Annotated in this window: 109 protein-coding genes, 2 tRNA genes, 3 rRNA genes and 1 pseudogene (2 of these 115 cut by a window edge); 49 read left to right on the forward strand and 66 right to left on the reverse strand. The window is 68.1% G+C overall.

Annotated elements, in window-relative coordinates; genetic code table 11:
- A protein-coding gene (locus KF892_12925) for a methyltransferase domain-containing protein (protein ID MBX3625914.1) crosses the window boundary here: on the forward strand, positions 1–200 show its end. 610 nt of this gene lie to the left of the window's left edge; only the last 200 of its 810 coding nucleotides appear in the window; its start codon lies off the left edge, out of view; it ends in the stop codon at positions 198–200.
- 99 nt (positions 201–299) lie between these two features.
- Here the strand turns inward: KF892_12925 and KF892_12930 are convergent, their stop codons facing one another.
- Positions 300–668, reverse strand: coding sequence for a DUF1428 domain-containing protein (locus KF892_12930; GenBank protein ID MBX3625915.1), 369 nt, complete (start codon positions 666–668; stop codon positions 300–302).
- 163 nt (positions 669–831) lie between these two features.
- Here KF892_12930 and KF892_12935 point away from each other — a divergent pair, with 163 nt between their 5' ends.
- Positions 832–1,479 (forward strand): nitroreductase family protein, encoded by a 648-nt coding sequence (locus KF892_12935; protein ID MBX3625916.1) that lies wholly within the window; start codon positions 832–834, stop codon positions 1,477–1,479.
- Between the two features lie 25 nt (positions 1,480–1,504).
- Here KF892_12935 and KF892_12940 read toward each other — a convergent pair whose 3' ends face one another.
- The 3 genes from KF892_12940 to KF892_12950 all read right to left on the reverse strand — a co-directional run bounded on the left by KF892_12940 (position 1,505) and on the right by KF892_12950 (position 3,276).
- A complete protein-coding gene (locus tag KF892_12940) occupies positions 1,505–2,329 on the reverse strand; it encodes a DUF72 domain-containing protein (protein MBX3625917.1) in 825 nt (274 codons plus the stop codon).
- A complete protein-coding gene (locus tag KF892_12945) occupies positions 2,296–2,661 on the reverse strand; it encodes a hypothetical protein (GenBank protein ID MBX3625918.1) in 366 nt (121 codons plus the stop codon). The genes KF892_12940 and KF892_12945 overlap by 34 nt, the downstream gene beginning before the upstream one ends.
- Positions 2,662–2,748: 87 nt before the next feature.
- Complete coding sequence (locus KF892_12950) at positions 2,749–3,276, reverse strand: glycine zipper 2TM domain-containing protein (GenBank protein MBX3625919.1); 528 nt, start codon at positions 3,274–3,276, stop codon at positions 2,749–2,751.
- Positions 3,277–3,535: 259 nt separating this feature from the next.
- Here KF892_12950 and KF892_12955 point away from each other — a divergent pair, with 259 nt between their 5' ends.
- A complete protein-coding gene (locus tag KF892_12955; protein ID MBX3625920.1) occupies positions 3,536–3,730 on the forward strand; it encodes a hypothetical protein in 195 nt (64 codons plus the stop codon).
- A gap of 4 nt (positions 3,731–3,734) precedes the next feature.
- On the opposite strand, the gene KF892_12960 is transcribed toward KF892_12955, so the two are convergent.
- Together KF892_12960 and KF892_12965 are read right to left on the reverse strand one after the other, a co-directional pair.
- A complete protein-coding gene (locus tag KF892_12960; protein MBX3625921.1) occupies positions 3,735–5,573 on the reverse strand; it encodes a biotin/lipoyl-binding protein in 1,839 nt (612 codons plus the stop codon).
- 81 nt (positions 5,574–5,654) lie between these two features.
- On the reverse strand, positions 5,655–6,104 hold the full coding sequence (locus KF892_12965) for a MarR family transcriptional regulator (protein MBX3625922.1): 450 nt from the start codon (positions 6,102–6,104) through the stop codon (positions 5,655–5,657).
- 54 nt (positions 6,105–6,158) lie between these two features.
- Between KF892_12965 and KF892_12970 the strand changes: the two genes are divergently transcribed.
- From KF892_12970 to KF892_12990, 5 genes are all read left to right on the forward strand, one after another.
- A complete protein-coding gene (locus KF892_12970) occupies positions 6,159–6,533 on the forward strand; it encodes a cupin domain-containing protein (protein ID MBX3625923.1) in 375 nt (124 codons plus the stop codon).
- Positions 6,534–6,572: 39 nt separating this feature from the next.
- Positions 6,573–8,075, forward strand: coding sequence for an AMP nucleosidase (locus tag KF892_12975; GenBank protein MBX3625924.1), 1,503 nt, complete (start codon positions 6,573–6,575; stop codon positions 8,073–8,075).
- 30 nt (positions 8,076–8,105) lie between these two features.
- Positions 8,106–9,206: a hypothetical protein gene (locus KF892_12980; protein MBX3625925.1), complete on the forward strand. Its 1,101-nt coding sequence runs from the start codon at positions 8,106–8,108 to the stop codon at positions 9,204–9,206.
- A gap of 193 nt (positions 9,207–9,399) precedes the next feature.
- Entirely contained in the window at positions 9,400–11,235 is a 1,836-nt protein-coding gene (locus KF892_12985; GenBank protein ID MBX3625926.1) for a secretion protein, read from the forward strand.
- A 20-nt stretch (positions 11,236–11,255) separates the two neighbouring features.
- On the forward strand, positions 11,256–13,484 hold the full coding sequence (locus tag KF892_12990) for a lectin (GenBank protein MBX3625927.1): 2,229 nt from the start codon (positions 11,256–11,258) through the stop codon (positions 13,482–13,484).
- Positions 13,485–13,493: 9 nt separating this feature from the next.
- Here the strand turns inward: KF892_12990 and KF892_12995 are convergent, their stop codons facing one another.
- Positions 13,494–13,817, reverse strand: a complete 324-nt coding sequence (locus KF892_12995; protein MBX3625928.1) for a hypothetical protein — start codon at positions 13,815–13,817, stop codon at positions 13,494–13,496.
- Between the two features lie 270 nt (positions 13,818–14,087).
- Here KF892_12995 and KF892_13000 point away from each other — a divergent pair, with 270 nt between their 5' ends.
- Positions 14,088–15,086: a diguanylate cyclase gene (locus KF892_13000; protein MBX3625929.1), complete on the forward strand. Its 999-nt coding sequence runs from the start codon at positions 14,088–14,090 to the stop codon at positions 15,084–15,086.
- A 41-nt stretch (positions 15,087–15,127) separates the two neighbouring features.
- Here KF892_13000 and KF892_13005 read toward each other — a convergent pair whose 3' ends face one another.
- Positions 15,128–16,513, reverse strand: a complete 1,386-nt coding sequence (locus tag KF892_13005; protein MBX3625930.1) for a tryptophan 7-halogenase — start codon at positions 16,511–16,513, stop codon at positions 15,128–15,130.
- Between the two features lie 118 nt (positions 16,514–16,631).
- Here KF892_13005 and KF892_13010 point away from each other — a divergent pair, with 118 nt between their 5' ends.
- The 8 genes from KF892_13010 to KF892_13045 all read left to right on the forward strand — a co-directional run bounded on the left by KF892_13010 (position 16,632) and on the right by KF892_13045 (position 23,804).
- Positions 16,632–17,831 carry a cation:proton antiporter gene (locus KF892_13010; protein MBX3625931.1) on the forward strand — a complete coding sequence of 400 codons (1,200 nt, stop codon included), beginning with the start codon at positions 16,632–16,634 and terminating at the stop codon, positions 17,829–17,831.
- Between the two features lie 152 nt (positions 17,832–17,983).
- Positions 17,984–19,030, forward strand: coding sequence for a hypothetical protein (locus tag KF892_13015; protein MBX3625932.1), 1,047 nt, complete (start codon positions 17,984–17,986; stop codon positions 19,028–19,030).
- On the forward strand, positions 19,027–19,926 hold the full coding sequence (locus tag KF892_13020; protein MBX3625933.1) for a MipA/OmpV family protein: 900 nt from the start codon (positions 19,027–19,029) through the stop codon (positions 19,924–19,926). The genes KF892_13015 and KF892_13020 overlap by 4 nt, the downstream gene beginning before the upstream one ends.
- Positions 19,927–19,933: 7 nt before the next feature.
- Positions 19,934–20,665: a 1-acyl-sn-glycerol-3-phosphate acyltransferase gene (locus KF892_13025; protein ID MBX3625934.1), complete on the forward strand. Its 732-nt coding sequence runs from the start codon at positions 19,934–19,936 to the stop codon at positions 20,663–20,665.
- A gap of 59 nt (positions 20,666–20,724) precedes the next feature.
- Positions 20,725–21,516 carry a glycosyltransferase family 2 protein gene (locus KF892_13030; protein MBX3625935.1) on the forward strand — a complete coding sequence of 264 codons (792 nt, stop codon included), beginning with the start codon at positions 20,725–20,727 and terminating at the stop codon, positions 21,514–21,516.
- Positions 21,517–21,529: 13 nt separating this feature from the next.
- Positions 21,530–22,264: a phosphatase PAP2 family protein gene (locus KF892_13035; protein MBX3625936.1), complete on the forward strand. Its 735-nt coding sequence runs from the start codon at positions 21,530–21,532 to the stop codon at positions 22,262–22,264.
- A gap of 83 nt (positions 22,265–22,347) precedes the next feature.
- Positions 22,348–22,590 (forward strand): acyl carrier protein, encoded by a 243-nt coding sequence (locus tag KF892_13040; protein ID MBX3625937.1) that lies wholly within the window; start codon positions 22,348–22,350, stop codon positions 22,588–22,590.
- Positions 22,587–23,804 (forward strand): beta-ketoacyl-[acyl-carrier-protein] synthase family protein, encoded by a 1,218-nt coding sequence (locus KF892_13045; GenBank protein ID MBX3625938.1) that lies wholly within the window; start codon positions 22,587–22,589, stop codon positions 23,802–23,804. Before KF892_13040 ends, KF892_13045 begins: the two co-directional genes overlap by 4 nt.
- Before the next feature lie 85 nt (positions 23,805–23,889).
- On the opposite strand, the gene fabG is transcribed toward KF892_13045, so the two are convergent.
- The 14 genes and pseudogenes from fabG to purT all read right to left on the reverse strand — a co-directional run bounded on the left by fabG (position 23,890) and on the right by purT (position 37,257).
- Positions 23,890–24,624, reverse strand: coding sequence for a 3-oxoacyl-ACP reductase FabG (gene fabG, locus KF892_13050; GenBank protein ID MBX3625939.1), 735 nt, complete (start codon positions 24,622–24,624; stop codon positions 23,890–23,892).
- Positions 24,621–25,082: a hydroxymyristoyl-ACP dehydratase gene (locus KF892_13055; protein ID MBX3625940.1), complete on the reverse strand. Its 462-nt coding sequence runs from the start codon at positions 25,080–25,082 to the stop codon at positions 24,621–24,623. The genes fabG and KF892_13055 overlap by 4 nt, the downstream gene beginning before the upstream one ends.
- A gap of 5 nt (positions 25,083–25,087) precedes the next feature.
- Positions 25,088–25,912, reverse strand: a complete 825-nt coding sequence (locus KF892_13060) for a beta-ketoacyl synthase chain length factor (protein MBX3625941.1) — start codon at positions 25,910–25,912, stop codon at positions 25,088–25,090.
- Positions 25,909–27,090, reverse strand: coding sequence for a beta-ketoacyl-[acyl-carrier-protein] synthase family protein (locus KF892_13065; protein MBX3625942.1), 1,182 nt, complete (start codon positions 27,088–27,090; stop codon positions 25,909–25,911). The genes KF892_13060 and KF892_13065 overlap by 4 nt, the downstream gene beginning before the upstream one ends.
- Positions 27,087–27,824, reverse strand: coding sequence for a class I SAM-dependent methyltransferase (locus KF892_13070; GenBank protein ID MBX3625943.1), 738 nt, complete (start codon positions 27,822–27,824; stop codon positions 27,087–27,089). Before KF892_13070 ends, KF892_13065 begins: the two co-directional genes overlap by 4 nt.
- Complete coding sequence (locus KF892_13075) at positions 27,821–28,663, reverse strand: polysaccharide deacetylase family protein (GenBank protein MBX3625944.1); 843 nt, start codon at positions 28,661–28,663, stop codon at positions 27,821–27,823. The genes KF892_13070 and KF892_13075 overlap by 4 nt, the downstream gene beginning before the upstream one ends.
- 120 nt (positions 28,664–28,783) lie before the next feature.
- The gene (locus KF892_13080; protein ID MBX3625945.1) at positions 28,784–31,174 is read right to left on the reverse strand and encodes an MMPL family transporter; all 2,391 of its coding nucleotides are present in this window, start codon (positions 31,172–31,174) and stop codon (positions 28,784–28,786) included.
- A 17-nt stretch (positions 31,175–31,191) separates the two neighbouring features.
- Positions 31,192–31,815 carry an outer membrane lipoprotein carrier protein LolA gene (locus KF892_13085; protein ID MBX3625946.1) on the reverse strand — a complete coding sequence of 208 codons (624 nt, stop codon included), beginning with the start codon at positions 31,813–31,815 and terminating at the stop codon, positions 31,192–31,194.
- Complete coding sequence (locus KF892_13090; protein MBX3625947.1) at positions 31,793–32,749, reverse strand: acyl-CoA synthetase; 957 nt, start codon at positions 32,747–32,749, stop codon at positions 31,793–31,795. The genes KF892_13085 and KF892_13090 overlap by 23 nt, the downstream gene beginning before the upstream one ends.
- A pseudogene (locus KF892_13095) lies at positions 32,746–34,439 on the reverse strand (AMP-binding protein). Before KF892_13095 ends, KF892_13090 begins: the two are co-directional and overlap by 4 nt.
- Positions 34,436–35,095 (reverse strand): acyl carrier protein, encoded by a 660-nt coding sequence (locus tag KF892_13100; GenBank protein ID MBX3625948.1) that lies wholly within the window; start codon positions 35,093–35,095, stop codon positions 34,436–34,438. The pseudogene KF892_13095 and the gene KF892_13100 overlap by 4 nt, the downstream one beginning before the upstream one ends.
- Positions 35,096–35,105: 10 nt before the next feature.
- A complete protein-coding gene (locus KF892_13105; GenBank protein MBX3625949.1) occupies positions 35,106–35,375 on the reverse strand; it encodes an acyl carrier protein in 270 nt (89 codons plus the stop codon).
- A gap of 121 nt (positions 35,376–35,496) precedes the next feature.
- Positions 35,497–35,889: a hypothetical protein gene (locus KF892_13110; protein ID MBX3625950.1), complete on the reverse strand. Its 393-nt coding sequence runs from the start codon at positions 35,887–35,889 to the stop codon at positions 35,497–35,499.
- 165 nt (positions 35,890–36,054) lie between these two features.
- Entirely contained in the window at positions 36,055–37,257 is a 1,203-nt protein-coding gene (gene purT / locus KF892_13115; protein ID MBX3625951.1) for a formate-dependent phosphoribosylglycinamide formyltransferase, read from the reverse strand.
- A 77-nt stretch (positions 37,258–37,334) separates the two neighbouring features.
- Between purT and KF892_13120 the strand changes: the two genes are divergently transcribed.
- The 8 genes from KF892_13120 (at position 37,335) to KF892_13155 (ending at position 43,120) form a co-directional block, all read left to right on the forward strand.
- On the forward strand, positions 37,335–37,874 hold the full coding sequence (locus KF892_13120) for a hypothetical protein (GenBank protein MBX3625952.1): 540 nt from the start codon (positions 37,335–37,337) through the stop codon (positions 37,872–37,874).
- Between the two features lie 320 nt (positions 37,875–38,194).
- Complete coding sequence (locus KF892_13125; protein MBX3625953.1) at positions 38,195–38,362, forward strand: hypothetical protein; 168 nt, start codon at positions 38,195–38,197, stop codon at positions 38,360–38,362.
- 61 nt (positions 38,363–38,423) lie between these two features.
- A complete protein-coding gene (locus KF892_13130) occupies positions 38,424–38,675 on the forward strand; it encodes a hypothetical protein (GenBank protein ID MBX3625954.1) in 252 nt (83 codons plus the stop codon).
- A 23-nt stretch (positions 38,676–38,698) separates the two neighbouring features.
- On the forward strand, positions 38,699–39,457 hold the full coding sequence (locus KF892_13135) for an ABC transporter ATP-binding protein (GenBank protein MBX3625955.1): 759 nt from the start codon (positions 38,699–38,701) through the stop codon (positions 39,455–39,457).
- Positions 39,457–40,227 (forward strand): ABC transporter permease, encoded by a 771-nt coding sequence (locus KF892_13140; protein ID MBX3625956.1) that lies wholly within the window; start codon positions 39,457–39,459, stop codon positions 40,225–40,227. The genes KF892_13135 and KF892_13140 overlap by 1 nt, the downstream gene beginning before the upstream one ends.
- Positions 40,228–40,258: 31 nt before the next feature.
- A complete protein-coding gene (locus KF892_13145; GenBank protein ID MBX3625957.1) occupies positions 40,259–41,266 on the forward strand; it encodes an ABC transporter substrate-binding protein in 1,008 nt (335 codons plus the stop codon).
- Between the two features lie 74 nt (positions 41,267–41,340).
- Complete coding sequence (locus KF892_13150; GenBank protein MBX3625958.1) at positions 41,341–42,180, forward strand: HDOD domain-containing protein; 840 nt, start codon at positions 41,341–41,343, stop codon at positions 42,178–42,180.
- Between the two features lie 67 nt (positions 42,181–42,247).
- Positions 42,248–43,120, forward strand: coding sequence for a phenylalanine 4-monooxygenase (locus KF892_13155; protein MBX3625959.1), 873 nt, complete (start codon positions 42,248–42,250; stop codon positions 43,118–43,120).
- Here KF892_13155 and KF892_13160 read toward each other — a convergent pair.
- From KF892_13160 to KF892_13170, 3 genes are read right to left on the reverse strand one after another with little or no spacing between them, the layout of a single operon-like run.
- Positions 43,114–44,010, reverse strand: coding sequence for an alpha/beta fold hydrolase (locus tag KF892_13160; protein ID MBX3625960.1), 897 nt, complete (start codon positions 44,008–44,010; stop codon positions 43,114–43,116). The two genes, KF892_13155 and KF892_13160, sit on opposite strands and share 7 nt — an antisense overlap.
- A gap of 9 nt (positions 44,011–44,019) precedes the next feature.
- Positions 44,020–45,651, reverse strand: coding sequence for a GMC family oxidoreductase (locus KF892_13165; GenBank protein ID MBX3625961.1), 1,632 nt, complete (start codon positions 45,649–45,651; stop codon positions 44,020–44,022).
- The gene (locus tag KF892_13170; GenBank protein ID MBX3625962.1) at positions 45,648–46,154 is read right to left on the reverse strand and encodes a hypothetical protein; all 507 of its coding nucleotides are present in this window, start codon (positions 46,152–46,154) and stop codon (positions 45,648–45,650) included. The genes KF892_13165 and KF892_13170 overlap by 4 nt, the downstream gene beginning before the upstream one ends.
- A gap of 84 nt (positions 46,155–46,238) precedes the next feature.
- Between KF892_13170 and KF892_13175 the strand changes: the two genes are divergently transcribed.
- Together KF892_13175 and KF892_13180 are read left to right on the forward strand one after the other, a co-directional pair.
- Positions 46,239–46,949 carry a hypothetical protein gene (locus tag KF892_13175; GenBank protein MBX3625963.1) on the forward strand — a complete coding sequence of 237 codons (711 nt, stop codon included), beginning with the start codon at positions 46,239–46,241 and terminating at the stop codon, positions 46,947–46,949.
- Between the two features lie 56 nt (positions 46,950–47,005).
- A complete protein-coding gene (locus tag KF892_13180; protein MBX3625964.1) occupies positions 47,006–48,697 on the forward strand; it encodes a long-chain-fatty-acid--CoA ligase in 1,692 nt (563 codons plus the stop codon).
- 143 nt (positions 48,698–48,840) lie between these two features.
- Here the strand turns inward: KF892_13180 and rrf are convergent.
- The 6 genes from rrf to ptsP form a co-directional block, all read right to left on the reverse strand.
- Positions 48,841–48,953 (reverse strand): 5S ribosomal RNA (gene rrf, locus KF892_13185).
- A gap of 143 nt (positions 48,954–49,096) precedes the next feature.
- Positions 49,097–51,971 (reverse strand): 23S ribosomal RNA (locus tag KF892_13190).
- A 271-nt stretch (positions 51,972–52,242) separates the two neighbouring features.
- A tRNA-Ala gene (locus tag KF892_13195) sits at positions 52,243–52,318 on the reverse strand.
- A gap of 9 nt (positions 52,319–52,327) precedes the next feature.
- Positions 52,328–52,404: transfer RNA gene (locus tag KF892_13200), tRNA-Ile, on the reverse strand.
- A 117-nt stretch (positions 52,405–52,521) separates the two neighbouring features.
- Positions 52,522–54,052: ribosomal RNA gene (locus tag KF892_13205) — 16S ribosomal RNA — on the reverse strand.
- Together the 16S, 23S and 5S rRNA genes with 2 tRNA genes alongside form the textbook arrangement of a ribosomal RNA operon.
- A gap of 444 nt (positions 54,053–54,496) precedes the next feature.
- Entirely contained in the window at positions 54,497–56,272 is a 1,776-nt protein-coding gene (ptsP, locus tag KF892_13210; protein ID MBX3625965.1) for a phosphoenolpyruvate--protein phosphotransferase, read from the reverse strand.
- A 140-nt stretch (positions 56,273–56,412) separates the two neighbouring features.
- Between ptsP and KF892_13215 the strand changes: the two genes are divergently transcribed.
- Positions 56,413–57,258, forward strand: coding sequence for a GNAT family N-acetyltransferase (locus KF892_13215; GenBank protein MBX3625966.1), 846 nt, complete (start codon positions 56,413–56,415; stop codon positions 57,256–57,258).
- A 26-nt stretch (positions 57,259–57,284) separates the two neighbouring features.
- Here the strand turns inward: KF892_13215 and KF892_13220 are convergent, their stop codons facing one another.
- The 4 genes from KF892_13220 to KF892_13235 are packed head-to-tail and all read right to left on the reverse strand — an operon-like array spanning position 57,285 to position 59,757.
- Positions 57,285–57,554 (reverse strand): HPr family phosphocarrier protein, encoded by a 270-nt coding sequence (locus KF892_13220; protein ID MBX3625967.1) that lies wholly within the window; start codon positions 57,552–57,554, stop codon positions 57,285–57,287.
- Positions 57,523–57,972: a PTS sugar transporter subunit IIA gene (locus KF892_13225; GenBank protein MBX3625968.1), complete on the reverse strand. Its 450-nt coding sequence runs from the start codon at positions 57,970–57,972 to the stop codon at positions 57,523–57,525. The genes KF892_13220 and KF892_13225 overlap by 32 nt, the downstream gene beginning before the upstream one ends.
- A 22-nt stretch (positions 57,973–57,994) precedes the next feature.
- Positions 57,995–59,251 (reverse strand): MFS transporter, encoded by a 1,257-nt coding sequence (locus KF892_13230; GenBank protein MBX3625969.1) that lies wholly within the window; start codon positions 59,249–59,251, stop codon positions 57,995–57,997.
- Positions 59,248–59,757, reverse strand: coding sequence for a hypothetical protein (locus KF892_13235; protein ID MBX3625970.1), 510 nt, complete (start codon positions 59,755–59,757; stop codon positions 59,248–59,250). The genes KF892_13230 and KF892_13235 overlap by 4 nt, the downstream gene beginning before the upstream one ends.
- 79 nt (positions 59,758–59,836) lie before the next feature.
- Between KF892_13235 and KF892_13240 the strand changes: the two genes are divergently transcribed.
- On the forward strand, positions 59,837–61,102 hold the full coding sequence (locus tag KF892_13240) for a CoA transferase (GenBank protein ID MBX3625971.1): 1,266 nt from the start codon (positions 59,837–59,839) through the stop codon (positions 61,100–61,102).
- Between the two features lie 427 nt (positions 61,103–61,529).
- A complete protein-coding gene (locus KF892_13245; GenBank protein ID MBX3625972.1) occupies positions 61,530–62,669 on the forward strand; it encodes a hypothetical protein in 1,140 nt (379 codons plus the stop codon).
- Between the two features lie 3 nt (positions 62,670–62,672).
- Here the strand turns inward: KF892_13245 and KF892_13250 are convergent, their stop codons facing one another.
- Both KF892_13250 and KF892_13255 read right to left on the reverse strand, forming a co-directional pair.
- A complete protein-coding gene (locus KF892_13250) occupies positions 62,673–63,362 on the reverse strand; it encodes a DUF4197 domain-containing protein (protein ID MBX3625973.1) in 690 nt (229 codons plus the stop codon).
- 23 nt (positions 63,363–63,385) lie between these two features.
- On the reverse strand, positions 63,386–64,303 hold the full coding sequence (locus KF892_13255; GenBank protein MBX3625974.1) for a LysR family transcriptional regulator: 918 nt from the start codon (positions 64,301–64,303) through the stop codon (positions 63,386–63,388).
- A gap of 98 nt (positions 64,304–64,401) precedes the next feature.
- On the opposite strand from KF892_13255, the gene KF892_13260 reads away from it, so the two are divergent.
- The 5 genes from KF892_13260 (at position 64,402) to KF892_13280 (ending at position 71,745) form a co-directional block, all read left to right on the forward strand.
- A complete protein-coding gene (locus tag KF892_13260; GenBank protein ID MBX3625975.1) occupies positions 64,402–65,196 on the forward strand; it encodes a putative hydro-lyase in 795 nt (264 codons plus the stop codon).
- A 26-nt stretch (positions 65,197–65,222) separates the two neighbouring features.
- Complete coding sequence (locus KF892_13265) at positions 65,223–66,182, forward strand: TRAP transporter substrate-binding protein (protein ID MBX3625976.1); 960 nt, start codon at positions 65,223–65,225, stop codon at positions 66,180–66,182.
- 7 nt (positions 66,183–66,189) lie between these two features.
- Positions 66,190–66,705, forward strand: coding sequence for a TRAP transporter small permease subunit (locus KF892_13270; GenBank protein MBX3625977.1), 516 nt, complete (start codon positions 66,190–66,192; stop codon positions 66,703–66,705).
- 4 nt (positions 66,706–66,709) lie between these two features.
- The gene (locus KF892_13275; protein MBX3625978.1) at positions 66,710–68,002 is read left to right on the forward strand and encodes a TRAP transporter large permease subunit; all 1,293 of its coding nucleotides are present in this window, start codon (positions 66,710–66,712) and stop codon (positions 68,000–68,002) included.
- 89 nt (positions 68,003–68,091) lie between these two features.
- The gene (locus tag KF892_13280) at positions 68,092–71,745 is read left to right on the forward strand and encodes a hydantoinase B/oxoprolinase family protein (protein MBX3625979.1); all 3,654 of its coding nucleotides are present in this window, start codon (positions 68,092–68,094) and stop codon (positions 71,743–71,745) included.
- A gap of 6 nt (positions 71,746–71,751) precedes the next feature.
- On the opposite strand, the gene lipA is transcribed toward KF892_13280, so the two are convergent.
- Both lipA and lipB read right to left on the reverse strand, forming a co-directional pair.
- Entirely contained in the window at positions 71,752–72,744 is a 993-nt protein-coding gene (gene lipA / locus KF892_13285) for a lipoyl synthase (GenBank protein ID MBX3625980.1), read from the reverse strand.
- A gap of 27 nt (positions 72,745–72,771) precedes the next feature.
- A complete protein-coding gene (lipB, locus tag KF892_13290; GenBank protein ID MBX3625981.1) occupies positions 72,772–73,599 on the reverse strand; it encodes a lipoyl(octanoyl) transferase LipB in 828 nt (275 codons plus the stop codon).
- Positions 73,600–73,611: 12 nt separating this feature from the next.
- Here lipB and KF892_13295 point away from each other — a divergent pair, with 12 nt between their 5' ends.
- Positions 73,612–75,153 (forward strand): DUF4331 domain-containing protein, encoded by a 1,542-nt coding sequence (locus tag KF892_13295; protein ID MBX3625982.1) that lies wholly within the window; start codon positions 73,612–73,614, stop codon positions 75,151–75,153.
- A gap of 14 nt (positions 75,154–75,167) precedes the next feature.
- Positions 75,168–75,419: a hypothetical protein gene (locus KF892_13300; protein ID MBX3625983.1), complete on the forward strand. Its 252-nt coding sequence runs from the start codon at positions 75,168–75,170 to the stop codon at positions 75,417–75,419.
- On the opposite strand, the gene KF892_13305 is transcribed toward KF892_13300, so the two are convergent.
- From KF892_13305 to KF892_13340, 8 genes are read right to left on the reverse strand one after another with little or no spacing between them, the layout of a single operon-like run.
- Positions 75,416–76,612: an iron-containing alcohol dehydrogenase gene (locus tag KF892_13305; GenBank protein MBX3625984.1), complete on the reverse strand. Its 1,197-nt coding sequence runs from the start codon at positions 76,610–76,612 to the stop codon at positions 75,416–75,418. The genes KF892_13300 and KF892_13305 overlap by 4 nt on opposite strands.
- Positions 76,609–76,884, reverse strand: a complete 276-nt coding sequence (locus tag KF892_13310; protein ID MBX3625985.1) for a DUF493 family protein — start codon at positions 76,882–76,884, stop codon at positions 76,609–76,611. Before KF892_13310 ends, KF892_13305 begins: the two co-directional genes overlap by 4 nt.
- Positions 76,881–77,756 carry a D-amino acid aminotransferase gene (locus tag KF892_13315; GenBank protein ID MBX3625986.1) on the reverse strand — a complete coding sequence of 292 codons (876 nt, stop codon included), beginning with the start codon at positions 77,754–77,756 and terminating at the stop codon, positions 76,881–76,883. Before KF892_13315 ends, KF892_13310 begins: the two co-directional genes overlap by 4 nt.
- Before the next feature lie 45 nt (positions 77,757–77,801).
- On the reverse strand, positions 77,802–78,992 hold the full coding sequence (locus KF892_13320; GenBank protein ID MBX3625987.1) for a D-alanyl-D-alanine carboxypeptidase: 1,191 nt from the start codon (positions 78,990–78,992) through the stop codon (positions 77,802–77,804).
- Positions 78,993–79,034: 42 nt separating this feature from the next.
- Positions 79,035–79,646 carry an alpha/beta hydrolase gene (locus tag KF892_13325; GenBank protein ID MBX3625988.1) on the reverse strand — a complete coding sequence of 204 codons (612 nt, stop codon included), beginning with the start codon at positions 79,644–79,646 and terminating at the stop codon, positions 79,035–79,037.
- Positions 79,643–79,969, reverse strand: a complete 327-nt coding sequence (locus KF892_13330; GenBank protein ID MBX3625989.1) for a (2Fe-2S) ferredoxin domain-containing protein — start codon at positions 79,967–79,969, stop codon at positions 79,643–79,645. The genes KF892_13325 and KF892_13330 overlap by 4 nt, the downstream gene beginning before the upstream one ends.
- An 8-nt stretch (positions 79,970–79,977) precedes the next feature.
- Positions 79,978–81,096, reverse strand: a complete 1,119-nt coding sequence (locus KF892_13335) for a VanZ family protein (GenBank protein MBX3625990.1) — start codon at positions 81,094–81,096, stop codon at positions 79,978–79,980.
- Between the two features lie 32 nt (positions 81,097–81,128).
- The gene (locus tag KF892_13340; GenBank protein MBX3625991.1) at positions 81,129–81,557 is read right to left on the reverse strand and encodes a CopD family protein; all 429 of its coding nucleotides are present in this window, start codon (positions 81,555–81,557) and stop codon (positions 81,129–81,131) included.
- A gap of 252 nt (positions 81,558–81,809) precedes the next feature.
- On the opposite strand from KF892_13340, the gene hemB reads away from it, so the two are divergent.
- The gene (gene hemB / locus KF892_13345; protein MBX3625992.1) at positions 81,810–82,814 is read left to right on the forward strand and encodes a porphobilinogen synthase; all 1,005 of its coding nucleotides are present in this window, start codon (positions 81,810–81,812) and stop codon (positions 82,812–82,814) included.
- A gap of 14 nt (positions 82,815–82,828) precedes the next feature.
- Positions 82,829–83,941: a magnesium transporter CorA family protein gene (locus KF892_13350; protein MBX3625993.1), complete on the forward strand. Its 1,113-nt coding sequence runs from the start codon at positions 82,829–82,831 to the stop codon at positions 83,939–83,941.
- Positions 83,942–83,948: 7 nt separating this feature from the next.
- Here the strand turns inward: KF892_13350 and ybeY are convergent, their stop codons facing one another.
- Positions 83,949–84,392: an rRNA maturation RNase YbeY gene (ybeY, locus tag KF892_13355; GenBank protein MBX3625994.1), complete on the reverse strand. Its 444-nt coding sequence runs from the start codon at positions 84,390–84,392 to the stop codon at positions 83,949–83,951.
- A complete protein-coding gene (locus KF892_13360; protein MBX3625995.1) occupies positions 84,392–85,381 on the reverse strand; it encodes a PhoH family protein in 990 nt (329 codons plus the stop codon). Before KF892_13360 ends, ybeY begins: the two co-directional genes overlap by 1 nt.
- An 85-nt stretch (positions 85,382–85,466) precedes the next feature.
- Here KF892_13360 and KF892_13365 point away from each other — a divergent pair, with 85 nt between their 5' ends.
- The 5 genes from KF892_13365 (at position 85,467) to KF892_13385 (ending at position 90,233) form a co-directional block, all read left to right on the forward strand.
- Positions 85,467–87,344 (forward strand): sensor histidine kinase, encoded by a 1,878-nt coding sequence (locus KF892_13365; GenBank protein ID MBX3625996.1) that lies wholly within the window; start codon positions 85,467–85,469, stop codon positions 87,342–87,344.
- Positions 87,345–87,424: 80 nt separating this feature from the next.
- Positions 87,425–88,078 carry a response regulator transcription factor gene (locus KF892_13370; GenBank protein ID MBX3625997.1) on the forward strand — a complete coding sequence of 218 codons (654 nt, stop codon included), beginning with the start codon at positions 87,425–87,427 and terminating at the stop codon, positions 88,076–88,078.
- Positions 88,075–88,647 (forward strand): Holliday junction branch migration protein RuvA, encoded by a 573-nt coding sequence (gene ruvA, locus KF892_13375; GenBank protein MBX3625998.1) that lies wholly within the window; start codon positions 88,075–88,077, stop codon positions 88,645–88,647. The genes KF892_13370 and ruvA overlap by 4 nt, the downstream gene beginning before the upstream one ends.
- A 135-nt stretch (positions 88,648–88,782) precedes the next feature.
- Positions 88,783–89,274, forward strand: coding sequence for a hypothetical protein (locus KF892_13380; protein MBX3625999.1), 492 nt, complete (start codon positions 88,783–88,785; stop codon positions 89,272–89,274).
- Positions 89,275–89,360: 86 nt separating this feature from the next.
- Positions 89,361–90,233: a DUF3365 domain-containing protein gene (locus KF892_13385; GenBank protein MBX3626000.1), complete on the forward strand. Its 873-nt coding sequence runs from the start codon at positions 89,361–89,363 to the stop codon at positions 90,231–90,233.
- 110 nt (positions 90,234–90,343) lie between these two features.
- On the opposite strand, the gene KF892_13390 is transcribed toward KF892_13385, so the two are convergent.
- From KF892_13390 to KF892_13405, 4 genes are all read right to left on the reverse strand, one after another.
- Complete coding sequence (locus KF892_13390) at positions 90,344–90,808, reverse strand: copper chaperone PCu(A)C (protein MBX3626001.1); 465 nt, start codon at positions 90,806–90,808, stop codon at positions 90,344–90,346.
- Positions 90,809–90,836: 28 nt separating this feature from the next.
- A complete protein-coding gene (locus KF892_13395; protein MBX3626002.1) occupies positions 90,837–93,095 on the reverse strand; it encodes a TonB-dependent receptor in 2,259 nt (752 codons plus the stop codon).
- A gap of 7 nt (positions 93,096–93,102) precedes the next feature.
- The gene (locus KF892_13400; protein ID MBX3626003.1) at positions 93,103–94,434 is read right to left on the reverse strand and encodes a PepSY domain-containing protein; all 1,332 of its coding nucleotides are present in this window, start codon (positions 94,432–94,434) and stop codon (positions 93,103–93,105) included.
- 80 nt (positions 94,435–94,514) lie between these two features.
- Entirely contained in the window at positions 94,515–94,904 is a 390-nt protein-coding gene (locus KF892_13405; GenBank protein MBX3626004.1) for a DUF2946 family protein, read from the reverse strand.
- A 64-nt stretch (positions 94,905–94,968) separates the two neighbouring features.
- Between KF892_13405 and ruvB the strand changes: the two genes are divergently transcribed.
- Positions 94,969–96,024, forward strand: coding sequence for a Holliday junction branch migration DNA helicase RuvB (gene ruvB / locus KF892_13410; GenBank protein MBX3626005.1), 1,056 nt, complete (start codon positions 94,969–94,971; stop codon positions 96,022–96,024).
- A gap of 6 nt (positions 96,025–96,030) precedes the next feature.
- Here ruvB and KF892_13415 read toward each other — a convergent pair whose 3' ends face one another.
- Both KF892_13415 and KF892_13420 read right to left on the reverse strand, forming a co-directional pair.
- Entirely contained in the window at positions 96,031–97,479 is a 1,449-nt protein-coding gene (locus KF892_13415) for a sensor histidine kinase N-terminal domain-containing protein (protein ID MBX3626006.1), read from the reverse strand.
- Positions 97,451–98,107, reverse strand: coding sequence for a response regulator transcription factor (locus KF892_13420; protein ID MBX3626007.1), 657 nt, complete (start codon positions 98,105–98,107; stop codon positions 97,451–97,453). The genes KF892_13415 and KF892_13420 overlap by 29 nt, the downstream gene beginning before the upstream one ends.
- Positions 98,108–98,336: 229 nt before the next feature.
- Between KF892_13420 and KF892_13425 the strand changes: the two genes are divergently transcribed.
- Positions 98,337–99,998: a cytochrome b/b6 domain-containing protein gene (locus KF892_13425; GenBank protein ID MBX3626008.1), complete on the forward strand. Its 1,662-nt coding sequence runs from the start codon at positions 98,337–98,339 to the stop codon at positions 99,996–99,998.
- 20 nt (positions 99,999–100,018) lie between these two features.
- Positions 100,019–101,083, forward strand: coding sequence for a 2Fe-2S iron-sulfur cluster binding domain-containing protein (locus tag KF892_13430; GenBank protein MBX3626009.1), 1,065 nt, complete (start codon positions 100,019–100,021; stop codon positions 101,081–101,083).
- A 19-nt stretch (positions 101,084–101,102) separates the two neighbouring features.
- Here KF892_13430 and KF892_13435 read toward each other — a convergent pair whose 3' ends face one another.
- The 8 genes from KF892_13435 to KF892_13470 all read right to left on the reverse strand — a co-directional run bounded on the left by KF892_13435 (position 101,103) and on the right by KF892_13470 (position 106,457).
- A complete protein-coding gene (locus KF892_13435) occupies positions 101,103–101,507 on the reverse strand; it encodes a hypothetical protein (protein MBX3626010.1) in 405 nt (134 codons plus the stop codon).
- Between the two features lie 64 nt (positions 101,508–101,571).
- A complete protein-coding gene (locus tag KF892_13440) occupies positions 101,572–101,892 on the reverse strand; it encodes a hypothetical protein (protein ID MBX3626011.1) in 321 nt (106 codons plus the stop codon).
- 60 nt (positions 101,893–101,952) lie between these two features.
- Complete coding sequence (locus tag KF892_13445) at positions 101,953–102,375, reverse strand: hypothetical protein (protein ID MBX3626012.1); 423 nt, start codon at positions 102,373–102,375, stop codon at positions 101,953–101,955.
- Between the two features lie 82 nt (positions 102,376–102,457).
- Complete coding sequence (locus KF892_13450; GenBank protein MBX3626013.1) at positions 102,458–103,531, reverse strand: sterol desaturase family protein; 1,074 nt, start codon at positions 103,529–103,531, stop codon at positions 102,458–102,460.
- A gap of 71 nt (positions 103,532–103,602) precedes the next feature.
- Positions 103,603–104,265 (reverse strand): histidine phosphatase family protein, encoded by a 663-nt coding sequence (locus tag KF892_13455; GenBank protein ID MBX3626014.1) that lies wholly within the window; start codon positions 104,263–104,265, stop codon positions 103,603–103,605.
- On the reverse strand, positions 104,265–104,894 hold the full coding sequence (locus KF892_13460) for a YbhB/YbcL family Raf kinase inhibitor-like protein (GenBank protein ID MBX3626015.1): 630 nt from the start codon (positions 104,892–104,894) through the stop codon (positions 104,265–104,267). The genes KF892_13455 and KF892_13460 overlap by 1 nt, the downstream gene beginning before the upstream one ends.
- Positions 104,895–104,898: 4 nt before the next feature.
- Positions 104,899–105,210, reverse strand: coding sequence for a DUF1840 domain-containing protein (locus KF892_13465; GenBank protein ID MBX3626016.1), 312 nt, complete (start codon positions 105,208–105,210; stop codon positions 104,899–104,901).
- Positions 105,207–106,457 (reverse strand): class I SAM-dependent methyltransferase, encoded by a 1,251-nt coding sequence (locus tag KF892_13470; protein ID MBX3626017.1) that lies wholly within the window; start codon positions 106,455–106,457, stop codon positions 105,207–105,209. Before KF892_13470 ends, KF892_13465 begins: the two co-directional genes overlap by 4 nt.
- A gap of 84 nt (positions 106,458–106,541) precedes the next feature.
- Between KF892_13470 and KF892_13475 the strand changes: the two genes are divergently transcribed.
- Positions 106,542–107,378: a fumarylacetoacetate hydrolase family protein gene (locus tag KF892_13475; protein ID MBX3626018.1), complete on the forward strand. Its 837-nt coding sequence runs from the start codon at positions 106,542–106,544 to the stop codon at positions 107,376–107,378.
- On the opposite strand, the gene KF892_13480 is transcribed toward KF892_13475, so the two are convergent.
- The 3 genes from KF892_13480 to KF892_13490 form a co-directional block, all read right to left on the reverse strand.
- The gene (locus tag KF892_13480) at positions 107,379–109,478 is read right to left on the reverse strand and encodes an EAL domain-containing protein (GenBank protein MBX3626019.1); all 2,100 of its coding nucleotides are present in this window, start codon (positions 109,476–109,478) and stop codon (positions 107,379–107,381) included.
- A gap of 82 nt (positions 109,479–109,560) precedes the next feature.
- Complete coding sequence (locus KF892_13485) at positions 109,561–110,871, reverse strand: DUF3391 domain-containing protein (protein ID MBX3626020.1); 1,311 nt, start codon at positions 110,869–110,871, stop codon at positions 109,561–109,563.
- A gap of 212 nt (positions 110,872–111,083) precedes the next feature.
- On the reverse strand, positions 111,084–111,524 hold the full coding sequence (locus KF892_13490) for an Lrp/AsnC family transcriptional regulator (protein ID MBX3626021.1): 441 nt from the start codon (positions 111,522–111,524) through the stop codon (positions 111,084–111,086).
- Positions 111,525–111,643: 119 nt separating this feature from the next.
- On the opposite strand from KF892_13490, the gene KF892_13495 reads away from it, so the two are divergent.
- Positions 111,644–112,503: the 5' portion of a saccharopine dehydrogenase family protein gene (locus tag KF892_13495; GenBank protein ID MBX3626022.1), read on the forward strand. The gene runs 262 nt beyond the window's last position; only the first 860 of its 1,122 coding nucleotides appear in the window; its start codon is at positions 111,644–111,646; the stop codon falls past the right edge of the window.

Here is a 112,503-nt window from a genome sequence, read left to right on the forward strand (position 1 = left end):
TGAGCCGCACCTTCGAAAGCTTTGAGGCCTATTGGCGTACTGCATACGGGAGTCCGCGCCTGCGTGGCCTGTTCGCAACGCTCTCGCCATCTGGCCTGCAGCGCTTGAGCGAGCGAGCCCGCGAGCGGACCGGAAGCCCGGGTGATGGGCCACTCGTCTTGAAGGCGAAGGCGAATGCTGTGAAGGGCTACAAGCGCTGAGTCGCAGCTTTTCGCCCAGTTGTGATGCCCACCCACCAACGGCATGGCGCTCGCGGCGTCGTCACCTCGCATGGCTGCGAGCCTGAAGCTCCAGGCCGCTCAAGCCTTCACTTCAACCACCGGCACGAAGCCGCCGAAGATCATGCGTTTGCCGTCGAAGGGCATCGGCGGGTTGCCGGGGGTGGAGGGATCCATGCGCGGGTCTTCCATCATCTTTTTCATGCCGGCGTCGCGGGTGGCCTTGTCGGGCCATTCGACCCACGAAAACGCCACCGTCTCGTCGGCCGTGGCCTGCACGGCGCGGCGGAAATCGGTGACCTTGCCGTCGGGCACGTCGTCGCCCCAACCCTCGATCACACGGATGGCGCCGAGCTCGAGGAAGATGGGGTCGAGCTGGCGCGCATGCTCGATGAACTTTTGCTTGTTGGCGGTGGGGACCGCGATCACGAAACCATCGATGTAGGACATGTCTGCACTCCTGTTCGTTAGACCGTTCGGCGCACCCACTCCGGGCACCCCGTCTCCCACGACGAACGACGGCCAGCCAAATCGACACGATGGACATTGACGCCCATCAATCCGCTGCGGCGTGTGGCGCCTAGGCTGCGCCTGATCGACCGGAGATGCAACGATGAACACGCTGACCAAGCTGGCCCTGGGCCTGATGGGCCACAACCCGCCGCGGCCGGCGGTGGGTGACGCGAAACACACGCTCGCCCTGCCGCCGCCGCACCGCGAAGGCGGGCTGCCGCTGATGGAGGCGCTGGCGCGCCGCCAGTCCTTGCGCGAGTTCGCGCCCACGGCGCTGGACGAACAGACCCTGTCTGACCTGCTGTGGGCTGCGGCGGGCGTCAACCGCCCGGCGCTCGGCGGACGCACCACGCCGAGCGCGATGAACGCGCAGGAGGTGCTGCTCTACGCCGCCATGCCGCAAGGCCTGTACCGCTACGAGCCGGTGGTGCACGCGCTGCAGCTCGTCGAATCGAGCGACGTGCGGCGCGTCACGGGCTACCAGGACTTCGTCGACAACGCGGCGCTCGACCTGGTCTACGTCGCCGACCATGGCCGCATGGGCATGGTGCCGGCGGCGCAGCGCACCGCTTACGCCTGCGCAGCCGCGGGGGCCATGGCGCAGAACGCCTATCTGTTCTGCGCCTCGGCGGGGTTGGCGACGGTGGTGCGGGCGTGGTTCGACCGTGAGGCGCTGGCCAAGGCGATGGGTCTGGGCAACGACCAACAACTCTTGCTGGCGCAGACCGTGGGCCACACGAAGGCCTGAGCGGCATGCCCCGGCCCTGCCATCTTCACGCGGGCGAAAGCCTTTCCAGCAGCGCCATCGCGGCGGCCGGGTTGCGCTCTTTCGCGCCGCTGATGAAGAACAGGAACACGTCGCGCGGGCCGGCCTTTGCGGCCGGTTCGACGCGTGGCACGCCGTCGGGCTCGCCGCCTTCGGCCCAGCGCTTTGCGCAGGCCGCGAGCTGGTCGAGCGCCTGCGGCTCGAAGCCTTGCGGCAGGTGGCTCTGCGAGCGCATGGTGCGCACGTAGACGAAGTCACCCGTGACGTCGGCAAACGAGGGGTAGTCGTCGGAGTCGGTGAACACGGTGCCCACGTTGTAGCGGCGGGCGAGCGCCAGGTACTCGGGCGACTTGAAGCTGTCGTGCCGCACGTCCATCACGTGGCGCAGCGGCAGGCCGCTCACTTTGGCGGGTAGCAGCTTGAGGAAGGCTTCGAAGTCAGCCGCGTCGAACTTCTTGGTGGGGGCGAACTGCCACAGCACCGGGCCGAGCTTGTCGCCCAGCTCGGCGAGGCCGCTGCCGATGAAACGCTCGACCGACTCGCCGGCCTCGGCCAGCACGCGCCGGTTGGTGGTGAACTTGTTGGCCTTGAGCGAGAACACGAACCCCTCGGGCGTGTCGTCGCGCCACTTGGCGAAGGTGGCCGGCTTCATGGTGCTGTAGTAGGTGCCGTTGACCTCGATGGCCGTGAGCTTGCCGGCCGCGTATTGCAGCTCGCGCGCGTGCGGCAGGCCCTGGGGGTAGAAGTTGTCGCGCCAGGGTTCGAAGGTCCAGCCGCCGATGCCCACACGGAGGCGACTCACACCAGCCTCCAGGCGACGAGCCCCACGCAGGCGATGGAGAGCAGCGACGAGACGACGATGAGCAGGCGTGCACGCCTGCGCAAGGCATCGACCGCCTCGACGATGCGCGCGTTTTGCTCGGCCAGGGTTTCGATCAGCTCGGCCGAGGCCTTCTGCTGCTCGGCGAGCTGGGCCACGCTGCTTTCCAGTTGCGCGACGCGCGCCGAGAGGTCACCCGAGCTGCTCGCCGCGGCGGTGGCGGCCTCTTCGGCTTGCTGCGAGCGGGTGAAGATCTTGCGGGCGCTCTTGACGATGCCCGGGGTCGCTTCGATCACGTCGCCCCACGGGATCACCTTGAGGGCGGTCATCCAACCAATGGCCATGCTGAGGGCTTGCCGGCATTGGGCCGGCCAAGCCGGGAAAGTGTCGCACCCCGCGGCCCGGCTGCGAAGCCGGCGCGGGGTTTGTCATCAGGCTGGCTGCAGGCTTGCGCCCTCGACCTTGACACGCGAGCCGACCTGCAGGCCGCCCAGCGATTCGCGGCGGAAGGTGCGGGTCTGGCCGTTGTCGAGCTGGACCTGCACGTTGTAGCCCACCACGCGGGTGTTGCGGTCGCGCTCGATCTTGTTGCCCAGCAGGCCGCCACCGATGGCCCCGGCGGCCGTGGCGGCCTTCTGGCCATTGCCGTCGCCCACCTGGTAGCCGAGCACGCCGCCGATCACGGCGCCGGTGGCCGCGCCCACGCCGGTGCCCTTGGGCCGCTCGGTGAGGGTTTCGATGTGGCGCACTTCGCCCATCAGCGCCACGGGGGCGGCGGGGCGCTCGGGTGCTGTACGCGCGGTGGTGTTCGCGCTCGGCACCTGGGTGCCGTTCGCCTTCACGGGGCTGCCGTCTTGCGGGCCACAACCGCCGAGGACGACCAGGCACGCCAGCGAGCCGGCGGCGAGCGACGCAGTGATGCGGTCAACGGGATGCTTGGGATGAGTGTGGTGTTGCATGTCGTGCTCCTGGCCCGCTCCTCGGGCTGTCTTCACGGAGCTGAATCGTCCAGGGTCGGCTGGCTGGCGTCTGCCCGCCCCGGCCGCGGCATGGCGTAGGACGAAAAGCCGCGGCGTTGCAGCTGCACACAGGTGTAGGCGTGGGCCTACAGCGGTTCGCTCGGTCGCCTGATGGCGGCTTCAGCCACTCATTTGCACGATGGCCACCAGCCGTGCCCCACCGTGTGGAGAGGGGCCGCGGGATTGCAGGAGCGAGATCATGCCGAACGATGAATGGCTGGAAGACGTGCGTCGCTGGTACTACGGCGGCAACCCGCCGGCGGCCGAAGCCGCGGACGTGGATGCGGGCGCCACGGCGCCGGCCGAGCTCGGCTACGAAGCGGCCCACCCCGCCCTGCAGGCGCGACACTGGCCCGATGCGGCCAGCGTGCGGGGCGAGCAACGCCCCGTCTGACCCCTCACCAGGTGTCGATGGGGGCGCTGCGGCGCTCCGACACGCGTGACGACGCGAGCCCGCGCGCCAGCCAGTGGCGCGTGTCGGCTGGGTCGATCACTGCGTCGATCTCCAGCATCGCCGCCATGTTGATCGCCTTGCCGCGCGCGTACTGCGCGGCCACGAGCTTGTCGAAGAGCGCGTCGCGCTCGGCGCCTTCCGGCGCAGCCGACAACTCCTTGCGGTAGCCCAGGCGCACCGCGCCTTCGAGCCCCATGCCGCCGAATTCGCCGGTGGGCCAAGCGGCCGTCATCGCCGGCGAGTGGAAGCCGCCGCCGGCCATCGCCATCGCCCCCAGGCCGTAGCCCTTGCGCAGCACCAGCGCGAGCAGCGGCACCCGCAGGTGCGCGGCCGTGACGAACATGCGGCTCACGTGTCGCACCTGTGCCTTCTCTTCGATCTCGGGGCCGACCATGAAGCCGGGGGTGTCGACCAGCGACACGATGGGCAGGCCGTGCGCGTTGCACAGCTGCATGAAGCGCGCGGCCTTGTCGGCCGCATCGGCGTCGATCGCGCCGCCCAGGTGCACCGGGTTGTTGGCCATCAGGCCGATGGGCCGGCCCTCGATGCGCGCGAGCGCCGTGAGGATGCCGTGGCCGAAGCCCGCGCGCAGCTCCAGCAGCGAGCCGGTGTCGGCCACGCCGCGCATGACCTGGCGCACGTCGTAGGCGCGCACGCGGTTCTCGGGCAACGCGCTGCGCAGCGCTTGCGGATCGCCCGCCGACCACTCGGCCACGCGGCCCTGGAAGTAGCCAAGGTACTGCTTCGCCACGGCCACCGCCTGCGCTTCGTCGTCGACCAGCACGTCGATCACGCCGTTGGCGTGCTGCACGTGGCTCGGGCCGACCTGCTCGGGCGTGTAGACGCCCAGGCCGCCGCCTTCGATCATCGCGGGGCCGCCCATGCCGATGTTGCTGTCGCGCGTGGCGATGATCACGTCGCTGCAGCCCAGCAGTGCGGCGTTGCCGGCGAAGCAGCGGCCCGCGACGATGCCGACCACCGGCACCTGGCCGCTCAGGCGCGCGTAGTTGGCGAAGGTGGTGAGGTGCAGGCCGGCGACCTTGGCCGAGTCGGTGTCGCCGGGCCGGCCACCGCCGCCTTCGGCAAACAGCACCACCGGCAGCCTCTGCTCGAGCGCGACGCCGAGCACGCGGTCGGTCTTCTCGTGGTTGCGCATGCCCTGCGTGCCGGCGAGCACGGTGGCGTCATACGACATCACGACGCAGCGCGATTTCTCTTCGCCGAAGAGCGCGCCGTTGACGCTGCCGATGCCGGTGATGAGGCCATCGGCCGGGGTGTTCTTGATGAGGTCGTCGAGCTCGCGGCGGCGTGTCTGCGCGGCATAGGCCAGGGCGCCGTATTCGAGGAAGCTGTGCTCGTCGCAGAGGTCGGCGATGTTTTCGCGGGCGCTGCGCAGGCCGAGGGCGTGGCGTTTGGCCATGGCCTCGGGGCGGCTGGCGTCGAGCGTGAGGGCGTGGCGGTCGAGCACTTCCTGCAGGTCGGCGCGCACGGCCGAGGCGGGGGATGACGTGGGCGAGGCGGGCGCCACCTCGGCCTGCGCCGCCGCCGCGGGCGCCGCCTGCAGCGCGCCGAGCGTGACCAGCAGCTCGTCTTCGCCGATGGTGTCGCCGGCGGCCACGGTGATGTGCAGCACCTGCCCGTCGGCCTCGGCGCGGATCTCGTGCTCCATCTTCATGGCTTCCAGCACCAGCAGCAGCTGGCCGGCGCGCACGCCCTCGCCCGCCGCCACCGCGAGTTGCACCACGGTGCCGGCCATCGGGGCCTTGATCGTTGTCTGCGTCATGCGCCTGTCTCCTGTTTGGCGGGCGACTTTAGCGGGCACCTCGTGAGGCGCTTGACGCAGCCGTGACAACACGACGGCGCCTCACGCGAGCGGCTCCAGCCGGTCGAGCGCCCGCACCAGCTGCGCGAGATCGTCAGCGCCGAGACGGTCGCGGTAGTCCTTCTCGATGCGCTGCTTCACCTCATTGGCTGCTGCGAGCAAGGCCAGGCCGCGCGAGGTGAAGGCCACCACCTTGCCGCGCCCGTCGGCAGGGTCGGGCAGGCGCTGGACGAGGCCGTCGTCTTCGAGGGCCACCACGAGCTGCTGCACCGCCTGCTTGCTCAAGCCCATGCGCACGACGAGCTCCGACTGGCGCGTGCCCTCACGCGCGATGTGCGGGATCAACTGCGAGCGCGCTTCCGCGAAGACCGGGTGCCCGGCCGCCACCATCTCGGCAGAGAAGCGCCGCATCCACTGCTGGCTCGCGCGCCAGAGGCGCCAGCCCACGTGGTCGATCAGCGGCGGCGCCTTTTCGTCAATTTTCTTGACCACTTTTCCGACTCACCCTATAGTCAATTTACTTGACCACTATACCCAGAGCCCACCATGACCCTCATCGCCGCCCCCGACGCGCCCGTCTTCGCCCTGCCCGGCGTCACCTTCACCGGCCTCGCCTCGCCCAACCGCGGGTCGAAGGAAAACGCGGTCTGGCGCCTGTCGATGGCGCCGGGCACCGCGCCCCGCACCCACCGGCTCACGCGCGAGGAAATCTTCGTGGCCCTGTCGGGCCGTGCCGAGGTCACGCTTGCCGGCCAGCAGCACACGCTCGCCGCCGGCAGCGCCCTGGTGGTGCCGGCCGATGCGGACTTCGCGCTGTCCAACCCGCACGACGAGCCCTTCGAGGCGGTGGCGGTGCTGCCCGTGGGCGGCCAGGCGGTGGTGCCGGGCGAAGCGCCTTTCGTGCCGCCGTGGGCCGCGTGAGCGCGTGAGGTGAAAGGCCGTGGACGCACAATGCGCCTCATGGCCTCTCCCACCCAGATCACCGCCCGCTCCTTCCACGACGCCGCCGCCGCGCTGGCGCACGCCACCACGATCTACGACATGGGCATCGCGCACCTGCGCGACAGCCTCGTGCGCTTCGTGGCCGGCGAAGACCTGCAGCAGCACGTGCGCGCCTGCTACCCCTACCTGCGCGTGCACACCGACACCGTGGCCCGCGCCGACTCGCGCCTGGCCTACGGCTTCGTGGCCGGCCCCGGCACCTACGAGACCACGCTCACGCGGCCCGACCTCTTCCACGACTACTACCTGGAGCAGTTCACGCTGCTCTTGAAGAACCACGGCGTGACGCTCGAAGTGGGCTTGTCGAGCCAACCGATCCCGGTGCATTTCTCGCTGGCCGAGAACGACCACCTCGAAGGCAGCATGCCGCCCGAGCGGCGCCTCTTGCTGCGCGACCAGTTCGACCTGCCCGACCTCACTGCGATGGACGACGGCATCGCCAACGGCACCCACGTGCCGCACGTCGGCCCCGACGGCCAGCCGCGGCTGCCGCTGTCGCTCTTCACCGCACCGCGCGTCGACTACTCGCTGCACCGCCTGCGCCACTACACCGGCACCGCGCCCGAGCACTTCCAGAATTTCGTGCTCTTCACCAACTACCAGTTCTACATCGACGAGTTCATCCAGCTCGGCCACGAGATGATGGCCGACCCGAACTCGGGCTACAGCGCCTTCGTGCAGCCCGGCAACGTGGTGCTGCGCCGCGCGGGCCTCGGCCCCCAGCCCGACGACGAGCTGCGCGTGGCGCCGCCGCGCCTGCCGCAGATGCCGGCCTACCACCTGGTGCGCGAAGACCGCACCGGCATCACGATGGTCAACATCGGCGTGGGCCCGTCGAACGCCAAGACCATCACCGACCACATCGCGGTGCTGCGCCCGCATGCGTGGATCATGCTCGGCCACTGTGCGGGCCTGCGCAACACGCAGGCGCTCGGCGACTACGTGCTCGCCCACGGTTATGTGCGCGAAGACCACGTGCTCGACGAAGAGCTGCCGCTGTGGGTGCCGATCCCGCCGCTGGCGGAGATCCAGGTCGCGCTCGAAGACGCGGTGGCCGAGGTCACCCAGTTGAAGGGCTATGAGTTGAAACGCGTGATGCGCACGGGTACCGTCGCCAGCACCGACAACCGCAACTGGGAGCTGCTGCCCTTCACCCACCCGCAGAGCACGCCGGAGCAGCGCTTCTCGCAGTCGCGCGCGATCGCGCTCGACATGGAAAGCGCCACCATCGCCGCCAACGGCTTCCGCTTCCGCGTGCCCTACGGCACCTTGCTGTGTGTGAGCGACAAGCCGCTGCACGGGGAGATCAAGCTGCCCGGCATGGCGAATCACTTCTACCGCGAGCGTGTCGATCAGCACCTGCGCATCGGCATCCGTGCGATGGAGTTGCTGCGTGAACAAGGGGTCGACCAGCTGCACAGCCGCAAGCTGCGCAGCTTCGCGGAAGTCGCCTTCCAATAAACAGCCCTCGCGAGAGGGTCAGAAGAGCAGATGAACTTCCTGATCCTTTCCGCCCACGACTACCGATCGCCGCGCCGGGCCGGCATCCACTTCGTCACCGAAGAGCTGGCCAAGCTCGGCACCACGCGCTTCTTCTCGCTGCACTACAGCTGGCTGTCGAAGCTGAAGGCTGACCCGCGCCGGTCGCTCGATGCACTCGCCAACCGCAAGGGGCTGAGCCCCGACGGCGTCGAGTGCTACCTGTGGCGCACGCTGGTGCACCCGTTCCGCTTGCGCTCTCCGCGGCTCGCATGGCTGGAAGCCGCCATGTTCCGGCTGCACACCGCCTGGCCGAGCCCGGTGTTCGTCGAGTGGGTGCGGCAGGCCGATGTGGTCTTCTTCGAAAGCGGCATGGCGCCGGTGTTCTTCGACCAGGTGCGGCGCCTGAACCCGGCGGCCAAGACGATCTACATCGCCTCCGACGACCTCAACGCCATCAATGCAGCGGGCTTCGTGAAGCGCAGCTTCGCGCGGGTGGCACCAAGCATGACCGCCATCTGCCTGAAGACGCACAGCATGGCAGAGCACGTGCCGAAGGGCCCGAACCTGCACGTGATCCCGCACGGCTTCGACTTCAGCATCGACCAGCACGCCGACCCCTCGCCCTACGGGCCGGGCCTGCACGCGGTGTCGCTCGGGTCGATGCTCTTCGACCCCGATTTCTTCGTGGTGGCCTCGAAAGCCTTCCCCGACATCACCTTCCACGTGATTGGCTCGGGCAAGGGGCCGCAGCCGGGCTACGGGCCCAACGTGCGCGTGTACGGGGAGATGCCGCACCGGCAGACGATCCCCTACATCAAGCACGCGAGTGTCGGCATCGCGCCCTACCGCGCCGCCAACCTGCCGGCACACCTGGGCGAGACCTCGCTCAAGCTGATGCAGTACGACCACTTCAAGCTGCCCGCCGTGTGCCCACAGGCCATCGTCGCCGGGTGCCGCAACCGCTTCGGGTATGCGCCCGGCAACGCCGACACGATCGTCCAGGCGATCCGGGCGGCGCTCGCGGCGCCCCGGGTGTCGGTGCTGACGCACCGGCCGTGGTCCGAGGTGGTGCAGCGCATCCTCCACCCCGAGGCCCACCGCGCCGGCTGATGCCGCGCCCTTTCACGCCGCGCCCTGAGCCGGCCCGACGGGCGCCAAACAGGCCGGCAAAGACGGGGCACTTGTCGGGATCGGGCCAGCGGCCCCTTCCGGATACTGCAGCGGCCTGACCGCTGTGGCTCGTTCCGCACAAGCGGGAAGAAAGCGGACGGAGGTCGTCCGCCTCCTGTCGGACTGCTGAACCATGAAGACTTCCCGCCGTCGCCCGATGCGAACGCAGCTGGGCATCGCCGCGATGCTCGGCCTCTTGCTGGCCTCGCCCACCCGGGCCGCCACGCCAGCCCAGCCGCTGGAGCGCTCGTTCGAAGCGATGGTGCAGAAGGCCTCACTCGCGATGCCCGCGCGCCCCGACTCGGAGATGCTGAAAAAGGCCAGCCTCGCCATCGGCCTGCTCAAGCGGGTGGAGCTCGACGACGCGGGCAGGGCGATCAACGAAGCGCTGCAGCTCGACGCGCGCAACTCCTACCTGCACTTTCTCAACGGTTTCATCTACCACCTGCAGGCCCGCCAAGGCGATGCCCAGAAGAACGAACTCGCCGTCGAGGGCTACCAGCAGGCGCTGCGCCTCGACCCGGGCAACTGGATCGCCCAGGAATTCCTCGGCCTCGCCTTCCTCGAGCAGAAGCGCTTCAACCAGGCGCGCGACCACTTCGCCGAAGCCCTGCTGCTCTCGCCCGACAGCACGGTGTCGATGCATGGGCTGATGGTGTCGGCCTACCTCACCGGTGACGCCGAAGCCGCATGCTCGATGGCCGACCAGATCCGCAAAACATCTGCGCCTGCAACGCCGGCCTTCCTGCGCTCCAGCGTCTCGGTCTACGCCGCATGCGCTGAGTTCGACAAGGCCGAGCAGATGCGGGCGCTGATGGTCGACGCGAAGCGCGAGCCAGGCGAGATCGACCGGGTGGACCGCCGCCTCGCCCAGTGGAAGGTGGTGCACCGCACGCAGGCCGTCGAGAACCCGCGCGTGGCCGCCGCCTTCAACGTCGCGCCGCAGGACGAAGCCCCGCCCGCCTCCGCACCGGCACCCGCACCCGTGGCCACGCCGGCGCGCCCGGAGCCGAACGACGGCACGCCGCGCATGGTGCTGGTCGACGTGGTGATGGTCGCCACCGAGGAGCTCATCTCCACCTCCAAGGGCATCAACCTGCTCAACGCGCTGTCGCTGCAGTTCGGCTCGTCGAGCGCCCCCGCGTTCTCACGCAGCTTCAACAGCTCGACCGGCACCGGCAACGTGATCACCCGCGCGATCACCGTGCCGGCGCTGGCGTATTCGCTCAACATCGCCAACGCCAGCAGCGGCACGAACGAGGTGCTGGCCCGGCCCACGCTCGCGGCGATGGAAGGCGTGCCCTCGGAGTTCTTCTCCGGCACCAACCTCAACGCAGGCGTGGTCTCCACCAGCTCGCTGGGCAGCCCGCAGGCGGTGCCGATCGACAAGCGTTTCGGCGTCAAGCTCGGCATCACGCCGAGCTTCCTGCCCAACGGCATGGTCAAGCTGAAGGTCGATGCGATGCGCACCTTCCTCAACGCCAACGTCGACAGCGCGGGCTTCTCGTACCGGCTAGAGATCTCGGAGACCTCGGCCAATGCCAACGTGGTGATGAACCTCGGCGACACGCTCGTGCTGAGCGGCCTGTCGGAGAAAGAGGCCTCGGGCTCGCGCACCGGCGTGCCGCTGCTGCAGGACGTGCCGGGCGTGCAATACCTCTTCGCCAAGAAGACGAGCCTGGACTTCCAGCGCTCGGTGCTGATCCTCATCACGCCGCGCCAGCCGGTCTACACCTCGAAGATGGAACACGACGCCGCGGGCGGCACGAGCGACAGCATGAAGCTCCTGCGCGAACGCATGGGGTTCTCGGGCCGCACGCCGGCCAACGTCGAGTCGATCCTGCAGCACCTGAAGACGACACGGCTCTTCCGCGAGTTCCGCCAGGGCGATGTGTCGCTCGAGCAGTGGGACCGCCTGCACAGCACCGGCGAACGGCTCAAGCAGGCGCTGGAATTCCTCTATTACTGATCGATCGGACCGAGGCCCCCATGCACAAGAAACTCCTGGCGGCGCTGTTCCTCTGTGTCGCCGCCATCCTCTCGCCCGCGCACGCCCAGCCGGTGAACGGCGCGCTGAAGGAGGCCGCCACGCTGATCCCCATCCCGGGCATCGAGAAGGCGGTGAACGACCTCTTCGGCGCGCTCAAGCCTGCAGGCCACGGCGTCTACATGGCCAAGGCCACCGTGCCGCAGGTGCCGGGCGTGGGCGACATCCCGCTGCAGCTCTACTTCATGGGCGACGCCGACAAGCAGGCCGTGCTGCTGGTCGTCGACAAACGCCTGAGCCTGCCGGGTGTCTTCAACAACCGCGCGTGGAAGTTCCTCGGCAACGGCACGGCCGCCGCCGCGCCCATCTTCTCGCTCTCGACGGTGGAGTTCTCGCTCAACGTCAACGAGATGCCGGCAGAGTTCCAGAAGGTCATCGCCGACAGCTACTTCGGCGTGCCAGCCATCGACTTCGCGAGCGGCTTCCAGACAGCCATGCGCGCCGACATCGGCGGCCCGATGAAGACGGTGCTGGAGATCGGCATGGGCGTGCCCGCGCAGAGCTACACCCTGCGCGCCGGCACCCTTTTGCCGGCGCCCACCGATGCCAACAGCCGTGCGGCGCTCGCCGTGAGCATGCTGTCTGACATGAAGAACATCGGCAAGACCGTGAAGGACCTGCCCGAGTTCTTCGTCGAGCTGCAGCTCGCACCCGGCAAGACCATCAGCAGCCCGATGGGCATGAGCGCGATGACGCTCTCGGACGCCACCTTCTCGATCACCAACACGCTGACGGTGGGCTACAAGGGCAACGTCACCCTGAACAACGGGCTGAAGTTCATCACCTTCTTCCAGACGCCGCTCAACCCGGCCGGCGCGATGGACCTGCTCGACTTCACCTTCGGCCTGGCCGCGCAGAAGATCACGCTGGAAGACTACGTGAACATGGGCTTCGCCTTCTCGACGCCCAAGCTGCCCGGCGGCAACTTCATCCGCGACATCACCAAGTATCAGGATGAACTCAGGCAGGTGACGAAGCCGCTCGCGGTCTTCCAGCTGCGCAACCCGCGGCCGGTGGGCGAATACAGGTTCGGCGACAAGACCAAGCCCTTCCCGCCGCTGAATGCGTTCAACATCCTGCTGCTGGGGCCGCTCGCGAGCATCGACGACGTGGACGGCAAGACGATCCAGGGCCCCCTGCTCAAGACGATGGGCGACGCCACCGTGCTCGGCCAGCAGATGGCGAGCATGGATGTGCGCATGGGCATCAGCGGCCTGCGCGCCAAGGCCTCGGCCGGCATGAACCTGAAGCTCGGCCCGCTCGGGCGCCAGGGCATCGCGATGGCCACCAAGGTCGACATCAACAAGGGCAAGCAAGACATGCTGCTGCACGGCAACGTGATCGGCCGCACGCTCGACCTCAACCTCAACCCCTACAAGCTCTCGATCGTGAGCCCGGCCACCTGCGCCACGCCGTTCGAGATCTCGGAGAAGATCGACTTCAAGCCCGACCTCGACGCGGCGCGCATCCTCGACAGCCTGCCGGGCGTCAACGTCGATCCGAGCAAGCTCGACAACTGCATCGGCGAAGACCTGAAGAAGGCGCTGAACTGGGTGGGCAGCACCGGCAGCCAGCTCGGGGGCTACACCGCGAAAGCGGCCAATGAAGAACTGGCGCGGCAGGAAGCCGCCGCCAAGGCCGAATACAACCGCATCAAGAATGCGGCCCGCAACGAGGCGCAGAACTCGATCAACGATGCCAGCCGCGCGATGGCCGATGCCGGCAACGCGATCAAGCGGGCCTTCGGAGGCGGCAAGAAAAAGAAGAAGTCCAAGCCCGACCTGCGCTTCGACCAGTCGGTGTTCGACTGGGACTACTACTACGACGCCTATGCCGACCTGCGCGCGGCCAAGGTCGATTTCGTGGACCACTGGCGCTCGAGCGGGTTCAACGAAGGCCGGCGTGCCAGCCTGGAGTTCGACATGCGCTACTACCTCAACCGCTACCCCGACCTGCAGCGCCTCTACGGCGACAACTTCGGCGCAGCGCTCGACCACTGGGTCAACCACGGCATGGCCGAAGGCCGGCGAGGCAGCCCCGATTTCGACATCAAGGCCTACCTCGCCCGCTACCCCGACCTGCAGCGCGCGTTCGGGGCCACCAACTACGACGCCGCGTTCGACCACTGGTTCGACCACGGCCAGGACGAGGGCCGCTCGGGGCGGCCCTGAGCTTCAAGCTCAGGCCGCGGCGCGGCGGATGTTGCGGCTGGCGCGGTCGAGCATCTCGTCGAGCGTGCGGCGCTCCTCGCGCGTCACGAGCCCGTCGGCCTTGGCCCGCGCTTCGAAGTGGCGGATCGCCGCCTGCTCGCGCTGCAGGTGGCGGAATTCGCGGCGGCTCAGGCGGCCGTCATGGAATGCCGCTTCGATGCGGGCTTCCTGGCGGGCCTGGCGGGCATCGACCTCGGGCGTGGCGGTGACGGGGTGCCCCATCGGCCGCGCCATCGCGCCCACCGAAGCGGCGGCAATGAGGGCACCGAAAACGAGCGTCTTGAGGTTCAGCATGGTGGCGATTCCTTTTGCGTTGAGCGGGCCTCGAAGGTGACGCCCGTGGCCTTTCAACGAGGGCCGCGCCGGCCCGGCTGACGGCCACGCGGGTAAAGAACCTTGGCTGGCGCGAAGGTGTTTCTTCACATCGCATGAATTCAGGAGGTTTCAGGACACCTCAGGGAGTCCCCTGAACACCCCGCCCCCAAGCCCGCCTAGACTCACGCCCTGCGCACCGGCGCCGTGGCCCGCAACTTGCGGCCAGGCCCCCTGCCTCCCCCAAGCCCCATGAGCAGTCGCCCCGCCCCTCCCGAGCCGCGCCCGATCACCGAAGCCCGCCTGCTGGCGATGGTGAACGCGAGCGGCGACAGCTTCTGGGAGTCCGACGTGGAGCGCCGCTTCGTGCACGTCAGCGACAACATGTGCCGCATGATGGGCTACCCGCGCGAGGAGCTGATGGGCCGCTCGGTGGTCGACTTCATGACGCCGGAGTACCGCGCGGTGATCGTGCGCATGGCCGAGTCGCGCAGCGCCGGCGACAACCCGCTGGCGCACACGCAGCCCATTCGCCACGAAGGCGAGTTCTTCCGCAAGGATGGCTCGCGGCTGTGGATCGAGACGGTGTCGGTGCCGGTGTTCGACGACAACGGCGCGCACATCGGCTACTTCGGCATCACCCGCGACGTGAGCGAACGCAAGCACGCCGAACACGCGCTGCGCGAGGCCAACCAGCGCCTCGAAGCGCAGCTGCAGCGCATCCACGAGCTGCATGCACAGATGCACGAGCAGTCGATCCGCGACGAGCTGACCGGCGTGCACACCCGCCGCCATTTCGTCGAGGTGGCCGAGCGCGAGCTCGACCGGGTGCGGCAAGACGGCGGCGCGCTCTCACTGGTGATGATCGACCTCGATCACTTCAAGTCGATCAACGATGCGCACGGTCACCTGGTGGGCGACGTGGCCTTGCGGGCGGTCGGCACCATGCTCGTGGCCACCACGCGCGCCGAAGACCTGGCGTGCCGTCTCGGCGGCGAAGAGTTCGCGGTGCTGATGACCGACACCGACCACCGCACCGCGCTGGCCCGCGCCGAAACCTGGCGCGCCACGCTCGCCTCGACCAGCGTGCTGGCCGACGGCATCGTGCTGCGGCTCACGGCCTCGTTCGGTGTGGCCACCTTCCCGTCGCAGGCCGACAGCCTGTCGGCGCTGCTGCGGCTGGCCGACAGCCGCATGTACCGCGCCAAGGCGCAGGGGCGAGACAGCGTCTTCGGCGAGGTCTCGCTCTGAGCGACGGCCCCCGCACGGCCTGAGCGTTCAGACCGGCGCGTTCAGACCGATTCCGACCGCGCGCCCTGGTCCTGCAGGTAGACCGCACCGCTGAGCTGGTCGTCCGCCGCCTTCTTCACGTTGCCACGGCGCCAGAGCCAGGTCTTGATGGCCTGCGGCAGGATGGTCAGGCAGTTTGCGTAGTACAGCAGCTTGAAGCCCATGAGCCGCGGGCCGACCGGCGTGTCGCGGAAGAGGTCGCCCGCGAGGATGGACAAGAGCGCCTCCTGCATGCGCCACATGTTGCGCGGGTTCATGAAGATGTTGCGGATGGCCGGCGAGGTGATGCGGTAGATGAACCACGAGAACATCGCCGGGCCGTGCTTCATCACCTTCTCGAAGCGCTTGAACTGCTTCTCGGCGGCACGCGCCTCGCCCTTGAGCCAGAGGTCGACGCCGGCTGCGGCCTCGAAGGCGCTGTTCATCGCGAGGAACACACCCGACGAGAACATCGGGTCGACGAAGGCATAGGCGTCGCCCACCATGATGAAACGGTCGCCGCGGCAAAACTTGCTGTTGTAGGCGTAGTTGCCGGTGGTGGTGGCCGGCTCGATCATCTCGGCGTTCTTCAGCCGCTCGGCCAGCTTGGGCGCGAGCGCAATGGTCTGCATCAGGAAGTCGTCGAGGTTGGCGCCCTTGCGATGTTCCTTGAAGTAGCCGGGGTGCGCCACCGCGCCCACGCTCGTGGTGCCGTCGCGCAACGGGATGTACCAGAACCAGCCGTGGTCGAACCAGAAGAGGCTGATGCTGCCTTCGAGCCGCCCCGGGGCGCGCTGCGCGCCGCGGAAGTGGCCGAAGATCGCGGCGCTCGCGTGGCGCGGGTTCTTCTCTTTCGCGTCGTACTGGTTGGACAGCAGCGTGTCGCGGCCGCTCGCATCGATCACGTAGCGCGGGCGCCATTCGCTCTCGGTGCCGTCGGCGTTCTTCACCTTCACCAGGGCGCGCATGTCGCCGCCCTTGCCGGCGTCCATGTCGACCTTGAGCACGCGCTGGTTCTCGAAGGTGCGCACGCCCAACTTGGCGGCGTGGCGGAAGAGCAGCTCGTCGAATTCCGAGCGCCGCACGTGCACCGCGTAAGGGAAGGACTTGTCCATCGCCTCGGCGAAGAAGAAGCGGCTGGTGTGGTCATGCCAGGGCGAGACGAACTCGGCGCCGAGCTTGGTGATGCCGATCTTCTCGACCTCGACGCGCACGCCCAGGCGGTCGAAGAGCGGCATGTTCATCGGCAGCAGCGATTCGCCGATGTGGAAGCGCGGGTGCTGCGCCTTCTCGAACATCACGACGTCGTGGCCCTTGTCGGCCAGAAGCGCGGCCACGGTCGAGCCGGCAGGCCCACCCCCGATGACCACCACGTCCGGGCTCATGCCGGTGAACTGCTGGGGTGTCATTTGCGAATCCTGTATGCCAAAACTGAACCGGCGCAGTGTAGCGAGTGCGCCCGCCACGGCGGGGCAATTTCCCAGCGTGGCACACTGCCGCCCGCTTCCGCCCGACGCCCCGCCCCGCATGACCACCACCGAGTACTACCTGATCGCGATGGTGATCATCTTCAGCGTGCCTTACCTGATCTGGCGGCTCGCGCGCACCGACTACTTCGCGCCGCTGGTGGTGGTGCAGACGGTGGCCGGCATCCTGCTCGGCCCGGGCGTGCTCGGCGCGGCCTTCCCCGAGTTCCACGCACAGGTCTTCAGCGCGCCGGTGATCCAGTCGCTCAACGGCCTGGCGTGGTGGGCGGTGATGCTCTTCGTGTGGATCGCCGGCATCGAACTCGACCTGAAGAAGGCCTGGGAACACCGCCACGAGAGCGGCATCACCGCCGGCCTCGCGCTCGGGGTGCCGCTGGTGCTGGGCTGCGCGGTCGCCGCCGCGATGATCCAGTGGCCGGGCTGGCTGGGTGCCAAGGCGAGCGGCTGGCAGTTCGTGCTGGGCGTGGGCATGGCGTGTGCGGTGACCGCCCTGCCGGTGCTCATCCTGCTGATGGAGAAGCTCGACTTCCTGCGCCAGCCGCTGGGCCAGCGCATCCTGCGCTACTCGAGCCTCGACGACATCGCGATCTGGGGCGTGCTCGCCATCATCGTGATGGACTGGGAGCGGGTCGGCCGGCAGGCGATCTTCCTGGCCGGGTTTGCCGTGGTGGGCGTGCTGTTCCGCGGGTTGATGCAGCGCATCCCGCCGCGCGACCGCTGGTACGTCGGGCTGATCTGGCTCGGCGTGTGCGGCTTCGCGGCCGACTGGGCGGGGCTGCACTTCATGGTGGGCGCCTTCCTCGCCGGCGCCATCATCGACACGCACTGGTTCGACCAGGACCAGCTCGACGCCCTGCGCCACAACGTGCTGCTGGTGGCCGCGCCGGTGTACTTCCTCAGCACCGGGTTGCGCACGCAGTGGACGGTGGGCGGCGCCTCGGTCTTCATCGCCGCGGGCGCGATGCTGGCCGCCGCCGTCATCGGCAAGCTGATCGCCACCGGGCTGGCCGGCCGCATCCTGAAATGGGAACGCGGCGAAGGCGCGCTCATCGGCTGGCTGCTGCAGACCAAGGGCCTGGTGATGATCATCTTCGCCAACGTGCTGCTCGACAAACAGCTCATCAGCGGCGAAACCTTCACCGCGCTGCTGCTGATGGCGGTGGCCAGCACCATGCTGACCACACCGATGGTGGCGCCCCGGCTGGCGCGCCTGGCGCACATCGTGCAAAGGTCCACATAACAGGGTGTTACGCCCGGCCGACACGGGGGTGGCCGCTACAATCCCCGTCGTTTTTCCGCCGCATTCCGGGGGCGCAAGTGCTCGCGCCGCCACCCGCGCTGGCGGCTTGTTCCACCCGCCTTTCCGCCCCCTCGAAGCCCGACGTCAGTTGCATGAATCCGCTTGCCTCCACTGATCTTGCTTCGCAGGCCCGCCTCTCTCCCGACACCCCGCCCCTGAGCTTCCGCCGCCTGCGGCTGGCCGCGGGCGCCACGCTGCCCGGCTCGCTGGGCGGCCGCTGGGTGGGGGCCTCGGCCGAAGCGGTGGCCGCACCGGTGCTCGCGCCCGCACTGGGCCCGCAAGAGGCGCTGCTCGATGCCTGGCTGAGCGACGGCCCGCTGCGGGCGCAGCAGCACGGCAGCGTGCACTACGTGACCGACGGCCACTGGCTGCACGGCTGCGCCGTGCTCGACGACCGCAACGGCGGCGTGCATGCGGCCACGCAGCGTGCCTATGCCGACGTCTTCGCCGTGCTCGCCGCGCAGCCCTGCACGCACCTGCTGCGCCTGTGGAACTACCTCGCCGACATCAACCTCGAGGCCGACGGCAGCGAGCGCTACCGGCAGTTCAACGCCGGCCGCCAGCAGGCCTTCCTCGACGTGCAGCGCAGCGCCTTCGAGGGCTCGCCCGCCGCCTGCGCGCTGGGCACGCACGGCGGGCCGCTGCGCGTGTATTTCCTCGCCGGCCGCATGGCGCCCGTCGCGATCGAGAACCCGCGCCAGGTCAGCGCCTACCGCTACCCCGACACCTACGGCCCCCGCGCACCGACCTTCTCGCGCGCGGCCCTGGCCGACGTGGGCCAGGGCCGGCAGGCGCTCTTCATCTCTGGCACCGCCAGCATCGTGGGCCACCAGAGCATGCACCTGGGCGACGTGCGCCGGCAGACCGAAGAAAGCCTCACCAACCTCGCCGCCGTGCGCGACGCTGCCAGCGAGCGCGCCGGGCGCCCCATTGCGGCCGGCGACATGGCCTACACCGTGTACGTGCGCCATGCCGCCGACCTGCCGGTGATCCGCGAGGTCTTCGAACGCGCCGTCGGCCCAGGCAGCCCGGCCGCGCGCGACGCGATCTACCTCAACGCCGACATCTGCCGCGCCGAGCTGCTGGTGGAGATCGAAGCGCACGGGTTCATCGAGCCCGCCGCACGGAGCGCCACGTGAGCCGGCGCGCCTGCTGGGCGTGGTGTGCCGCCACGGGCCTCGCCCTGGCGGGCGTGGGCAGCCAGGCGGCTGACGCCACCGCAGACGCCACGCCCGAAGCCGCCCCGCCCGCCGCCAGCGCGACGGCGCCGGTCAAGAACCTCAAGCCGCTGTGGGAGCTGGGCCTCGGGGCTTCCGGGCTGCGGCTGCCCGACTACCGTGGCTCCGGCGTCAGCCACAACTACCTGCTGCCCCTGCCTTACGTGATCTACCGCGGCACCTGGCTGCGCTCGGACCGCGACGGCACACGCGCGATGCTCTTCGACTCGCCTCGCGTCAAGCTCGACGTGAGCTTCGGTGCGGCCGCTCCGTCACGGGGAGACAACCCCGCCCGAGAAGGCATGCCCGACCTGCCCGGCAACGTGGAGATCGGCCCGAGCCTCAACATCACCCTCGACCAGGAAGTGCGCAAGCGCTGGACGCTCGACCTGCGCCTGCCGCTGCGCGGCGTGGTCACGCTCGAAGGCTCGCCACGCTACGGCGGCGCCACCTTCTCGCCCAACCTCAACTTCGACCTCAAGGACCCGACGCACGGCTGGAACGTCGGCTTCCTGACCGGGCCGCTCTTCGCCAACCGGCGCTACCACGAGCAGTACTACCAGGTCGACGCCGCCTACGCCCGCCCGGACCGCCCGGCCTACCAGACCCGCGGCGGCTACGCCGGCTGGCAGACCATCGCCTCCACCTCCAAGCGCTTCGGGCACACCTGGTTCGGCGCGTTCGCGCGCCTGGAGAACCTGAACGGCGCGGTGTACGCCGACAGCCCGCTGGTGAAGCGCAACTCGTCGCTGACGGTGGGCTTTGGCGTGTCGTGGATCCTCGCGACATCGGACACGATGGTAGAGAGCCGCTATTGAGGCGACCTTGAAACTGCTGCACCAGGTCGTCGCCGGCTTCTTCTTCTACCTCGCCCTGCTGCTGCTCGGCATCGGGTCGCTGAGCTGGAACCTCATCAGCTGGGTGCTCTACCCCTTCCTGCCGCGCGAGCGCGGGCGCGACATCGGCCGTGCCGCCATCGCCGGGGGTTACCGGCTCTTCTGGTGGTGGCTGCAGCTCACCGGCGTGATGCGCCTGAGCTACGACGGCATCGACGCGCTCAACCGCGACGCCGGGCTCATCATCGCGCCCAACCACCCGACCGCGCTCGATGCGCTGCTTGTGGTGGCCCGGGTGCCGCGCGGCGTGTGCATCATGCGCGCGAGCCTCATGCAAAACCCCTTCCTCGGGGCCGGCGCCCGGCTTGCGCGCTACATCCGCAACGACCCGCCGAGCGGCCTCGTGCGCGGCGCGGTGGCCAACCTCCAGGCCGGTGGCCAGCTGGTGATGTTCCCGGAAGGCACCCGCACGGTGACCCCGCCGGTGAACCCCTTCCTGCCCGGCCTCACGCTCATCGCGCACAAGGCCGGCGTGCCCATCCAGACCGTCATCGTCGAGACCACCACCGGCTACCTGGGCAAGGGCTGGCCGGTGTGGAAGCCACCGCACTTCCCGATGGTCTACCACGTGCGCCTGGGTGAGCGGTTTGCACCCGATGCCGACCACAAGGGGCTGTCGCAGCGGCTCGAAGCCTATTTCCGCCAGGAGCTGAGCGCGTGAGCGGGTCGAGCGCCGGGCCGCTCCCAAGCCGGCCCGCGATCCCCTCGGGGGATCGGGCGATGTACCCATCGGCCGAGGGGTCGTCGTCAACCACGCATCTCGTGCTCATCCCGAGCTACAACACCGGGCCGCAGGTCTATGCGACGGTGAAGGCGGCACGCGCGCAATGGAACCCGGTCTGGGTTGTCACCGACGGCAGCACCGACGGCACCCCGGCCGGGCTGCAGGCGATGGCCGCCGCCGACCCCGGCCTGCGCGTGATCGTGCTGCCGGCCAACGGCGGCAAGGGCGCCGCCGTGCTGCACGGGCTGGAGGCCGCGCGCGCCGAAGGCTTCACCCATGCGCTCACCATGGACTCCGACGGCCAGCACCCGGCCGAGCTCATTCCGCAGTTCATGCAGGCCTCGCAGCAGCGGCCCGACACCATGGTGCTCGGCCGGCCGGTGTTCGATGCCTCGGCGCCGCTGCTGCGCGTGCGCGGGCGGCGGGTGTCGAACTGGTGGACCAACCTTGAGACGCTCGGGGCCGGCGTGGGCGACTCGCTCTACGGCTTTCGCGTCTACCCGGTCGAGGGCCTGATCGCGGTGATGCGCGGCCAGCCCTGGATGCGCCGTTTCGACTTCGACACCGAAGCCGTGGTGCGCCTCGCGTGGCGCGGCGCCAAGCCGATCAACCTCGACGCACCGGTCAAGTATTTGTCGGCCGAGGAAGGCGGGGTTTCGCATTTCCGCTACGGGCGCGACAACGTGTTGTTGAGCTGGATGCACCTGCGCCTGATGATCGAGTTCGGGTTGCGCCTGCCCAGCCTCCTGTGGCGGCGCGCACGGCGACTCCCGCCCTTCCAGCCGTGATCCGCACCTCACCATGAGCCTTCCCGCCGACCTCGTCGCCACCGCGCAGCCCCGCCCCACCGGCTGGGCCGCCGAGCTGGCGGCGCGGATCCGCCTGCATTGCGTGCTGAAGACGGTCGGCATCACCGCCTTCATCTGGGTCTTCTTCATCGGCTACTTCTGGGTGCTGCGCCACCCGGCCTACCCCGTCACCCTGATGCCGCTCACCGCCCTCGACCGGGCGGTGCCCTTCCAGCCGACGATGCTGTGGCCCTACCTGACCCTGTGGTTCTACGTGGGCATCGTGGCCGGGCTGGCGCCGAGCTTCCGCCAGCTGATCGTGCACGGTGCGTGGGCGGCGGCGCTGTGCGTCACCGGGCTTGCGATCTTCTACTTCTGGCCCACCGCCGTGCCGCCGCGCGCGTTCGACGCGTCGGGCTACCCCGGCTTCGCGTTGCTGCAGGGCGTGGATGCGCCGGGCAACGCCTGCCCGTCCATGCATGTGGCGGTGGCGGTGTTCACCGCCATCGGCCTGCACAGCCTGCTGCGCGGCATCGGCGCACCGGGCTGGCTGCGCCTGGTGAACGGCGCGTGGTGCACGGCCATCGTCTACTCCACGCTCGCCACCAAGCAGCACGTGGCGCTCGACGCCGTGGCCGGGGTGCTGCTCGGGGCGACTTTTGCACTCTTTTCCCTGCGCTGGCGCCCGGGGGGGTGGTCGGCCGACTCGGTGGGCCCAGGCGCAGCGGATATCATCCGACGACAGTAGTTTTGACATGAATCGGTCCCTGAGGAGGGGGTGTCGGGCAGCGACCCGCACCGGAGGAGACCGAGGCACACAGGGGTTTGACGATGAGTTCGCTGAAGGAACTGCAGGATTTGATTCACGAGAAGTACGGCATCGACCCATCGGAGCTGGACCCCACCACCTCCATGCGTGAAAAAGGCCTGGACTCGCTGGCGCTCGTCGAATTCCTCTTTGCCGTGGAAGACCACTTCCACATCAACCTGCCTGACGTCGACTCCAACGTCGACACGCTGGCCGAGCTGGCCCTCGTGGTCGACAAGGTGAGGGCGGCGCAAACGCCGGCATGACGGCCATCTCGCTGTCCATCACCGGCCTGGGCGCCGTGGCGCCGCATGGCGACAGCCCCGAGGCCATCTTCGCCGCGGTGATGCGCGGCGAATCGGCGGTGCAGGCGGTCTTTCCCGAGCTGCCCAAGCCCACCGCCGCGGCCACCACCACCTTCGACCAGACCCGCTGGTTCAACAAGCTTCAGCTGGCCGGTGTCGACCGCGTGAGCCAGCTGGCGGTAGCCGCCGCCGATCTCGCGATCAAGGACGCCAACGCCACCGACTGCGACCCCGAGCGCATCGGCATCTACGTCGGCTGCGGCATGGGCGGTGCCGGCTCGCTCGAAGCCGCCTACCGCGGCGCGAGCAACCGCGTGCCACCGCTCACCGTGCCCGCCTTCATGCCCAACGCGCCGGCCTCGCACATCGCGATGCGCCAGAAGGTGCTGGGCCCGGTGCTCACCTACTCCGTGGCCTGCTCGTCATCCGCCATCGCCATCGCCGAAGCGGCCAAGGCGGTGCAATCCGGCGAGGTCGACATCGCGATCGCCGGGGGCACCGAGGCGCTCATCGTGCCCGGCGTGGTGCTGGCCTGGCAGGCCATGCAGACGCTCGCGAGCTTCGACCCGGCCGACCCGCAAGGCGCCGCCCGTTCGGTGCGCCCCTTCTCGGCCGACCGCAGCGGCTTTGCGCTGGGCGAAGGCTCGGCCTTTCTCGTCATCGAATCCGAAGCCCGCGCCAAGGCGCGCGGCGCCAGGCGCTACGCCACGCTCAGCGGCTGGGGCATCAGCACCGATGCCACCCACCTCACCAAACCCGACGCGCCAGGCCAGGCCCGCGCGCTGCGCGCCGCACTCAAGCGTGCGGGCCTGCAGCCGCGCGACGTGGGCTACTGCAACGCGCACGGCACCGCCACGCGCATCGGCGACCCCATCGAATGCGAAGCACTGGCGCAGGTCTGGGGCAGCGACCTCGACCGCCTGCGGGTGAGTTCCACCAAGGGCTTGCATGGCCACCTGCTGGGGGCGGCGGGTGCACTCGAAGCGATGCTCACCGTGCTGGCGCTGCACCAGCGGCAACTGCCGCCGAATGCAAACCTGACCGAGGCCGATCCGGCTTGCACGCTCAACCTGGTGGCCGAGAACGGCTTGGCCGCACCTCAGCTCGAAGCCGCGATCAGCAGTTCGTTTGCGTTTGGTGGGTCGAACGCGGTGCTGCTGTTCCAGCGGGCCTGAGCGGGCCGAGCGCCGGGCCGCTCCCAAGCCGGCCCGCATCCCCTTGGGGGATCGTCTGCTGTACTCAGCAGACGAGGGGCTGTCATCAAGCCATCCCGCCGTTGATCGAGATGATCTGGCCGGTGATGTAGCCGGCCTCGGCGCTCGCCAGGAACGACACCAGCGCGGCCACTTCATCGGCCCGGCCGGCGCGCTTCATCGGCACCATGCGGTCGATCGTGTCCTTGTCGAACGTGCCTTCGGCCATGCCCGAATCGATGATGCCCGGCGCTACCGCATTGACCGTGATGCCGCGGCTCGCCAGTTCCAGCGACAGGGCTTTCGTCGCGCTGTTGAGCGCGCCCTTCGCCGCCGCGTAGTTCACCTGCCCGCGGTTGCCGGTGATCGAGGCGATCGAGGAGATGTTGACGATGCGCCCGAAGCGGGTGCGGATCATCGGCATCGTGAGCGGCTGCGTCACGTTGAAGAAGCCGTTCAGTGACACGTCGATCACGCCCCGCCACTGCTGCTCGCTCAGCGCCGGAAAGGCCGCGTCGTCGTGCGTGCCGGCGTTGTTCACCAGCACCTGCACCGGCCCGCCTTCGAGCAGCTTCGCGAGCGCGGCCTGCGCGGCCTCGCGGTCGGCCACGTTGAAGGCGACGGCTTCGCCGCTGCCCCCGGCTGCTTCGATCTGCGCCACCACCTCCTGCGCCACGGCGAGGCGGCTGTTGGCGTGCACGATGACGTGCAGGCCATCACGCGCGAGTCGCAGGGCGATGGCACGGCCGAGGTCGCCACTGCCACCGGTGACGAGCGCACGTTTGCGGGCGGGAGTGTTCATGCGGGCAGAGGCGTGTTGAGCACGACGGCGGCCCGCCCTTCGGCGAGCGGTTTTCCGTCGTGGCGGACGGTGAAGCTGTAGAGGATCTGGCGCGCATCGCCGCTCTGGCGCACGGCCTCGATGTGCAATTCGTCGACCGCGGCAGGCGGCAGGTCGTCGAGCCGCAGCACGTGCAGCTGCACACCGCGTGCGCTGGCGAGGAAGCCGGGGCTCGCGGCCGTGCCGGCGTCCTGCCCGATCAGCGCACCGTGCAAGGCCATCGCCTGTGCGGCGTATTCGATGGCGCAGGGCGACATGAGGCCGCTTGCGGTGCGCAGCGGATGGTCGGCGTCGCGGTGGTTGGTGGCCACGCAGGCGATGCGCTGTGCGTCCCACGACTGCAGCCGCGCGAGCAGGCACATGCTGCCGCTGTGCGGGACGAGCTGGGCAATGCCGGCGTGGTCGAGCGTCTGCTGCATCAGGTTCAGCCGGCCTTCACCGGCTCCAGATCGAGCCGCAGACCCATGCCCGGCAGGTAGTCGAGCACGAGGCCCTGCTGCGCTTCGCCCCGGGCCATCGCCACCAGCAGCGGCAGCGCCGCCGCGGCCGGGACGACACGGCGCAGGGCATCGAGCGACGCATCGGCCATCGCCGCGGCTGGCGGCTCACCGGGCGCCAGATGCACCGTCAGCGAGGCGATCGATTGAGGAGTGCGCACCGGCGAGAGCAGCAGCGCCGCACCGAAGTGATCGGGCAAGGGCCGGGCGCTCTGCAAGGGCTCGGGGTAGGGCGAATCGCTGGCCACCAGCAGCATCGGCTGGCCGTCGAGGCACACACTCGCGGCCGCTTCGATCAGCCCGGCGCCGAAGCTGCCGTTGAAGGCGCACACGCTGGTCGACGACGCGCGGCTGCCCACGGCGATGTGCCACGCCCCCGACGATGCGTTGTGGACCGAGTTGGTGAACCGGGTCGGCGACACCACCGGCTCCGGCATCGCGAGCGCCTCGCACAAGGCATGGCAGTTGGCGCATTCGCCGCTCGACGAGGTGAAGACCGTGGCCAGCGTGCTGGCATCGGCCTGGGCCGCGGCCACGGCTTCGTCGGCCACGGCCATCGCCAGCTTCACGGCACTGCCGGCGCGGCGGCGCTCGGCGGCCGGCAAGCGCGCGGGCGGCGGCAGCACCGTGGCCGTGCTGACATGGGGCTGCTCGCCGCGCAGCACGGCTTGCGAAGCCGCCCAGGTGGCCAGACCCGGCCCGAGCAAGCCCACGCCCTGAACCCAGACCTGCATGCCCTGGTTCGTGCTCATGTGGCGCTCCCGAACACGAGGCTGGCGTTGGAGCCGCCGAAGCCGAAGGAATTGGAGAGCACGTGCTTCACGGGGCCTTCGCGGTTGCTGCGCAAGTAGTCGAGTTGCAGGGCGGGGTCGCGGTCTCGCACGTTGAGGCCCGCGGGCATCAGGCCGTGCTGCAGGGCCAGCAGTGAGATTGCCGCTTCCACCCCACCGGCCGCGCCGAGCGTGTGGCCGGTCGCGCCCTTGGTCGAGCTGGCCGGCGTGCCGGTGCCGAACACCTGGCGCACGGCGTTGTCTTCCGCGGCGTCGTTGCTCGGCGTGGCAGTGCCGTGCAGGTTGACGTAGTCGATGTCGCCCGGCTGCAGGCCGGCCGACGCGAGCGCACCGCGCATCGCGGCGATGGCACCGGCGCCTTCGGGGTGCGGTGTGCTCATGTGGTACCCGTCGTTGCTTTCACCGACGCCGAGCAGCCAGCCCTGCGGGTGCGCGGTCTCGCGCTCGAGCAGCGCAAAGGCTGCCGCCTCGCCGATCGACAGCCCCTTGCGCCCGCCGTCCCACGGTCGGCAGATCTCGTCGGACAGCAACTCCAGCGAGTTGAAACCGTAGAGCGTGGTGAGGCACAGGCTGTCGACACCACCGACCACGGCCGCGTCGATCAGGCCGAGTTGCATCAGGCGTGCGGCGGTGCCGAAGACCTTGGCGCTCGACGAACACGCGGTCGACACCACCCAGCTCGGCCCGTGCAGGTCGAGTGCCTGGGCCGCGAAGGCGGCAACCGAGTAGGTGTTCTGCGTGGGGCCGTAGAGGAAGTCGGCCGGCAGAGAACCATCGGCCTGGCGGCGGCGGTAGGCCAGCTCGGTCTGCAGCAGGCCCGAGGTGCTGGTGCCGAGGAAGACGCCCACGCGCTCGGCGCCCCAGCGGGCACGCGCCGCGGCCACGGCCTCGAGGAAACCGTCTTGCTGCAGCCCCAGCCAGGCGAGGCGGTTGTTGCGGCAATCGAAGTCGGCGAGCGGCGCCGGCAGGTGCACCGCATCGACACCGGGCACCTCGCCCACCCAGGTGGGCAGCGGCAGGTCGAGGAACTTGACCGGCGCCAGGCCGCTGCGCATCTCGCGCAGCGCCGCCAGCGTGGCCTCCAGGCCGAGCCCGAGCGCGGAAGTCACGGTGTAGGCCGAAATGGCAACAGGATTCATCGGGACGCAACCCTTGCGACGAGCAGAACATTGGCGAACGGTGTGCCCTGGCTCATGGGCTGGCTGCGCACCTCGAAACCCAGCGATTGCAGCTGGGCGATCCATTGGGGCAAGGTGCGACCGCACTGCGGCAGCACCCGGCCGTGACGCACCCGCATCACCGCCGCGTCGACCCACCGGCTGAAAGCGAAACGGCGGCTGTACGCCGCATCGGCCACGCGCAGCAGCAGCACGCCCCCGGGCGACAGCGCGCGCCGCACCTTGGCGAGCACCGCGTCCTGGTCGCCTGCGCTCACGTAGTGCAGCACGTCGAGGAGCACGGCCACATCGGCCTCGGGAAAGGCCGCGCTGCGCATGTCAGCGCAGACGAACTCGGCCGCGTCGCCGAGCGCGGTGCGCGCGCGGTCGACGTCGCGCTGCACGAGCTCGAGGCCGGTCACGCGGGCCCCGGCCGGCGCGGCGGCCCAGCCCTGCGGCCACAGGCCTTGCGCGTGCAGCTGCTCAGCCGCGCGCAGCAGGCTGGCCAGCAGGCCCTGGCCGCAGCCGATGTCGAGCACCCGCGCACGCGGCGCGATCAGGCCTTCGCTCAGCAGGTGGCGGAACACCGGGTCGCGGCCCAGCTTGCCGCGGGCGAAGCCCCAGGCGAAGCGGCCGTCCTTCAGGTAGGGCTGGCTGGCGGCGTCGAGCAGCGCCGGCCAGGCCTCGGTGGCCGCCGCGTGCAACACCGCGCTCATGCCGCGGCTCCCAGGCCTTGCGGCAGGGTCACGCACTTCAGCGACAGCTCGTCGCAGCGCGTCAAGAGCGCCGGCAACACCTCGAGCACCACCGGCCGGCCGCTGGCCGCGCGGGCCGAGCCGCGGTCATGCAGTAGCAGGATGTCGCCGGCCGCGAGCTTGCGGGTGAGCCGCTTGAGCACATCGGCCGGGTCGCGGCGCGCGGTGTCGAAGCCGCGGCGCGTCCAGCTCACGAGCTGCAGGCCGCGCGCGTGCAGCACCGGCGCGAGGAACATGTTGCGAAAACCGGCCGGCGCGCGGAAGTAGAGCGGTCGCTGGCCGGTCAGGCGCGTCAGCGTGTCTTGCGAGCGGTCGACCTCGTCGGCCATGCCCTTCGGGCCATTGAAGGCGAAGGTGTGCGCGTGGCGGTGGGTGTGGTTCTGCACGCTGTGGCCGCGGGCGAGGATCTCGCGCACGAGCTGCGGGTGGCGGGCCGCCTGTTCGGCGATGCAGAAGAAGGTGGCCCGGGCGCCGTGGGCATCGAGCAGGTCCAGCACGGCCGGGGTGACCTCGGGGTCGGGGCCGTCGTCGAGGGTGAGGGCCACCTCGCGGCGGCGCACGGCGGCCTCGGGCAGGCGGCGCACGTTGGGGCCCATCCAGCTGGAGCGTGGGCTCAGCACGCCCAGCACCAGCAGCAGGTGGTCGAGCACCACCACACCGACGGCCCACGGCCACAGGGCCGTCTCGATGACCACCGCCAGCACTGCGCCCACATGGCACGCGAGGCTGGCCTTCACCAGCACCGGCGCATGCCAGGGCACGGCGGGGGCCGGGTGCGTCAAGGGGGTGGAAGACTGCATCGAAACAGGCGCGTGGCGCGGGGTGGGACAGCGTAGGAGGGACCGGCGCGCCGAGCGCGCAACCGGGCCGCGATTTTTGCACAGGGGCCCCTCCGGCACCGCCCTGGGGTCAGGGCAGATTCAACGCTGGCGCCGGGGGATGAAGGCGGCCGAGAGCAGCAGGCTCAGCACGATGCCGGGCGCCACCACCTGGCCCACCGCCGACAGCACCGGAATGCTCGAGAACGCCAGCAGCAGGAAGGAGATGCCGGCGGTGATGTTGGCCAGCGCCAGCGACGCGAGCGTGTCGGTATCGACGACGAACGGAATGCCCGGCGGCTGCGCGTCTTCCTGGGCCCGGATCTGGTCGAAGAAGAGTGCGTAGTTGGAGCCGATGGCCACCGCCAGCAGCAGGCCCACCAGGTGCAGGATGCCCAGCGCCACGCCGAGGCCGGTCATCACGGCCAGCACGATCACCACCGCAGCGGCCACCGGCTGCGCGATGCGCAGCAGCCGCCGCCACGAGCGCAGGTGCACGCCCAGAAGCACGCACACCGCCAGCGCGCCCAGCAGCGCCTGCACCAGCGCCTCCTTCAGGTAGCGGGCGTAGAGCGAGCTGACTTCGTCGGCGATGTTGACCACGTGGGTGCCGGGCAGGTCGGCGAGCGCCGCGCGCAGGGCAGCCACTTCCACCGTGCCGGCTGGGTCGACCGGCTGCACGCGCAGCAGCGCGCGCCAGGGGCGGGCCCCCTCCCCAGGCAACACCTGCGCGGCCAGCGCGGCCGCCAGCGGCGTGCCCTTGAGCGAGGCGAGCGTGAGCGTCGGCTGCGCGCGCGCGGCCTCCACGTCGGTGAGGAAGGCCCCCAGGCGACGCGCCGGCAAGGGGCCATCGGCAGTGGCCTGCGCGAGGTTGGCGGCGAGCACGGCCGGCTCGGGCAGGGCCTCGCGCCGGCGCTGCTGCGTGGCCGGGCTCGGCAGCAGCCTGGCCGGCGATTCGTAGCCGCCGATCGCCCCCGAGGCCACGAGCTTGTCGAGCCGCAGGCCCGCAGCTTCAGCCTGCATCAGCACGCCGGCTTCGTCGGCCGCGGCCACCGCGACGATGGTGCCGTTGTCGGACGCGCCGATCTCCCGGCGCAGCTCTTCGTCGAGCTTGATCTGCTCGGGCCCGACCGGGTTGAGCGAGGCGAGGTTGGCATGCCACGCCGAAGGCCACCAGGCCAGCGCGGCCGCCGCCGCCAGCGTCACCGCGACGAGCGGCCACCGGAGCCGCGGCAGCACGGCGCTGCAGGCGCCCACCGCTTCGCCCAGCCGGCGCCGCATGCCCGCACCGGGCGCCCCATCGGGTGCGATCACGGTGTAGACGTAGCGCGTGGTCAGCGCCGCTGCGGCGAGGCCGGCCACCGAGAAGAGACCCAGCTGCGCGAGGCCCGGGAAGCCCGAGAACAGCAGCGCCGCGAAGCCGCAGATGGAGGTCCACAAGCCCAGGCGCACGGTGGGCCAGCTCTCGAGCGTCCAGCGGCGCGCGCCGTCGCCCCGCGGTGCGCCGGGGCGCGAGCGGGCCTGGATCAGGTAGTAGATGGCGTAGTCGACCGCCTCGCCGATCAGCGTGGTGCCGAAGCCAAGCGTCATGCCGTGCACGTTGCCGAAGGCGAGGCTCACCGCCGCCACGCCGGCCAGCACGCCGCAGGCCACCGGCAGCACCGCGACCAGCAGCGTGCGCCACGAGCCGCCGAACGAGAAGAGCAGGATGCCCACGATGGCCACGCCACCGGCGAGCGCCAGCAGCTCCACTTCGTGCTTGATCTTCGCGCGCGAGCCGACGGCAAAACTCGCCGGGCCGGTGACGAGCAGCGTGACACCCTCGGCCTTGAGCGCGCCGAAACGCTCGCGAACTTGCGCGAGCGCCTTCTCCTGGCCGTCGAGGTCGGCGCCGTCGGCATGCGTGGTGGCCAACAGCACGGCGCGCTGGCCGTCTTGCGACACCCACACGCCGCCGTCCATGCGGGGCGACTGCGCCGGCAGCATGCCCTCGGCCATGCGGATGGTCTCGCCGGTCGGGTCGCGCAGGATCACCGGCTTGATGAGCGCGCCGGCCGGCGTGCCGAGCAGCGAGGTGGTGTCGTCGATGCCGGCCTTCAGGCCCTCGACGCTGAACCGCTGCGCATCGACCGCCGGGCTCAGCAGGTAGCGGCGCTCGAAGAGGAACTTGCCGGTGGCCTCGAACTGCGAATGGTCGCCGTTGTGCACGGCATCGAAGGCGCCGCCCTCGCGCAAGGCCTGCGCGAGCTGGCGCGACGCCGCCTGCCGCGCCGCCGGGGTGCCGCCCTCCAAGCCGATCAACACCAGGCGCGCGGCCACCCCGCTGCGCAGCTGGTCGAGCAGCACGGCCTGTTCGGCACTCGGCGTGGACGGCAGGAAAGCCGACAGGTCGGCCACGTAGTGCGTGCGCGCGGCGATGGCAATGGCGGCGGCCACGCAGGCCAGCCACACGACCAGCACCCCACGGCGAAGCAGAACCGCGGCGCGGCGCACGCGCCCCTCGTCGGGGTTCAATTCGGCGTGCTCGCGGCCGGGCGAGACGAGGCGGGCACGGAAGACACCTGCTCGATGCTCATCACCGAGCGGTCACCATCGGCCATCACGACCGTCACCTCACGCACCCACGACTGCTGGCCCGCGATCTGCACCGAACGCACGAGCTCTCGGATCTGCGGCTCGATGGGCACGAGCTCCATCGTCCAGCGCTGCGGCTGGCCCGACACGTTGGCGATGAAGTTGCGCTCGATGGCCTGGCGGTTGCCGGTCAGCGTGCCGCGGATGGCTTCGGTCATCACCGCGGCTTCGGGCACGGCGTCGAGCCGCAGCGTGCGGGTGCGGTTGCCCGAGGTGAGGGTGAGGATGTTGCCCACCACCGAGACCTTCTCAGGGCGCGGCTTCAGGGTCTCGCGCACGAAGGTGTCGGGCGCAGAGAAGGTGAGGCGCCCCGAGGATTCGAGCGTGCGCTCGAGCATGGCCACCGAGCGCTTCTCGGTGAACACCGCCTCGCCGCTCTTGACCTGCGACATCAGGCGCGAGAGCTCGGGCAGGTCGAAGGCGCGTGCCTGCAGCGGCAGCGCTAGGGCCAGCAGAAGACCGACGATCGGCCAGAACTCACGGCGAGGGAGGAGTCGCATCGGCAGCAGCCCAGAAGTCGTAGAAGTTGAACCAGTTGTACGGAGACTCAACGCACGCGGCCTCGATCCGGCGCACATAGCGCTCCAGGGCCTCGCGCACCAGGCGGTCGACCACGTCGCGGGGCTCGTTGGTGAGGCCGCGGAAGTCGGCCAGCTCGTCGAACACCAGCTCGTAGCGATTGCCCCCATGGTAGAGGCCGGCACTGAACACCACGCGGCGCTTGAGCATGGCCGCCAGGCGGAAAGGGCCATCGGAAAACGGAGCCGGCGTGCCGAGGAAATCGAACCACAGGGTGTGCGAACGCCCGGCCGCGCCGGGCAGCGTGCGATCGCCCAGCATGCCGGCGATGCCACCCCCGTCGAGGAAGCGGCGCAGGGCCAGCATGGCGCCGGCCTGGCCGAGGGCGATGGTGTGCAGCTTGGCCTTGGGCGCCACCGCCGCCAGCATGGTGTTGATCATGCGGGCGTTGTTCTCGTACATGAGCATCGCCACCCGCTCGCCATGCGCCTCGCCGCCCGCGCGCATGGCCTCGAAGCTGCCCAGGTGGGCGCCGATGGTGATGACGCCCTCGCCTTCGCGCAGCGGCTGGTGCACCACCTCGCCGTTGGTAGTCGTCACGTCGAAAAGGTCGTAGCGCTCGCGCAGGAAGTAGATGCGGTCGAGCACCGTGGCCGCGAAGGCGTGCACATGGCGGTACACGTCGGCCAGGCCCGCCGGGCGCTTGAGCGCGCGCGACAGGTAGGCCTTCGAAGCACGGCGTGCCTTGCCGTTGGCCAGCACGAAGTAGAGCGTGATCGGGTGCAGCAGCAGGCGGGTCAGCGTGCGGCCGGCGCCCACCGCGATCAGTCGGATCAGCGTCAGTGCCCACATGGCGCTGCGTTCAGGCTCGGTGGACCAGTCCACCTTGGCGCCCGCCTTGGTGTGCTCGGTCATGGCATGCGTTCGAAATGCCCCGAGGCCACCGCGCGCTCACCCACCTTCACCTCGAAACGCACGGCGCTCGCGCTCTCGCTGAACTGGATCGACAAGCTGCTGCCCGGACGCACCGGCGAGAGGAACTTGGCCGCGCCCAGGCGCGGCGCGGGGCCGACCGCCGCCGCCAGGGCCGGATCGCGCAACACGGCTTCCAGCACTTCGGACAGCAGCGACACGCCCGGCAGCAAGGGCTGCCCCGGGAAGTGGCCGGCAAACGCCGGGTGGTCGAGGGGAATGAAAACGTCCACCGAAACGCTCGCGAAAGGAATGGAAGAGCTCAGCGGCGCGAGGCGGCGGCCAGCGCCTGCTCGGCCCAGGCGGCGAACGCGCCGGTCGGCAGCTTGCCGGTGCCCTGCACCCGTGGCAGCTCGGGCACCTGCACCACGCGCCGCGGCAGGAAGGCCGGGTCGACGCGCAGGCGCATCTCGGCCACCACCCGCTTGTGGATCTCGTCGGCCGACACGTCGGGCGCGACCACGAACGCGACCAGGCGCACCACGCCATCGGGGGCGTCGTGCGGCAGCCAGAAGGCGCCGTCACGCACGCCCTCGATGCCGTTGAGGTGGTAGTTGAGGTGGCCGAGCGAGCTGCGCTTGCCGGCGATGTTGATGAGGTCGTTGGAGCGGCCGAGCAGGCGGAAGCTGGTCGGGCTCAGCACTTCCAGCACGTCGGCCAGCGTCGTGGGCTGCGGCACGTGGCCGCCTTGCGCGACGGCAGCCTCGGCGTCGCCGGTGAGGTGCACGCCGCGGAAGGTGGTCCATTCGGCGCCCTGCACCGTGCGGCGCGTGGCGACCTGGCCGGTCTCGGTGGAGCCGTAGATTTCCATCAGCGGCGCGGCCAGGGCGGCCTCGGCGCGGGCCGCCAGCTGCGGCGACAGCGGCGCGGTGGCGCACAGCGTGAGGTCGATCGCCGGCAGCTCGACGCCCGATTCGACCAGCGACTTGAGGTGGAACGGCGTCGTCACCAGCATGCGCGGGCGGGGCGCGCGGGCCAGGGCCGCGGCGATGTCGGCGGGGTAGAACGGGCGCTCGGTGTCGATGGTCGCGCCGGCCAGGAGCGACAGCAGCACGCTCGACTCGAAGCCGTACATGTGCTGCGCCGGCACGGTGGCGACGAGGGTCACGCCGGTGAAGCTCGCAAGGCCCATCTGCTCGGCCAGGCGCTGCGCCTCGGCTTCGACGCCCAGCCGCAGGTACTGCCACGCCTTGGGGTGCGGCACGGGCGCGCCGGTGGAGCCCGACGTCAACACCTGCACCGCGACCGCCGCTTCGTCGATCTCGGGCACGACGGGCGTGGCCGGGAGGCTCGCGTGCGCCTCGGCGTGCCAGACGGTGTGCAGCCCCGTGCTGCCGGCCACGTGGTCGGTGAGCACGTAGGTGCCCGGGAAGAGCGCGCTCAGGCGCTCGATCATGTCGGGCGTGAAGTTGGGCGGCAGCAGGCTGCGCTGGCCGCGCAGCAGCGCCGCGCCCAGGCCCACGGCGAAGCGGTAGCGGTCGCCGCTCAGGTTGAGCATGGCGCCGGTCTCGGGGAGGCGGGCCGACAGGGCCTGCACATCGGCGAGGTACTGGCGGCGCGAGATGGGCTGGCCGTCGCGCCAGGCCAGGGGCGCGTCGAGATCGCCCGCCCAGAGCAGGGGCGTGGTGCTCACTGCGGCACCCGCGGCGCCGCGGGCTTGCTGTTGTTCATGTAGGCGTTGATCGCATCGGCCACGGTGGAGCGCGCGAATTCGGGGTGCAGCCGGTAGCGCAGCGAAAACTCGCCGATGAACATCGTGGCGGTGGCGATGGGGGTGACGAGGTTGGCGAAGACGGCCCAGGTCTCGAAGCTGAAGCCGAAGAAGAGCATCAGCGAGATGGCCACGATCACGAGGAAGAAGACCGTCCACGCGGCCGTCACCTGCCGGGTGTAGGCGAAATGCGCCGGAGGCAGCTCCTTGCCGTGCACCCGCTGCGCCACCGAGGTGATGATCGAGGTGCGCCCCGGCCGCAGCGTGCTGCCGAAGAAAAGCGCGAGGAAGAAGTTGATGCCGGCGTGCTGCAGCAGGTACAGCACATGCGAAGGAACCTGGATGCCGAGCAATGCCAGCCCGCACAGGGTCGCCAGCACGAGCGCTGCGCAGAGCGCCACGGCGCGGTGACCGCTGCGCCAGGTGCCCAGGATCAGGATCACGAGCATCGGCGACAGCACGCCGACGACGTTCCAGGCCGAGGCTTCGGTCTGAGTCATCAGCCAGTGCGAGGCCAGCACGTAGAGCAGGCCGACCCCGAGCACCAGGCCGACGCGCAAGGCAATGCGGGCTTGCATGCCACTCACCTCACTTCGTGCGGTTGGCGGCGATGTGGTCCGTCAGGCTGGCCAGCGAGGTGAAGATGCGCACGTTGTCCTGGTCGTCCGAGCGCAGCTGGAAGCCGTAACGCTGCGACACCACCAGCGCGACTTCCAGGATGTCGATCGAATCCAGCCCCAGGCCTTCGCCGTAGAGCGGGGCCTGCGGGTCGATCGTCTCGGGCGCGGTCTCGAGGTTGAGCGCTTCGACGAGGAGCGCGGCCACTTCGCGCTGAAGCTCGGTTTGGGTGGAAGTCATGCGTGGAATCGGTGGGTGTGGGGCGTGGCGCGGGTGCGCGCAGGCCCGGTTCGGCGGGGGTCGGAGTTTATCAAACGGGGTACTGCCATCGCCTCGTCCGAAGGGGTGACAACGCGGGGCGTCAGCGCTCGAAGGGGCGCGTCAACGCGAAGCCGCTGCCGTCGGTGACACCGTCGCCGGGCATCGCGCCGCCGCCCCGCGCGGCGGCGTTGAGGCGATCGATCTCGGCATAGGCGAAACGCAGCTGGCCTTCCAGGCGCGTGACCGACGAGCGCTGCTCGGCGGCAAAGGCGGCCTGGCGTTCGCGGGCCGACAGTTTTTCTTTTTCCAGCTCGGCTTGCAGGCGGGCGTTCACGGCGCGGGCGTTCTGGGTGCTGGCGGCGACCTGCTCGCGGGCTGCGGCCACGAGCCGGGCATGGCGCGCCGCCGCCCGGCTGCCGATGACGCGCCACGTCACCGCAGCGCCCAGCGCAGCACCGACCAGACCGGCGCTCAGCGCCGTTGCAATCCCCATCACGTCCATCGTCGCCCCTTCCCTCGCAGCGCGCGCCGTCAGGGGCGGGCGTCGCTGCGCAAGACCCTGAGCGTAGCGAGGGCGCGCCGACTTGTCAGGCCCGGTGGCTCATGGCGCCGTGACAAAGTGCGCGCTGACCCGCAATCCGTGTTGCAGAGCAACACCTCAGGCGCGACGGGGCCGCACCTTGGCGGCGGCCGACTTGGCCTGCCGGCGCGCGACCTCCACGTCGGCATCGAAGGCCAGCGCCACACCCATGCGGCGCTTCACGAAGCTCTCGGGCTTGCCGAAAAGGCGCAGCTCGGTGTTGGGCACCCGCAGGGCGTCGTCGACGCCGTCGAACACGATGCCGGTGGCTTCGACCCCGCCATAGATCACCGCGCTCGCGCCGGGACTCTTGAGCGCGGTATTGACCGGCAGGCCGAGGATGGCGCGGGCGTGCAGCTCGAATTCGTTCTGCCACTGCGTGATCATGGTGACCATGCCGGTGTCGTGCGGGCGTGGGCTGACCTCGCTGAACCAGACCTGCTCGCCCTTCACGAAGAGCTCGACACCGAAGAGACCCTGACCGCCGAGGTTGTCGGTCACGGCCTTGGCGATCTCGCGCGAGCGCTGCAGCGCCACCGGCGACATGGGGTGCGGCTGCCAGCTCTCCACATAGTCGCCGCTGACCTGGATGTGGCCGATGGGGTCGCAGAAATGAGTCTCGACCTGGCCATTCGCGCCGAGCGCGCGCACGGTGAGCTGGGTGATCTCGTAGTCGAAGTCGATGAAGCCCTCGACGATCACACGCCCGTGGCTCACACGGCCACCGGCCATCGCGTAGTCCCAGGCTTTCTGCACGTCGGCCGGGCCGTCGATCTTGCTCTGGCCCTTGCCCGAGCTGCTCATGACCGGCTTCACGATGCAGGGGTAGCCGATGCCCTGGTCGATCGCTGCTTGCAACTCTTGGAGGGAGTCACAGAAGACATACGGGCTCGTCGGCAGCTTCAGCGTCTCGGCGGCCAGGCGGCGGATGCCTTCGCGGTCCATCGTCAGCCGCGCGGCGCGAGCGGTGGGAATCACGCGCACGGTGCCGGCCGCTTCGAGCTCTTCAAGCATCGGCGTCGCGATGGCCTCGATCTCGGGCACGACAAGGTGCGGCCGCTCAGCCTCGATCAGCGCCTTGAGCTGCGCCGGGTCGCTCATCGTGATGGTGCGGGCGTGGTGCGCCACCTGCTGGCCGGGGGCGTTGTCGTAGCGGTCGACGGCAATCGTCTCCACGCCCAGCCGCTGCAGCGCGATCAGCACCTCCTTGCCCAGCTCGCCGCTGCCCAGCAGCATGACTTTCGTGGCCGAAGGGGACAGGGGGGTGCCGAGGGTCGTCATGGGGAAGCTCTTGAAGTGCCGAACGAGGCGCCCATTCTAGAAAGACGATGCTCAACAAAGATTTATCATCGCGGCCCATGCCGTCCGCCCACCACGACGTGGCGCAGATCCGCCTGGACAACGCAATGGCGCTGTTCGACGAGTTCGTGCACGCCACCGTCAAACACGCCGATGCCGCCACCTTGCGCGGCCTGGAGCGCCGCTTTGCAGAGCGGCTACAGATCCAGCCCAGCTACTGGAGCCAGATCAAGGGGCGCTCGCGGCAGATCGGCGAGCGCCTCGCGCGGCAGTTCGAGCAACTGAGCCACAAGCCGCTGGGCTGGATGGACGAAGTACACGGCGCCCAGGGCGCCGTTCCCTCGCAGGCCGAGGCCGAGCCGGCCCCCGGCCTGCCGCAAGACGACGACGAGCGCTTCATCGTCGGCCTCGTGCTCACCTACTACCGCCGCCACCCACAACGCGCCCGCACGCGTCTGCTCGACCTGCTCGGCGAGGTGCTGGCCCCGGCGCCGCCGGCACCGAGCGCGGCGCCGAAGAAACCCGCGCCCGCCGACGACCCGCACAGCCTCTGGTTGAGCAGCCAGGCCGGCGTGGCGCCGCTGAAGCGAAAGCGCTGACGCATCAAAAAAAGGTGAGCAACACCTCTTGCGCAAGATAATCAACTGTTTATCATTTGCGCAAGTTGCGGGGCCTGCCCGTACCGCAGCGACACCCCACCGATCCACCCCCACCCGGAACGCCATGTCGACATTCGCCTGCCTGCCGACCCCACGCCGATCGTGCGTCGTCGATGCAGCCATCGTCATGGTGGCGCCGCCAGGGCCGTTGCTCACCTGAGTGCTCTTGCAGCAAGAGCGCCACACGGCCCGGGATGCGTCCAACGCCCCGGGCCGTTTTGTTTTTGTCGTGCGGACACCCGTCCGCCCAGGAGTGCCCCATGAAGTTCGTCATCGACACACCCAAGCCACGCAACCCGTTTGCCACCGCCGCCCGCAGCCGCCGGGCCGGCAGCCACCGACCGAGCACCGGCGCGCAGCGCCAGCGATCACGCCAGGACCTACGCCAGACCCTGGCCCAGCTCGACCCCCGCAAGGACAGCCCATGACCCCTTGCCCGCCACGCGCGGGCAACGCCTGAAGGACATCGCCATGACCCACCTGAGACTCGTGACGTGGAACCCCGCCGAGACCACGCCCCGCCCTCCCGCCCACCCCCTGCGGCGCCTGGCCGCCGCCCTCCTGCGCAGCGCGAGCCGCCTGCTGGCCCGCCTGGCCCAGCGCGTGGGCGAACCCGCGATCGCGACCTTGCCGGTGCTCCCCGAGACGCTCGAGTTCTACGCCGACGCGGGTGCTCCCGAGGGCGCGCTCTATCTCGACGGGAACCTGATCGGCCACTTGCCGGGCGTGAGACGCCTGTAGTTCGCTAGGGCACACTCGCGGGCATGCCGCCCCTGCTCGCGCTGGACCACGTCGACAAACGCTACGCCAACGGCGTGCTGGCGCTGCGCGATGTGTCGCTGGCGGTGGGGCCGCACGAGTTCGTCTCCTTGCTGGGCCCGTCGGGTTGCGGCAAGAGCAGCGTGCTGCGGCTGGTGGCCGGGCTGGATCGGGCCACGAGCGGCAGCGTGTCGGCCCCCGCGCTGGACCGCCGTGCGCCAGCCGACACCGCCTGCGTCTTTCAAGACGCCACGCTGATGCCCTGGGCCAGCGTGTTCGACAACGTGTGGCTGCCGTTGCGCATCGCCGGCCAGTCGCGGGCACAGGCTACCGAGCGGGTCGAATCGGTGCTGCGCCTCGTGGGCCTGGCCGACTTCGCCGACGCCCACCCGGCCGAACTCTCCGGCGGCATGAAGATGCGCGCTTCGATCGCACGGGCACTGGTGGCCCAACCCCGTGTGCTGCTGATGGACGAGCCCTTCGCCGCGCTCGACGAGTTCACCCGCCAGAAGCTCAACGACGACCTGCTGCAGTGGTGGCACACCAGCACGCTGGCGGTGCTCTTCGTCACGCACAGCATCTACGAGGCGGTGTACCTGAGCCAGCGGGTGCTGGTGATGGGCGCGCGGCCGGGGCGGGTGGTCGACGAAGTGGTGGTCGACGAGCCCTACCCGCGCCGCCCGGCCTTCCGCAGCACCGAGCGATTTCTCGCCCTGTGCCAGCGCATCGGCCAGGCGCTCGAAGCATCGCAGGTGGCGGGCTGATGCGGCGTGCCGTGCCGGTGCTGACCTTGCTTGCGCTCGTCGCGGCCTGGGAAGCGCTGGTGCGCCTCGCCCACATCCCGCACTACACGCTGCCCGCACCTAGCCTCGTGGTGCAGACGCTGGTGGCCAACTTCGGCTCGCTGGCGGCGAGCTGGTGGTTCACGCTCAAGATCACCTTCGGCGCGCTGCTGCTGGCCTGCGCGGGCGGCGTGTTGATCGCGGCGGTGTTCGCGCTGTCGCGGGCGGTCGAGCAGGCGCTCTTTCCGATCGCGGTGGTGCTGCAGGTCACACCCATCGTCGCGGTGGCCCCGCTGATCCTCATCTACGTCGAGAGCACCACCGCCGCGCTGCTGCTGTGCGCGTGGATCGTGGCCTTCTTTCCCATCCTCTCGAACACCGTGATCGGCCTGCGCGCCGCCGACCCACAACTGCACGACCTCTTCCGCCTCTACCGCGCCACACCCCTGCAGCGCCTGCGCTGGCTGCTGGTGCCGAGCGCCTTGCCCTACTTCGTGGCGGGGCTGAAAATCTCCGGCGGCCTGAGCCTGATCGGCGCCGTCACCGCCGAGATGGTGGCCGGCGCGGCGGGCCGCGAAACGGGGTTGGCCTCACGCATCCTCGAAGCCAGCTTCCGCACCGAGACCCCCAAGATGTTCGCCGCGCTGGCACTGCTGGTGTTGACGGGCGTGCTGATCTTCTGGAGCTTCAACGCACTGTCGCGCGCCCTGCTCGGGCGCTGGCATGCGGTCGAATCTTCCAAGCCCGATTGACCTTCTTTCCGACCTTCTTTCTGGAGCCCTCATGCGCACACTCGCCCTCGCCGCCGTGGCCCTCGTGGCCTGCAGCACGGCCCTCGCCCAAGACAAGGTGACCTTCGCGACCAACTGGAAGGCGCAGGCCGCGCACGGCGGCTTCTACCAGGCGGTGGCCGACGGCACCTACAAGAAGTACGGGCTCGACGTCACCATCCAGCAAGGCGGCCCGCAGGTGAACAACCGGCCGCTGCTGCCCGCCGGCCGCATCGACTTCCTGATGACCGGCAACCTGCTGCACAGCTTCGACAACGTGAAGAACGGCGTGCCGACCGTGGTGGTGGCGGCGATGTTCCAGAAGGACCCGCAGGCGCTCATCGCGCACCCGGGCCAGGGCTACGAGAACTTCGCCGCGCTGAAGAACGCGCCGGTCGCGCTGATCGCGAAGGATGGCCAGTTCAGCTGGTGGCAGTGGCTCAAGGTCACCCACGGCTTCAAGGACGAAGCCCTCAAGCCCTACAACTACAACCTAGGCCCCTTCCTCGCGAACCCCAAGGCGATCCAGCAGGGCTACTCGGTGGCCGAGCCGATCTACGTGCAGAACCAGGGCAAGTTCAAGCCGGTGGTGCACCTGCTCGCCGACCACGGCTTCTCGACCTACTCGACGCTCATCGAAGCGCGCGCCGAGACCGTCAAGGCCAAGCCCGACCTGGTGCAGCGCTTCGTCGACGCGTCGATCGTCGGCTGGGTGAACTACCTCTACGGCGACCGCAAGGCCGCCGCCGCGCTGATGATGAAAGACAACCCCGAGATGACCGAAGCCGAGATGGAAGCCTCGGTTTCGCTGATGAAGCAACAAGGCATCGTCGACTCGGGCGAGTCGCTTGCCGGGGGCATTGGCGCCATGAGCCAGGCGCGCATCAACGACTTCTACGCGCAGATGGTGAAGGCCGGCCTCTACAAGGCGGGCGAGGTCGACCTGTCGAAGGTGGCGGCGCTGCAATTCGTCAACAAGAAGGTCGGCCTCGACCAGAAGGCCAAGCTCGGCGGGCGCTGAGGCTCAAGTCCGCACCGGTGGCGGCCGATAACCTCGGTAAGAAGTACCCCATTCGACTAGCTGACGTGGACCCGATCGCACCGCCCCCTTCGTTCATCACGCAACCGCTGCGTGACCTGGACGCGTGGGTGAGGCATTTCCGCGATGCCGAGATCCCGGTGCTCGGCAGCACGGCCGATGCGCTCGAAGCCATGCGGGCGAACGAAGACGACGTCGACGCCAACCTCATCGGCGAGATGGTGGCCGACGACCCGCTGATGACGCTCAAGGTGCTAGCCTACGCCTCGACGCACCGGCCGCCGCGGCTCATCACCGATGTGGAGACCGTGACCGCGGCGGTGGTGATGATGGGCATCTCGCCCTTCTTCGGCAATTTCGGCCTGCAGCCGGCCATTGAGGATTGGTTGGGCGACCAGCCCGAGGCGCTCGAAGGCGTGGGCGAGGTGCTGCGTCGTGCGCACCGCGCGGCCCAGTTCGCACTGTCGTTCGCGGTGCACCGCATGGACCACGACGCCGCGGTGATCTACGAGGCCACGCTGCTGCACGATTTCGCCGAGATGCTGCTGTGGTGCCATGCTCCGACGCTCGCGCTGCAGATCCGCACCGCGCAGAAGGCCGACCCCACGCTGCGCTCGCACACGGTCCAGCAGCAGGTGCTCAACATCCAGCTCTTCGACCTGCAGCAGGCGTTGATGCGCGCCTGGGCGCTGCCGGACTTGCTGATCCAGATCACCGACGACCGCCACGCCCGCCACCCCTCGGTGCAGAACGTGATGCTGGCGGTGCGCCTGGCGCGCCACAGCGCCGAGAGCTGGGACAACCCGGCCATCCCGGATGACATCAGCGCGCTCTCGCAGCTGCTCAACCTCTCCGAGCCGGCCACGCTGCAGTTCGTGCGCGACATCGAAAGCTGAACGCACGAGGCTTGCAAAAAGCGCCGGCACGCGGGAACCTACGACCTTCTCGTCTGCACGAACCGCCATGGCCAACGCTCACAAGGCAGTCAACCAGGGGGTCGCGCCGGTCACCTACGGCACCGGCACCCGCCCACCCCGCGGCGACTACGCCTCCGCCCGCGCCGACTACACCTGCGAACAGCAGTGGTCGCGCTACACCCCCGACGACCACGCGCTCTACGAGCGGCTTTACCAGCGGCAGGCCGCGCAACTGCCGGGCCTGGCCTGCGAGGAGTTCATTGCGGCCGTCGAGCAGCTCGGCGAGCCGCATCGCATTCCGCGCTTCGATGCGCTGTCGGAGCGCCTCCACCGCGCGACGAAGTGGGAGGTGGTGGCGGTGCCCGGCCTCATCCCCGAAGAAGCATTCTTCGCGCTGCTCGCGCAGCGGCGCTTTCCAGTCACGGGGTGGATCCGCAAGCCGGAAGAGTTCGACTATGTGGTCGAGCCCGATGTCTTCCACGACCTTTTCGGCCACGTGCCGCTGCTTTTCAACCCGGTGTTCGCCGACTACATGCAGGCCTATGGCGCGGGGGGACTGAAGGCGAGCCGCCTGCAGGCCTGCGAGTACCTCGCGCGGCTCTACTGGTACACGGTGGAGTTCGGGCTCATCGCCACGCCGAAGGGTTTGCGGGCGTATGGCGCGGGCATCCTCTCGTCGACCGGCGAGCTGCGCCACAGCGTGCAGAGCCCGGCGCCACAACGCCTGGGCTTCGACGTCGAACGCATCATGCGCACCCGCTACCGCATCGACAGCTACCAGGCCACCTACTTCGTCATCAGCGGCTTCGAGCAGCTCTTCGAGGCCACCGCGCCCGACTTCACGCCGCTCTACGAGCGGGTGTCGCACGAGGGCGAACTCGCGGCCGACGCGCGGCTGCCGAGCGATCGCGTCTACTGAGCCGGGGTCAGCGTGTCCAGCACCGCCTGCAGCACGAGCGGGTGGTCCACCATGTGCACGTGCGCCATGCCGACGAGGTGACGGTTGTCGGCGCCGGGCAGCGTGGCAGTCGAGGCCGGAAATACAACGTTGTCGCAGTGGCTGTAGAAGCAGATGAAGCGCTCGAAGTGCTGGGCCGGCTCGAGCGCTTCGAGGGCCTTCTGCCAGTCGGTGCCGAGCGCCATCTCGCGTGCGTTCTGCGTGCTGCCGAAGCGCGCGAGCCAGGTGCCGCGATGCGGGCTGCCGATGGTCACGATGCGGTGCACCCGGCCTGCGCCACTCGCGGCATACCACGCGCGGATCGCGAGGCCGCCCATGCTGTGGCCGACGAGCACCGGCGCCTGCCCGGTGCTGTGCTCGAGGCGCTGCACCGCGTCTTCGATGATGGGCACGTAGTCGCTGATGGTGCCGAACACCGGCTCGAGGTTGACCGCGATGAAGGGCACACCTTGTGCACGCAGCTGCGGCATCCAGCGGTTCCAGAATCCGCGGTTGCACACGAAACCGTGCACCAGCACCACACCGCGGCGGCTGGGTGTTGCGGGCAGGTGATCGGGTTCGCGGCGGGAGCGGAAGGGTTGCTGCCAGCAGAAGACCCGCGGCGCCGCCAGCACCTCGGCCCACCAGGCCTTGAAGAGCTGCGCCGGGCTCGCCTTGGGCGCCGGATCATTGCCGTGCACAAACCAGACGAGCACGAGTTCCACTGCAAGGAAGGGGGCGTAGCCGAAGACCACCACCGCCGCACCGGCCCAGGCCCACGTCGTGTGGCCGCGCTGCACGCACCAGGCGGCCCATGCGATGGCGGTTGCGAGGAGCCCGAGGGTGATGAACTGCTGGAGCCGAGCGAGCATCCGGCGATGCTACGCGACGAGTTGTACGTCTCGTCCCGTCATTGACTTGGCGAGGCCCGTCGCCAGGCGGTTGGCCACGCCGTACACCGAAAGCTGTGGGTTGGCGCCGATGCTCGTGGGGAAGAGCGAGCCATCGTGCACCGACAGGTTGGCCAGTTGCCAGTGCACGCCATCGGGTCGCACCACGCCTTGCCGCTCGGTGCCGGCCATCGCGCAGCCGCCCATCACATGCGCGCTGACCACACGGGTCAGCAGTGGCTTCATCGGCAGGGCCTGGATCGCGTCGCGCGCCTGCGTCCAGCTCGTGTACTGGCGCGCGAGTTCATGCACCGGCATCACCTGGCGCGCACCGGCCGCGAACTGGATCTCGGCCATGCTGAGGAAGGCACGGCGGGCGCCGTCCATCACGTAGTCGTTCAAGGGGTAGTCGAGCACGGGGGACCCATCGCCGCGCAGTTGCACGGCGCCCCCGATGGACTCGGCGTGGAAGCCGTCGCGCAGCAAGGCGAGGAGGCCTTGTGTGTGCGGAAACTGCTTCAGCAGATCGGCCTGGGCCTGCCCGTGGCCGGTGAGCGTGGTCGAGACGATCACCGGGTGCATGGGCGGCGCCTCGAGTTTGTAGCCCATCGGCCCGTCGATCGCCTGGGTGTGCAGGAAGTGGTCGCTGTAGAGTGTCTGCGGTGCGCCGCTCCAGGCCTCGACGCGCTCGTCAAACGTGGCCGCCGAGATCACCACCGGGTGCAGGAAGGTGCGTTTGCCGAGCAGGCGGTGTGGGTCGGGCACGCCGGAGCGCATCAAGAGCGCCGGGCTGTTGATCGCGCCACCGGCGACGACGAAATGGCGGGCAACGATGCGTGTGGACGCGACGCCCCGCGTGGGCGAGCCATTGGCGGTGACCGGCGTGCACACGAGCGCCTGCACCTGGCCGTGCCCCACCACGAAGGCTTCGGCGCGTGTCTCCACGAGCAGCGTGGCGCCGCGGTCGAGCGCGGTGGGGATGGTGGTCACCAGCATCGACTGCTTGGCGTTGGTCGGGCAGCCCATGCCGCAGGAGCCGAGGTTCCAGCAGCCTTTTACGTTGCGCTGGATGCCCGCCGCAGAGATGCCCAGGCGGCTCGCTCCGGCGCGCAGGACCTCGTTGTTGCGATTCGCCGGCGTCAGCCAGGGGCCGATGTTGAGGCGTTGCTCGGCCTGGGCGAACCAGGGCGCCAAGGCCTCCTCGGTGTAGTCGGCCAGGCCGAAGTGCTGCTGCCAGTGCTGCAGGGTGCCGGGCGGCGTGCGGAACGAGCTCGTCCAGTTCACCGTGGTGGAGCCACCCACGCAGCGGCCCTGCAGGATGGTGATCGCTTTGTCGGCGGTCTTGCGGCCCGCGGACTCCTGGTAGAGGCTCGGGTAGGCCTCGCTTTCCAACTGTCGGAAGTCGCTGCTGCTCTTGAGCGGGCCTTCTTCCACCAGCACGACCCGAAGCCCGGCCTGCGTCAGCAACTCGGCGGTGATGCCGGCACCGGCGCCGCTGCCGATGATGGCCACGTCGCAGGTCATCTGGGCGGGCAAGGGCCCGTGGGTGCCGCCCAGCACGCGCCAGCCGCGTTGCAGGCCGGCGCGTATCGGGTCGGGAACGGTGCTCGCGGTGGTGGTCATGTCGGCCGGGGGCCCGGGTAGCCGATGAGCGGCCATGCCGCAGCGTCTGCGTAGAAGGCGGCGTTGGTGAGGTCGCGCAGGGCGTGGTACGCCTGCTGTCGCGCCGCAAGGCCAGACAGGCGCATGTCGTCGAAGGCGGCCTGGATCTCGGCCGCGCTCGCGTCAGGCCAATCGGTCGGCAGGCCGGCGAGCACACGGCGGCCGGCGCTCGTCGAAAGAATCGCGAGCAGTTGTGAGAGTTCGGCCTGCACGGCGCTGGGAAACGCGAGGATCACCTCGTCGAGGCGTTTCAGCTGTGCATCGAGTGCGGCGCGTTTCGCAGCCGCGGCTTGGGGCAGGCTGCCGTCGAGCACGGCACGCGCAACCGCGTCGAACACGGTCTTGCCCGAGTCAGTGAGACGGCCCGCGGCCAGCCCCGGCTGGAACAGCGCCACGCCGCCGCCGGCCAGTGCGAGCAGCGCCGCGGCGCCCACGCCGAGTTTCAGAAGGCTGCGTCGTTCCATGTGGCGATGAGTGTTGCATCATTCCTCCGCGGCGCCGTAGAGATGCACGACTACTCGGCGCCATGAAAAACCCGCGCCCGAACGATGTCCACACCCGCTGCGTTGATCCTTGGCCACCTGGAAACCGTCGAACACGAACGGCGCCTGCGCGCTGCGTCTCCCGAGTTGCACGCGCGTGTGCAAGCCTTGAAGGCGTATCAGCAGCGCCGCTTCGCGCACACCTATGCCGACCTCCTGGCGACGCCACGCTATGGGGCTGCGGCGCGGTTCTTTCTCGACGAGCTGTATGGCCCGAGCGACTTCAGCCACCGCGATGCGCAGTTCGCCCGGGTGGTGCCGGCTCTGGTGCGCCTGTTTCCGCGCGACGTGGTCGCCACCGTGGCGACGCTGGCCAGCTTGCACGCGCTGTCAGAGCGGCTCGATTCGGCGATGGCGCACGCCTTGGCTGGCGCCGAGGTGGATGCCGCGGCTTATGTGAAGGCCTGGCGCGCCATCGGGCACGCGCGTGACCGTGAGCAGCAAGTCGCCTTGACCTTGGACGTCGGCCGCGACCTCGACGCGCTCACCCGCAAACCCCTGCTGCGGCACAGCCTTCGCATGATGCGCGGCCCGGCGCGTGCCGCGGGCCTGTCTGCCCTGCAGGGGTTTCTTGAAAGCGGATTCGACACGTTTCTCGCGATGCGGGGTGCACAAGAGTTCCTTGGCACAGTGAGCACCCGCGAGCATGCGCTGCTGAATGCACTGTTTGACGCAGAAGATGCGGCCGCGTCGAGGGCGCTAGGACAACTACCGTAGCCACCCGTCAGCGCCGGCTGGGATCATCCGCGCGGTCAAAACTCGGCGTGAACAGCATGGAAAAACCCTGGCTGAAGAGCTATCCCCCGGGCGTCCCGATCGACGTCAACCTCAACCAGTACAACTCGCTCGTCGAGTTGCTCGAGGAGTCCTACGCCAAGTACGGAGAGCGCACCGCGGCCATCTGCATGGAGGCATCGCTCAAGTTCCGCGACATCGATCGGATGTCCACCGCGCTTGCTGCGTGGCTTCAGGCCAAAGGCCTGCAGCCTGGTGCGCGTGTGGCCATCATGATGCCCAACGTGTTGCAGTACATGCCGGCGATCGCCGCCATCTTGCGCGGCGGCTTCGTGGTCGTGAACGTGAACCCGCTCTACACGCCGCGCGAACTGGAGCATCAGCTCAAGGATTCGGGCGCCGAGGCGATCTTCATCCTGGAGAACTTCGCCAAGACCTTGGAGCAGGTGATCGGCAACACCAAGGTCCGCCATGTCGTGTTGGCGTCGATGGGCGACTTGCTCGGTGCCGCGAAAGGCACGCTCGTCAACCTCGTTGTTCGCAACGTGAAGAAGATGGTGCCGCCGTTCCGTTTGCCCGTGGGCGACGGCCGCACCGTGACCCGGTTCAACACGGCCGTGTCCGAAGGCTCACGTCAGACCTTGCAGCGACCGAAGCTGACCCCGGAAAGCGTGGCATTCCTGCAGTACACGGGTGGCACGACTGGTGTATCGAAAGGCGCCACACTGCTCCACCGCAATGTGGTCGCCAACATCCTTCAATCTGAAGCATGGTTTCAGCCTCGGCTCGCCACGATCGATGCGAACGTTCAGATGGTCGCGGTCTGTGCCTTGCCGCTGTATCACATCTTCGCGCTGACAGCCTGCTACATGCTGGGGGCGCGGCTGGGCATCCTCAATCTGCTGATTCCGAATCCGCGCGACATCCCGGGCTTCATCGCCACCTTGCGCAAACACCAGGTCCACATGTTCCCGGCGGTGAACACCTTGTTCAACGCCCTCGCCAACCATCCTGATTTTCCGAAGCTCGACTTTTCAGGGCTCAAGATTTCGAATGGTGGCGGCATGGCCGTGCAACAGGCCACGGCCGAACGCTGGCTCAAGATCACCGGCTGTCCGGTGGTCGAAGGCTACGGCCTCTCGGAAACATCGCCCGTCGCGACCATCAATCGCTTCGACATTTCGGGCTTCACCGGCTCGATCGGTTTGCCAGTGCCGCTGACCGACATCGCGATCCGAGACGATGATGGTCGCGATGTTCCTTACGGCGAGCCCGGCGAGATCTGCATCCGTGGCCCGCAGGTCATGGCAGGTTATTGGAACCGGCCCGACGAGACCGCGAAGGTGATGACGCCCGACGGCTTCTTCAAATCGGGCGACGTGGGTGTGATGGACGCCGACGGGTATACCAAGATCGTCGACCGCAAGAAGGACATGATCTTGGTGTCCGGCTTCAACGTGTACCCCAACGAGATCGAGCAGGTGGTGGGCATGCACCCGGGTGTGCTGGAATGTGCCGCGATCGGTGTCCCCGACGAGAAGTCGGGCGAGGTGGTCAAGCTTTTTGTCGTTCGAAAGGACCCGACCTTGTCCGAGGACGCGTTGTTCGAGTACTGCACGCAAAACTTCACAGGCTACAAACGCCCGAAGCACATCGAGTTCAGGAACGACTTGCCAAAGTCCAATGTCGGCAAAATTCTCCGACGTGAATTGCGCCCAGCCACGGCCTGAGGATTTTGCTTGAAAGAAAAGAGGCCGCGCGGAGCGGCCTTTTCTGCGTTAGGCCCGCAGGCCTGCACATTTTTGGTGACTTTCCAATTGCGAATCGAAAAGCAAAAACCCCCGCCACATCGTGACGGGGGTTTCAATTAATAGCCTGACAATGTCCTACTTTCACACGGGAATCCGCACTATCATCGGCGCTGAGGCGTTTCACTGTCCTGTTCGGGATGGGAAGGAGTGGGACCACCTCGCTATGGTCATCAGGCTTAACCGGTCACTGCCTTGAGTGCTCAAGACAGCCAATTTGTAGAGTCGCACAGTTTATAAACTGTGAATCAGCATTTGATTGCGCCGCTTCAATTGAAGACTGGCATAACAGCTTACCCACTTGACATTCGTCAAAATTATAGGGTCAAGCCTCACGAGCAATTAGTACTGGTTAGCTTAACGTATTACTACGCTTCCACACCCAGCCTATCAACGTCCTGGTCTCGAACGACTCTTCAGGGGGCTCAAGGCCCCGGCAAGACTTATCTTAAGACGAGTTTCCCGCTTAGATGCTTTCAGCGGTTATCTCTTCCGCACATAGCTACTCGGCAATGCCACTGGCGTGACAACCGATACACCAGAGGTGCGTCCACTCCGGTCCTCTCGTACTAGGAGCAGGCTCTCTCAATCTTGCAGCGCCCACGGAAGATAGGGACCAAACTGTCTCACGACGTTTTAAACCCAGCTCACGTACCTCTTTAAATGGCGAACAGCCATACCCTTGGGACCGGCTACAGCCCCAGGATGAGATGAGCCGACATCGAGGTGCCAAACACCGCCGTCGATATGAACTCTTGGGCGGTATCAGCCTGTTATCCCCAGAGTACCTTTTATCCGTTGAGCGATGGCCCTTCCATACAGAACCACCGGATCACTTAGTCCTACTTTCGTACCTGCTCGACTTGTCAGTCTCGCAGTCAAGCACGCTTATGCCTATGCACTATCAGCACGATTTCCGACCGTGCCTAGCGTACCTTCGAACTCCTCCGTTACGCTTTGGGAGGAGACCGCCCCAGTCAAACTGCCCACCATACACTGTCCCCAACCCGGATAACGGGCCAAGGTTAGAACCTCAAACACACCAGGGTGGTATTTCAACGTTGGCTCCACGACACCTAGCGGCACCGCTTCAAAGCCTCCCACCTATCCTACACAGATCTGTTCAAAGTCCAATGTAAAGCTACAGTAAAGGTTCATGGGGTCTTTCCGTCTTTCCGCGGGGAGATTGCATCATCACAAACATTTCAACTTCGCTGAGTCTCTGGAGGAGACAGTGTGGCCATCATTACGCCATTCGTGCAGGTCGGAACTTACCCGACAAGGAATTTCGCTACCTTAGGACCGTTATAGTTACGGCCGCCGTTTACTGGGACTTCAGTCAAGAGCTTGCACCCCATCATTTAATCTTCCAGCACCGGGCAGGCGTCACACCCTATACGTCGACTTTCGTCTTTGCAGAGTGCTGTGTTTTTAATAAACAGTTGCAGCCACCGATTCTCTGCGGCCTCATTGGGCTCACCAAGTAAATGGATCACCTACTAAAGGCACACCTTCTTCCGAAGTTACGGTGTCAATTTGCCGAGTTCCTTCTCCAGAGTTCTCTCAAGCGCCTTAGAATACTCATCTCGCGCACCAGTGTCGGTTTGCGGTACGGTCGTATGTAGCTGGAGCTTAGTGGCTTTTCCTGGAAGCAGGGTATCACTCACTTCAGCGGCAAGCCGCCTCGTTATCACGCCTCATCTAATCCCTCCGGATTTGCCTAAAGGGTATGACTACACGCTTGAACCGGGACATCCAACACCCGGCTGAGCTAACCTTCTCCGTCCCCACATCGCACTACATATCGGTACAGGAATATTGACCTGTTTCCCATCAGCTACGCATCTCTGCCTCGCCTTAGGGGCCGACTCACCCTACGCCGATGAACGTTGCGTAGGAAACCTTGCGCTTACGGCGAGGGGGCTTTTCACCCCCTTTAACGCTACTCATGTCAGCATTCGCACTTCTGATACCTCCAGCAGCCTTCACAAGCCACCTTCACAGGCGTACAGAACGCTCTCCTACCACGCATCTTGCGATGCATCCGCAGCTTCGGTAACTGGCTTAGCCCCGTTACATCTTCCGCGCAGGACGACTCGATCAGTGAGCTATTACGCTTTCTTTAAATGATGGCTGCTTCTAAGCCAACATCCTGACTGTTTTAGCCTTCCCACTTCGTTTCCCACTTAGCCAATTTTGGGGACCTTAGCTGGCGGTCTGGGTTGTTTCCCTCTTGTGTCCGGACGTTAGCACCCGGTGCACTGTCTCCCAAGCTGTACTCTGCGGTATTCGGAGTTTGCCAAGGTTTGGTAAGTCGCCATGACCCCCTAGCCTAAACAGTGCTCTACCCCCGCAGGTAATACTTGAGGCACTACCTAAATAGTTTTCGGAGAGAACCAGCTATTTCCAAGTTTGTTTAGCCTTTCACCCCTATCCACAGCTCATCCGCTAGTTTTGCAACACTAGTCGGTTCGGACCTCCAGCAGGTGTTACCCTACCTTCATCCTGGCCATGGATAGATCACTTGGTTTCGGGTCTACACCCAGCGACTGAACGCCCTATTCGGACTCGGTTTCCCTACGCCTTCCCTATTCGGTTAAGCTTGCCACTGAATGTAAGTCGCTGACCCATTATACAAAAGGTACGCCGTCACCCTTGCGGGCTCCGACTGTTTGTATGCATGCGGTTTCAGGATCTATTTCACTCCCCTCCCGGGGTTCTTTTCGCCTTTCCCTCACGGTACTAGTTCGCTATCGGTCGATTACGAGTATTTAGCCTTGGAGGATGGTCCCCCCATATTCAGACAGGATTACACGTGTCCCGCCCTACTTGTCGCACGCCTAGTTCCACTATCAACTTTTTTCATACGGGACTATCACCCACTATGGTCGGACTTTCCATTCCGTTCTGATAAGTCGATAGCTAAAACGTGCAGGCTGTTCCAATTTCGCTCGCCACTACTTTCGGAATCTCGGTTGATGTCTATTCCTCGAGCTACTGAGATGTTTCAGTTCACCCGGTTCGCCTCGCATGACTATGTATTCATCATGCGATACCCCTAAGGGTGGGTTTCCCCATTCGGAAATCTCCGGATCAAAGCTAATTTGCCAGCTCCCCGAAGCTTATCGCAGGCTATCACGTCCTTCGTCGCCTGTAATCGCCAAGGCATCCACCACATGCACTTAGTCACTTGACCCTATAATTTTGACGCCGCTGTCGCGGACGTCGTCAAGGACTGTCTATTGAGTATTACGCGTTATGCCGTCTTCAAATCTCTTACGAGTTGAAGTTCATTTGACGCAATCAAAATGTTGCTGACGGCACGGAACGCCATGAAGCGCATTTCCGTCAGCAACGCTGATTTCGACTCTACAAATTGTTAAAGAACAACAGCCGATTCTTTCGAATCACTGATGAAAGCAAGCTAAAGCTTGCTTTCATCAGCGACCAAATCGATGTGATGTGATTGGTGGAGGATGACGGGATCGAACCGACGACCCCCTGCTTGCAAAGCAGGTGCTCTCCCAGCTGAGCTAATCCCCCAATGAAAATTGGTGGGTCTGGTTGGATTCGAACCAACGACCCCCGCCTTATCAAGACGGTGCTCTAACCGACTGAGCTACAGACCCAACGCGTTTCTTTGTGAAGCGCGACGATCCGAGCCATTAAGGGCCGGCTCACATTTCACACTGTTGTAAACGACAGCCGATAAGCGTGGGCGCAAGAATTTGAGTGCTATTTTCCAGAAAGGAGGTGATCCAGCCGCACCTTCCGATACGGCTACCTTGTTACGACTTCACCCCAGTCACGAACCCTGCCGTGGTAATCGCCCTCCTTGCGGTTAGGCTAACTACTTCTGGCAGAACCCGCTCCCATGGTGTGACGGGCGGTGTGTACAAGACCCGGGAACGTATTCACCGCGGCAAGCTGATCCGCGATTACTAGCGATTCCGACTTCACGCAGTCGAGTTGCAGACTGCGATCCGGACTACGACCGGTTTTCTGAGATTAGCTCCCCCTCGCGGGTTGGCAGCCCTCTGTACCGGCCATTGTATGACGTGTGTAGCCCTACCCATAAGGGCCATGATGACCTGACGTCATCCCCACCTTCCTCCGGTTTGTCACCGGCAGTCTCATTAGAGTGCCCTTGCGTAGCAACTAATGATAAGGGTTGCGCTCGTTGCGGGACTTAACCCAACATCTCACGACACGAGCTGACGACGGCCATGCAGCACCTGTGTTCTGGCTCTCTTTCGAGCACTTCCAAATCTCTTCGGAATTCCAGACATGTCAAGGGTAGGTAAGGTTTTTCGCGTTGCATCGAATTAAACCACATCATCCACCGCTTGTGCGGGTCCCCGTCAATTCCTTTGAGTTTCAACCTTGCGGCCGTACTCCCCAGGCGGTCAACTTCACGCGTTAGCTTCGTTACTGAACAGCAAGCCGTCCAACAACCAGTTGACATCGTTTAGGGCGTGGACTACCAGGGTATCTAATCCTGTTTGCTCCCCACGCTTTCGTGCATGAGCGTCAGTACAGGCCCAGGGGATTGCCTTCGCCATCGGTGTTCCTCCGCATATCTACGCATTTCACTGCTACACGCGGAATTCCATCCCCCTCTGCCGTACTCTAGCCTTGCAGTCACAAATGCAGTTCCCAGGTTGAGCCCGGGGATTTCACATCTGTCTTGCAAAGCCGCCTGCGCACGCTTTACGCCCAGTAATTCCGATTAACGCTTGCACCCTACGTATTACCGCGGCTGCTGGCACGTAGTTAGCCGGTGCTTATTCTTCAGGTACCGTCATTAGCTCAATTTATTAGATTGAGCCGTTTCTTCCCTGACAAAAGCGGTTTACAACCCGAAGGCCTTCTTCCCGCACGCGGCATGGCTGGATCAGGCTTGCGCCCATTGTCCAAAATTCCCCACTGCTGCCTCCCGTAGGAGTCTGGGCCGTGTCTCAGTCCCAGTGTGGCTGGTCGTCCTCTCAGACCAGCTACAGATCGTCGCCTTGGTAGGCTTTTACCCCACCAACAAGCTAATCTGCCATCGGCCGCTCCAATAGCGCGAGGTCTTGCGATCCCCCGCTTTCACCCTTAGGTCGTATGCGGTATTAATCCGGCTTTCGCCGGGCTATCCCCCACTACTGGGCACGTTCCGATGTATTACTCACCCGTTCGCCACTCGCCACCAGGATTGCTCCCGTGCTGCCGTTCGACTTGCATGTGTAAGGCATGCCGCCAGCGTTCAATCTGAGCCAGGATCAAACTCTTCAGTTCGATCTTGATAAATTACTCAAAGAATTGAAGTGAACTTCACTTCTATGAGCGTTTAAGGTCCATGAGACCTTGAGTCTTGCGACCCTTGGCACTCGCCTTCAAACGCCCACACTTATCGGCTGTATGTTTTTAAAGAGCTTGCAAACTTTCGTTTGCTTGCTGAAATTCTCTATTTCAGCTGAGCCTGTGATTTTGACATGTTTTATAAAACCCTGTCAAGCACTCAGTTATTTTGCTTTCGTTGCCGTCGTCGCCTTTGGCGATTTCTTGCTTCGTCAGCAGAGCCTGTGATTATGACTTGCTTTCTTTCCGCTCGTCAACTACTTGCTCTTTTTTCTTTTGCTGTCGTTTTGGCTTTGCTTTTTCTGCGCGGCCTTCAGTGATCAGCGAAGACCGCGACTGTAGCACTTATTTTGGAGGCGGCGCAAGCCACCTCCATTCTTTTTATTGAAGTTCGCCCGGTCTGGCGAAGAGAGTCGCGCATGCGGCCTCAGGGTCCTCACTCGAGAGAACCGCCGAGAGGTGCGGCGCCAAACGGCGCGTGTCCGCCCTCAACACTCGCTGCTTCACAGCTGCAATCTGGGATGGATGCATGGAGAAGCTGCGCAACCCCATCGCCAGGAGCAGCTCAGTAAATGCCGGGTCACCCGCCATCTCACCGCAAACGCTTACGCCTTTACCGGCAGCACGGGCGCACTCGATGGTTCTGGCAATGAGTTGAAGCACCGCCGGGTGCCACGGGTCATAGAGGTGCGCGACGGACTCATCTGCGCGATCGATGGCGAGCGTGTACTGGATGAGGTCGTTGGTGCCGACACTCACGAAATCGAAGTGCGGCAACAGAGCAGGCAGCGCCAGCGCCGCAGCGGGCACTTCGATCATCGCGCCCACTTCCACGTCCGCGTGTGGGCGCCCAGCGTCGGCCAACTGCTGCTTCGCTCGCGCGATCGCCTCGAGCGTCATGCGGACCTCACTGAGGTGCGCCACCATCGGGATCAGCAGCCGCACCTTGCCGAAGGCACCGGCGCGCAGGATCGCGCGCAGCTGTTGCCGGAACATCCCGGGTTCCGACAAGCTCCAGCGGATCGCCCGCAACCCCAGCGCAGGGTTCAACGCGTGCTCATGGCGCAGCTCCGCACTGCTCATCCGGTCGAGCGGCTTGTCAGCGCCGATGTCGACGGTCCGGATCGTGACGGGCAAGCCTTTCATCGCCTCCACCGCCAAACGGTAGGCCTCGAACTGCTCCTCCTCGCCGGGCAGCTCGCCGTTGCGATTCATGAAGAGAAATTCGCTGCGAAAGAGACCCACCCCCACCGCACCAGCCTCCAGGGCCGCAGGCGCATCCACGGGAAGCTCGATGTTGGCCTGCAGTTCCACGCGTTCACCGTCGAGCGTGACGGCCGGCGTATGCCGCAGCCGTGCCAGGCGATCACGCTCGAGGCCACTCTGCCGCTGGCGAAAACGGTATTCCTCCAACAGCAACGGCGATGGATCGACCACCACGATCCCGCTGTCGCCATCGATCACCACCCAGTCGTCCTGCCGAATGATGTGGCTGGCCTCGCGCGCCCCCACCACGGCCGGAATGTCCATGCTGCGCGCCACGATGGCGGTGTGAGACGTCTTCCCGCCCACGTCGGTGATGAAGCCCATGAACACGCTGCGCTTGAACTGCAACATGTCGGCCGGTGCGATGTCATTGGCAACGAGCACGAGCGGGTCTTCCCCCGCGAAATCTCGCGGCCCGACACCCGGCGCCGGGGCATGCCCGCCAGTTGAAGCGCGTGCCAGGGCGCGCAGCAACCGCTCGACGACCTGCTCGAGGTCGGCCTTGCGCTCGCGCAAATACTCGTCCTCCATGTCGTCGAACTGGCGCGCGATCACCTCGAGCTGCGCCGACAGCGCCCACTCGGCGTTGTAGTGACGCTCCTGGATCCACTGCTTGGTGGCGTCGGCCAGGGTCTCGTCGTGCAGCAACAGGAGGTGGACGTCCAGCAGCGCTGACAACTCGCCCGGAGCATCGGCCGGCAGGTCGCGCTTCAGGTTGCCGAGCTCCTCGGCCACCTCGTCGCGGGCCGCGCGCAGGCGCTCGATCTCGGCGTCGACCTGGGCCTCGTCGATGAAGTAGTGCGCCACGTCGACGCGGCTCGACGCCACCAGCACCGCGCGGCCGATGGCCACGCCGCGTGAAACGGGCAATCCAAAGACCTGAAAGCTCATGCGGACCATCCTAGCAGCGGTGTTTGCGCGGCCTTCTCGGGGGCGACCCGCGAGCCTGTCATTGATACGTCACGACCAGTTCACGACCACGTCACGCCACGCCCGGACCATGCGAGGCAGTTTTACCAGGAGCGACCTCCATGCGTGACCTTCCCTTGCCGACCCTGCCGATCTCGGCCCTGCGCCCCGACGCGCCACGGAGGTCACTTCACCCACGCTCGGACGCTGCCCACCCTGCCAGCGCTCACGCGCCTCGGTTTGAAGTGGTTTGGGCACGCGATGAACGAGAGGTTCGCGAAGCGCAGCGCCTGAGGCACCTGGTCTTCGCGGAAGAAATGGGCGCACGCCTGAGCGTGCCGGCCGGCGCCCCCGAAGGTCACGACATCGACATGTTCGACGCCTTCTGCGAGCACCTGCTGGTGCGCGCTCCCGGTGAAGGGGCGCGACCGGGCCCGGTGATCGGCACTTACCGCGTGATGACGCCGGAAGCCGCCCGCCGTGTGGGCGGCCTGTACAGCGAGACCGAATTCGACCTGACCCGGCTGCGCCCGATGCGTTCGAAGATGGTCGAGCTGGGCCGCTCCTGCGTGCACCCGGCCTGGCGCTCGGGTGGCGCGATCATGGCGCTGTGGGGTGCGCTGGCCGAATTCATGGTCCGCAACAACCTCGACACCATGATCGGTTGCGCCAGCGTCAGCATGCGCGACGGCGGCCACTACGCCGCGAGCCTCTGGGAGCAGCTGCGCCACACACATATAGCGCCGATCGAGTTGCAGGTGACGCCCCGCCTGCCCTTGCCGGTCGACGACCTGCAGCACAACCTGGATGTGGAGGCGCCCGCCTTGATCAAGGGCTACCTGCGCTGTGGCGCCAAGGTGTTGGGCGCGCCCGCCTGGGACCCGGACTTCAACACCGCCGACCTGCCGATGCTGATGCGCATCGATGACTTGCCCGCTCGCTACCGCAAGCATTTCTTGGGCAACTGACCCTCGGCGCCTGAGCGCCGAAGGCCTCACTCGCCTTCGCCGAACTTGTCGTTGATGAGGGCGCAGAGCGCGTCCATCGCGGCCTGTTCGTCAGGCCCGGAGGTCTCGATCTCGACCTCCGCCCCCATGCCGGCCGCCAGCATCATCACGCCCATGATGCTCTTGGCATTCACGCGGCGGGCATTGCGGGTCATGAACACGTCGCTCTGAAAGCTGCCGGCCAGCTTGGTCAGCTTGGCCGAGGCGCGGGCGTGCAGGCCCAGCTTATTGCTGATGCTGATGTTTGCTTTGATCATTGGCACCCGGTTTGTAGGCTTGGTTCTGCGGCTTGGACGTGGCCACCTGCATCACGCCCTGCGTGGCCCCGGCCACCGCCCGCGCCACCACGGCGTCGAGCGGCTCGTCGGCGTAGCACAGCGAGCGCCACAGCATCGGCACGTTGACGCCGGCGATCACCTTCACATGCAAGCCGTCGGCCAGGCGCTGCGCCACGTTGCAGGGGGTGGCGCCGAAGACGTCGGTGAAGATCACCGCATCGGGCTCGCTCACGTCCGCCAGCAGCTCGCGCGCCTTGGCTTCGATGTCTTCCACCGACTGGTCGGGCAGCACGTCGAGTGCCTGCAGGCGCCCGCCGCAATCGGGAAAGGTGTGCTGAGCCACGGCCTTCAGCGAAGACGCAAGCGGCGCATGGGCAATGATCAGCAGGCCGGGCATGGTGGGGCGATTATGAGAGGGTTCACCGCGCCGTCACGGCGGCCGTGACGGCCAGCTTGGGCTCGCGTCGCCACAAAAACCACAGATAAGACAGGCTGCAGCACACCGCCAACAACGCAAACGCCCCCTGGTACGCCGACACCGTGCTCCACCCGGTGGCCACCAGAGCGTCGATCACCGCGCCCATCGTCCACTGCAGGGTGAACACGCCAGCGAAGATGACAAGGTTGTAGGCCGACAGCGCCCGCCCCGCCAGCGACGCGGGAAAGGCCTGCCCGATGGCCGGCTGCGACAGCGACACGAAGGTGCTCGACACGCAGAAAAGCCCCCACAGCCACGCCGTCGCCTCGGAGCCCGCCACCACGCCCGCCCAGAGCGCCAGGATCGGCACGGTCATGCCCCGCGCAATGAGGCCGTGCGCCGTCCAGCCGCGGGCGTAGAGGCGCGGCACCAGGAAGCCCCAGGCCATGAAGGCGAGGAGCATCGCGACATTGATGCCGAACAGCCCGGCCGCCGTTTCGCCCGGCGACCACCCGCAGACACGCGTCAGCCACGGCCCGATCCAGAGCGATTGCAGCGCCACCATGCCCCCGTACTGGAAGAAGCCCATCGGCAGGTAGCGCCGGAACACCGGGTGCCGGAACACCTCGCCGTAGCCGCCCGTGGCCACCGGCAAAGGCGCGTCTTCCAGCCGGTCGGGCGGCACGGCGCGGGCGATGAAGACCATCGCGACCACAAAGAAGAGTGCCAGCGCCCAGAACAGGCCGCGCCAGCCCAGCAGCGGCATCAGCCACTGCACAGGCAAGGTCGAGGCGATCAGCCCCAGCGAGCCCGTCATCAGCATCCAGGAGTTGGCCCGCATCTGCGTCGTCGGCGTGAAGTTGCGGCGGAAGCTCGTCATCGGCGCCATCAGGCAGGCGCTGACGCCCACGCCGATCAGCGCGCGGGCGACGGTGAGCGCCATGAAGCTGTCGGCCAGCGCAAACGCGCCGCACCCGACGACCGCCACCGCCAGGAACACCAGCAGCACGCGCTTCGGGCCGTAACGGTCGAGCGCGCTGCCGAGCGGCAGCTGCATCGCCGCGAAGCCGAGGAAGTACGCCCCGGCCAGCAGGCCCAGTTCGCTGGCGGTGAGCTGCAACTCGGCACTGAAGGCCGGGGCCAGCGTCGCCACCACGCCCCGCACCAGCGCGGAGGGGAAATAGGCAAAGGCAAAGCTCAGGAACACCAGCGTCGCCGTGCGGGCCGGCAGGTTCGTCGAAACAGTGGGCGCGTTCATGGGCGCAGCTTCAGACCGTCGAAAAACGTGGCCACCGCCTCGGCGTCGAGCGACTTGCCCATCGCCGTCGCCTGGTACACCCGGGTGCCGTGGGCGAAGAAGCCGCTTTCCAACCGCACCGCCTCGCCACCCGGCAGGCGGCCCTGCACCTGCACCCGCTCGGCTTGCGGGTTGGGTGTCATGCCGGTGAGGCGCATCGGGCCGGCCACCGTCGACGTGCCGCCCAGGTTGCCAGCGCTCGAAGCCCGCAGATCCTGCAGCGCCTGCGTCACCTTGGCCGGGTCGACCACGTCGGCAAAGGCCAGCGCCCAGGTCACGTCGCCAGCACGGCAGGCCACGAGCACCATGCGCACCCGCGCCCCGGCCAGGCTGACCATGCGGGCGTCGGTCGTGGGCTTGCAGGGGAACATGGCGACGGCGTGGCTGTCTTCGGGCTGGATCTCGCGCCAGTCGAGCGAGGGCGCACACCCCGTCAACACCGCCCCCACCCACCCCAACGACAGCACCCATGCGGCTCTGCGTCCGCAAAGAAGGTGAGACAACTGCATCGGGGCATTATCAAACGGGGTGAATGACAATCTTTGGATGAGCACCACCCCAGCGTCCTCCGCCCCGACCTCTGCGCTGCCGCTCGCCGGCATCCGCGTTCTCGACCTCTCCCGCGTGCTCGCCGGCCCCTGGTGCACGCAGACCCTGGCCGACCTCGGCGCCGACGTCATCAAGATCGAGCGCCCGATGAAAAACGGCGTGGGCGGCGACGACACCCGCGGCTGGGGCCCGCCCTTCCTGAAGGACCGCGACGGGGCCGACACCGCCGAAGCCGCCTATTACCTCGGCACCAACCGCAACAAGCGCTCGGTCACGGTCGACATCGCCACCGCCGAGGGTCAGGCGCTGATCCGCCAGATGGCCGCGCAGTGCGACGTGTTCATCGAGAACTTCAAGGTGGGCGACATGGCCCGCTACGGGCTCGATGCCGACACGCTGCGCAAGCTCTACCCCCGCCTCGTCTACTGCTCCGTCACCGGTTTCGGCCAGACCGGCCCCTACCGCGAGCGGGCCGGCTACGACTACGCCATCCAGGGCATGGGCGGCCTGATGAGCGTGACCGGCGAGCGCGACGACCTGCCCGGCGGCGGCCCGCAAAAGGTGGGCGTGGCGGTGGCCGATCTCTTCACCGGCATGTACGCCACCGTCGCCATCCTCGCCGCCCTGCGCCACCGCGACGCCACCGGCAAGGGCCAGGTGGTCGACATGGCCTTGCTCGACACCCAGGTCGCGATGCTCGCCAACCTCGGCGCCAACTACCTCACCACCGGCGTCGCGCCCAAGCGCATCGGCAACGCGCACCAGAACATCGTGCCGTATCAGGTGTTCGAGACGGCCGACGGCCACCTGATCCTGGCGGTGGGCAACGACAGCCAGTACGCCAAGTTCTGCGACGTGGCCGGCCGGCCCGACCTCGCCCAAGACCCACGCTTCATCAAGAACGCCGACCGCGTGCGCCACCGGGCGACGCTCGTGCCGCTGCTGGCCGAGATCCTCAAGACCCGCAAGAAACACGACTGGCTCAGCGCCCTCGAAGCCGCCAAGGTGCCGTGCGGCGCCATCAACGACCTCGGCGAAGTGTTCGCTGACCCTCACGTGCAGTCGCGCGGCATGACGGTCGCGATGCCGCACCCGCTGACCGACGCGCTCAAGCTCGTGGCCAGCCCGATGAAGCTCTCGGCCACGCCGGTGCAGTACCGCCGGCCGCCGCCGCTGCTGGGCCAGCACACCGACGAGGTGCTGCAGGAATTCGGCATCGGCGAGGCCGAGCGCGCCCGCCTGCGCGAGAGCGGCACGCTCTAGGGCCTGTTCACACTAAATGAGCACCCACGCCGAGGCCTGAAGGCGTGGGCGGCAAGGCGCAGCGGAGGCCGTGTGCCCGTGGCACACAACGACGCTGCAACGCCGCCGCACGCGCCTTCAGGCCTCGGCCCTTCGGGTGATCTCAGCAAAAGCCCGCCCACAGCGTTGCAAATGCTCGCTGTAGCAAGTGCTACAGCTGCGCTTTGCGCCTCGTTGGCGGGCTTTTGTTGAGTCACGTGGGTGCTCATTTAGTGTGAACAGGCCCTAGCCCGATCTCCGCGTTTTCCCCCGCAAAAGCAGGCCCCGCAACGCCCCCTCGCTCCGGGGGAGCGGCGGTCTTCTTTTGTCACAACCTGCCCCAGTCCAGGGACACTTCGGATGTCAACTTTTTGCCACCCAGTGACAAAAACTGTAAGCCGAGGCCCCCATGGACATGACCGAACTCAAACGCGCGCCGGAAGCGACTGCGCCCCTCGCCCCCGAGGACACCGCCGTCGAGCACGACCATTGGCGTGAGGTCGTGGGCGAGATGAGCGCCGAGATCGCCGGCCCGCTCACCGCCGCCCTGGAGCGTGTGCAAACGCTCGCCAGCACCGGCCGCATCGACCGTTCCAGCCTGCGTTCGCTGGGCGAAGAGATCCAGCGTGCCCGCGAGATCAGCATGTCGGGCCAGCAGATCGCCCGCCTCGCCTCCGGCCGCCTGCGCCAGACCCCCGAGCGCCTGGCGCTCACCGAGACGCTGAAAGACGTGCTCACCCAGCGCCACCGCGAAACCCAAGCCCGCGGCATCCACATCAAGCAGGTGCTGCGGCCGGCCGAGGTGGTGGTCGACGCCTCGCTGCTCTTCAGCCTGCTCAACACCCAGCTGACCTGGGCGATGGAGCACGCCCGCTCCAACATCGAATTCCGCATCGACATCAAGACCTGGCCCGCCCATGCACGCCTGGCCACGCGCTTTGCGGTGCGCCCGGCCGATCAGCAGGCCGACACTGAATGGAGCCCGAGCCAGCTCGACTCCATGACCTGGCGCCTGGTCGAGCAGACCGCATGGACCATGGGCCTGCCCATCGAGCGCAAGCTCGAAGGCCACGAGGTGCACCTGACGATCGAATTTCCGCGCACCGTGAGCGACCAGCTCGAAGGCATGAGCGCCATCGAACTCGACCAGGGTTTTTCGCCCTCGCTGCAAAGCAAGCCGCTGGTGGGCAGCCAGGTGCTGGTGGTCGCCTCGCGGCGCGACGTGCGGGTGCAGATCCGCGACGCGATCCGCAACATGGGCCTGATCGTCGACTTCGTGAACTCGGTCGACGAGGCGCGCGACTTCTGCCGCGGCGGCCTGCCGCATGCGATCGTCATCGAATCGGTGCTGCGCGGCGAACGCTTCAACGAGATGCGCCGTGAGATCGACGCCGAAGGCGCCGAGGTGGTGTTCATCGAGATCATCGAAGAGGGCAACACCTTCGAGATCTCGGGCTTCGGCGGCCTCAGCATGGCGCGTGTGGGGCGCGATGCGATCCTGACCTCGTTGCCCTCTGCGCTGATGTTCGAGCTGGCGAAAACCGTCTGATCTCTACTTCAGAGAACCGAAGACTTTCTTGAGGATCGCGCTGCCGGTGCCGACCGGGTCGGCGCGGATCTTCTTCTCCTCTTCGCCAATCATCAGATAGAGGCCATCGAGCGCCTTGCCCGTCACGTAGGACTGGATGTTGGCGTTCTCCTCCTTCAGGAGACCGAAGCTCGCCGCCTTCGAGGCCACCGCGTTGTAGCGCGCGGCGAGCTTCACGCGCTCGGTCGCCTTCTGCACGATCGGCAGGAATTTCACCGAGAGCGGCTCGCGCGTCTTGGTGGCGAAGAACTGCGTCACCGCGTTGTCGCCGCCGGTGAGCAGCTGTTTGGCATCTTCCACGCTCATCGCCTTCACCGCGTTCACCAGCAAGGCTTTGGCCTCGGGCACGGCCGCTTCGGCGGCGCGGTTCATCGAGACTTCCAGCTCTTCGATTCGCTTGCGCTGGCCGGTGGCCTTGAGGAAACCCGCCACGTCTTGCAGGAAATCGGGCAAGGGGATGCGCACCTTGGGGTTGCCGAGAAAACCGTCGGTCTTGCCCAGCAGGCCGACCGCCGCCACCGCACCACGCTCCAGCGCCGCGCGGATGCCGGCCGCCGCATCGGTCTCCGACAGCCAGCTCGCCTGCACCGGCACCCACACGCTGCCGCCCGCGGCCATCACGCCCACGGCCTTCACCAGTTGTCTGCGTTTCATCGACTGCTCCTGATCGAAATCGTCTACTTCGTGGATCTTCCCACCACCCGGGCGTGCTTGGCCTCGTTGGCAAAGGCCAACGCCGCATCGACCACCGCTTCGATCTGCCGCGACTGCGGATCGGGCCGAAAGCTCGCGAACACCGGCAGCGGCAGCAACTCGTGTTCGCACCCCAGGATCTTCAGAGCCCGGTTCGGCCGTAGGCGTTCCGCCGCGGCACGCGGCAGCGTCGCGATGCCGAAGCCGGCCTCCACCAGCTGCGTCATCGCCGAGATCGACGAGATGGTGTGCACACGCGGGGGCGCCACCTCATCGCGACGGAAGAGGTCCATCAGCGCCACATGCGGCTGCGAGCCGCGCTGGAAGGTGAGCAGGTCGTATTGCGCCAGTTGGGCGAGGCTGTAGCGCGGGCGCTTGTGCACCGTGGGGTTGCCGACGAAGGCCATCTCCATCGACGCGAGCGTGCGCACCCGCACGCCCTCATGCGACGCCGGGGCGGCGGCGAACACCAGGTCGAGCGTGCCGCGGCGCACCAGCTCCTGCAGCATCGGCGTGGTTTCGACCGAGAGCTCCAGCTCGAGCAGCGGCAGGTCGGCGCGCAGCTTCTCGATCCACGGCATCAGCCATGAGTGCAGCACCGATTCGATGCTGCCGATGCGCAGCGTGACCGGCGCCGCCGCCAGGCCACCCGAGCCCATTTCCTCCTTCAGTTCGCGCTGCAGGGCCAGCAGTTTCTCGGCGTAGTGCAGGAAGCGCGTGCCGGCGATGGTGAGCTTGAACTGCTTGTCGCGCCGGTCCAGCAGCATGGTGCCCAGCTCTTCTTCGAGCCCGGCCACGCGGCTCGACATCGCCGACTGCGTGATCGACAGTTTCTCGGCGGCTCGCGAGACGCTCCTGAGCGTGGCCACCCAGTAGAAGGCTTCGACGAATCTCAGGTTCATGGCGGATTCCTTTCCCGCGCATCATCGAAAAAATCGATGAGGCCAGCAAGAAAAATCTCGTTTGCCCGGCACCGCCCCGATCGAAACAATGCCCCGTCATGTCTTCCGAATCCCTCCATCCCCTTGCCGCCGACGCCCGCCTCGCCGCGCGCAGCGGTCGCCTCGACCGGCACACCTCAGGGCAAGCTCCGGGCCACGTGCAGGGCAACGTGGTGATCCTGCCGGAGGCACTCGCCACCGACTTCATGCGCTACTGCCAGCGCAACCCGAAGCCCTGCCCCTTGCTGGCGGTGTCGGAGCCGGGTGACGCCTCGCTCGCCACGCTGGGCGCCGGCATCGACATCCGCACCGACCTGCCGCGCTACCGGGTGTGGCGCGAGGGCGCGCTCGTCGACGAGCCCACTGACATCCGCTCGCTCTGGCAAGACGACTTCGTCACCTTCGTGATCGGCTGCTCCTTCTCGTTCGAAGAAGCGCTGATGGCCGACGGCATCCGGCTGCGCCACATCGAGCAGCAGCGCAACGTCGCCATGTACCGCACGAACATCGCCACCGCGCCCGCCGGTCCCTTCAGCGGCCCGATGGTGGTGTCGATGCGGCCGATGAACGCGGCCGACGCGATCCGTGCGGTGCAGATCACCTCGCGCCTGCCCGCGGTGCACGGTGCGCCGGTGCACATCGGCGACCCGGCGCAGATCGGCATCGCCGACCTGTCCAAGCCCGACTATGGCGACGCCGTCGAGGTGCGGGCAGGCGAGTTGCCGGTGTTCTGGGCCTGCGGCGTCACGCCCCAGGCCGCGCTCGTGCAGGCCCGCGTGCCCCTCGCCATCACGCACGCGCCGGGCGCGATGCTCGTCACCGATCTCTTGAACCGGCATCTCGCCGCCTTCTGACCCACCCACCCTTCCAGGAGACTGCAATGAAGACCCTCGTCTGTGCCCTGACGCTGGCCTGCCTCGGCACCGCCCACGCGCAAACCAAGTGGGACCTGCCCTCGGGCTACGGCGGCAACACCTTCCACGTGCAGAACCTGGAGTGGTTCGCGCAGGAGGTCGACCGCGCGACCGCGGGCAAGCTCAAGATCACGGTGCACGCCAATGCCTCGCTGTTCAAGGCCAACGAGATCAAGCGCGCGGTGCAGACCGGGCAGACGCAGATCGGCGAATTCATCCTCTCCGGCGCGGCCAACGAGAACGCGCTCTTCGGCGTCGACGCCGTGCCCTTCCTCGCCACCACCTACGCCGAATCGAAGAAGCTCGACACCGCCTCGCGGCCCGCGCTCGAAAAGCTGCTGGCCTCGCAAGGCATGAAGCTGCTCTACGCCGTGCCCTGGCCCGGCCAGTCGCTCTATTCCAAGAAGTCGGTGGCCGCGCTCGCCGACCTCAAGGGCACCAAGATGCGCGCCTACAACCCGGCCACCACCCGCATCGCCGAGCTCGTCGGCGCGCAGCCCGTGACCATCCAGCTCGCCGAGCTGCCGCAGGCGCTGGCCACGGGCGGGGTCGACAACTTCCTCACTTCGAGCGCGAGCGGCGTCGACAGCAAGCTGCACGAGCAGGTGAAGTATTTCTACGACGTGAGCGCGTGGCTGCCGCGCAATGCGCTGGTGGTCAACCAGAAGGCCTTCGACGCACTCGACAAGACCGCCCAGGCCGCCGTGCTCAAGGCCGCAGGCGAGGCCAGCGAGCGCGGCTGGAAGACGAGCGAGCAGAAAGACAACGAGTACCTCAAGGAGCTGGCCGCCAAGGGCATGAACGTCGACCGCAGCAACACCAAGCTGAAAGGCGAGCTCAAGGCCATCGGCGACCGCATGACGGCCGAGTGGCTCAAGCAGGCCGGCGCCGACGGGCAGGCCATCGTCGACGCCTACCGCAAGTGAGGCGGCGATGCGCCAGGCCCTCGATTCCTTCTACGACACGCTGATGGCGCTCGCGGCCATCGCGATGGTCGGCTGCTTCGCGTTGGTGATGCTGGGCATCGCCGACCGTCAGCTCGCCCTCGGCCTGCGCGGGCTCGATGCCTACGCCGGCTACTGCATCGCGGCGGCGCTCTTCCTCGCGCTGCCGGGCACGCTGCAGCGCGGCGAGCACATCCGCGTGACGCTGTTGCTGCAGAAGCTGCCGCCGCGCCTGCAGGCGGTGCTGGAGGCCTGGTGCCTGGCCGCAGGCGTGAGCCTCGCGCTCTACCTCGCCTGGTACGCCTGCAAGCTCGTGTGGGCCTCGCAGGTCACGCACGACGTCTCGCCTTCGTCCGATGCCACGCCGCTGTGGATCCCGCAGCTCGCGATGGCGCTCGGCTGCGTGGGGCTCGCCGTCGCCTTCCTCGACGCGGCCATGTCGCGCTGGGCCCGCCACGGTTTCTTCCGTGCCGACCCCGCCGGCGAAGCCGCCCACGTGGAGTGACGACATGGACATCCTCACCGTCTCGCTCCTGATCGCCGCACTCATCGCGGTGCTCGCCTCCGGGTTCTGGATCGGCCTGTCGCTGCTGGGCGTGGCCGCGTTCTCGATGCACTTCTTCACCCAGCGCCTGGTGGGCGACAGCATGGTGTTCACCATCTGGGGCTCCACTTCGAGCTGGACGCTCACCGCCCTGCCGCTCTTCCTGTGGATGGGCGAGATCCTGTTCCGCTCGCGGCTCACGGCCGACCTCTTCCGCGGCCTCGCGCCGTGGCTCAACCGCGTCCCCGGCCGGCTGCTGCACGCCAACGTGATCGGCTGCGGCATCTTCGCGGCGGTGTCGGGCTCGAGCGCGGCCACCTGCGCCACCATCGGCAAGATCACGCTGCCCGAACTCAAGAAACGCGGCTATCCCGATGACATCGCCATCGGCTCGCTGGCCGGCGCCGGCACCTTCGGGCTGATGATCCCGCCGTCGATCATCATGATCGTCTACGCCGTGGCCACTGACGTGTCCATCGCCAAGCTCTTCGTCGCCGGGGTGGTGCCGGGCCTGCTGCTGATGGCGATCTTCTCCGGCTACCTGATGCTGTGGGCGCTGCGGCATCCGAAGCAGATCCCCGAGGGCGACGCCGACACCACGCTCAGGCAGAAGCTCGCCGCGGGCCGCCACCTGATCCCGGTGCTGTCGCTCATCGTCCTCGTGATCGGCGCCATCTACTCCGGCATCGCCACCGCCACCGAATCGGCCGCGCTCGGCGTGGCCGGCTCGCTCGGGCTCGCCGCCCTGGAAGGCTCGCTCACCTGGAAGAGCTTCAAGGAGGGCCTGTGGGCCGCCTGTCGGGTGTACTGCATGATCGGCCTCATCCTCGCGGGCGCCGCCTTCCTCACGCTGGCCATGGGCTTCATCGGCCTGCCGCGCGAGGTGGCCAGCTTCATCGGCGGGCTGCACCTGTCTCCCTTCATGCTGCTGGTGCTGTTGATGGGCTTCTTCATCGTGCTCGGCTGCTTTCTCGACGGCATCTCGATGGTGGTGCTCACGATGGCGGTGCTGCTGCCCACGGTGCAGGCCGCCGGCATCGACCTGATCTGGTTCGGCATCTTCGTGGTGATGGTGGTCGAGATGGCGCAGATCACCCCGCCGGTCGGCTTCAACCTCTTCGTGCTGCAGGGCCTCACCAAGCGCGAAGTGCCCTACCTGGCCCGCACCGCCCTGCCCTTCTTTGGGCTGCTGGTGGCCGCGCTCGCCCTGATCTACGTCTTCCCACAGACCGTGCTCTGGCTGCCCGGCCTGATGTAAGCAACCGACCTCTTGCGCACACGCCCGGTTCGTCCTGTACTGTGAGCAGGGCGCGCCGCGGCATGGGCCTCCCAACCAAGGATCACGACATGACGACCCTTCCTTCACGCTGGCAGTTCTGGATCGACCGTGGTGGCACGTTCACCGACGTGGTGGGCCGCGCCCCCGACGGCGTGCTGCACACGCTCAAGATGCTCTCCGAGAACCCGGAGCAGTACGCCGACGCGGCCGTCGAAGGCATCCGCCGCCTGCTCGGCCTGCAGGCCGGCGAGATCATCACCCCCGAGCGCGTGGAGTGCGTGAAGATGGGCACGACGGTGGCCACCAACGCCCTGCTCGAACGAAAGGGCGACCGCACGCTGCTCGTCACCACCAAGGGCTTCCGCGATGCCCTGCGCATCGCGCTGCAGGCCCGGCCCAAGCTCTTCGAGCGGCACATCGTGCTGCCCGAGCTGCTCTACGAACGCGTGATCGAGGCCGACGAGCGTGTGGGCGCGCATGGCGACGAAGTGCAGCCGCTCGACAAGGCTGCCTTGCAGGCGCAACTGCAGCAGGCCTACGCCGACGGCCTGCGCTCGTGCGCCATCGTCTTCATGCACGGCTACCGCTACACCGCCCACGAGGAAGTGGCCGAGGGCCTGGCGCGCGAGGTGGGCTTCACGCAGATCTCGGTGTCGCACAAGGTGAGCCCGCTGATGAAGCTGGTCTCGCGCGGCGACACGACGGTGGTCGACGCCTACCTCTCGCCCATCCTGCGCCGCTACGTCGACCAGGTGGCGCGGCAGATGCCGGGCGTGCCCCTCTTCTTCATGCAGAGCTCGGGCGGCCTCACCGAGGCGCAGCGCTTCCAGGGCAAGGACGCCATCCTCTCCGGACCGGCTGGCGGCATCGTCGGCATGGTGCGCACCGCCGTCGAAGGCGGCCACCAGAAGGTGATCGGCTTCGACATGGGTGGCACCTCCACCGACGTGAGCCACTACGCGGGCGAGTTCGAGCGCGCGTTCGAGACGCAGGTGGCGGGCGTGCGCATGCGCGCGCCGATGATGAGCATCCACACGGTCGCGGCCGGCGGGGGCTCGATCATCAGCTTCGACGGCGCGCGGCTGCGCGTCGGGCCCGAGTCGGCGGGGGCGAACCCGGGGCCGGCGAGCTACCGCCGCGGCGGGCCGCTCGCCACCACCGATGCCAACGTGATGCTGGGCAAGATCCAGCCGGATCACTTCCCCAAGGTGTTCGGCCCGCAGGCCGATGCATCGCTCGACCGCGCGGTGGTGGTCGAGCGCTTCACGAAGATGGCGCGCCAGATGACCGAGGCCAGCGGCCGCCGCATCACGCCGGAAGAGGTGGCCAGCGGCGCGTTGCAGATCGCGGTCGCCAACATGGCCAACGCGATCAAGCGCATCTCCGTCGCCCGCGGTTATGACGTCACCGGCTACACCCTGCAGTGCTTCGGCGGCGCAGGCGGGCAACACGCCTGCGCGGTGGCCGATGCACTGGGCATGACACGCGTCTTCGCGCACCCGCTGGCCGGCGTGCTCTCGGCCTACGGCATGGGCCTGGCCGACCAGATCGCGATGCGCGAGCGCTCGGTCGAGCAGGCGCTCGATGACGCCGGCCTGCAGGCCGCGCGCCACACCGCTGGCGAGCTGGCGCAGCAGGCCCGCGAAGAGCTGGCGCAGCAAGGTGTGGCCGATGCCGGCGTGCACACCATCGCGCGCCTGCAGGTGCGCTACGCCGGCACCGACACCGCGCTCACTTGCGGGCTGCCCGGCGAGTTGCCCCCCGCGCAGGCCATCGCCGCGGTACGCGACGAGTTCGAACGTGCGTACCAGCAACGCTTCGCCTTCCTGATGCCCGACCGCTCGCTCGTGATCGAAGCGGTGGCCGTCGAGGCCGTCGCGCCGGGCGAGCGCACCCCGGCCGCGCACGGCATGTCGATGGAAACCTCGCACTCCCCTGCGCCCGTCGCCCAGGTGCAGATGTACTGCCAGGCCGACGAGGCCCCGGCTGGCTGGCGCAGCGCCGCGCTGCACGTGCGCGAATCGCTCAACCCCGGCGCCACCATCGACGGCCCGGCCGTCATCGCCGAGAAGAACGCGACCACCGTGGTCGAGCCCGGCTGGCAGGCCCGCCTCACCGCGGGCCAGAGTCTGGAGCTGCGGCGCATCAAGCCGCGCACCAGCGCCCATGCCGTGGGCACCGACGCCGACCCGGTGATGCTGGAGGTCTTCAACAACCTCTTCATGAACATCGCCGAGCAGATGGGCCTGCGCCTGCAGAACACCGCCTACTCGGTGAACATCAAGGAGCGGCTCGACTTCTCGTGCGCGCTCTTCGATGCGAGCGGCAGCCTGATCGCCAACGCGCCGCACATGCCGGTGCACCTGGGCTCGATGAGCGAGTCCATCCGCACGGTGATCGAGCACAACCCCAAGATGCGCCCGGGCGACGTCTACGTGCTCAACAACCCGTACAACGGTGGCACACACCTGCCCGACATCACCGTCGTGACGCCGGTGTACCTGGAGCCGAAGGACGGTAAGCCTTCGTTCTACGTGGCCTCGCGCGGCCACCATGCCGACATCGGTGGCACCACGCCCGGCTCGATGCCGCCCTTCTCGGCCACCATCGAAGAAGAGGGCGTGCTGATCGACAACTTCAAGCTCGTGGCCGAAGGCCGTCTGCGCGAGAAGGAGCTGCTGGAATTGCTCGGCTCGGGCCGCTACCCCTCACGCAACCCGCAGCAGAACCTCGCCGACCTGCGCGCGCAGATCGCCGCCAACGAGAAGGGCGTGCAGGAGCTGCGTGCGATGGTGGCGCAGTACGGCCGCGAGACGGTCGCCGCCTACATGGCCCACGTGCAGAACAACGCCGAAGAGTCGGTGCGCCGCGTGATCACCGCGCTGCACGACGGCGAGTTCACGCTGCCCCTCGACAACGGCGCGGTGATCCGCGTGAAGGTGAGCGTGAACGCGAAAGCGCGGAGTGCCAAGGTCGACTTCACCGGCACCAGCGCGCAGCTCGCCAACAACTTCAACGCGCCACGCTCGATCACGATGGCGGCGGTGCTCTACGTCTTCCGCACCCTGGTCGACGACGAGATCCCGCTCAACGCCGGCTGCTTGAAGCCCATCGAAGTGATCGTGCCCGAGGGTTGCATGCTCAACCCCCGACACCCGGCGGCGGTGGTGGCCGGCAACGTCGAGACCTCGATGTGCGTGACGAATGCGCTCTACGGCGCGCTCGGCGTGATGGCCGCCAGCCAGTGCACGATGAACAACTTCACCTTCGGCAACGACACCTACCAGTACTACGAGACCATCTCCGGCGGCTCGGGCGCGGGCCCGGGCTTCGCGGGCACGAGCGTCGTGCAGACGCACATGACCAACTCGCGTCTCACCGACCCCGAGGTGCTGGAGTTCCGCTACCCGGTGCGACTCGACAGCTACGAGATCCGCGCCGGCTCGGGCGGTGCGGGTGAGTGGGTGGGCGGCAACGGCGGCGTGCGCCGCGTGCGCTTCCTGGAGCCGATGACGGCGTCGATCTTGAGCAACGGCCGCGAGCACCCCGCGTTCGGCATGCTGGGCGGCCAGCCCGGCGCGCCGGGGCGCAACAGCGTCGAGCGCGCCGACGGCCGCATCGAAGCGTTGCCGCACATCGGCCAGGCCGAGATGCAGGTGGGCGACGTGTTCGTGATCGAAACGCCGGGAGGCGGCGGCTACGGCGAGCCGCTGAAAGCCTGAAGGCTCTCAGGCAGGGATGTCGACCCCGGCCTGATGCGCCTGCTGGTCGGCGTGGTACGAGCTGCGCACCAGCGCGCCGACGGCGGCGTGCGTGAAGCCCATCTTGATCGCCTCGGCCTCGTACATCTTGAAAGTGTCGGGGTGCACGTAGCGGCGCACCGGCAGGTGGTGGCCCGAGGGGGCGAGGTACTGGCCGATGGTGAGCATGTCGATGTCGTGCTCGCGCATGTCGCGCATCACCTGCAGGATCTCTTCGTCGGTCTCGCCGAGGCCGACCATGAGGCCGCTCTTGGTCGGCACGTGCGGCGCAAACTCCTTGAAGCGCTTGAGCAGGTTGAGCGAGTAGGCGTAGTCGGAGCCCGGGCGCGCTTCCTTGTAGAGGCGCGGCGCGGTCTCGAGGTTGTGGTTCATCACATCGGGCGGCGCGGCCTTCAGGATTTCGAGCGCGCGGTCCATGCGGCCGCGGAAGTCGGGCGTGAGGATCTCGATGCGCGTCTTGGGGGAGAGCTCGCGCACACGCTGGATGCACCCGACGAAGTGGGCGGCGCCCCCGTCGCGCAGGTCGTCGCGGTCGACGCTCGTGATCACCACGTAGTTGAGCTTGAGGGCGGCGATGGTCTTCGCGAGATTGAGCGGCTCGTCCTGGTCGAGCGGGTCGGGGCGGCCGTGGCCCACGTCGCAGAAGGGGCAGCGACGGGTGCACTTGTCGCCCATGATCATGAAGGTCGCGGTGCCCCCGCCGAAGCATTCGCCGATGTTGGGGCACGAGGCTTCTTCGCACACCGTGTGCAGCTTGTGCTCGCGCAGGATCTGCTTGATCTCGTAGAAGCGCGTGTTGTGCGAGCCCGCCTTCACGCGGATCCAGTCGGGCTTCTTCAGCTGCTCGGCCGGCACGATCTTGATCGGGATGCGTGCGGTCTTGGCCTGCGACTTCTGCTTGGCGGTGGCGTCGTAGGAGGCCGCGTCTTGGGCGGTGTGGACGACCTTGTCGGTGGACATGGGATCTAGCTTTCGAGAGGGAGCCGGTCAGCTCAGATGGGCCGCGAGCTTGTCACCCAGTCGGGTGGCCACGGTGTGCCAGTCGGTGTGGACGCCCAGTGTAGCGAGGTCGACTGTCGCCAGCCCTGCGTAACCGCAAGGGTTGATGCTTGAGAAGGGCGACAGATCCATCGCCACGTTGAGCGCCACACCGTGGTACGTGCAGTGGCGGCTCACCTTGATGCCAAGCGCGGCGATCTTGCCCAGCCCGTCGAACGGGCGTGCACTCGGGCCGGTGAGCGCGGCATGGCCGAAGGGGTCGGCGAGGTTCACGTAGATGCCGGGCGCGCCGGCCACGCGGTGGCCAGTGACGCCAAAACTTTCCAGCGTCTTGAGCACGCAATGCTCCAGCCGGTAGACGTATTCCTTGACGAAGATGTTCAGGCGCTTGAGGTCGATCAGCGGATAGGCCACCACCTGCCCCGGGCCGTGGTACGTGACCTGGCCGCCGCGATTCGTCTGCACCACCGGCACTTCGCCCGGCACCAGCACGTGCTCGGCCTTGCCGGCGATGCCCTGCGTGTAGACGGGTGGGTGCTCGCAGAGCCAGATCTCGTCCGGGGTGTCGGGGCCGCGTGCCTCGGTGAAGCTACGCATCTCGTCGACGGTTGCCACGTAGTCCACACGGCCACGCAGACGCACGAGGGGCCCGGTGGTCGCATGGCCGCGGAGTAGGTCGGAGGCGGGGGCGATATCTGACACCCCCGGATTGTCGGGGGTCCGCACAAAACATGTCGGGGCCGGCGCGATTCCCGTGCATCCATCACGAATCGTGCCGCGTAACGCATGCCATCCGGTGATCTTGCCGGGTGCCATCAGGAGACCCCCATGCGACTCTCTCTCTTCAAGACCGCGCCCCTCGCGGCCGCCGCCGTGCTGGCGGTGTGCGGCATCGGCGCCACCCACGCCTCCAGCCACCGCGAAGCGCCCTTCATCACCACCTCGCCCAAGGTGGACGGGACCGATTTCTACATGTTCCGCAGCTACGAAGCCGGCCGCGCCGCGTACACGACGCTGATCGCCAACTACATGCCGCTGCAAGACGCCTACGGCGGCCCCAACTATTTCTCGATGGACCCGAACGCGCTGTACGAGATCCACATCGACAACGACGGCGATGCGCGCGAAGACCTCACCTTCCAATTCCGCTTCAGGAACAAGCTGCGCGACACCATCGGCAAGACGCTCACCGTGGGCGGCGAGGAAGTGGCGATCCCGCTGATCCAGTTCGGCCCGGTCGGCAACGTGCAGGACGCCAACCTCAACCTGAGCGAAAGCTTCACGCTCACCGTCGTGCGCGGCGACCGCCGTCGCGGCAACGCGCAGGCCGTGACGAACTACGTGAACGGCTCGTCCGTCTTCGACAAGCCGGTCGACAACATTGGCGTGAAGACGATCCCCGACTACGCCGCGTATGCGGGCCGCCACGTCTACACCATCAACATCCCCGGCTGCAGCGCGCCCGGCAAGGTGTTCGTGGGCCAGCGCAAGGACCCGTTCGCCGTCAACCTGGGCACCATCTTCGACCTGGTGAACGCGCCGGTGAACGTGATCACCAACCGCCAGTTCGCCAACGCCGCGCCCAACACCATCGACGACAAGAACATCACCTCGCTCGCGCTCGAAGTGCCCACCGCCTGCCTCACGCAAGGCAGCGAGCCAGTGATCGGCGGCTGGACGACCGCGAGCCTGCGCCAGGCCCGCCTGCTCGACCCGACGCCACGCGCCGGCCACCAGACCACCGAGAAGACCGGCGGCGCGTGGACGCAGGTCTCGCGCCTGGGCATGCCGCTCGTGAACGAAGTCGTGATCGGCCTCAAGGACAAGGACCGCTTCAACAGCGCCAAGCCGAAGGACGACGGCCAGTTCCTCACCTACGTGACCAAGCCCACGCTGCCCAAGCTGCTGGAAGTGGCGCTCGCCACCCCCAACATCGCGCCGACCAACTACCCGCGCACGGACCTCGTCACCACCTTCCTCACCGGCATCGCCGGCGTGAACCAGCCGCGCAACGCGGTGGCCTCGGAGATGCTGCGCCTGAACACCACCACGACGCCGGTGCCGCTGGCCAGCCAGAACACGCTGGGCGTGGTGGGCAACCTGCTTGCAGGCGGCAACGACATGGCCGGCTACCCCAACGGCCGGCGCCCGAACGACGACGTGGTCGACATCTCGCTGATCGCGATGATGGGCGGGCTGTGCGTGGCCAACGGCGACATGAACACGCTCGGCTTCGGCGCGGCCTGCCGCCCCTCGGCCGTGCCGCTGGGCGCCACCGCCTTCCAGCTGCACGACGCGGTCGACCAGTCGCGCGCCACGCTGCTGCCCGGCTTCCCCTACCTCGCGACGCCCATTGGCGGTACGCAGTGAGAAGGAGACCCATCATGCAAACCAGACTTCATGGATGGGCCGTGGCCCTGGTGGCCGGCGCGCTGATGAGCGCGTGCGGCGGGGGTGGCAGTGACGACACCCCGGCGCCCGTGGTCGAAGTGCCCGACTCGGCGCTCACCTCGTCGACGGCCTACACCCAGTTCGCCCGCGGGCTGGGCTCGGTCGACACCGCCGAGCCACTCACCCTCGGGCGGCTGGAGGGGGCGCCGACAAGCGAGACCGACGAGCCGGCCTCGCTCGACTAGGCGACCGGCGCAAGCCCCTGCCAGGCGAGTTCGAGGATCTCCCGCACCTCGGACTCGCTGCGGATGGGCCGTGGATTCGCGCGCACCGGCGGGTAGGCGAGCGAACGCCGCGCGAGCCCATCGAGGTGCTCGCGCTTCAGGCCCAGCGCCTGCAGCGAAGTCGGCAGGCCGAGGCCGCGCACCAGCGCGGCGATGGCATCGGCGGCCGTCGGCAAGGGGCTCTCCATCGCCTTCAGCAAGGCCGCCTGCCGGTCGGCGTTGGCCGGCTCGTTGAAGCGCAGCACCGGGGCGAGCATGACGCACGAAGTTTCGCCGTGGGGGATGTCGAAGCCCGCGCCCAGCGCATAGCCGATGCCGTGGCTCGCGCCGGTGCCACCGCCGGTCGACGAGCCCCACATCGCCTGCCACATGCCGAGCTGCGCTTCGGCGCGCGCGGCCAGCGATGCCGGATCGCGGTGGATGGCCGGCAAGGCGCGCGACAGCAGCCGCAAGCCTTCGAGTGCGTGCATCGACGCCATCGTGTGGGCCCGTGGCGCGCAGTGGCTCTCGACCGCATGGTCGACCGCGCGGATGCCGGTCGACAGCAGCAGCGGCAGCGGCGTGTGCAGCGTGGCCTGCGGGTCGAGCACCGCCACCTGCGGCACCAGCAGCGCATGGCCGAAGCCCTGCTTGGCACGCGTGGCGCTGTCGGTCACGCCGGCACGCGAGGTGAAGTCGGCCGCGGAGAGCGTGGTCGACACCGAGAGCATGCGGATCGGGTTTGGCGGCGCTTCGAGCGGCCGCGCGGCGGTGCCTTCGGCGAGAAAGGGCGCCATCGCCTCGGGCGTGTCGAGCCCGTGCCACAGGCAGGCGAGCACCGCCTTGGTCCCGTCGATCGAGGACCCACCGCCCACGGCCACCAGCAGGTCGGCACGCGCGGCCCGCGCGGCGTTCGCCGCCGCGATCACGTCTTCGCGCGGGCTGTGGGCGCGCATGGTGGTGAACGAATCCGCGCAACGTTCGCCGAGCGCGCGCTGCACCTGCTGCAGCGGGCCATCGTCCAGCCGCGCCAGCGACGCGCTGCTGACGAGTAACACCCGCTTCGCCCCCAGCCGCTGCACTTCGGCGGCGACCGCCTCGCCGGCCGGCTCGCCGAAGACGATGCGCTCCTGCGCCTGGATCTTGTAGACCCCGCGCTGGGGCAGGTCGCTCACAAGACCACCTTGACCATCGGGTGCGTGGTGAGCGTGCGGTACAGCTCGTCGAGCTGCTCGCGGCTGGTGGCGGTGATGGTGATGGTCACGCCGAGGTACTTGCCGCCGCTGCTCGGGCGCATCTCCACCGTGGTGGCATCGAAATCGGGGTCGAAGTTCTTCGCGACCAGGGTGACGGCGTGCACGAAGCCGTCGACGTTCTCGCCCATCACCTTGATGGGAAATTTCGACGGGTACTCGATCAGCGATTCTTCGGGCGAAATGTGTTTCATAGGGACTGCGCTTTCTTGGCGCGCTGGTAGGCCTCGTAGAGACGTGCATAGACGGGGCCGGGCTTGCCGCGCAACGCGCCGTGGCCGACGGGCTGGCCGTCGATCGAGGTCACGGGCAGCACTTCCTTGGCCGCCGAGCTGAGCATCACCTCGTCGGCCGAGAGCAGGTCGGCCTCGGCGATGGGCCGCAGGTTGAAGGCGATGCCTTCTTCCTCACACAACTCGCGGATCAGCTCGTAGCGGATGCCTTCCAGCACATGCTCGCTCTTGGGCGGCCCGAGCACCGCGCCTTCGTGCACCACCCACACGTTGCTGGCCGAGGCCTCGGTGAGGAAACCGTCGCGCAGCAGGATGGTCTCGGCCGCGCCGTGGTCGGCCGACATCTGGCGCGCCAGCACATTGCCCAGCAGCGAGATCGACTTGAGGTCGCCGCGCTCCCAGCGGAAGTCGCGCGCGGTGACGCAGGCCACGCCGCGGTGGCGCTCGTCGGCGCTCGGCTGCACCAGCGGCTGGCTCATCATGAAGACGGTGGGCGCCACGTCGACCGGCATCACGTGGTGGCGCGGCGCCACACCCCGCGTGACCTGCAGGTAGAGCGCCTGATCGTCATCGGGCTGCGCCGCCACGAGCTCGCGGCACAGCTCGAGCCAGCGCACCGCGGTGTGCGGGTTCGCGATGCGCACCTTCGCCAGGTTGCGCCCGAGGCGGGCCATGTGCTCCTCGAAGCGGAAGAGCCGCCGTCCGTAGACCGGCAGCACCTCGTAGATGCCGTCACCGAAAAGGAAGCCCCGGTCGAGCACCGAGACCTTCGCCTCGCGCAGCGGCAGGAACTCGCCGTTGAGGTAACACACGATCTCAGGGATCACAGCCATGATGCCTCCTTTCGACCAACAGGCGGGCCGGCGTGAAGGATCAGATTACTTGATCCACAGCCGGACCGCATCCCATGCCCGACCCAGGATCCCGGCTTGCTCGACGGCGTTCAGCACCACCAGCGGCCGCTCGGCCACCAGGGCCCCCGCGGGGGTGGTGACCTTGACGGTGCCCACACGCTGGCCCTGCGCGAGCGGCGCCACCAGCGGGTCGGTGCGCTCGATCTTCGTCTGCAGCTTGGCGCCTTCGCCCTTGGGCACGCTCACGAACACGCCGCCCGTGCTGCCCAGGCGCGCTTCGTTGGCCTTGCCCTTCCACACCGGCACGGTGGCGAGCGCCTTGTCGGCCTCGAAGAGGCGCACGGTATCGAAGGCCTGGAAGCCCCAGTTGAGGAGTTTCTGGCTTTCGTTGGCACGGGCCTCCATCGAGGCGGTGCCCATCACCACGCTGAGCAGGCGGCGCTTGCCGCCGCCGGCGCCGTTGGCGGCGAGGTTGGGGAAGTCGCGCTGCGCCGAGATCACCATGCAGTAGCCGGCGGCTTCGGTGTAGCCGGTCTTCATGCCGTCGACGCTCGGGTCGCGCAGCAGCAGCACGTTGCGGTTGTTCTCGTTGGTGGCGGGCGAGCCTTCGAAGCGGTACTTCTTGATGGAGTACAGCGGGTAGTGCTCGGGGAAGTCTTGAATGATGTGCGAGGCGATCACCGCCATGTCGCGCGCGCTGCTCTTGTGGCCGGCTTCGGTGAGGCCGGGGGCGTTCTTGAAGGTGGTGTTCTTGAGATTCCAGGCCTGGGCCTGGCGGTTCATCATGGCGACGAAGTTCTCGACCGTGCCGCCCACGCCTTCGGCCAGCACCACGGCTGCGTCGTTGCCCGAGTTGACGATCAGGCCACGCAACAGGTCAGACACCTTGGGCTGGCTGCGCGGCTCGATGAACATCAGCGAGCCGCCGCCCTTGCGCTCTTGCCAGGCGCGCACCGAGACAGGCAGCACCTGATCAAGCTGCAGCTTGTGCTCGCGCAGCGCGGCGAACACGAGGTAGGCCGTCATCAGCTTGGTGAGGGAAGCCGGGTCGGAGGGTGCGTCGGCCTCGCGCTCGGCCAGCGTCTGGCCGGTGGTGATGTCGACAAGGATGAAGCTGCGCGCGGCCACTTCGGGGGGCGTGGGCATCTGGGCCTGGGCCAGCGAACTGGCAAACGTCGAGGCGAGCGCGAACAGGAAAGCGATGAACTTTTTCATGCAGGAATTGTTGTGATGTTGAAAGCGAGGGGGCGGGGACTCTTATGAGCCGTGCCGCACCACCAAGTTCTTGAGCAGCGTGAGTTGCCCATGAAAAAAATGCCCGGCGCCCGGGACGACGACCACCGGCAACGCCTGCGGTCGGGCCCAGTCGAGCGTGGCCGAGAGCGGCACCACGTCGTCGGCCTCGCCATGCACGACGAGCGTGCCTTCCGGTACGGGAGGCACCTGTTGCTTCTGCGTCGACGGAGCCATCAGGGCCAGCCACTTGGGCTTGGCCTCGGACGGCAAGCGGTGTGCGGCCTCGGCTGCCACGTAACCGCCGAACGAGAAGCCGGCCAGCACGAAGGGCAGCGCCGCATCGCGGTGGGCGGCGATCACCGCCAGCGCATCGTCGACCTCACCGCGGCCTTCGTCCCACTGACCTTGCGAGCCGGCAACGCCGCGGAAGTTGAAGCGCACCGCACGCATGCCGAGCTGCACGAAGGCGCGGGCGAGCGTTTGCGCGACCTTGTTGTCCATCGTGCCGCCATGCAGCGGGTGCGGGTGGCACACCACCGCGACGCCCGTCGGCGCCGCCGTGGGCTCGTCGATGGCACATTCGATCGCGCCGGCCGGGCCGGGGATCGTCACCCGCTTCGTCTGCGAGTTCATCGGCCGACGGAGTCCGGCAGCACGAGGCGGTCGACCACGACGCCGTTCTTCAGGTGCGATTCGACGATCTCGTCGATGTCGCTCTCGTCGACGTAGGTGTACCAGACGGCCTCGGGGTAGACCACGGCCACCGGGCCACCGGCGCAGCGGTCCATGCAGCCGGCCTTGTTGACACGCACGCCGCCGGGGCCGGCGAGCTTCTCGGCCTTCACGCGCGACTTGCAGTGGTCGAAGCCCGCCTTCGCGTTGTGATCGGCGCAGCAGTCTTCACCGTTGTCGCGCTGGTTGAGGCAAAAGAAGATGTGGCGTTTGAAATAGGTCATGGCGCATTTTAGGAAGCCTCGTCGCGCACCACGACCCTGGCCAGCAGGTAGACGAGTCCCGCGAAGGGCCACAGCCAACCCACCCACTGCGCGAGGCCGTGGAAGCGGATGAAGCGGCCCTGCTCCCAGGCCTGCAGGCTCTCGGCGTAGTAGGGGTCGGTGGGCGCCTGGTTGACGAGCGCCACGAGCATCGTGAGCGCCACCAGGCCGAAGGCCGCCACGCCGCGCGGTGGCGCGAAGGCGAGCGCCAGGGCCAGCACGCTCGCCACCACCAGGGCCGGCACCACCGCGGGCGTGACCCAGGCCCAGGCGTGCTGCGGGCCGAAGTTCATCGCCGTCGACAAGGTGGTGGCCGCAAGCCCCAGCGCCAGCGCGGCCGGCACGTGGGCCAGCCGCCGCCAGCCGGGCCGCATGATGCTGAAGGCGATGAAGGTCGGCGCGAGAAATCCCAGCACGATGGCCAGCCATTCGGAGCCGCGCGACAACGGCGTGAGCAGTTCATCGGCGTGCAGGCCCTCGGTCACCCAGCCGGCCCACGGAGTGCCGTCCAGCCAGCCGGCCACCACCTCGCGCAGACGCAGCACGCCCTGCCCCAGGCCGAAGGGCACCGCTGTCGGGAACAGCAGGCCCACCGGCCACAAGAGCAGCAACGCGATGCCGCCTGCACTGCGGTGGATGAACCATCGGTCGCGCAGCTCCTGCCAGCGGTCGACCCCGCCGAGGGCGCGCACGGCCATCGCGATCAGCACGCCCAGCAGCATGCCGCCGCTGTTCAGCAGCCAGTCGGCGACCGACGGCACGCGCTTGGGCAGCCAGTTTTGCAGGCTCTCCATGCACAAGGAGAGCAAGGCCCCCGCCAGCACCGTGTTGAGCGCCGACCAGCCGACCGGCCGCCCGCCACGCACCTGGGCACCGAAGAGCAGCGCCCCGAGCGGCACGTAGCCGAGCAGGTTCGAGACCACGTCGAACCACGTCCAGTAGGGCTGCCACGGCATGTGGCCGAAGCCCAGCAGCGGCACGCCGGCTGGCTGCTTCCAGCCGGTGAAGGGCGACAGGCTCGCGTAGACGATCAGCGCCGCGTACAACCAGGCCAGCGGCGCGGCGGAGCTGCGGTGGCGCGGCGGCATGTGCGTTTGGTGTGTCGTTTTGCGTGCGCCGTTCAGAACGGCTTGACCACCACGAGCACGACGACCGCGATGAACAACAGCACCGAGACCTCGTTGAAGACACGGAACCAGCGCTCGCTGCGCGTGTTGGCAAACGACTCGAACTTGCGCAGCAGCGAACGGCACGCATGGTGGTAGCCGAGCACCAGCACGACGAAGAAGAGCTTCGCGTGCATCCAGCCGCCCGTCACGCCGAAGCCAAGCCACAACCACAGGCCGAGCGCCACCGCGGGCACCATCAGGAAGCTCGCAAAACGGTAGAGCTTGCGCGCCATCAGCAGCAGGCGCTCACGCTCGGCATGGCTGTCGGCCGGCACCATCGCCAGGTTGACGAAGATCCGCGGCAGGTAGAAGAGGCCGGCGAACCAGCTCGCGACGAAAACAATATGGAAGGCCTTGACCCACAAGTACAAGCTGCTCATGCGGCGGCATTATGGGACGGCATAAAAAAAGCCCCGGCCATCAGCCGGGGCTCGAAAGCCTCATCGCTGTCATCACGGTAAGGCTCCTGCTCAGGGAGGAAAAGCAGGGGACAACAACCTTGCGGCTATCATCCGACGGCAACTTTATCAGATGAACACCGCGTGCGCCCAGTGCGCGAGCACCGTGAAAACGCGCAAGTGAGAACTACGCCGCGACCCATCTGACCCCCGACCTTCCGCTGGAACCGCGCCGTGCACACACCCCCACCTTTTCCCGCCAGCCGGCCGCGCAGACTGCGCCGCGACGAGTTCACCCGCGCGCTCGTGCGCGAGCACCATGTGCAGGTGAGCGACCTGATCCTTCCGGTCTTCGTGCTGCCCGGCAAGAACAAGATCCAGAACGTCGACTCCATGCCTGGCGTGCAACGCCTGAGCCTCGACCAGCTGCTGCCGGTGGCCGATGAATGCGTGCGGCTCGGTATCCCGGTGATGGCGCTCTTCCCCGTGATCGACCCGAAGAACAAGAGCGAAGACGGTGCCGAAGCGACCAACCCGCAGGGCCTCGTGCCCAAGGTCGTGCGTGAGCTGAAGAAGCGATTCCCCGAACTCGGCATCCTCACGGACGTGGCGCTCGACCCCTACACCTCGCACGGCCAGGACGGCGTGCGCGACGAGAGCGGCTACATCCTCAACGACGAGACCGTGAAGATCTTGAGCCAGCAGGCGCTGGTGCAGGCCGAAGCGGGCGTCGACATCGTGGCCCCGAGCGACATGATGGACGGCCGCATCGGCGCCATCCGCCAGATGCTCGAGAAGCGTGGCCACATCCACACGCGGATCATGGCCTACAGCGCCAAGTACGCGAGCGCCTTCTACGGCCCGTTCCGCGACGCCGTCGGCTCGGCCGGCAACCTCGGCAAGGGCAACAAGAAGGTCTACCAGATGGACCCGGCCAACACCGACGAAGCGCTGCGCGAAGTGGCGCTCGACATCGCCGAAGGCGCCGACATGGTGATGGTCAAACCCGGCATGCCCTACCTCGACATCGTGCGCCGCGTGAAAGACGAGTTCCGCGTGCCCACCTTCGCCTACCAGGTGAGCGGCGAATACGCGATGCTCCAGGCCGCGGCCATCAATGGCTGGCTCGACAAAGACGCGGTCATGATGGAAAGCCTGCTCGCCTTCAAGCGCGCCGGTGCCGACGGCGTCCTCACCTATTTCGCACTCGACGCCGCACGCCTGCTGCGCCAGCGCTGAACCCCGCCGTCGCGATGCGGATCCTCCACATCACACCCGAGCAGTTCACCGAGCTGCCCGAGTTGCCGGAGCAGCTGCCCCCCACCGGCTACATCTGGATCGGCAGCGCGCGGCGCGAGTTCGAAGTCAACATCGCCCCGCTGCAGACGGCCTTCCAGCGCTGGACGGGCGGGCAACTCGTCGACCTGCACATCTCCGACCTGCTCAACAACCAGCTGCCCTCGCACTTCGACTACACCTCGACCTACGACCTGATGGTGTTTCGCCGCCTGGCGGCAGGCAGCGGCAGCAACAACCTCTTCCTCGACGAGGCACAGGGCACGCTGAGCAGCGCCAAGCGGGCGCTCGAAGCCATCGACACCAGCCCGGTCGGCTTCGCGGTGTTCGACCGGGTGCTCTTCACCGTGCACCCCACCGACTGCCCGGTGCGCGACTTCTTCGCCACCCGCCTGCAGCAGATGACGCTCGGCGCCGGCGAGCGCAGCACCGGCAGCTCGCGCCTGCCCACGAGCCCGGCCGACCTGATGCTGCGCATGGTCAACCACATGGTCGACAGCTACCTGGAGCTGCGGCGGCTGCTCACCAAGCAGCTCGGCTACTTGCAGCAGGAGCTTTTCAACCCGCGCAGCCACTTCGACAGCTGGCAGGTGCTGCTCGACTCGCGCAACGCACTGCACCTGCTGGAAGACACCTGCGAAGACCAGCGCAGCGCCATCGTCGAGTGGATCGATGCGCTGGAAGAGTGGCCCACCGAGCGCAACAACCCCGGCGCCATGCGCGAGCGCGAGTTGCTGCGCCTGCGCTCGCGCGACGTGCTCGAGCACATCGAGCGGGTGCTGAGCCACGTGCGGCGGCTGGAATCGTCGGCCGAGACCGCGGTGCAGATGCACTTCTCGGCGCAGAGCAACCGCACCAACGACATCATGCGCACGCTCACCGTGCTGACGGCCATCTTCATGCCGCTGAACCTGATCACCGGGTTCTTCGGCATGAACTTCGACGGCCTGCCGCTCATCCACGCCGAGACGGGCGTGTGGGTGGCGACGGTCACGATGGTGATCGTCGGCGTCGGGCTGGGCCTCTTCTTCTGGCGCAAGCGCTACCTGAGCACCTCGCACAAACGCTGAGCCTGCTTCAGCGCGAATAGGGGTCGTCGTAGCCGAGGCCGGCGAGGACCGCGGTTTCCAGTGCTTCCATCTCGCGCGCTTCGTCATCCTCCTCGTGGTCGTGGCCCTGCGCATGCAGCGTGCCGTGCACCAGCAGGTGCGCGTAGTGCGCCTCCAGCGTGATCTTCTGCTGCTTCGCTTCGGCTTCGACGACCGGCGCGCAGAGGATGAGGTCGGCCTGCACCACTGGCTCATGCTCGTAGTCGAAGGTCAGCACGTTGGTCGCGTAGTCCTTGCCGCGAAAGTCGCGGTTGAGGGCCTGACCTTCCTCGGCGCCGACGATGCGCACCGTGATCTCGCCCGGGGCCTCGAGCGCCGCACGGATCCAGCGGGCCACCTTGTGGCGCGGCAGGTGCGCACGGTGCGAGGCGTCGGCAAACTGCAGCGACAGGGTGAGTTCGGGGCGGGCCATCAGCTGCGCTCCGCTGGCGCCGCGTCGTAGGCCTCGACGATGCGCGCGACCAGCGGGTGGCGCACCACGTCGGCGGCGGTGAAGCGGGTCATCGCGATGCCGTTCACGCGCCGCAGCACCCGCTCGGCGTCGATGAGGCCGCTGTCGGTGCCCTTGGGCAGATCGATCTGGCTCACGTCGCCGGTCACCACGCACTTGCTGCCGAAGCCGATGCGCGTGAGGAACATCTTCATCTGCTCACGCGTGGTGTTCTGCGCCTCGTCGAGGATCACGAATGCATGGTTGAGCGTTCGCCCGCGCATGAAGGCGAGCGGCGCGATCTCGATGTTGCCCTTCTCGAAAGCCTTGCCCACCCGCTCGAAGCCCATCAGGTCGTAGAGCGCGTCGTACAGCGGGCGCAGGTAAGGGTCGACCTTCTGCGCCAGGTCGCCAGGCAGGAAACCCAGGCGCTCGCCGGCCTCGACCGCCGGGCGCGTGAGGATGATGCGCTGCACCGCGCTGCGCTCCAGCGCATCGACCGCACACGCCACCGCAAGAAAGGTCTTGCCGGTGCCGGCCGGACCGATGCCGAAGGTGATGTCGTGGGTGCGGATGTTGTTCAGGTAGAGGTGCTGGTTGGGCGTGCGGCCCGACAGGTCGGCGCGGCGTGTGCGCAGCACAACCTCCTCGCCCTCGGCATCTTCCGCACGCTCCGCGCCGGGCGCCGCAGCGCGCTTTCGGCCACGCGGCACGTCAGCCAGCGCCTCCACCAGGGCCAACTGGAAGGCTTCCGCCGAGATCGGCTTGCGCGCGCGGTCGTAGAGCGTCTGCAGCAAGGCCACGGCGCGCTCCGCATCGGCTTTCGCCCCTTCAATGCGGAACGACTCGTTGCGCCGCGAGATGCTCACGTCGAACGCCGACTCGATGTTGCGCAGGTGCTCGTCCAGGCTGCCGCACAAATGGGCCAGGCGGATGTTGTCGAGCGGGATGAAGGCGTGGCGAAGGATCAAGCGTGAACCTCTCTACAAAATGCGATTGTCGCCCCGCGTGCCAGCCCACGCCGAGCAGGGAGACCCTCCTGCACAATCGGCGCCCATGCGCGATCGCCTCCGTCTCCGCTTCCGGCCCTTTTCGTGGATGAGCCTGCTGGTGCTCTGGCTGCTTGCGGCAGCCGCGCTGCAGGGGCGTGCCGCACCGGCCGAGGGCAAGGTCATCGTCATGCAGCAAGCCATCACAGCGTCCGGCGCGAGCGACCAGTTCCCGGACGAGCAGACCGTGCGCCCCGTGTCCCTGCCCGATGACTGGTGGCGCAGCCGGCCGCGCGAAGACGGCCCGGTGTGGTACCGGCTACGCTTCGACGCGCCTGAGGCTGCCGGCAGCCCCGAGCATCTGATGGCCGCCTACCTCGAGCGGGTGTGCAGCAACGCCGAGGTGCAGCTCAACGGCTTCCTCGTGCACAGCGGCGGGCGCATGACGGAGCCGCTCACGCGCAACTGCGCCTACCCGCAGCTGGTGCCGCTGCCGGCCAGCCTGCTGAAGGCGGAAGGCAACACGCTCGACATCAAGGTGCAGGGCTACGCGGTGCAGAAGGTCTCGTCGCGCCAGCGCTCGGGCGGCCTCTCGGCCGTGAAGATCGGGCCGCAGGCGCTGCTCGCCGAAGAGCAGGCTTCGCAGACCTTCTGGAACGTGACGGCCCTTCAGATGCTGGCCGTGGCCACCACCGTGCTGGCCGCCTTCCTGCTGTTCCTTCGGGCGATCAACCCCAAGGAGGCGCACCTGGGCTACCTGGGGCTTCTCATCCTGGGCTGGAACGCGCTCGGCCTGCGCAGCTGGTGGGCCCACATCCCGGTCGACACCCACACCGTGGAGTTGCTCACCTGCGTGGGGTTTGCCATCGTCACCGGGCTCACGGTGCAGTTCCTGCTGAGCTACAGCGCCCTGCGCTCGCGCATGATCGAAGCCGGCCTGCTCGCGCAGTGCCTGATGGTGCCGCTGACGCTCGCGCTGGCCGGGCCGCAGCGCCTCTTCAACCTCAGCAGCGCCTGGTACCTGCTGATGGTGCTGGAGGTGGTGGCGATGATGGTGCTCTACCTCTACACCGAGTGGCGCGCCCGGCGGCGCACCTTCTGGCCGATGGCCGCGATGATGGCGGTGCTCGCGCTGCTGGTGGCGATGGACCGGGCCGCGCAGTTCGACTGGATGCCGCGCGTGAACCTGCTCAACTTCGCACTGCCGGTGATCTTCTTCGCCATCGCCTCGCGGCAGATCAAGATGTTCGGCCACGCACTGCGCTCGGCCGAAGCGGCACGCAACTCGCTCGATCGCCGCCTCGCCGAAGCCACCGCCGAGATGGAACGCAACTACGTGCAGATGGCCGAGCTGCGCGTCGAGCAGGTCACCGAGAAGGAACGCAAGCGAATTGCCGGCGACCTGCACGACGACCTGGGCGCGAAGCTCCTGACCATCGTGCACACCAGCGAGTCGGAGCGCATCTCGTCGCTGGCTCGCGAGGCGCTGGAGGAGATGCGCCTCTCGGTGCGCGGCCTCACCGGCAAGCCGCTGCCGGTGGCCGATGCGCTGGCCGACTGGCGCGCCGAGACCGTGTCGCGCCTGGGCCAGGCCGGCATCGAGGTCGACTGGCGCAGCCCCACCGAAGACGTGACGCAGCTGCTCTCGGCGCGCGCCTTCGTGCAGACGACACGCATCCTGCGCGAGGCGGTCAGCAACGTCATCAAGCACTCGGGCGCCTCGCACTGCAAGGTGCGCTGCACCCTCGGCCAGCAGGACTTCGTGCTCGTGGTGCAAGACAACGGCAAGGGCATCCCGATGGAGCTCGACGGCAAGCTCGACCGTGGCCACGGCATGGCCAGCATGAAGCACCGCGCCAAGCAGATGCAGGGCCAGTGCCTGGTGGAGTCGGGCCCCGGCTACGGAACCGTGATCCGGCTCACGCTTCCCCTGGGTACGGCCTGAGATTGAGCGCCGCGAGGCGTTCTGCAGAACCGCCGGACTGTTAGGATGCACTTCGGTTTTTCACCGTGCGAGTTGCCGCCATGAACAAGATCCTGTTGTTGGAAGACCTTCCTGAAATCCGCAGCTGGCTCAAGGCGCTGGCCTTGCAGGTGTTTCCGCAGGCGCAGGTGTTCGAAGCCGCGCGGGTGCACGATGCGCTGGCGCTGATCACCGCCGAACGTTTCGAGATCGCGATGATCGACCTCGGCCTGCCCGATGGCTCTGGCGTCGACGTGGTCGCGGCGCTGCAGAAGGCCCAGCCAGAAGCGCAGTCGGTCGTGGTCACCATCCACGACGACGACGATCACCTCTTCCCCGCGCTGCAGGCCGGCGCCTTCGGCTACCTGCTGAAAGAGCAGCCCCGCGAGCATTTCGTCGAGCAGCTGCAGCGCATCAGCCAGGGCGAGCCGCCGCTGTCGCCCTCCATCGCCCGCCGCGTGATCGCCTATTTCGCCGCACAAAACAAGCCGCAGGAGCGCCCGCAGAACCTGCCGCACGTGCAGCTCACCGACCGCGAAAACGAAGTGCTGCTGTGGGTGGCCAAGGGCTTCACGCTGCCCGAGATCGGTGTGCAGCTGAACCTCTCGCGCCACACCATCGCCGACTACGTGAAGCAGATCTACCGCAAGCTCAACGTGAGCTCGCGCGCTGAAGCGGCACTCGAAGCACAACGGCTGGGTCTGTTCCGTCGATGATCGGCCGCCTCACCGGGCTGCTCGCAGAAAAAAATCCGCCGCAACTGCTCGTGGACGTGGGCGGCGTCGGCTACGAAGTCGACGTGCCGATGAGCACGTTCTACAACCTGCCGGCCCTGGGCGAGCGTGTCTCGCTGCTCACGCACTTCGTGGTGCGCGAAGACGCGCAGGTGCTGTTCGGTTTCCTCACTGCCGAAGAGCGCGCCACCTTCCGCCAGCTCGTGAAGATCTCGGGCATCGGCCCACGCACGGCCTTGTCCATCCTCTCGGGCCTGAGCGTGGGCGAGCTGGCGCAGGCCGTGTCGCTGCAGGAAAGCGGCCGCCTCATCAAGGTGCCGGGCATCGGCAAGAAGACCGCCGAGCGACTGCTGCTCGAACTGAAGGGCAAGCTCGGGCCCGATCTCGCGCTGCCCACGAGCGTGGCCAACGACGCCCAAGCCGACATCCTGCAAGCCCTGGTGGCCCTCGGCTACAGCGACCGCGAAGCGGCCCTCGCGCTCAAGAGCCTGCCCGCCGACGTGGGCGTGAGCGACGGCATCAAGCTCGCGTTGAAGGCACTGGCCAAGTAGTACAAGCATGAACTGCACAGGCGTGCAAACATTGCTTACAACTTGCACCGGGTCACGGGGGCGGGGTCTGAAATGTCCCCGTCATGGGCAGGGTCGACACATAAAATTCGCCGGCTCTTTGCAGCGTCGCCGTCCATGTCCGACCTGATCAACCCTCGTCTTTTCGCTCGTGTCGAGCGTTCCCTGCGCAAGCGGTTGAACGTCAACGTGACGCCCCATCTGAAACGTTGCGCCGCTCATGCCAAGAGCGAAGACGATTTCATGGCGGCGGCGGCCCGCATGCTGATCAACCCGCAGGAGCGGCAGGAGTGGCTGGCCTCGTGGGCGTCGCGCCGCCACAACGAAGGGGCCGACACCACCCCGGCCGAGCTGGACACCACCACCCCCTCGTCGCTCGATGCCCCGCTGCAGCGCACCTTCCGCATCACCCCCCAGCAGCGCGAACGTGTGCGTGAAGCGCTGGCCAACGAGCTCGGCCCGATTGCCGACCTGTTGCTCGACAACGAAGCCCGGCGCGCCGACTCCGTGACCGAATTGCTGCAACGCCTGGAGTCGCATCTGGAAAGCGACGAACAGCGCGCCCGTTTCCGCCAGTCCACGCTATCTTCCCGTTCGCTCGACGCCTGAGTCGTGCTCCTGGCAGTTGGTTGTGAAGCGCCTGCGGTGCCCACCGCGGCGGCGACTCGAATCCGTTTCACCCTCCGAGACCGTCCATGAACCTGAAGCTCAGATTCAACCTGGTGTTCACGCTGCTGTTCGTCATCGCGCTGGCCGTGGCCGGCGGCACGGTGTACCGCCTGGTGCAGGCCAACGCGAGTGCCGAAGTGGTGCGCGATGCGCAGCGCCTGATGGACGTGGCCATCGCCGTGCGCGGCTACACCGTCGACAACATCAAGCCCCACCTCGACCCGCTGCTCGACCGCCATTTCCTGCCCGAGACGGTGCCGGCCTTCGCAGCCACCGAGACGCTCGCCCGCCTGGCCGCCAAGCAGCCGGGCTACAGCTACAAGGAAGCGACGCTCAACCCGACCAACCCGCGCGACAAGCCTCTCGATTGGGAGCGCCGGATCGTCGACCGTTTCCGCGCCGAGCCCAAGACCACCGAGCTGTCGGGTGAGGTCGAGACCGGCAAGGGCGACCTCTTCTACGTCGCACGGCCGATCCGCATCACCAACCCGGCGTGCCTCGCCTGCCACAGCACGCCGGCCGCCGCGCCGCCCAGCCTGATCGCACGTTATGGCGACAAGGCCGGCTTCGGCTGGCAGCTCAACGAGATCGTCGGCGCACAGATCGTGGCCGTGCCCACCACGCTGCCGCGCGAGAAGGCCCAGCAGCTCTTCGCCACCTTCACCGGCTCGCTGGTGGCGGTGTTCGTCGCCCTCTTCCTGGTGCTCAACTGGCTGCTGCAGCGGCTCGTGGTCCAGCCGGTGCGCGAGGTGGCGATGGCCGCCCGGCGTGTGAGCCAGGGCGACCTGTCGCTGGCCGAATTCTCCGAAGACCGCCCCGACGAGATCGGCACGCTGCAGAAGTCGTTCAACCGCATGCGCCGCAGCCTGGTGAAGGCGATGGGCATGCTCAGGAATTGAGCCCCCCAGTCGCTGGCGCTCCTGCCCCCGAGGGGCGCCACCCATCGGACCGGCAAAGCCGGATCCTTGGGCGTGGCTCGATGAACGCCTGACCCTTTGGGTCGGCGTCTTCAGTGTTTCCCATGGGAGGTGGCTGCCCCTTCCACGTTCACCGTCACCGTCACCTCGCCCGCCTTCTCGAACTTGAGCTTGAGCGGGAACTTGTCGCCCTGCTTCAGCGGTGCCTTCAGGCCCATCAGCATGATGTGCAGGCCGCCGGGCTTGAGTTCGACGGCCTGGCCGGCCAGCACGTCGACGGCCGACACCTCGCGCATGCGCATCACGTTGCCGTCCATCTTCATCTCGTGCAGCTCCACGCTGGCCGCCACCTCGGCCGTGGCCGAGACCAGCTTGTCGCCGGCCGCGCCGGCGTTGCGCACGCTCAGGTAGGCGCCGCCCGTCGGCTGGCCAGGGGCGGTGGCGCGGGCGTAGGGATGGCCGATCGTCAGATCGCCCACCTTGAACGAATGGGCGTGGGCGGCGAGCGCAATGGTGCTCAGGGAAAGTGCAGTCAGCAGTCGGCGGGTGAGGGTCATGGGTGCTCCTTGGGGTTGAGGGGAATGATCACAGGTCGAACTTGAGTTCGGCGTTGAAGGTGCGCTGCGTGTAGGGGTGGAAGGCCCAGTAGCGCGCGTTGTTGAGGTTGTCGACGCCGAAGGCGGCCGACCACTGTTTGTCGAATCGGACGACCACGCGCAGGTCGGCCACCAGGAACGAGCTGACGCCCATGTAGGTGCGGCCGTTGGGGTCGCTGTTGTCGAGCGTGCCGTATTGCTTGCCGCTGTAGCGCACGCCGAGGGTGGTGGTCAGGTGCTCGGTGGCCTGATACGTGGCCAGCAGGTTCGCACGCCAGCGCGGCACGCGCGGCTGCCACTTGCCAACGCTGGAGGGGGCCTTGTCGTTCTTCGTGATGATGGAGTCGGCGTAGGTGAGGCTGCCGCTCAGCTCCAGCCCGCGAATGCCGACACGACTTGATGACGCCGCGATCTCCAGCCCGTAGGTGCGGATGGCGTCGACATTCTGGATGTTGGTGACGGCCGGGCTGACGGTCACGTTGGTCTGCGAGTACAGCGCATCGGCCGTGCGCTCGGCAAAGAAGGTGGTGCGCACCTGGCCGCGCGGCAGCGCGCGCTCGGCGGTCCACTCGGTCGTCCACGACTTCTCGGGGCGGAGGTCAGGATCGTTGTTGATCAGCACGCCGCCGACGATCGACCCCTGGTACAGCTCGGCCACGGTCGGCGCGCGCACGGCGCGGCCGAGCGAGGCCTTGAGCGTCCAGTCGTCATCGAGCTGGTACGACACGGCCGCCTTGGGCGAGAACCAGGTCTCGGCTCGCTCGCCGTGGGGCCGCTCCGTCGTCGCGTTGGCGGTGCGGCCGTTGAAGGCGCGCCAGTGTTCGAGCCGGCCGCCCAGCACCAGGCGCCATTCGTCATTGATGTGCCAGGCGTCCTGTGCCCACAGGCTGTGCAGCGTGGTGTCGCCCTGGAAGGCCGACTGGCGCGCGCCGGGCTCACCAGCGGCCCAGTCGCCCACCGCAAGGAAGGTCTGGGTGCGCAGCTTGTATGCCTCCCGCTGAAGCCCAGCTTCGACCGTGTGCATGGTGCCGGCCGGGCGCCAGATGCCCTTGAGCGAGAGCGTGTTCCACCCGGTACCTGCCATGTCGGTGATGCCGCTGGCCGAATTGCGCACCTGGTCACGCGCGTAGTCGTAGAGGCTGGCGCCCGCCTCCCAGTCCCATTCGCCACGTGTCTGGCTCTTGAGGCCAAAGCCATGCGCCACATGCTCCAGCCGTGCCTTGCTGCCGGCGAAGTCGCTGGCGACCAGGGTGTAGTCTCGGCCGTCGATGTTGACCACGCCACTCGTGACGGTGTTGCCCGCCGCGTCGCGCAAGTAGCTCTGCACCTCGCGCTCGTTGTCGTTGCGCCAGTAGCCGAGCGTGTACGAGGCACGCACGGTCGGCGAGACGTCGTAGGCCAGCTTGAACTTGGCGTGGTCCTGCACGGTGCGGCTGCGGTTGGTGTCGCCGAGGATCCACCAGTCCTGATTCGTTGGATTGCGGTCGGCCACCGCGCCAGTGACCGGCGTGCCGGCGTTGCCTGCCACGCCCTGCGCCACACGCCGGTTGGCAAACGCGATGGGCTGACCTTCGCTGTCGAGGTGATTCAGGTTGACCCACCACGACAGCGCACCTTCACGGCTGCCGATCGACGCACTGCCCGACTGGCCGCCAAAGCGGTCGTTGGTGTTGTATTGCTTGTAGCGCTGCGTGTAGCCCTGCAGCTTCACATGCGCTTCGAGCTTCTGCGGCATGCGCGTCACGTAGTCGACCACCGCGCCCGCCGAATTGCCCGGATAGGCGGCCGAGAACGGGCCGTACATCACGTCGACACGGTCGATCTCTTCCGGCGTCACCAGGCCCCAGCGCGGGGTGTAGGTCGCGCCGTTGCCCAGCAGGTTCGACAGCAGGATGCCATCGGCATACACCAGCGAGCGGGCGCTGTTGCCCGTGCCCGAGGCGCGGGTGGCGAGCACCGCGTGGTCGTAGTCGCCGATGTAGCGCTTGCGCACGTTGAGGCTCGGGAAGTACTTGAGCGCGTCTTCCGAATCGGTGGCGTTGATGCTGCGTGCGATCTGCTTGCCGTCGATGGTCTCGGTGGTGGTCGGGATCTCGAGCGGCAGCGTGGCCGGGCGGTTGCCGACGATGGTGACGCGGTCGAGCTCGCGCACCGGCGGCGTGGGCTCGGTGGTCTGTGCGCCTGTGGCTAGCGGGAACATGGCCGCGGCCAGGCTGCCAAGCTGGAAGGGAAGGGTTCTGGTGGTCATGAGAATTTCAACAAGAAGGTGAGACCTGTCGGCGGCGCCACGCGGCGGCCAGCAGTTCAAGCATCAGGAAGAGGGCCGCGCTCACGCCGAACACCGGCATGGCCAGCGCCATCGCGGCAGCGAACAGCCACAGCGGCCACGGCACCGCGCGCACCTGTGCGGCCAACACCGGCGGGGCGCCCACGCGGCGAGGCGGGCGGCGCTTCCACCACATCGTCACGCCCGAGATCACCGAGAAGACGAGGCCGAGTGCCGCCAGCACCAGCAGCACCTGGTTCCACACGCCGAACTCGCCGCGGTGGAAGGGAATGCCGAGCGCCGTGGCGCGTGACAGGGCTGGCAGGTCACCCCACCCCGAACGGTGCAGCACGCGGCCCGAGCCGGTGTCGAGCAGCAGCACCGCGCGCTGGGTGGGGCGGCGGCGGTCGACGCTCTCGGCGCGCAGCACGCCACGTTCGGTCTGCAGCAACGTGAGCTGCAGTGGCACGCCGGGCGCTTCAGCCTGGGCCACCGCATACAAGGCCTGCAGGCTCAGGCGGCCTCCCTCACCGGGCGCGCTCGACTGCAAGCCGGCGGGCGGGCGTGGTGTCGATTGGCCAAGTGCCTTCTGCGCGCTGCGGAAGTTCTCGCCGCTGTAGCGCGACCAGGTGAGGCCCGTGACCAGCACCACGATCAGCACGCCCCCGGCCAGCAGGCCCACGCTTGCATGCAGGTCGCGCCAGGTGGCCCGGCCGCGCCCGAAGCGGGGCACCAGCACACGCCAACCGAGGCCGCCTGCGGCGACCGGGCGCGGCCACCACAGGTAGAGCCCCGTGGCCAGCATCACCAGCATCCAGCTCGCCGCGAGCTCCACTGGCCAGCGCCAGCCATCGCCCTGCTGGTAGCGCGAATGCAGTCGGCGTGCCCAATCCTTGAATCGCTCGCCTTCGGCCAGGTGACCCAGCACCTCGCTCGTGTACGGATTGACGTAGACCGTGCGCGCCGGCGCGTGGCCGGCATGCTCTCCCTGCGTGGCCGCGGCAAAGAGGACCTGCGTGCTGTCACCCGGCCGATGCGCCGGGATCACCGCGCGAAGCGCCGCGCCATGCGCATGCGCACGTGCTGCGCTGAGTTGCTCGTCGATCGACGCGACCGCGCTGCCCAGGGGCACACGGTCGAGGTGGCCGTGCAGCTGCGCTTCGATCTGCGGCGAGAGCGCATACAGCAGGCCGGTCAGCGCGGCCGCGATCACGAGCGGCGTGGTCACGAGGCCGGCCCAGAAGTGCACCCGCCAGAAGAGGCGGTGGAGGTCAGCGCGGCGCGTCGAAGCGCCGGCCGGAGGGGGGATGTCGGTGGTCATGGCAATCGTCCTGAACGCCCGCGACGAGGCCGCAGGCCGGTCGGCAAGCCGTCGCACACAGCGGCTTGCCTCAGAGAAGTTCAGGCGATGGCGGGTGGCGCGTGGTAGCGCTGGGTGAGCCAGCGGGCGCTGGCGTCCACGGGGGGAGCCGTGGCAGCGGGACGCAAGGTGAACGGGGTTGTGGCCGGCGCCACGGCCACGCTGGCCATCGGCACCGGTGCCCCCAGCGCGACGACGGCGCTGAGCGCGCAATGGTCGGCCGCGTGCGTGGCCGCGTGGTCCTGGGCCGGCTCGCCATCGAGGGCGATGGTCTTCACGCCGTAGACCGTGCAGACCTCCACCAGCGCCTTGCCCTGTGCCTCAGCGGAGGCACTCGCCAGCAGCGGCACCGCCGCCTTCAGCAGCAGCGCGCAGGCGAAGAGCCACACGGCAAATCGCGAGTTGAAGGCGCTGGCGGGGCGGCGGAACATGGGGCGCGATTGTGCCAGCCCACCCGCCAGTCCCCGCCGACGAGGCCGCTGCACAATGCGCAGCATGAGCATCCAGACCGATGATTTCGCCCCGTCACGACGCGTCGTGAGCGCCGCGCCCGCCTCGCCCAACGAAGAGGCGATCGAGCGTGCGCTGCGCCCCAAGGGCCTGGCCGAATACGTGGGCCAGGCCAAGGCGCGCGAGCAGCTGGAGATCTTCATCGGCGCCGCGCAGAAGCGAAAGGAAGCGCTCGACCACGTGCTGCTCTTCGGCCCGCCCGGCCTGGGCAAGACCACGCTCTCGCACATCATCGCCAACGAGCTCGGCGTGAACCTGCGCCAGACCTCCGGCCCCGTGCTCGAGAAGCCGAAAGACCTGGCGGCCATCCTCACCAACCTCGAGAAGAACGACGTGCTCTTCATCGACGAGATCCACCGGCTCTCGCCGGTCGTCGAAGAGATCCTCTACCCCGCCCTCGAGGACTACCAGATCGACATCATGATCGGCGAGGGCCCCGCCGCGCGCAGCATCAAGCTCGACCTGCAGCCCTTCACGCTGGTGGGCGCCACCACGCGCGCCGGCATGCTGACCAACCCGCTGCGCGACCGCTTCGGCATCGTGGCGCGGCTCGAGTTCTACACCTCGGAAGAACTCGCGCGCATCGTGCACCGCTCGGCCGGCCTGCTCGACGTGGCCGCCGACCCCGAAGGTGCCTTCGAGATCGCCCGCCGCTCGCGCGGCACGCCACGCATCGCCAACCGCCTCTTGCGCCGCGTGCGCGACTACGCCGACGTGAAGGGCGACGGCCGCATCACCAAGGCCATCGCCGACAAGGCGCTCGCGATGCTCGACGTCGACCCGCAAGGCTTCGACGTGATGGACCGCAAGCTGCTCGAAGCGGTGATCCACCGCTTCGACGGCGGCCCGGTGGGCCTCGACAACGTGGCCGCCGCCATCGGCGAAGAGGCCGGCACCATCGAAGACGTGATCGAGCCCTATCTCATCCAGCAAGGCTTCCTGCAGCGCACGCCGCGCGGGCGCATCGCCACGCTCGCCGCCTACCGGCACCTGGGGGTCGCGCCGCCCAAGAGCGCAGGCGACCTCTTCGACGCCGGCTGAGCCGCCTCAGGCCAGCGGCAGCCGCAGCGTGACGAGCGCCCCGCCCAGCCGGGGCGATTCGCCGATGACGACGCTGCCGCCGTGAATCTCGACGATGCGCTTGACGATCGCCAGGCCCAGCCCCGCGCCGGGCGCGCTGCTGCGGTCGACCCGCACGAAGCGCGCGAACACCCGCTCGCGCATCTTGGGCGGCACGCCCGGGCCGCTGTCGTGCACCAGCCACTGCGCTTGGCCGTCACCCGCCTCCGCGACGGCCTCGATCAGCACCTCGCCGCCGGGTGGGGTGTGCACCAGCGCGTTCTCGATCAGGTTGCGCAGCACCACCGCCAGCGCATCGTGGTTGCCGCGCACGCTCACCAGCGGGCGGCCCGGGCTCCAGTGCAGGCGGATGCCTTTCTCCTCGGCGAGCGGCGCCACGCCCGCCCACACCGAGGTCGCCAGCTCCCACAGGTCGACCGTCTCGTGCAAGGCGAACTGCGAGGGGTCGCGGTCGTAGCGGGCCAGGGCCAGCAGCTGGCCGATCAGCGTGGTCGAGCGATCGATGGCCACGTCCATCTGCTGCAGCGCTTCGCGCCGCTCTTCGGCGCTGCGTGCGCGCTGCGCGTTGCGCACCAGGATCTTCAGGCCTGAGAGCGGCGTGCGCAGCTCGTGCGCCGCATCGCTCGTGAAACGCTGCTCGTAGCGCAGCGTCTGGCTCATGCGGCGCATGAGGCCGTTGAAGGCGCCGATCACCGGGGCGAGCTCGGCCGGTTGCCCGTCCAGCTCGACCGGCGAGAGGTCGGCGGCCGACTTGCCGGCCAGCGCTTCGGCGGTGTCGTTCAAGGGCGCGAAGGCCTGGTCGAGCTGGCGGCGGATCAGCAGCAGGAACACGCACAACGCCGACAGCATGCCGATGCACAGCGCGAGCGACACCCACAGCCCGTAGTGCTGGTGGCGCTCGGGGCTGGCGGCCATCTGGATCTGGAAGCTGCGGTCGCGGTTCCAGGTGTTGTAGGTGCGCAGGGGCTGCCCGTCGAGCACGGTGTCGCCGAAGCCGGCCGCGCCCGGCGCCAGCGGCGTCTGGGCGGGCGCGTTGGCACTGCGGTAGCCCAGCACCCCGCCCTGCTGCCAGACCTGGTAGACGATCTTGTCGCTGAAGACCTCGTCGGTGTCGTCGCTCACGTCACCGCCGCCGGTGCGCTGGATCTCGGCCAGCTCGTGGTCGGCGAAGGCGAGCGCCATGTGCGCCAGCTCGCGCAGCGAGGCGTCGAACATCGCATCGGACTCATGCCGTGCCAGCGCCACGATGGTGAGCGTGACCACCAGCCAGGTCAGTCCCGACACCAGCGCGATGCTGCGCAGGCAGCGGTACTTGAGGCTGCGCGGCGCGGCGAGGAAACGCCGCCAGGCGCTTTCAGGCTCGGCGCGGGGTGCCGGGTGCCCGGCCTCAGAGGGGGATGAGGTAGCCGTTGCCATGCAGCGTCTGGATGAAATCGCGCCCGAGCTTCTTGCGCAGCTTGTGGATGTAGACCTCGGCCGAGTTGCCTTCGACCTCGCCGCCCCAGGCACCCAGCTGCTCTTCGATGCGCTGGCGCGGCACGGGTTTGCCGGCCGATTCCATCAGCAGGCGCAGCACGGTGAACTCGCGCCCGGTGAGCCAGAGCGGCAGGCCGTCGCGGGTGGCCCGGTGGTCGCGCAGGTCGATCTCGACGCCGCGGCAGGCCAGCACCGCGCCGGGCACGCCGTGCGAGCGGCGGGTGACGGCGCGCAGGCGGGCCAGCAGTTCGTCGAGGTCGAAGGGCTTGCCGAGGTAGTCGTCGGCACCGAGGTCGAGCCCACGCACGCGGTGCGGCACGTCGCTCAAGGCGGTGACGATGATCACCGGCACGCGCCAGTCGGTCTGGCGGATGCGGTGCAGCACGTCGAGCCCGGGCAGGCCGGGCAGGTCGAGGTCGAGCACGAGCGCCGCGTAGTCGCCCTGGCGGAAGGCGGTGTAGGTGTCGATGCCGTCGCGCGTCCAGGCCACGTCGAGGCCTTCGCGGCTCAGGCCCACCCGCAGCGCCTGGCCCAGCACCGGGTCGTCTTCGGCGAGCAAAACACGCATGTCCAGCGTCTCCTTCGGGTGGGCAGGCCTCACGGCACACCAAGTTACATCCACTTACTTTTATGAAACCGCGGCGCGCCGACCACTAATGCACGCATGTGCACTTCTACCCTAGATTCAATCTGACAGGGGCCCCGTTCAAGCGAAAAGTTGAGCGGGCTTCCTGGGTGAAGGGGGTCCACGCGGCCCCTTTCCTTCCACAAAAAAGCACGCCGTGCAGGAGACACCCATGACCCGCCAAGCCACGTCCGCCAAGACCCCGCCAGGCCCCTCCACCGAGGCCTCGCCGCGCAGCGACACCCCCACCTTCGTCATCCACTGGCTGATGGTCGTCGGCCTGGCCGTGAGCCTGCTGACCGGCCTGCGCATCGCCGACAGCGACGGCCGCCTCGGCTGGCGCTGGATCGAGCCACTGCTGTTGCAGGGCGACGTGGGCCGTTGGCACGTGTGGAGCGCCTACCTGCTGCTCGCCGCCGCCAGCGCCTACGTGGCGCTGCTGTGGCGCGGCGCGCTCGGCGGGCGGGTGAAGCTGATGCCGGCCAGCCTCACCGCCACCGACCCGGCGCAGCGCCGCCGCGGCTGGAACCGGCTGCTCTACTGGGTCGCCTTCGCCCTGCTCGCGGTGGCCGGCGCCAGCGGCGCGCTGATGTACTTCGCCGCCGGCCGCCTGCCCGAGCCGCTGCTGGCCAACGTGCACCAGGCCGCCGCCTGGGGTTTCGTGGCCTACGTCGGCCTGCACGTGGCCGCGCAGCTCTGGCTGGGCGGCGTGGCGCAGCTGCTGAAGATCCTGCGCCCGCGCATGGCCTACGGTGCGGCAGGTCTCGCGGCGATGGGCGTGGCCGGGGCCGCATGGGCAGTGCTGGCCGGCGGCGAGCGGGTCGCCACCTCGGAGCTGCACATGCGCCGCGTGGCGGTGCTGCCGGTGGTCGACGGCCTGCCCGACGACGCAGCCTGGAAAGACGCCCCCGCCGTGACCGTGCACACCACCCGCGGCGCCAACTTCCCGCACGGTGAGACACCGGTCACGATCCGCGCGGTGCGCGACGCGACCGACGCGGTCTTCCTCTTCGAATGGCCCGACAGCACCCGCAGCCACAAGCACCTGCCGCTCGTGAAGACGGCGCAGGGCTGGCAGGTGAAGGAATCGCGCTACGCGAAGAACGACGAAGACGACTACTACGAAGACAAGTTCGGCGTGATGTTCTCGCGCCTGGCCAGCATGGGCGGTGGGGCGGCGCAACTCGGCCCGCACCCGCTGCCCGGCAAGCCCGCGCCGGTGGCCGGCCGCGGCCTGCACGCCACCACCGACGGCAGCATCGTCGACGTGTGGCACTGGAAGAGCGTGCGCTCGGGCGGCCTCGGCCAGATCGACGACAACTACTTCGGCCCACCCCTGCCCGCCGAAACCGGCAAGCGCTACACCGGCGGCTACACCCAAGACCCCAAGCAGTCGGGCGGCTTCGACCAGAACTGGGACAAGATCCCCGGCAGCCCCTACGTGCGGCCCAAGTTCCTGCCGCGCGACATGGCCGCCCTGCAGGCCCGCCTCGGCCCGATCGACCTGAGCCCCACCCACGGCGACACCCAGCTGCTCGCGATGCACAAGGCCGAGACCGTGCCCTACAGCGCCGAGCTCGACACCTACCCGGTGGGCACGGTGCTGCCCTCGGTGGTGCTGGAAGCGCCCTTCACCGGCGACCGCGGTGACGTGGCCGCCGTGGGCACCTGGAAAGACGGCCGCTGGCGCCTCGAAGCCCGCCGCAAGCTCGACACGCACTCCGCCTACGACCTGCCCTTCGAGACCGGCCTGTCGGTGTGGGTCTCGGCCTTCGACCACAGCCAGGCCCGCCACACGCGGCACACGCACCCCGTGCGCCTGGTGCTCGACTGACCCGCCGCAGGAGCACCGACATGACGACACGACTTTCCATTCGCCAATGGGCCGCACCGGTGACGCTGCGCGACAAGCAGACGCTGCTCGAGGCCGCGCTCGCGGCCGGCGTGCCCTTCCCCCACAACTGCATGAGCGGCGAATGCGGCGAATGCAAATGCCGCGTGCTCGACGGCGAGGTGGAGCACGGCCCTCACCTGCCCGAAGCGCTCAGTGCCGACGAACGCGCGCAAGGCCTGGTGCTCGCCTGCCGCTCGCGCGCCCGCGGGCCGGTGGCGGTGGAGTGGCTGGTGCCCGAGCGGGTGCGCCAGGCGCTGCCGCCGCCTCGCCACCTCAAGGTACGGGTGACCGAGAAGACGCGCGCGGCCCACGACGTGATCCGCCTGCGGGTGGCCGCGAGTGGCCAGGCCCTGCATTTCGAGCCTGGCCAATACGCCCGCCTGCGCGTGGGGCGGCTGCCACCGCGCAGCTACTCGATGGCCAACCTGCCGGGCGAGGGCGAGCTGGAGTTCCACATCCGCATGGTCCCGCAAGGGCTCGTGAGCGGGCACATCGCGCAGCACGTCGACGTGGGCGACACGCTGCGCCTCGAAGGCCCGTTCGGCAGCGCCACCTGGCGGGGCGTGGAGCCCGGCCCGCTGCTGCTGGTGGCCGGCGGCACCGGGCTCGCCCCCATCCTGTCGATCCTGCAGGCGGCGCTCGACGATGAGCACCCCGAGATCCACGTCTACCACGGCGTGCGCGACGAACGCGATCTCTACGACAGCGACCTGCTGATGGCCCTGCACGCCGCCCGGCGCCTGCGCTACACGCCGGTGCTGTCGGCCCCGAGCGCGCCCACGCCGCGCCGTACCGGCCTCGTGCACGAGGTGCTGGCGCGCGACTTCCCCCGCCTCGACAGCGCCGCCCTCTACGCCGCCGGCCCGCCGCCGATGGTGGAGGCGGTGCGCGCCCACGCCCTCGCCGCGGGGCTCGATGCGCAGCACATCGCGGCCGATGCCTTCCACCCGGCCGCACCCGCCGGCCTCGGCCTGCTGGAGCGGCTGCGCCGGCTCTTCCGCGCGCAGGTGCCCGCCGCGGCCTGAGCCGCTGGTCGAGGGCGGCTCAGAGCAGGTCTTCGACCACCAGCCAGTGGTACTTCACCGCGCTGCGCGCGCCGAGGTGACGGGCGATGTCCATCGCGCGGTCGGTGTGCGGCCCGTCGGGCGCGTAGACGAGCAGCCAGCCGCAGCCTTCGCGGGCGAGCTGCTGGTAGCGGCGCATCAGCGTCACCTCGTAGCCGAAACCAGCGAGCTGGCTGGCGCGCGGCAGCATCGCGTCCATCTGCTCGCGCTCTTCGTCATGGTCGTAGAAGAGCACGTCGTCGGCGTCGAAGCCCGCGTCGTACAGGGCCTGCATCGCCTGCCGCGCGGTGGTGTCGTCGGGAAAGGCGAGCAGCACATGCCCGACCGGGTTGTAGGTGCCGAGCGACTGCGGCCGATCGGCCTTGGTCATGCGCTTGATCGCCATGAAAGCCTCCTGCGGGAGCACGGGATGCTTCAACCATAGGCGAGCGATGCTTCATTTCAATCCGCTAATCACCCCAGCGCGTGACGAGGCCGAACCAGCACACCGCCGTCACCAGGTTCATCGGCATGGTGAGCGCGCTCGGCACGTAGAAGACCACCGACAGCCGCGGGCTCACCAGCACCAGCTCGCAGAAGTAGGCCACGACGAAAAGCCCGACGCCGAGCACGCACCAGCGGCGCATGTAGGTGGGCAGCCAGTGGGCCTGCTCGCGGTTGTGGCGCAGCGCCGCCGCGCGGGCAAAGACGTCGCCCCGGCTGGCGTCGAAGAAGAGCCAGCCGTAGAAGAGATAGCGGTACAGCAGGGAATGGAAAGGCAAGGACTGCAAGGCGCCTCCACGTTCGGGGTTTGACCGTGGGCGGCAAGGCGGGTTCCTGCCCGCGGTCGGTCACTTGCCCTTGCTGTTCACCGTCTTGAACCCGTCGAGGTCCACCTTGTGCTTGGCGCCTTGCGTGACGCTGGAGATGACCGGATTCTGTGTGCCGGTGAACCAGCAGGCCACGTGGTAGACCGTGCCCCGAAAGCCGAGCGTCAGGTGGCACTCCTGCATGAGCGCGTTGTCGGGGTTGGCGGTCTGATGGAAGCCCTTGATCACCCACAGCACTTCGGTGTCGTGCACGGCGACGGCGTTCATGGCCAGGCCGTCCACCTGTTTCGAGCAGGCCTTCAGCAAGCCGCTGATGACCGTCTCCTTGGCGTTCCAGCCGGCCATCCGGCCGCCGGGGTTGCCGAGGAGTTCAGCGTTGTTCCAGGCCCTGCCGCCTGTGTAGCTGGTGAGGTCTGGGTGCGTGCCGTCATGGAACTTGATCATGGGTGTCTCCCGTGCAATGTGATGCCCGGAAGTTAATCAGCCCGCACCCACACCCCAAGTGGCGAACGTCACCTCGCGCGTGTCATGGGTGTTGCCGCTCGCTGATCCAGCCGACCCCGCACAGGCCGAGCACGACGCCCACCACCCCCACCACCTGCTGCGGCAGGCTCAGGGTGTGGGCGTTCCACAGCAAGAGCGAGGTCACGCCGAGCAGGGCGACGAAGAGGCCGGCCGACACCCACTGCGCGCCGCGCGACATCGGCGGGTCGTAGCGCTGCACCTGCGCGATGTCGAACGCCGGCTTGGGAAACCGCGCCGCCACGTCGGCCGGCCGCCAGCCGGGGTGCTTGAACCACACGCGCAGCTTGTCGCCCCAATGCTTCGCGTGCCACGCGTCCTTGAAGAGCTCGGTGTAGTACTGCAGGTTGGCCCACACCGGGTTCCAGCTGCGCAGCGGGCCGCGAGTGCCGTAGACGATGGGCTCACGGTCGTCTTCCTCGATGAAGCTGCCGAAGAGGCGGTCCCAGACGATGAAGATGCCGCCGTAGTTCTTGTCGAGGTAGCGGTCGTTGACCGCGTGGTGCACGCGGTGGTTGCTCGGCGCGCAGAACCAGCGGTCGAACCAGCCGAGCTTGCCGATGTGCTGCGTGTGCACCCAGTACTGGTAGAGCAGGTCGATCAAGGCCACCACGCCGAAGACGAGCGGCGGAAAGCCCAGCACCGCCATCGGCAGGTAGAAGAGCCAGCCGCCCACCCAGCCGCTGCCGGTCTGCCGCAAGGCGGTGGACAGGTTGTAGTCCTCGCTCTGGTGGTGCACCACGTGCGCCGCCCAGAAAAGCGCGACCGTGTGGCCGAGGCGGTGATGCCAGTAGTAGCAGAAGTCGTAGAGCACGAGGCCTGCGACCCACACCCACGCGTCTTTCGCCGACAGCTGCCACAGCGAGGCGTGCTCGAACACGAGTGCGTAGAGCCACAGCGTGAAGAGCTTCGCGAAGAGGTCGACCAGCTGGCTGATGATCCCGAGGCCGATGCTGTTCATCGCATCGTTGAGCCGGTAGGTGTTGCGGCCACGCTTGAGGCCGACGAGGAACTCGATTCCGATCAGCAGCAGGAAGACCGGCGTCGCGAGGACGATCACTTGGGCGGGGGTGAGCATCCGCTCATGGTGCCGCCCGCGCCTCGAGGCGCAAGCGGGGCATCCCGTGTTTGGAGAGATCCCCCCAGGCCTCAGGCCGCGTGGCCCACGCGGTCGTTGCTCTCGTCGAGCGAGCCCTGGTCAAGGTGCGAGGTGTCGCTCCAGCCGACGAGGCTGAACCCCTCGGGCGTGTAGAGCAGGCGGTTGATGCTGGCGTTGCCGAGCTGCCAGGAGCGAGCCGCCTGCAGGTCGAGCCGCGAGGCGGCGCGGTAGAGGCAGTCCATCACGCCGCCGTGCGCCACGATGGCGATCGTCTGCCCGGGGTGCGCCGCGGCCAGGCGCGCGGCGGTGTTGACGCAGCGCTCGTAGAAGACCCGCAACGACTCGCCCACGCCGCCGGGGCTGAAGTCGAGCTCGCGCTTGCGCCAGCGCAGCGACTCCTCGGGCCAGCGCGCCTCGATCTCCTGGTAGGTGTGGCCTTCGAAGCTGCCGAAGCCCCGCTCGCGCAGGCCTGGCTCGGCGGTGATGGGCAGCCCGGTGGCGCGCGAGATGGCCTGCGCGGTCTGGTGTGCGCGCTGCAGGTCGCTCGCGTAGATCGCATGCAGCTCGTCGTCGGCCACGGCGGCGGCCAGGCGCTCGGCCTGCCAGCGGCCGGTCTCATTCAGCGGGATGTCGAGCTGGCCCTGGATGCGGGTGTCGACGTTCCAGGCGGTCTCGCCGTGGCGGATGGCGAGCACCCGGGTGACGTGGTTCATCAGGCGAGCAGGTTCTTGTTGAGGGTGTAGATGCCGACGTGCGACGCGCGTGCGAGCACATGCGGGGCGATGGCCTCGCGAAGCTGCGCGCCGGTGAAGCTGCCTTCGAGGGCCACGCGCGGCACCGAGAGGGCGTAGAGCGTGAAGACGTACTGGTGCAGCAGCGTGTCGTTGAAGGGCGGGAAGCAGCCGTCGTAGCCGAAGTACTGGCCGGCCATCGCCGGGTCGCCGGCAAACCAGCCGGTGTAGTCGTTCAGGCCGTGGCGCGCGCCGTGCAGCGTGGCCGGGCCGGGCTTGCCTTTCGGCGTGAGGCCGCCGGCGCTGAACTCGCCTTCCTTGATCTCCCGCAGGCTCGCGGGCAGGTCGGTGAGCACCCAGTGGAAGAAGTCGGTGCGCGGCAGGTCGCTGGGCACTTCGCGGTCGGGCTTGTTGACGTCGTCGCCGCGGCTGGGCACGTCGCCGTCGTGGCAGATGAGCGCAAACGATTTCGTGCCCTCGGGCACCTCGCTCCAGGCGAACTGCGGGTTCACGTTGTCGGACATCGTGGGGCCGTTGTCGCCCGGCTTGCCGGCAGCGTAGCGGGTGGGGATGCGCGCCCCGTTCTTCCAGCTGGTGCTCGTGAGCTTCATGAGATCAGACTCCCCACACGATGTTTTCATTCGCCGCATGGGCGCGTTTCATCATCTCGACCAGCGGCCAGGCGCGCTGGCGCAGCGAGACGCCGTCGCCCTTCGGGGCCTTGCCGTCTTCGGCTTCGGCTTCCTTGCGTGCGGCCTCGTCGGCGGTGATGGCCGCTTCGATCGCCTGCATGGCGGCCGGCATCTGCGCCGGCTCGATGATGCCCTTGGCCGACGGCTCCTTGCCGATCAGGCGCAGCACCTGGTCGCCGCTCGGGCCCATCATGATCACGTCACCGGCTGCCTTCGACTTGAACTTGTAGATCATCGGTAGATGTACTCGCGGTTGAACGGAAAGCGGGATTGTGCGCCCCGCATCGGGCCCGAGGCGACGTCGTGGTCGGGCCGGGTCGCGAGCACCTGCTGCAACGAGATCCAGCCCTGCTCGAAGCTCATCGCGCTGCCGGCCAGGTAGAGGCGGTAGGCGCGCACCACGCTCTCGCGGGTGAGTTCGCGGGCCCGCGCCAGCTGGGCTTCCAGCCGGTCGCTCCAGGCCCAGAGCGTGCGGGCGTAATGCGGGCGCAGGTTTTCCACGTCGACCGGCTCGAGCGCCGCTTCGCTCGTCACCTTGAGCACGTGCGACAGGTGCATCAGCTCGCCGCCCGGGAAGATGTAGCGCTCGATGAAATCGCCCATGCCGGCGCCGAGCTGGTGGTTGCGCGTGCCGCCGGCGGTGATGCCGTGGTTCATCAGGAGGCCACCCGGCCTGAGCAGCCGGTGCACCTGATGGAAGTAGACCGGCAGGTTGGCATGCCCCACGTGCTCGAACATGCCGACCGAGGCGATGGCGTCGTAGGGCTCGGCTTCAGGTAGGTCTCGGTAGTCGCACAGCGTCATGGTCACGCGCCCACGCAGGCCACGCGCGTCGATCAGCCGGTTGACGTGCGCATGCTGGTTCTTCGAGAGCGTGATGCCGTCGGCCCGCACGCCGTAGTGCTCGGCCGCCCACAGCAAGAGGCCACCCCAGCCGGCGCCGATGTCGAGAAAACGCTCGCCCTCGCGCAGCATGAGCTTCCTGCAGATGTGGTCGAGCTTGGCGGCCTGGGCGCCGTCAAGCGTCATCGCGGGGTCTTTCCAGTAGGCGCAGGAGTAGACGCGGCGCTCGTCGAGCCACAACGCATAGAAGTCGTCGGAGACGTCGTAGTGGAACTGCACCTGCCGCGCATCCGCATCGAGCTGGTGCCGCACGCGCGACTTCACGGTGCGCACGAGGTTGCTCCACCAATGGAGCGGGCGCGCCGCGTCGTCGGCCAATGCGTCGTCGCCCACCAACAGCGCCGCCACGGCCATCAGGTCGCGCATGCTGCCGTCGATGTCGAGCCGGCCTTCGACATACGCCTCGGCCACCCGGCCGATCTGGCCGGTGGCCAGGTGCGCCAGCGGTGCCAGCTCGTGCAGCCGCAGCGTGACCGCGGCGTCGGCCTGACCGAGGCGCCGGCCACCGGGCAACACCACCGCCAGCGGCACGCCCTGCGGTGCCAGGCGTTGCTCAAGGGCTCGTTCGATCGCTTGCATCGTTCGCCACCTCGTTCAACCGGAGCAGGGCAATGGTATGAAAATCGCATCGCCTGCCATCACCTCAATCCTGATCGGAATGCCATGAAATGGTTTCGCTTTGGCCCGGATGGGCATGAACGCATCGGGGCCTTGGACGCTTCGGGGCAATTGCGGGACCTGTCGGCCGACGTGCCCGACCTGCATCTGCCCACGCTCGGGCTCGAGGGCCTGAAGCGCCTGTCGACGCTGAAACCCGAGGCCTACCCGAAAGTGAGCGGCCAGCCCCGGCTGGGCGTGCCGTACACGGGCATCAGCAAGTTCGTCGCCATCGGCCTCAACTACGCCGACCATGCTGCCGAAGCCGGCCTGCCGCTGCCCAAGGAGCCCATCGTCTTCCTCAAGGCCACGACCTGCATCACCGGCCCGAACGACCCGGTGATGCTGCCACCCGGCAGCGTGAAGACCGACTGGGAGGTGGAGCTGGGCGTGGTGATCGGCCGCACCGCCCGCCATGTGGCCGAGGCCGAAGCGCTCGCCTACGTGGCCGGCTACACCGTGGTGAACGACGTGTCGGAGCGTGAATACCAGATCGAGCGCGGCGGCACCTGGGACAAGGGCAAGGGCTGCGACACCTTCGGCCCCATCGGCCCCTACCTGGTGACGGCCGATGAGGTGCCCAACCCGCAGGCGCTCGACATGTGGCTCGACGTGAACGGCGTGCGCCGCCAGAGCGGCAGCACCGCCACCATGATCTTCGGCGTGGCGCAGCTGGTGAGCTACGTGAGCCGCTTCATGACGCTCCTGCCCGGCGACATCCTCTGCACCGGCACGCCACCCGGCGTGGGCATGGGCATGAAGCCGCCGCAGTTCCTGAAGGCCGGCGACGTGATGACGCTCGGCATCGGCGGCCTGGGCGAGCAGCGGCAGGTGGTGACGTAGCTACTTCTTGATGAGCCGCACCGGCACCTTGGTGGCGGCCGGTGCGGCTGCCACGCCCACCCGCGCCTCGAACGACGCGCTGTCGAGCGCCGCGGCATACAGGTAACCCTGGAACTCGTCGCAGCCGGCATCGAGCAGGAACTGCCGCTGCGGCTCGGTCTCCACGCCCTCGGCGATCACCTTCAGGTTCATCGCACGGCCCAGCTGGACGATGGCGTTGACGAGGGCCTGGTCGCTCGCGTCGCCGGGCAGGTGGCTCACGAAGCTGCGGTCGATCTTGAGCCGGTGGATGGGGAATCGCTTCAGGTAGCCCAGGCTCGAATAGCCGGTGCCGAAGTCGTCGATGGCCAGCCCCACGCCCAGCTGGTGCAGGGCTTCGAGGCGGCGCAGCGCATCTTCCGAATCGCGGATGAGGATGCTCTCGGTCAGCTCCAGCTCCAGCAGCTCGGGCGGCAGCGCCGCCGTGGTGAGCTCGTGCTGCACGCGCTGCAGAAAATCGGTCTGCTGGAACTGCAGCGCCGACACGTTGATCGACACCGGCATCACGATGCCGCGTGTGCGCCACGCCGCCGCCTGGCGCACCGCCTGCGACAGCACCCAGTCACCGATGGGGATGATGAAGCCGCTCTCTTCGGCCACCGGGATGAACTCGCCCGGCGACACCTCGCCCAGCACCGGGTCGCGCCAGCGGATGAGCGCCTCGGCGCCGATCACCGCACCGGTCTTCAGGTCGACCTGCGGCTGGAAGTGCAGGCGGAAGAGCCCGCTCACCAGCGCCTGGCGCATGGCGTGGTCCATCTGCATGCGCGAGCGGCGCACACCTTCGGTCTGCGCCTGGTGGAAGCGGAAGCTCGCGCGGCCCGACTCCTTGGCGCGCTGCATCGCGGTGGCGGCACCGCGCATCAGCTCGTCGAGCGCGTTGCCGTCTGATGGGCACAGCGCCACGCCGATGCTGCAGGTCACGGTGAAACTCTCGCCGCCTTGCGTGAAGGGCCGGCCCATCGCGTCGAGCAGGCGCCGTGCGGTGGCCTCGGCGCCGGCCGCGTCGGCGTGGTGCACCAGCAGCACGAACTCGTCGCCGCCCAGCCGGGCCACGGTGTCGACGTTGCGCAGGCAGCTCTTGATGCGCTCGGTGACTTCGAGCAGCACCTTGTCGCCCGCGCCCATGCCGAGCGTGTCGTTGACGTGCTTGAAGCGGTCGAGGTTGAACACCATCAGCGCAAACGGCTGGCCGTTGCGCTGCGCCATCGCGAGGGCGAATTCCACGCGGTCTTCCAGCAGGCGGCGGTTGGGCAGGCCGGTGAGCGCGTCGGTGTGCGAGAGCTGCTCGATGCGCTGCTGCGCGGCGAGCTGCTCGGTGATGTCGCGGAAGGAAAACACCCGCCCGATCGGCTGGCCGCGGCTGCATTGCGGCAGCGTCACCCGCTCGAGCACCTTGCCCGAGTGCAGCGTGAGCGTGTCGGTGGCCTGCAGGAGCGCCGCGTCGAGGATGGCCGACAGGCGGCGCACGTACTGGTCGCCGTCGGTCACGCTGCGGCGCATCCAGTCCTGCACGGCGCGGTCGTCGCGTTGCGTGAGCAGCTCGTCGGGCAGGCCCCACATCGTGGCGAAGCGGCGGTTGAAATTGCGGATGGCGCCCGACAGGTCGGTGACCAGAATGCCCTCGGCGCTCGACTCCAGCGTGGCGCGCAGCTCGGCCACGCGTGTGTCGAGCTCTTCCTCGGCGGCACGCTGCTGCGTGAGGTCGCGCAGGGTGACGATCAGCACCTCGCAGTCGCTCATCTGGCCGATGCGGCTCACACGCCGCGTGACGGGCACGATGCTGCCGTCGAAGCGGCGCACAGCCGTGTCGGACAGGATGGCTTCCGACAGACCCTCGCGGGCTTCGTCCCAGAAGGCGAAGTCTTCGGCGGTGGCACTCAGGTCGGTGGCCGCGCGGCCGCGCAGCGACCAGGCATCGATGCCCAGCAGCGCGCCGGCTGCCGTGTTGGCCGCGAGGATGGAGAGGTCGGTCGCGTCGACCAGCCAGACGGGGTCGAGCAGCCCTTCGATCAGGGCCGACCAGTGTTCAAGCGTTGCGGCCCTCGCCGCGGCGCTCATGTCGACACCCCGGTCGCCGAGTACGGCGACCGACCCTCCGCGAGGGTGGCGCCTTGCTTGGGGCGGCCCGGCGCGGCGGCGCTCACGCCGCCTCCTCCAAGGGTGCCGCGTAGGGTTCAAAGAAATAGGCCACCCGGGTGCGCGGCGACAAATAGTCGAGCGACTCGGTCGGCAGCTGCTGCGGCTTCAGGCTGCGGCGGATGCCCAGGCGCGGCTCGGTCTCCAGGTTGAGCAGCAGCGCTTCGTCGCGCGGCACCCGCGGCTCGTGCACCATCACGCGCGGCTTGAGCGGGCGCGAGGAGTTGACCGAGACGACCATCGCATAACGGTCGTCGGTGAGTTGCACCACCGAGCCTGGCGGGTACACGCCCATCATCTTGATGAAGCCCCCGAGGATGGCGGTGTCGTAGCGGTTTTTTCCCTGAGCAAACAGTAGCGACAGCGCCTCGTGCGGCGTGAGCGCACGCGAGGGCACGTGCGGGTTGCACATGTTGTCGTAGCGGTTGATGAGCGAGACGATGCGCGCGGCGATCGTCATGCGGTCGCTGTTCAGGCGCAGCGGGAAGCCGCTGCCGTCGGCATGCTCATGGTGCTGGGCGATCACGAGCGTGGCGCCGGCGGCCAAGCCCATCTTCTTGGCGATGGTCACGCCGTGGGCCACGTGCTCTTGATAGAACTGGTTCTCGGCCGGGGTGAAGTGCTCTTCGCGGTGGCGCACCCGCTCGGGCAGCTCGATCTTGCCGATGTCGTGCAGCATCGAGCCCACGCCCAGGTCGACCATCTCCTGGGCCGACAGGCCGAAGGTCTTGCCCATCAGCAGCGAGATCACCGCCACGTTGACGGCATGCAGCGAGGCCTTGTCGCCTGCGGCTTCGGTGAGCAGGCGGATGCACATGTCCTGCTGGCCGATCATCTTGTCGACGAAGGCCTGGGCCAGCGCCTCGGTCTGCTCGCGCGCCACCTGCGGCTGCGTGAGCACGATCTCCGACGCCCGCTTGCAGGCCGTCGTCGCTTCGGCGAACTGGGCCTCGCACAGCTGCAGCGCCTCGCGCTGCGCCAGCAGGGCTTCGCGCTGTCGGCGGCGCGCCTGCGCTTCGGCGCTTTCGGTGATGGGGGCCACGTGCGCTTCGGCGGGCACGGTGTCGGGCACCGACGGGTCTTCGGCCGGGCCGGGGTGGGTGAGGCTTTCGACGGCCGCGGGGTCGCTCTTCTCCGGGCTCCAGCGCACGCGCTGCTTGCCGAGGGAACGGATGGTCGCGATCTGGGCCGCCGAGCCGATCTTGAAGCTGCTCAGGGGAAACGGGTGCGACATCCATCCACCATCGAGATGCACAAACATCCCGATGCGCAGCTGGGCCACGTCGATCAGTGTGGGTGTAGGTACTTCTTTCATGACGGTGGCTCGTGGCCCCGTGAATCTGCATTGCTTGTGCGACTTTTCGGTCGCCAGCCCCCTGAACTTGAACCGATTATGTTCAGCGGTCAGAGGGCCGCACCTGCAAGTTCTGACAGTGCTGCGATGCAAGACGCACGGTGTGTGCGTTATTGCGCAAAGCGCCTTCGCGCCCTACGTGAGGGCCCGGATGCCAAGTCTGTTCAAAGTGCCTAACGCTCGATCCGCGTCGACAGCACGATGGCCGAAGTGGTGCGCTCCACGCCGTCAAGCGCGCCGATGCGGTCGATCAGCGCATCGAGCTCGCCGATGGAATGCGCCGCCACCAACGCGATGAGGTCGAAGGGCCCGCTGACCGACTGCAGCACCCGCAGCTCGCGAATGCGCCGCAGTGCCTGCTCGATGGCCCCGCTCTGGCGGGGCGCCACGGTGATGAAGATGTGAGCGCGCACCAGCGCGGCCTCGGCCGCATCGGGCACCACCACGGTGTAGCCCACCACCACCCGCTGCCGCTCCAGCCGCGCGATGCGGCTTTGCACCGTGGTGCGCGAGAGCTTGAGCGCGCGAGCCAGCTCGGCCACCGGCGTGCGGGCGTTCTCGCGCAGCAGGGCAAGCAGGGCGCGGTCGGTGGCATCGAGGGGGGAGCTGGTCATATGTGCCAATGAGACTCGTCGGATTGCCGAACTATGGGCGCTGGATCGTCGAAACACCAGCTGCAGATTGCGCAGGGGCTGCCGAAAATGGGTGTACGTCCACCGCACAGGAGCCTGCCATGCCCACCCATTCCATCCTCGTCATCGGCGGCGGCAAGATCGGCTCGGTGGTCGCCGCACTGCTGGCCCAGTCGGCCGGCCCCTTGCGTTACCAAGTGACGGTGGCCGACCGCTCGGCCGAGGCCTTGGCCGAGTTGAAGCGCGAAACGCCCCACGCCGACCTCGACGCCCTGGTGCTCGACGTGCACGACCCCGCCCAGCTGCGTGCGGCGCTGCACGGCAAGTTCGCGGTGCTCAGCGCCGCGCCCTACCACCTGACGGTGAAGGTGGCCGAGGCCGCGCGTGCCGCGGGCGTGCACTACCTCGACCTCACCGAAGACGTGGCCAGCACCCGCCGCATCCGCGAGCTGGCCGAGGGGGCGACGAGCGCCTTCATCCCGCAGTGCGGCCTCGCGCCCGGCTTCATCTCCATCGTGGCCGCCGATCTCGCCCGCCGCTTCGAGCGCCTCGACAGCGTGCGCATGCGCGTGGGCGCCCTGCCCGCCTACCCGAGCAACGCCCTCAACTACAACCTGACCTGGAGCACCGAAGGCGTCATCAACGAGTACTGCGAGCCCTGCGAGGCCATCGTCGACGGCCGCCTCACGAGCGTACCGGCGCTCGAGGAGCGCGAGGAATTCTCGCTCGACGGCGTGCTCTACGAAGCCTTCAACACCTCGGGCGGCCTGGGCACGCTGTGCGAATCCTTGGCGGGCCAGGTGCGCACGCTCAACTACCGCACCATCCGCTACCCCGGCCATGCGGCCATCATGAAAGCGCTGCTGCACGACCTGCGCCTGAAAGACCGGCGCGAGGTGCTGAAAGACATCCTCGAAAACGCCCTGCCCGCCACGCTGCAAGACGTGGTCATCGTCTTCGT

Source organism: Rhizobacter sp. (assembly GCA_019635355.1).
Taxonomy (GTDB): domain Bacteria; phylum Pseudomonadota; class Gammaproteobacteria; order Burkholderiales; family Burkholderiaceae_C; genus Rhizobacter.

Coding starts and splice junctions, on each gene's coding strand:
- KF892_12930 (MBX3625915.1), bottom strand. CDS start 668: ATGTCCTACATCGATGGTTTCGTGATCGCGGTCCCCACCGCCAACAAG.
- KF892_12935 (MBX3625916.1), top strand. CDS start 832: ATGAACACGCTGACCAAGCTGGCCCTGGGCCTGATGGGCCACAACCCG.
- KF892_12945 (MBX3625918.1), bottom strand. CDS start 2,661: ATGGCCATTGGTTGGATGACCGCCCTCAAGGTGATCCCGTGGGGCGAC.
- KF892_12950 (MBX3625919.1), bottom strand. CDS start 3,276: ATGCAACACCACACTCATCCCAAGCATCCCGTTGACCGCATCACTGCG.
- KF892_12955 (MBX3625920.1), top strand. CDS start 3,536: ATGCCGAACGATGAATGGCTGGAAGACGTGCGTCGCTGGTACTACGGC.
- KF892_12960 (MBX3625921.1), bottom strand. CDS start 5,573: ATGACGCAGACAACGATCAAGGCCCCGATGGCCGGCACCGTGGTGCAA.
- KF892_12970 (MBX3625923.1), top strand. CDS start 6,159: ATGACCCTCATCGCCGCCCCCGACGCGCCCGTCTTCGCCCTGCCCGGC.
- KF892_12975 (MBX3625924.1), top strand. CDS start 6,573: ATGGCCTCTCCCACCCAGATCACCGCCCGCTCCTTCCACGACGCCGCC.
- KF892_12980 (MBX3625925.1), top strand. CDS start 8,106: ATGAACTTCCTGATCCTTTCCGCCCACGACTACCGATCGCCGCGCCGG.
- KF892_12985 (MBX3625926.1), top strand. CDS start 9,400: ATGAAGACTTCCCGCCGTCGCCCGATGCGAACGCAGCTGGGCATCGCC.
- KF892_12990 (MBX3625927.1), top strand. CDS start 11,256: ATGCACAAGAAACTCCTGGCGGCGCTGTTCCTCTGTGTCGCCGCCATC.
- KF892_12995 (MBX3625928.1), bottom strand. CDS start 13,817: ATGCTGAACCTCAAGACGCTCGTTTTCGGTGCCCTCATTGCCGCCGCT.
- KF892_13000 (MBX3625929.1), top strand. CDS start 14,088: ATGAGCAGTCGCCCCGCCCCTCCCGAGCCGCGCCCGATCACCGAAGCC.
- KF892_13005 (MBX3625930.1), bottom strand. CDS start 16,513: ATGACACCCCAGCAGTTCACCGGCATGAGCCCGGACGTGGTGGTCATC.
- KF892_13010 (MBX3625931.1), top strand. CDS start 16,632: ATGACCACCACCGAGTACTACCTGATCGCGATGGTGATCATCTTCAGC.
- KF892_13015 (MBX3625932.1), top strand. CDS start 17,984: ATGAATCCGCTTGCCTCCACTGATCTTGCTTCGCAGGCCCGCCTCTCT.
- KF892_13030 (MBX3625935.1), top strand. CDS start 20,725: ATGTACCCATCGGCCGAGGGGTCGTCGTCAACCACGCATCTCGTGCTC.
- KF892_13035 (MBX3625936.1), top strand. CDS start 21,530: ATGAGCCTTCCCGCCGACCTCGTCGCCACCGCGCAGCCCCGCCCCACC.
- KF892_13040 (MBX3625937.1), top strand. CDS start 22,348: ATGAGTTCGCTGAAGGAACTGCAGGATTTGATTCACGAGAAGTACGGC.
- KF892_13045 (MBX3625938.1), top strand. CDS start 22,587: ATGACGGCCATCTCGCTGTCCATCACCGGCCTGGGCGCCGTGGCGCCG.
- fabG (MBX3625939.1), bottom strand. CDS start 24,624: ATGAACACTCCCGCCCGCAAACGTGCGCTCGTCACCGGTGGCAGTGGC.
- KF892_13055 (MBX3625940.1), bottom strand. CDS start 25,082: ATGCAGCAGACGCTCGACCACGCCGGCATTGCCCAGCTCGTCCCGCAC.
- KF892_13060 (MBX3625941.1), bottom strand. CDS start 25,912: ATGAGCACGAACCAGGGCATGCAGGTCTGGGTTCAGGGCGTGGGCTTG.
- KF892_13065 (MBX3625942.1), bottom strand. CDS start 27,090: ATGAATCCTGTTGCCATTTCGGCCTACACCGTGACTTCCGCGCTCGGG.
- KF892_13070 (MBX3625943.1), bottom strand. CDS start 27,824: ATGAGCGCGGTGTTGCACGCGGCGGCCACCGAGGCCTGGCCGGCGCTG.
- KF892_13075 (MBX3625944.1), bottom strand. CDS start 28,663: ATGCAGTCTTCCACCCCCTTGACGCACCCGGCCCCCGCCGTGCCCTGG.
- KF892_13085 (MBX3625946.1), bottom strand. CDS start 31,815: ATGCGACTCCTCCCTCGCCGTGAGTTCTGGCCGATCGTCGGTCTTCTG.
- KF892_13090 (MBX3625947.1), bottom strand. CDS start 32,749: ATGACCGAGCACACCAAGGCGGGCGCCAAGGTGGACTGGTCCACCGAG.
- KF892_13100 (MBX3625948.1), bottom strand. CDS start 35,095: ATGCAAGCCCGCATTGCCTTGCGCGTCGGCCTGGTGCTCGGGGTCGGC.
- KF892_13105 (MBX3625949.1), bottom strand. CDS start 35,375: ATGACTTCCACCCAAACCGAGCTTCAGCGCGAAGTGGCCGCGCTCCTC.
- KF892_13110 (MBX3625950.1), bottom strand. CDS start 35,889: ATGGGGATTGCAACGGCGCTGAGCGCCGGTCTGGTCGGTGCTGCGCTG.
- purT (MBX3625951.1), bottom strand. CDS start 37,257: ATGACGACCCTCGGCACCCCCCTGTCCCCTTCGGCCACGAAAGTCATG.
- KF892_13120 (MBX3625952.1), top strand. CDS start 37,335: ATGCCGTCCGCCCACCACGACGTGGCGCAGATCCGCCTGGACAACGCA.
- KF892_13125 (MBX3625953.1), top strand. CDS start 38,195: ATGAAGTTCGTCATCGACACACCCAAGCCACGCAACCCGTTTGCCACC.
- KF892_13135 (MBX3625955.1), top strand. CDS start 38,699: ATGCCGCCCCTGCTCGCGCTGGACCACGTCGACAAACGCTACGCCAAC.
- KF892_13140 (MBX3625956.1), top strand. CDS start 39,457: ATGCGGCGTGCCGTGCCGGTGCTGACCTTGCTTGCGCTCGTCGCGGCC.
- KF892_13145 (MBX3625957.1), top strand. CDS start 40,259: ATGCGCACACTCGCCCTCGCCGCCGTGGCCCTCGTGGCCTGCAGCACG.
- KF892_13155 (MBX3625959.1), top strand. CDS start 42,248: ATGGCCAACGCTCACAAGGCAGTCAACCAGGGGGTCGCGCCGGTCACC.
- KF892_13160 (MBX3625960.1), bottom strand. CDS start 44,010: ATGCTCGCTCGGCTCCAGCAGTTCATCACCCTCGGGCTCCTCGCAACC.
- KF892_13165 (MBX3625961.1), bottom strand. CDS start 45,651: ATGACCACCACCGCGAGCACCGTTCCCGACCCGATACGCGCCGGCCTG.
- KF892_13170 (MBX3625962.1), bottom strand. CDS start 46,154: ATGGAACGACGCAGCCTTCTGAAACTCGGCGTGGGCGCCGCGGCGCTG.
- KF892_13175 (MBX3625963.1), top strand. CDS start 46,239: ATGTCCACACCCGCTGCGTTGATCCTTGGCCACCTGGAAACCGTCGAA.
- KF892_13180 (MBX3625964.1), top strand. CDS start 47,006: ATGGAAAAACCCTGGCTGAAGAGCTATCCCCCGGGCGTCCCGATCGAC.
- ptsP (MBX3625965.1), bottom strand. CDS start 56,272: ATGAGCTTTCAGGTCTTTGGATTGCCCGTTTCACGCGGCGTGGCCATC.
- KF892_13215 (MBX3625966.1), top strand. CDS start 56,413: ATGCGTGACCTTCCCTTGCCGACCCTGCCGATCTCGGCCCTGCGCCCC.
- KF892_13220 (MBX3625967.1), bottom strand. CDS start 57,554: ATGATCAAAGCAAACATCAGCATCAGCAATAAGCTGGGCCTGCACGCC.
- KF892_13225 (MBX3625968.1), bottom strand. CDS start 57,972: ATGCCCGGCCTGCTGATCATTGCCCATGCGCCGCTTGCGTCTTCGCTG.
- KF892_13230 (MBX3625969.1), bottom strand. CDS start 59,251: ATGAACGCGCCCACTGTTTCGACGAACCTGCCGGCCCGCACGGCGACG.
- KF892_13240 (MBX3625971.1), top strand. CDS start 59,837: ATGAGCACCACCCCAGCGTCCTCCGCCCCGACCTCTGCGCTGCCGCTC.
- KF892_13245 (MBX3625972.1), top strand. CDS start 61,530: ATGGACATGACCGAACTCAAACGCGCGCCGGAAGCGACTGCGCCCCTC.
- KF892_13250 (MBX3625973.1), bottom strand. CDS start 63,362: ATGAAACGCAGACAACTGGTGAAGGCCGTGGGCGTGATGGCCGCGGGC.
- KF892_13255 (MBX3625974.1), bottom strand. CDS start 64,303: ATGAACCTGAGATTCGTCGAAGCCTTCTACTGGGTGGCCACGCTCAGG.
- KF892_13260 (MBX3625975.1), top strand. CDS start 64,402: ATGTCTTCCGAATCCCTCCATCCCCTTGCCGCCGACGCCCGCCTCGCC.
- KF892_13265 (MBX3625976.1), top strand. CDS start 65,223: ATGAAGACCCTCGTCTGTGCCCTGACGCTGGCCTGCCTCGGCACCGCC.
- KF892_13270 (MBX3625977.1), top strand. CDS start 66,190: ATGCGCCAGGCCCTCGATTCCTTCTACGACACGCTGATGGCGCTCGCG.
- KF892_13275 (MBX3625978.1), top strand. CDS start 66,710: ATGGACATCCTCACCGTCTCGCTCCTGATCGCCGCACTCATCGCGGTG.
- KF892_13280 (MBX3625979.1), top strand. CDS start 68,092: ATGACGACCCTTCCTTCACGCTGGCAGTTCTGGATCGACCGTGGTGGC.
- lipA (MBX3625980.1), bottom strand. CDS start 72,744: ATGTCCACCGACAAGGTCGTCCACACCGCCCAAGACGCGGCCTCCTAC.
- lipB (MBX3625981.1), bottom strand. CDS start 73,599: ATGGCACCCGGCAAGATCACCGGATGGCATGCGTTACGCGGCACGATT.
- KF892_13295 (MBX3625982.1), top strand. CDS start 73,612: ATGCGACTCTCTCTCTTCAAGACCGCGCCCCTCGCGGCCGCCGCCGTG.
- KF892_13300 (MBX3625983.1), top strand. CDS start 75,168: ATGCAAACCAGACTTCATGGATGGGCCGTGGCCCTGGTGGCCGGCGCG.
- KF892_13310 (MBX3625985.1), bottom strand. CDS start 76,884: ATGAAACACATTTCGCCCGAAGAATCGCTGATCGAGTACCCGTCGAAA.
- KF892_13315 (MBX3625986.1), bottom strand. CDS start 77,756: ATGGCTGTGATCCCTGAGATCGTGTGTTACCTCAACGGCGAGTTCCTG.
- KF892_13320 (MBX3625987.1), bottom strand. CDS start 78,992: ATGAAAAAGTTCATCGCTTTCCTGTTCGCGCTCGCCTCGACGTTTGCC.
- KF892_13325 (MBX3625988.1), bottom strand. CDS start 79,646: ATGAACTCGCAGACGAAGCGGGTGACGATCCCCGGCCCGGCCGGCGCG.
- KF892_13330 (MBX3625989.1), bottom strand. CDS start 79,969: ATGACCTATTTCAAACGCCACATCTTCTTTTGCCTCAACCAGCGCGAC.
- KF892_13335 (MBX3625990.1), bottom strand. CDS start 81,096: ATGCCGCCGCGCCACCGCAGCTCCGCCGCGCCGCTGGCCTGGTTGTAC.
- KF892_13340 (MBX3625991.1), bottom strand. CDS start 81,557: ATGAGCAGCTTGTACTTGTGGGTCAAGGCCTTCCATATTGTTTTCGTC.
- KF892_13350 (MBX3625993.1), top strand. CDS start 82,829: ATGCGGATCCTCCACATCACACCCGAGCAGTTCACCGAGCTGCCCGAG.
- ybeY (MBX3625994.1), bottom strand. CDS start 84,392: ATGGCCCGCCCCGAACTCACCCTGTCGCTGCAGTTTGCCGACGCCTCG.
- KF892_13365 (MBX3625996.1), top strand. CDS start 85,467: ATGCGCGATCGCCTCCGTCTCCGCTTCCGGCCCTTTTCGTGGATGAGC.
- KF892_13370 (MBX3625997.1), top strand. CDS start 87,425: ATGAACAAGATCCTGTTGTTGGAAGACCTTCCTGAAATCCGCAGCTGG.
- ruvA (MBX3625998.1), top strand. CDS start 88,075: ATGATCGGCCGCCTCACCGGGCTGCTCGCAGAAAAAAATCCGCCGCAA.
- KF892_13380 (MBX3625999.1), top strand. CDS start 88,783: ATGTCCGACCTGATCAACCCTCGTCTTTTCGCTCGTGTCGAGCGTTCC.
- KF892_13385 (MBX3626000.1), top strand. CDS start 89,361: ATGAACCTGAAGCTCAGATTCAACCTGGTGTTCACGCTGCTGTTCGTC.
- KF892_13390 (MBX3626001.1), bottom strand. CDS start 90,808: ATGACCCTCACCCGCCGACTGCTGACTGCACTTTCCCTGAGCACCATT.
- KF892_13395 (MBX3626002.1), bottom strand. CDS start 93,095: ATGACCACCAGAACCCTTCCCTTCCAGCTTGGCAGCCTGGCCGCGGCC.
- KF892_13400 (MBX3626003.1), bottom strand. CDS start 94,434: ATGACCACCGACATCCCCCCTCCGGCCGGCGCTTCGACGCGCCGCGCT.
- KF892_13405 (MBX3626004.1), bottom strand. CDS start 94,904: ATGTTCCGCCGCCCCGCCAGCGCCTTCAACTCGCGATTTGCCGTGTGG.
- ruvB (MBX3626005.1), top strand. CDS start 94,969: ATGAGCATCCAGACCGATGATTTCGCCCCGTCACGACGCGTCGTGAGC.
- KF892_13415 (MBX3626006.1), bottom strand. CDS start 97,479: ATGGCAACGGCTACCTCATCCCCCTCTGAGGCCGGGCACCCGGCACCC.
- KF892_13420 (MBX3626007.1), bottom strand. CDS start 98,107: ATGCGTGTTTTGCTCGCCGAAGACGACCCGGTGCTGGGCCAGGCGCTG.
- KF892_13425 (MBX3626008.1), top strand. CDS start 98,337: ATGACCCGCCAAGCCACGTCCGCCAAGACCCCGCCAGGCCCCTCCACC.
- KF892_13430 (MBX3626009.1), top strand. CDS start 100,019: ATGACGACACGACTTTCCATTCGCCAATGGGCCGCACCGGTGACGCTG.
- KF892_13435 (MBX3626010.1), bottom strand. CDS start 101,507: ATGGCGATCAAGCGCATGACCAAGGCCGATCGGCCGCAGTCGCTCGGC.
- KF892_13445 (MBX3626012.1), bottom strand. CDS start 102,375: ATGATCAAGTTCCATGACGGCACGCACCCAGACCTCACCAGCTACACA.
- KF892_13450 (MBX3626013.1), bottom strand. CDS start 103,531: ATGCTCACCCCCGCCCAAGTGATCGTCCTCGCGACGCCGGTCTTCCTG.
- KF892_13455 (MBX3626014.1), bottom strand. CDS start 104,265: ATGAACCACGTCACCCGGGTGCTCGCCATCCGCCACGGCGAGACCGCC.
- KF892_13460 (MBX3626015.1), bottom strand. CDS start 104,894: ATGAAGCTCACGAGCACCAGCTGGAAGAACGGGGCGCGCATCCCCACC.
- KF892_13465 (MBX3626016.1), bottom strand. CDS start 105,210: ATGATCTACAAGTTCAAGTCGAAGGCAGCCGGTGACGTGATCATGATG.
- KF892_13470 (MBX3626017.1), bottom strand. CDS start 106,457: ATGCAAGCGATCGAACGAGCCCTTGAGCAACGCCTGGCACCGCAGGGC.
- KF892_13475 (MBX3626018.1), top strand. CDS start 106,542: ATGAAATGGTTTCGCTTTGGCCCGGATGGGCATGAACGCATCGGGGCC.
- KF892_13480 (MBX3626019.1), bottom strand. CDS start 109,478: ATGAGCGCCGCGGCGAGGGCCGCAACGCTTGAACACTGGTCGGCCCTG.
- KF892_13485 (MBX3626020.1), bottom strand. CDS start 110,871: ATGAAAGAAGTACCTACACCCACACTGATCGACGTGGCCCAGCTGCGC.
- KF892_13490 (MBX3626021.1), bottom strand. CDS start 111,524: ATGACCAGCTCCCCCCTCGATGCCACCGACCGCGCCCTGCTTGCCCTG.